Source organism: Solibacillus sp. FSL W8-0372 (genome assembly GCF_037969735.1).
In the GTDB taxonomy this organism is placed as follows: Bacteria; Bacillota; Bacilli; order Bacillales_A; family Planococcaceae; genus Solibacillus; species Solibacillus faecavium.
This window is the reverse complement of record NZ_CP150204.1, coordinates 2,114,881-2,230,223: the sequence shown is the minus strand read 5'-3', so window position 1 is coordinate 2,230,223 and position 115,343 is coordinate 2,114,881. Positions and strand designations below refer to the sequence as shown.

General features: G+C 35.6%; 113 protein-coding genes, 1 pseudogene and 1 riboswitch (2 of these 115 only partly in view). Of the genes and pseudogenes, 99 read left to right on the top strand and 15 right to left on the bottom strand.

Features of this window, described 5'->3' with window-relative positions; all coding sequences use genetic code 11:
- The 3 genes from MKY13_RS11140 to MKY13_RS11130 all read left to right on the top strand — a co-directional run.
- Positions 1–259 carry the 3' end of a GNAT family protein gene (locus tag MKY13_RS11140; protein ID WP_339212708.1) on the top strand. 263 nt of this gene lie to the left of the window's left edge, so the window shows 259 of its 522 coding nt (coding positions 264–522); the start codon falls outside the window, past its left edge; its stop codon occupies positions 257–259.
- A 35-nt stretch (positions 260–294) separates the two neighbouring features.
- The gene (locus MKY13_RS11135; protein WP_339212705.1) at positions 295–780 is read left to right on the top strand and encodes a DUF2691 family protein; all 486 of its coding nucleotides are present in this window, start codon (positions 295–297) and stop codon (positions 778–780) included.
- A gap of 99 nt (positions 781–879) precedes the next feature.
- Entirely contained in the window at positions 880–1,290 is a 411-nt protein-coding gene (locus MKY13_RS11130; protein WP_339212703.1) for a hypothetical protein, read from the top strand.
- A gap of 84 nt (positions 1,291–1,374) precedes the next feature.
- Here the strand turns inward: MKY13_RS11130 and MKY13_RS11125 are convergent, their stop codons facing one another.
- Complete coding sequence (locus tag MKY13_RS11125) at positions 1,375–2,010, bottom strand: phosphatase PAP2 family protein (RefSeq protein WP_191699907.1); 636 nt, start codon at positions 2,008–2,010, stop codon at positions 1,375–1,377.
- Between the two features lie 152 nt (positions 2,011–2,162).
- On the opposite strand from MKY13_RS11125, the gene MKY13_RS11120 reads away from it, so the two are divergent.
- From MKY13_RS11120 to MKY13_RS11080, 9 genes are all read left to right on the top strand, one after another.
- Positions 2,163–2,597 (top strand): DMT family transporter, encoded by a 435-nt coding sequence (locus tag MKY13_RS11120; RefSeq protein ID WP_191699906.1) that lies wholly within the window; start codon positions 2,163–2,165, stop codon positions 2,595–2,597.
- Positions 2,598–3,289: 692 nt separating this feature from the next.
- Positions 3,290–3,628, top strand: a complete 339-nt coding sequence (locus MKY13_RS11115) for a hypothetical protein (protein WP_191699905.1) — start codon at positions 3,290–3,292, stop codon at positions 3,626–3,628.
- Positions 3,629–3,699: 71 nt separating this feature from the next.
- On the top strand, positions 3,700–4,257 hold the full coding sequence (locus MKY13_RS11110) for a hypothetical protein (protein ID WP_339212699.1): 558 nt from the start codon (positions 3,700–3,702) through the stop codon (positions 4,255–4,257).
- Between the two features lie 50 nt (positions 4,258–4,307).
- Positions 4,308–4,628 carry a cupin gene (locus tag MKY13_RS11105; protein ID WP_339212696.1) on the top strand — a complete coding sequence of 107 codons (321 nt, stop codon included), beginning with the start codon at positions 4,308–4,310 and terminating at the stop codon, positions 4,626–4,628.
- Positions 4,629–4,703: 75 nt separating this feature from the next.
- Positions 4,704–5,528, top strand: a complete 825-nt coding sequence (locus MKY13_RS11100; protein WP_339212693.1) for an inositol monophosphatase family protein — start codon at positions 4,704–4,706, stop codon at positions 5,526–5,528.
- A 591-nt stretch (positions 5,529–6,119) separates the two neighbouring features.
- Positions 6,120–7,736 (top strand): thiamine pyrophosphate-binding protein, encoded by a 1,617-nt coding sequence (locus MKY13_RS11095; RefSeq protein WP_191699902.1) that lies wholly within the window; start codon positions 6,120–6,122, stop codon positions 7,734–7,736.
- A 199-nt stretch (positions 7,737–7,935) separates the two neighbouring features.
- On the top strand, positions 7,936–8,829 hold the full coding sequence (locus tag MKY13_RS11090; RefSeq protein ID WP_191700435.1) for an SDR family oxidoreductase: 894 nt from the start codon (positions 7,936–7,938) through the stop codon (positions 8,827–8,829).
- Between the two features lie 484 nt (positions 8,830–9,313).
- Positions 9,314–10,048 carry a GNAT family N-acetyltransferase gene (locus tag MKY13_RS11085; protein WP_339212690.1) on the top strand — a complete coding sequence of 245 codons (735 nt, stop codon included), beginning with the start codon at positions 9,314–9,316 and terminating at the stop codon, positions 10,046–10,048.
- 466 nt (positions 10,049–10,514) lie between these two features.
- Positions 10,515–10,614: riboswitch (purine riboswitch) on the top strand.
- A 140-nt stretch (positions 10,615–10,754) separates the two neighbouring features.
- Complete coding sequence (locus MKY13_RS11080) at positions 10,755–12,050, top strand: NCS2 family permease (protein WP_339212687.1); 1,296 nt, start codon at positions 10,755–10,757, stop codon at positions 12,048–12,050.
- A 235-nt stretch (positions 12,051–12,285) separates the two neighbouring features.
- Here the strand turns inward: MKY13_RS11080 and MKY13_RS11075 are convergent, their stop codons facing one another.
- Complete coding sequence (locus tag MKY13_RS11075; RefSeq protein ID WP_191699899.1) at positions 12,286–12,438, bottom strand: YrzI family small protein; 153 nt, start codon at positions 12,436–12,438, stop codon at positions 12,286–12,288.
- A gap of 410 nt (positions 12,439–12,848) precedes the next feature.
- Entirely contained in the window at positions 12,849–14,126 is a 1,278-nt protein-coding gene (locus MKY13_RS11070; protein WP_339212637.1) for an IS110 family transposase, read from the bottom strand.
- A gap of 552 nt (positions 14,127–14,678) precedes the next feature.
- Between MKY13_RS11070 and MKY13_RS11065 the strand changes: the two genes are divergently transcribed.
- The 5 genes from MKY13_RS11065 (at position 14,679) to MKY13_RS11045 (ending at position 17,794) form a co-directional block, all read left to right on the top strand.
- A complete protein-coding gene (locus MKY13_RS11065) occupies positions 14,679–15,548 on the top strand; it encodes a hypothetical protein (protein WP_339212685.1) in 870 nt (289 codons plus the stop codon).
- A 120-nt stretch (positions 15,549–15,668) separates the two neighbouring features.
- Entirely contained in the window at positions 15,669–16,157 is a 489-nt protein-coding gene (locus MKY13_RS11060; RefSeq protein ID WP_339212684.1) for a YjdJ family protein, read from the top strand.
- A 23-nt stretch (positions 16,158–16,180) separates the two neighbouring features.
- Positions 16,181–16,741 (top strand): ATP-binding protein, encoded by a 561-nt coding sequence (locus MKY13_RS11055; protein WP_339212682.1) that lies wholly within the window; start codon positions 16,181–16,183, stop codon positions 16,739–16,741.
- A gap of 5 nt (positions 16,742–16,746) precedes the next feature.
- Positions 16,747–17,313 (top strand): signal peptidase I, encoded by a 567-nt coding sequence (gene lepB, locus MKY13_RS11050; RefSeq protein ID WP_339212679.1) that lies wholly within the window; start codon positions 16,747–16,749, stop codon positions 17,311–17,313.
- A 172-nt stretch (positions 17,314–17,485) separates the two neighbouring features.
- Positions 17,486–17,794, top strand: coding sequence for a hypothetical protein (locus MKY13_RS11045; protein ID WP_191701890.1), 309 nt, complete (start codon positions 17,486–17,488; stop codon positions 17,792–17,794).
- A 481-nt stretch (positions 17,795–18,275) separates the two neighbouring features.
- Here MKY13_RS11045 and MKY13_RS11040 read toward each other — a convergent pair whose 3' ends face one another.
- Positions 18,276–18,647 (bottom strand): VOC family protein, encoded by a 372-nt coding sequence (locus MKY13_RS11040; RefSeq protein ID WP_339212677.1) that lies wholly within the window; start codon positions 18,645–18,647, stop codon positions 18,276–18,278.
- Between the two features lie 149 nt (positions 18,648–18,796).
- Here MKY13_RS11040 and MKY13_RS11035 point away from each other — a divergent pair, with 149 nt between their 5' ends.
- The 7 genes from MKY13_RS11035 (at position 18,797) to MKY13_RS11005 (ending at position 22,844) form a co-directional block, all read left to right on the top strand.
- Positions 18,797–19,264 (top strand): DinB family protein, encoded by a 468-nt coding sequence (locus tag MKY13_RS11035; RefSeq protein ID WP_339212675.1) that lies wholly within the window; start codon positions 18,797–18,799, stop codon positions 19,262–19,264.
- A 162-nt stretch (positions 19,265–19,426) separates the two neighbouring features.
- The gene (locus MKY13_RS11030) at positions 19,427–19,954 is read left to right on the top strand and encodes a sigma-70 family RNA polymerase sigma factor (protein WP_191701893.1); all 528 of its coding nucleotides are present in this window, start codon (positions 19,427–19,429) and stop codon (positions 19,952–19,954) included.
- A complete protein-coding gene (locus tag MKY13_RS11025) occupies positions 19,944–20,633 on the top strand; it encodes a DUF3600 domain-containing protein (protein ID WP_191701894.1) in 690 nt (229 codons plus the stop codon). Before MKY13_RS11030 ends, MKY13_RS11025 begins: the two co-directional genes overlap by 11 nt.
- Positions 20,634–20,770: 137 nt before the next feature.
- Positions 20,771–21,181: a GNAT family N-acetyltransferase gene (locus MKY13_RS11020; protein ID WP_191701895.1), complete on the top strand. Its 411-nt coding sequence runs from the start codon at positions 20,771–20,773 to the stop codon at positions 21,179–21,181.
- Positions 21,182–21,350: 169 nt separating this feature from the next.
- On the top strand, positions 21,351–21,920 hold the full coding sequence (locus MKY13_RS11015; RefSeq protein WP_339212670.1) for a GNAT family protein: 570 nt from the start codon (positions 21,351–21,353) through the stop codon (positions 21,918–21,920).
- Positions 21,921–22,048: 128 nt separating this feature from the next.
- On the top strand, positions 22,049–22,489 hold the full coding sequence (locus MKY13_RS11010) for a hypothetical protein (RefSeq protein ID WP_339212667.1): 441 nt from the start codon (positions 22,049–22,051) through the stop codon (positions 22,487–22,489).
- Positions 22,490–22,598: 109 nt separating this feature from the next.
- Positions 22,599–22,844 (top strand): hypothetical protein, encoded by a 246-nt coding sequence (locus tag MKY13_RS11005; RefSeq protein ID WP_339212664.1) that lies wholly within the window; start codon positions 22,599–22,601, stop codon positions 22,842–22,844.
- 551 nt (positions 22,845–23,395) lie between these two features.
- On the opposite strand, the gene MKY13_RS11000 is transcribed toward MKY13_RS11005, so the two are convergent.
- Positions 23,396–23,773, bottom strand: coding sequence for a DUF4440 domain-containing protein (locus MKY13_RS11000; protein WP_339212661.1), 378 nt, complete (start codon positions 23,771–23,773; stop codon positions 23,396–23,398).
- 185 nt (positions 23,774–23,958) lie between these two features.
- Between MKY13_RS11000 and MKY13_RS10995 the strand changes: the two genes are divergently transcribed.
- Positions 23,959–24,585: a hypothetical protein gene (locus MKY13_RS10995; protein ID WP_339212658.1), complete on the top strand. Its 627-nt coding sequence runs from the start codon at positions 23,959–23,961 to the stop codon at positions 24,583–24,585.
- 120 nt (positions 24,586–24,705) lie between these two features.
- On the top strand, positions 24,706–25,110 hold the full coding sequence (locus MKY13_RS10990) for an MFS transporter permease (protein ID WP_339212656.1): 405 nt from the start codon (positions 24,706–24,708) through the stop codon (positions 25,108–25,110).
- A 105-nt stretch (positions 25,111–25,215) separates the two neighbouring features.
- Here MKY13_RS10990 and MKY13_RS10985 read toward each other — a convergent pair whose 3' ends face one another.
- On the bottom strand, positions 25,216–26,586 hold the full coding sequence (locus tag MKY13_RS10985; RefSeq protein ID WP_339212653.1) for a PLP-dependent aminotransferase family protein: 1,371 nt from the start codon (positions 26,584–26,586) through the stop codon (positions 25,216–25,218).
- 150 nt (positions 26,587–26,736) lie between these two features.
- On the opposite strand from MKY13_RS10985, the gene MKY13_RS10980 reads away from it, so the two are divergent.
- From MKY13_RS10980 to MKY13_RS10940, 9 genes and pseudogenes are all read left to right on the top strand, one after another.
- Positions 26,737–27,627, top strand: a complete 891-nt coding sequence (locus tag MKY13_RS10980; protein ID WP_339212650.1) for a DMT family transporter — start codon at positions 26,737–26,739, stop codon at positions 27,625–27,627.
- A 404-nt stretch (positions 27,628–28,031) separates the two neighbouring features.
- Positions 28,032–28,199 (top strand): annotated as a pseudogene (locus tag MKY13_RS10975) (GNAT family N-acetyltransferase); the annotation flags it as partial.
- A gap of 327 nt (positions 28,200–28,526) precedes the next feature.
- Positions 28,527–29,096, top strand: coding sequence for an RNA 2',3'-cyclic phosphodiesterase (thpR, locus tag MKY13_RS10970; RefSeq protein WP_191701488.1), 570 nt, complete (start codon positions 28,527–28,529; stop codon positions 29,094–29,096).
- Positions 29,097–29,161: 65 nt separating this feature from the next.
- Entirely contained in the window at positions 29,162–29,419 is a 258-nt protein-coding gene (locus MKY13_RS10965) for an alpha/beta-type small acid-soluble spore protein (RefSeq protein ID WP_191701489.1), read from the top strand.
- A 142-nt stretch (positions 29,420–29,561) separates the two neighbouring features.
- Positions 29,562–31,361: a M3 family oligoendopeptidase gene (locus MKY13_RS10960; RefSeq protein WP_191701594.1), complete on the top strand. Its 1,800-nt coding sequence runs from the start codon at positions 29,562–29,564 to the stop codon at positions 31,359–31,361.
- Positions 31,362–31,396: 35 nt separating this feature from the next.
- Positions 31,397–32,140, top strand: a complete 744-nt coding sequence (locus MKY13_RS10955; RefSeq protein ID WP_191701490.1) for an amidohydrolase family protein — start codon at positions 31,397–31,399, stop codon at positions 32,138–32,140.
- Between the two features lie 20 nt (positions 32,141–32,160).
- Positions 32,161–32,721 (top strand): DUF6434 domain-containing protein, encoded by a 561-nt coding sequence (locus MKY13_RS10950; protein ID WP_191701491.1) that lies wholly within the window; start codon positions 32,161–32,163, stop codon positions 32,719–32,721.
- Between the two features lie 333 nt (positions 32,722–33,054).
- Positions 33,055–34,500: a serine hydrolase domain-containing protein gene (locus MKY13_RS10945; RefSeq protein WP_339212643.1), complete on the top strand. Its 1,446-nt coding sequence runs from the start codon at positions 33,055–33,057 to the stop codon at positions 34,498–34,500.
- A 121-nt stretch (positions 34,501–34,621) separates the two neighbouring features.
- Entirely contained in the window at positions 34,622–35,314 is a 693-nt protein-coding gene (locus tag MKY13_RS10940; RefSeq protein WP_191701493.1) for a UDP-N-acetylmuramyl pentapeptide phosphotransferase, read from the top strand.
- Between the two features lie 315 nt (positions 35,315–35,629).
- On the opposite strand, the gene MKY13_RS10935 is transcribed toward MKY13_RS10940, so the two are convergent.
- Positions 35,630–36,055: a hypothetical protein gene (locus tag MKY13_RS10935; RefSeq protein WP_191701494.1), complete on the bottom strand. Its 426-nt coding sequence runs from the start codon at positions 36,053–36,055 to the stop codon at positions 35,630–35,632.
- A gap of 181 nt (positions 36,056–36,236) precedes the next feature.
- Between MKY13_RS10935 and MKY13_RS10930 the strand changes: the two genes are divergently transcribed.
- The 8 genes from MKY13_RS10930 to MKY13_RS10895 all read left to right on the top strand — a co-directional run bounded on the left by MKY13_RS10930 (position 36,237) and on the right by MKY13_RS10895 (position 42,137).
- Positions 36,237–36,515: a hypothetical protein gene (locus MKY13_RS10930; RefSeq protein WP_191701495.1), complete on the top strand. Its 279-nt coding sequence runs from the start codon at positions 36,237–36,239 to the stop codon at positions 36,513–36,515.
- Between the two features lie 40 nt (positions 36,516–36,555).
- The gene (locus tag MKY13_RS10925; protein WP_225231371.1) at positions 36,556–36,912 is read left to right on the top strand and encodes a hypothetical protein; all 357 of its coding nucleotides are present in this window, start codon (positions 36,556–36,558) and stop codon (positions 36,910–36,912) included.
- 46 nt (positions 36,913–36,958) lie between these two features.
- Positions 36,959–37,522, top strand: coding sequence for a hypothetical protein (locus MKY13_RS10920; RefSeq protein WP_191701497.1), 564 nt, complete (start codon positions 36,959–36,961; stop codon positions 37,520–37,522).
- Positions 37,523–37,532: 10 nt separating this feature from the next.
- Complete coding sequence (locus MKY13_RS10915; RefSeq protein WP_191701498.1) at positions 37,533–38,126, top strand: DUF2441 domain-containing protein; 594 nt, start codon at positions 37,533–37,535, stop codon at positions 38,124–38,126.
- A 132-nt stretch (positions 38,127–38,258) separates the two neighbouring features.
- Positions 38,259–38,414, top strand: coding sequence for a hypothetical protein (locus MKY13_RS10910; RefSeq protein WP_191701499.1), 156 nt, complete (start codon positions 38,259–38,261; stop codon positions 38,412–38,414).
- Between the two features lie 292 nt (positions 38,415–38,706).
- A complete protein-coding gene (locus tag MKY13_RS10905) occupies positions 38,707–39,984 on the top strand; it encodes an IS110 family transposase (protein WP_339212637.1) in 1,278 nt (425 codons plus the stop codon).
- 408 nt (positions 39,985–40,392) lie between these two features.
- Positions 40,393–41,640 (top strand): S-layer homology domain-containing protein, encoded by a 1,248-nt coding sequence (locus MKY13_RS10900; RefSeq protein WP_339212634.1) that lies wholly within the window; start codon positions 40,393–40,395, stop codon positions 41,638–41,640.
- Positions 41,641–41,810: 170 nt separating this feature from the next.
- A complete protein-coding gene (locus tag MKY13_RS10895; RefSeq protein WP_339216911.1) occupies positions 41,811–42,137 on the top strand; it encodes a hypothetical protein in 327 nt (108 codons plus the stop codon).
- An 80-nt stretch (positions 42,138–42,217) separates the two neighbouring features.
- Here MKY13_RS10895 and yidC read toward each other — a convergent pair whose 3' ends face one another.
- Positions 42,218–42,988 carry a membrane protein insertase YidC gene (gene yidC / locus MKY13_RS10890; RefSeq protein ID WP_339212631.1) on the bottom strand — a complete coding sequence of 257 codons (771 nt, stop codon included), beginning with the start codon at positions 42,986–42,988 and terminating at the stop codon, positions 42,218–42,220.
- 487 nt (positions 42,989–43,475) lie between these two features.
- The gene (locus MKY13_RS10885) at positions 43,476–44,000 is read right to left on the bottom strand and encodes a hypothetical protein (protein WP_339212629.1); all 525 of its coding nucleotides are present in this window, start codon (positions 43,998–44,000) and stop codon (positions 43,476–43,478) included.
- Between the two features lie 215 nt (positions 44,001–44,215).
- Between MKY13_RS10885 and MKY13_RS10880 the strand changes: the two genes are divergently transcribed.
- The 8 genes from MKY13_RS10880 (at position 44,216) to MKY13_RS10845 (ending at position 49,372) form a co-directional block, all read left to right on the top strand.
- Positions 44,216–44,542, top strand: coding sequence for a nucleoside triphosphate pyrophosphohydrolase (locus tag MKY13_RS10880; protein ID WP_339212626.1), 327 nt, complete (start codon positions 44,216–44,218; stop codon positions 44,540–44,542).
- A 164-nt stretch (positions 44,543–44,706) separates the two neighbouring features.
- Positions 44,707–45,195 carry a GNAT family N-acetyltransferase gene (locus tag MKY13_RS10875; protein ID WP_339212623.1) on the top strand — a complete coding sequence of 163 codons (489 nt, stop codon included), beginning with the start codon at positions 44,707–44,709 and terminating at the stop codon, positions 45,193–45,195.
- A 245-nt stretch (positions 45,196–45,440) separates the two neighbouring features.
- Positions 45,441–46,289, top strand: coding sequence for an MBL fold metallo-hydrolase (locus MKY13_RS10870; protein ID WP_339212621.1), 849 nt, complete (start codon positions 45,441–45,443; stop codon positions 46,287–46,289).
- Positions 46,290–46,377: 88 nt separating this feature from the next.
- Entirely contained in the window at positions 46,378–46,935 is a 558-nt protein-coding gene (locus MKY13_RS10865) for a cysteine hydrolase family protein (RefSeq protein ID WP_339212619.1), read from the top strand.
- Between the two features lie 110 nt (positions 46,936–47,045).
- On the top strand, positions 47,046–47,573 hold the full coding sequence (locus MKY13_RS10860) for a DUF3841 domain-containing protein (protein ID WP_191701505.1): 528 nt from the start codon (positions 47,046–47,048) through the stop codon (positions 47,571–47,573).
- A 93-nt stretch (positions 47,574–47,666) separates the two neighbouring features.
- The gene (locus MKY13_RS10855; RefSeq protein ID WP_191701506.1) at positions 47,667–47,948 is read left to right on the top strand and encodes a hypothetical protein; all 282 of its coding nucleotides are present in this window, start codon (positions 47,667–47,669) and stop codon (positions 47,946–47,948) included.
- Positions 47,949–48,162: 214 nt separating this feature from the next.
- The gene (locus MKY13_RS10850; protein ID WP_191701507.1) at positions 48,163–48,567 is read left to right on the top strand and encodes an NUDIX domain-containing protein; all 405 of its coding nucleotides are present in this window, start codon (positions 48,163–48,165) and stop codon (positions 48,565–48,567) included.
- A 106-nt stretch (positions 48,568–48,673) separates the two neighbouring features.
- Positions 48,674–49,372 (top strand): Type 1 glutamine amidotransferase-like domain-containing protein, encoded by a 699-nt coding sequence (locus MKY13_RS10845; protein WP_191701508.1) that lies wholly within the window; start codon positions 48,674–48,676, stop codon positions 49,370–49,372.
- A 47-nt stretch (positions 49,373–49,419) separates the two neighbouring features.
- On the opposite strand, the gene MKY13_RS10840 is transcribed toward MKY13_RS10845, so the two are convergent.
- A complete protein-coding gene (locus MKY13_RS10840; protein WP_191701598.1) occupies positions 49,420–49,608 on the bottom strand; it encodes a DUF4017 family protein in 189 nt (62 codons plus the stop codon).
- A 251-nt stretch (positions 49,609–49,859) separates the two neighbouring features.
- On the opposite strand from MKY13_RS10840, the gene MKY13_RS10835 reads away from it, so the two are divergent.
- The 31 genes from MKY13_RS10835 to MKY13_RS10685 all read left to right on the top strand — a co-directional run bounded on the left by MKY13_RS10835 (position 49,860) and on the right by MKY13_RS10685 (position 85,754).
- Complete coding sequence (locus MKY13_RS10835) at positions 49,860–50,408, top strand: NUDIX hydrolase (protein WP_339212613.1); 549 nt, start codon at positions 49,860–49,862, stop codon at positions 50,406–50,408.
- 55 nt (positions 50,409–50,463) lie between these two features.
- Positions 50,464–50,967, top strand: coding sequence for a GNAT family N-acetyltransferase (locus MKY13_RS10830; RefSeq protein WP_191701509.1), 504 nt, complete (start codon positions 50,464–50,466; stop codon positions 50,965–50,967).
- A gap of 346 nt (positions 50,968–51,313) precedes the next feature.
- The gene (locus MKY13_RS10825) at positions 51,314–51,934 is read left to right on the top strand and encodes a hypothetical protein (RefSeq protein ID WP_191701510.1); all 621 of its coding nucleotides are present in this window, start codon (positions 51,314–51,316) and stop codon (positions 51,932–51,934) included.
- Between the two features lie 15 nt (positions 51,935–51,949).
- On the top strand, positions 51,950–52,192 hold the full coding sequence (locus MKY13_RS10820; RefSeq protein ID WP_339212609.1) for an NlpC/P60 family protein: 243 nt from the start codon (positions 51,950–51,952) through the stop codon (positions 52,190–52,192).
- A gap of 404 nt (positions 52,193–52,596) precedes the next feature.
- Positions 52,597–53,718, top strand: a complete 1,122-nt coding sequence (locus tag MKY13_RS10815; protein ID WP_339212606.1) for an ABC transporter permease — start codon at positions 52,597–52,599, stop codon at positions 53,716–53,718.
- Positions 53,719–54,396, top strand: a complete 678-nt coding sequence (locus tag MKY13_RS10810) for an ABC transporter ATP-binding protein (RefSeq protein ID WP_339212602.1) — start codon at positions 53,719–53,721, stop codon at positions 54,394–54,396.
- Positions 54,397–54,794: 398 nt separating this feature from the next.
- Positions 54,795–56,258, top strand: a complete 1,464-nt coding sequence (locus MKY13_RS10805) for a hypothetical protein (RefSeq protein WP_339212599.1) — start codon at positions 54,795–54,797, stop codon at positions 56,256–56,258.
- 12 nt (positions 56,259–56,270) lie between these two features.
- Complete coding sequence (locus MKY13_RS10800; protein WP_339212597.1) at positions 56,271–59,312, top strand: AAA domain-containing protein; 3,042 nt, start codon at positions 56,271–56,273, stop codon at positions 59,310–59,312.
- Positions 59,281–60,762, top strand: coding sequence for a hypothetical protein (locus tag MKY13_RS10795; RefSeq protein WP_339212594.1), 1,482 nt, complete (start codon positions 59,281–59,283; stop codon positions 60,760–60,762). Before MKY13_RS10800 ends, MKY13_RS10795 begins: the two co-directional genes overlap by 32 nt.
- Positions 60,763–62,745, top strand: a complete 1,983-nt coding sequence (locus MKY13_RS10790; RefSeq protein WP_339212591.1) for a hypothetical protein — start codon at positions 60,763–60,765, stop codon at positions 62,743–62,745.
- Positions 62,735–64,888, top strand: a complete 2,154-nt coding sequence (locus MKY13_RS10785) for a DUF2357 domain-containing protein (RefSeq protein WP_339212589.1) — start codon at positions 62,735–62,737, stop codon at positions 64,886–64,888. Before MKY13_RS10790 ends, MKY13_RS10785 begins: the two co-directional genes overlap by 11 nt.
- A complete protein-coding gene (locus MKY13_RS10780) occupies positions 64,885–65,544 on the top strand; it encodes a hypothetical protein (protein ID WP_339212586.1) in 660 nt (219 codons plus the stop codon). Before MKY13_RS10785 ends, MKY13_RS10780 begins: the two co-directional genes overlap by 4 nt.
- 24 nt (positions 65,545–65,568) lie before the next feature.
- The gene (locus MKY13_RS10775; protein WP_339212583.1) at positions 65,569–68,415 is read left to right on the top strand and encodes a hypothetical protein; all 2,847 of its coding nucleotides are present in this window, start codon (positions 65,569–65,571) and stop codon (positions 68,413–68,415) included.
- Between the two features lie 11 nt (positions 68,416–68,426).
- Complete coding sequence (locus MKY13_RS10770) at positions 68,427–69,782, top strand: hypothetical protein (protein ID WP_339212581.1); 1,356 nt, start codon at positions 68,427–68,429, stop codon at positions 69,780–69,782.
- A gap of 219 nt (positions 69,783–70,001) precedes the next feature.
- Positions 70,002–71,087 carry a hypothetical protein gene (locus MKY13_RS10765; RefSeq protein WP_339212578.1) on the top strand — a complete coding sequence of 362 codons (1,086 nt, stop codon included), beginning with the start codon at positions 70,002–70,004 and terminating at the stop codon, positions 71,085–71,087.
- Positions 71,088–71,464: 377 nt separating this feature from the next.
- The gene (locus MKY13_RS10760) at positions 71,465–72,031 is read left to right on the top strand and encodes a TetR/AcrR family transcriptional regulator (RefSeq protein ID WP_191701514.1); all 567 of its coding nucleotides are present in this window, start codon (positions 71,465–71,467) and stop codon (positions 72,029–72,031) included.
- Between the two features lie 50 nt (positions 72,032–72,081).
- Positions 72,082–73,056 carry an NADPH:quinone oxidoreductase family protein gene (locus MKY13_RS10755; protein WP_339216909.1) on the top strand — a complete coding sequence of 325 codons (975 nt, stop codon included), beginning with the start codon at positions 72,082–72,084 and terminating at the stop codon, positions 73,054–73,056.
- 75 nt (positions 73,057–73,131) lie between these two features.
- The gene (locus MKY13_RS10750) at positions 73,132–73,902 is read left to right on the top strand and encodes an SDR family oxidoreductase (RefSeq protein ID WP_339212575.1); all 771 of its coding nucleotides are present in this window, start codon (positions 73,132–73,134) and stop codon (positions 73,900–73,902) included.
- Positions 73,899–75,518, top strand: a complete 1,620-nt coding sequence (locus tag MKY13_RS10745) for a long-chain fatty acid--CoA ligase (RefSeq protein ID WP_339212574.1) — start codon at positions 73,899–73,901, stop codon at positions 75,516–75,518. Before MKY13_RS10750 ends, MKY13_RS10745 begins: the two co-directional genes overlap by 4 nt.
- Positions 75,519–75,550: 32 nt before the next feature.
- Positions 75,551–76,726, top strand: a complete 1,176-nt coding sequence (locus MKY13_RS10740) for an acyl-CoA dehydrogenase family protein (RefSeq protein WP_191701517.1) — start codon at positions 75,551–75,553, stop codon at positions 76,724–76,726.
- 56 nt (positions 76,727–76,782) lie between these two features.
- Positions 76,783–77,547: a 3-oxoacyl-ACP reductase FabG gene (gene fabG / locus MKY13_RS10735; protein WP_191701518.1), complete on the top strand. Its 765-nt coding sequence runs from the start codon at positions 76,783–76,785 to the stop codon at positions 77,545–77,547.
- A 16-nt stretch (positions 77,548–77,563) separates the two neighbouring features.
- Positions 77,564–78,013, top strand: a complete 450-nt coding sequence (locus MKY13_RS10730; RefSeq protein WP_191701519.1) for a MaoC family dehydratase N-terminal domain-containing protein — start codon at positions 77,564–77,566, stop codon at positions 78,011–78,013.
- On the top strand, positions 78,010–78,456 hold the full coding sequence (locus tag MKY13_RS10725) for a MaoC/PaaZ C-terminal domain-containing protein (RefSeq protein ID WP_191701520.1): 447 nt from the start codon (positions 78,010–78,012) through the stop codon (positions 78,454–78,456). The genes MKY13_RS10730 and MKY13_RS10725 overlap by 4 nt, the downstream gene beginning before the upstream one ends.
- Positions 78,453–79,622 carry a thiolase family protein gene (locus MKY13_RS10720; RefSeq protein ID WP_191701521.1) on the top strand — a complete coding sequence of 390 codons (1,170 nt, stop codon included), beginning with the start codon at positions 78,453–78,455 and terminating at the stop codon, positions 79,620–79,622. The genes MKY13_RS10725 and MKY13_RS10720 overlap by 4 nt, the downstream gene beginning before the upstream one ends.
- 48 nt (positions 79,623–79,670) lie before the next feature.
- Positions 79,671–80,087 carry a thioesterase family protein gene (locus tag MKY13_RS10715; RefSeq protein ID WP_191701522.1) on the top strand — a complete coding sequence of 139 codons (417 nt, stop codon included), beginning with the start codon at positions 79,671–79,673 and terminating at the stop codon, positions 80,085–80,087.
- A gap of 41 nt (positions 80,088–80,128) precedes the next feature.
- Complete coding sequence (locus MKY13_RS10710) at positions 80,129–80,992, top strand: branched-chain amino acid ABC transporter permease (RefSeq protein WP_191701523.1); 864 nt, start codon at positions 80,129–80,131, stop codon at positions 80,990–80,992.
- Positions 80,992–82,011 (top strand): branched-chain amino acid ABC transporter permease, encoded by a 1,020-nt coding sequence (locus MKY13_RS10705; RefSeq protein ID WP_191701524.1) that lies wholly within the window; start codon positions 80,992–80,994, stop codon positions 82,009–82,011. The genes MKY13_RS10710 and MKY13_RS10705 overlap by 1 nt, the downstream gene beginning before the upstream one ends.
- A gap of 2 nt (positions 82,012–82,013) precedes the next feature.
- The gene (locus MKY13_RS10700) at positions 82,014–82,790 is read left to right on the top strand and encodes an ABC transporter ATP-binding protein (RefSeq protein WP_191701525.1); all 777 of its coding nucleotides are present in this window, start codon (positions 82,014–82,016) and stop codon (positions 82,788–82,790) included.
- A complete protein-coding gene (locus MKY13_RS10695) occupies positions 82,774–83,481 on the top strand; it encodes an ABC transporter ATP-binding protein (RefSeq protein WP_339216907.1) in 708 nt (235 codons plus the stop codon). The genes MKY13_RS10700 and MKY13_RS10695 overlap by 17 nt, the downstream gene beginning before the upstream one ends.
- 82 nt (positions 83,482–83,563) lie before the next feature.
- A complete protein-coding gene (locus tag MKY13_RS10690) occupies positions 83,564–84,781 on the top strand; it encodes an ABC transporter substrate-binding protein (RefSeq protein ID WP_339212567.1) in 1,218 nt (405 codons plus the stop codon).
- A 211-nt stretch (positions 84,782–84,992) separates the two neighbouring features.
- Positions 84,993–85,754, top strand: coding sequence for a DUF2935 domain-containing protein (locus MKY13_RS10685; protein ID WP_339212564.1), 762 nt, complete (start codon positions 84,993–84,995; stop codon positions 85,752–85,754).
- Positions 85,755–86,046: 292 nt separating this feature from the next.
- On the opposite strand, the gene MKY13_RS10680 is transcribed toward MKY13_RS10685, so the two are convergent.
- On the bottom strand, positions 86,047–86,805 hold the full coding sequence (locus MKY13_RS10680; RefSeq protein WP_339212561.1) for a TerC family protein: 759 nt from the start codon (positions 86,803–86,805) through the stop codon (positions 86,047–86,049).
- Between the two features lie 182 nt (positions 86,806–86,987).
- On the opposite strand from MKY13_RS10680, the gene MKY13_RS10675 reads away from it, so the two are divergent.
- Positions 86,988–87,575 carry a YitT family protein gene (locus tag MKY13_RS10675; protein WP_339212557.1) on the top strand — a complete coding sequence of 196 codons (588 nt, stop codon included), beginning with the start codon at positions 86,988–86,990 and terminating at the stop codon, positions 87,573–87,575.
- A gap of 185 nt (positions 87,576–87,760) precedes the next feature.
- On the top strand, positions 87,761–88,357 hold the full coding sequence (locus MKY13_RS10670; RefSeq protein WP_339212555.1) for a CAP domain-containing protein: 597 nt from the start codon (positions 87,761–87,763) through the stop codon (positions 88,355–88,357).
- Between the two features lie 65 nt (positions 88,358–88,422).
- On the opposite strand, the gene MKY13_RS10665 is transcribed toward MKY13_RS10670, so the two are convergent.
- Positions 88,423–90,267, bottom strand: coding sequence for a serine hydrolase domain-containing protein (locus tag MKY13_RS10665; protein WP_339212552.1), 1,845 nt, complete (start codon positions 90,265–90,267; stop codon positions 88,423–88,425).
- 520 nt (positions 90,268–90,787) lie between these two features.
- Here MKY13_RS10665 and MKY13_RS10660 point away from each other — a divergent pair.
- Positions 90,788–91,948, top strand: coding sequence for an MFS transporter (locus MKY13_RS10660; RefSeq protein WP_339216905.1), 1,161 nt, complete (start codon positions 90,788–90,790; stop codon positions 91,946–91,948).
- A gap of 47 nt (positions 91,949–91,995) precedes the next feature.
- Here MKY13_RS10660 and MKY13_RS10655 read toward each other — a convergent pair whose 3' ends face one another.
- Positions 91,996–92,970: a phosphotransferase gene (locus tag MKY13_RS10655; RefSeq protein ID WP_339212549.1), complete on the bottom strand. Its 975-nt coding sequence runs from the start codon at positions 92,968–92,970 to the stop codon at positions 91,996–91,998.
- A 267-nt stretch (positions 92,971–93,237) separates the two neighbouring features.
- Here MKY13_RS10655 and MKY13_RS10650 point away from each other — a divergent pair, with 267 nt between their 5' ends.
- From MKY13_RS10650 to MKY13_RS10615, 8 genes are all read left to right on the top strand, one after another.
- Positions 93,238–93,483, top strand: coding sequence for a cold shock domain-containing protein (locus MKY13_RS10650; protein ID WP_339212546.1), 246 nt, complete (start codon positions 93,238–93,240; stop codon positions 93,481–93,483).
- Between the two features lie 157 nt (positions 93,484–93,640).
- Complete coding sequence (locus MKY13_RS10645; protein ID WP_339212543.1) at positions 93,641–94,444, top strand: alpha/beta hydrolase; 804 nt, start codon at positions 93,641–93,643, stop codon at positions 94,442–94,444.
- Positions 94,445–94,506: 62 nt separating this feature from the next.
- On the top strand, positions 94,507–94,971 hold the full coding sequence (locus tag MKY13_RS10640; RefSeq protein ID WP_339212541.1) for a GNAT family N-acetyltransferase: 465 nt from the start codon (positions 94,507–94,509) through the stop codon (positions 94,969–94,971).
- 47 nt (positions 94,972–95,018) lie between these two features.
- A complete protein-coding gene (locus tag MKY13_RS10635; protein WP_339212538.1) occupies positions 95,019–95,453 on the top strand; it encodes an NUDIX domain-containing protein in 435 nt (144 codons plus the stop codon).
- A 523-nt stretch (positions 95,454–95,976) separates the two neighbouring features.
- Positions 95,977–97,896: a threonine--tRNA ligase gene (gene thrS, locus MKY13_RS10630; protein ID WP_339212535.1), complete on the top strand. Its 1,920-nt coding sequence runs from the start codon at positions 95,977–95,979 to the stop codon at positions 97,894–97,896.
- A 352-nt stretch (positions 97,897–98,248) separates the two neighbouring features.
- Complete coding sequence (locus MKY13_RS10625; RefSeq protein ID WP_339212531.1) at positions 98,249–99,190, top strand: DNA/RNA non-specific endonuclease; 942 nt, start codon at positions 98,249–98,251, stop codon at positions 99,188–99,190.
- Between the two features lie 552 nt (positions 99,191–99,742).
- Entirely contained in the window at positions 99,743–101,269 is a 1,527-nt protein-coding gene (locus tag MKY13_RS10620) for a long-chain-fatty-acid--CoA ligase (RefSeq protein ID WP_339212529.1), read from the top strand.
- A gap of 62 nt (positions 101,270–101,331) precedes the next feature.
- On the top strand, positions 101,332–101,682 hold the full coding sequence (locus MKY13_RS10615; RefSeq protein ID WP_191701538.1) for a DUF1428 family protein: 351 nt from the start codon (positions 101,332–101,334) through the stop codon (positions 101,680–101,682).
- 153 nt (positions 101,683–101,835) lie between these two features.
- Here MKY13_RS10615 and MKY13_RS10610 read toward each other — a convergent pair whose 3' ends face one another.
- A complete protein-coding gene (locus MKY13_RS10610) occupies positions 101,836–106,329 on the bottom strand; it encodes a S8 family serine peptidase (protein WP_339212525.1) in 4,494 nt (1,497 codons plus the stop codon).
- Between the two features lie 1,094 nt (positions 106,330–107,423).
- Here MKY13_RS10610 and MKY13_RS10605 point away from each other — a divergent pair.
- A complete protein-coding gene (locus tag MKY13_RS10605; RefSeq protein WP_191701540.1) occupies positions 107,424–108,137 on the top strand; it encodes a hypothetical protein in 714 nt (237 codons plus the stop codon).
- 67 nt (positions 108,138–108,204) lie between these two features.
- Here the strand turns inward: MKY13_RS10605 and MKY13_RS10600 are convergent, their stop codons facing one another.
- Positions 108,205–108,510, bottom strand: a complete 306-nt coding sequence (locus MKY13_RS10600; RefSeq protein WP_191701541.1) for a DUF5658 family protein — start codon at positions 108,508–108,510, stop codon at positions 108,205–108,207.
- Positions 108,511–108,926: 416 nt separating this feature from the next.
- Between MKY13_RS10600 and MKY13_RS10595 the strand changes: the two genes are divergently transcribed.
- From MKY13_RS10595 to MKY13_RS10575, 5 genes are all read left to right on the top strand, one after another.
- Positions 108,927–110,483, top strand: coding sequence for a long-chain fatty acid--CoA ligase (locus MKY13_RS10595; RefSeq protein ID WP_339212522.1), 1,557 nt, complete (start codon positions 108,927–108,929; stop codon positions 110,481–110,483).
- 97 nt (positions 110,484–110,580) lie between these two features.
- A complete protein-coding gene (locus tag MKY13_RS10590) occupies positions 110,581–111,342 on the top strand; it encodes an enoyl-CoA hydratase-related protein (protein WP_339212521.1) in 762 nt (253 codons plus the stop codon).
- Between the two features lie 52 nt (positions 111,343–111,394).
- Positions 111,395–112,363 (top strand): nitronate monooxygenase family protein, encoded by a 969-nt coding sequence (locus MKY13_RS10585; RefSeq protein WP_339212519.1) that lies wholly within the window; start codon positions 111,395–111,397, stop codon positions 112,361–112,363.
- Between the two features lie 249 nt (positions 112,364–112,612).
- Complete coding sequence (locus MKY13_RS10580; protein ID WP_339212516.1) at positions 112,613–114,550, top strand: sigma-70 family RNA polymerase sigma factor; 1,938 nt, start codon at positions 112,613–112,615, stop codon at positions 114,548–114,550.
- 339 nt (positions 114,551–114,889) lie between these two features.
- Positions 114,890–115,343, top strand: the 5' portion of a protein-coding gene (locus MKY13_RS10575) for an alpha/beta hydrolase (RefSeq protein WP_339212513.1). Its footprint extends 341 nt past the window's final position; only the first 454 of its 795 coding nucleotides appear in the window; it begins with the start codon at positions 114,890–114,892; its stop codon lies off the right edge, out of view.

Below are 115,343 nucleotides of genomic sequence, written 5' to 3'. Positions count from 1 at the left end.
GGTATTCAATCCGAAATTTTATAATCAGGGTTATGCGTCAGAAGCTGCAAAAGCAATGTTAGCATATGGCTTTGAAAAAATGAAATTACATCGAATTATCGCAACCTGTCAGCCTGAAAATACGCCTTCGTACCGTGTGATGGAGAAAATCGGCATGAGAAGAGAAGGGCATTTCAAAAAGTGTATTCCTAACGGAGCCGAGTGGTGGGATGAGTATTATTACGCGATTTTGGATGAAGAGTGGACAACGATTAAATAGTATACACAGGAAAGATAACCAGGGGGAAGGTTATAATGAAGCAAATAGGTATAAGTTTTTTTGTGAATGATGCCATTCATTCAGATTACTTGTTATCAGATTTATTATTAGATGTAATTGATCCAACCTGGTATTGGCAGAGTGATGGCGGCGAAAATTATCAAGTAGAGGGGGAAGGGTATAACAGAATTTTAACCCCTTTATTTAGTGTAGATGAGTTGGTACTTACCGGGGAAGAGTTCAGAGAACGTATAACTACTACGAGGCATTATGTAATCACTGCAGCTCTTAAAGCTTTCCTTGTAAAAGAAGATATAGTAGATATTCTAGATTTTCATGATTTTGAGATTAGTTCGTGCCAACTCGCCATAATCATAATGGACACAGGTTTTGTTTCAATTTATTTAAAAGATGAGTTAATGATTCAGCAATTCGTTAAAAACGCATACAATAAAGGGTGTACAAGTATTAAAATTATAAATGAAGATCATACATTTCCACCACCACAGATAACAATCTAACATTTTTACAGGTCTAGCGAATTTTGGTACATAACTAAAATAAATGGCGCGGTTCTTATACAGAATTAGCGTCTATTTTCATAAAAGGAGATTAATATATTGATAAAACAAATGGGAGTCGTTATGTTTACCTTGTTATTACTAATGGGTTGCAACGACAGCAGCATTAAACGAAATACAGAACTTGAAAAAAAACTTCATTCTTCCATTATTATGGTATCTGATAATAGCACGAGCGCACACTATATCGATTCTTTTGTAGATTTTAAATGGGATAAGGCCTTTTTAGTTCAACCTTATACGACACAAACAGATCTTGAAAAACAACTGGGCGTTAAATTCACCGATCCCAGCAATATTGGTACGAGAGATGATATTTACCTATTGATCTTCGTTAATGAAAATAAAGTAGTTCAATATGCAGAAATTGAACGTTTAAAAACTACTTTCTCGTTAGGTGATAAAGAGTATCTTGAACCTTCAAATGATATTATTTATATAGAGCGATGATGATGCAGTTATTATGAGTAAATGAAATCGACTTTGAACTAGGTTATAAACAAAAAAAGAATCCTTTAGGACCCTTTGTAATAACTAATTTTTAATTTTATTATTTCCACAATAAGGATTTTCACTTTTAAGCCACCATAAGGAAAGAATAAACCAGCTATAGCCAAGCAACCAGCCTGCAATCACATCAGAAGCAAAATGACGAGCCTCTGCTATACGAGAAAGCCCAATTAATATAGCCAATAGGATGGCCATGATCCAAATGATAAGCGACGCGCTCTTAGAAGTGATAACTCGGTTCAATACATAGGCGATAGTAATTAAATACAGCAAACCATGCACTGCATGACCTGAGGGAAAGCTATAAGTTGAGAATTGATCCACAATATCCGGACGAGGCCGTTCAATTATGCGTTTTAATAAATGATATAATGCATATCCGCCACCTACAGAAAAAATGACAAAGACTATTAATTTAAGGTCTTTTTTACGAAGCAAAATAAAAATCCATAAAACGATTGTAACAGCAAAAATAAACTTAGTTTCACCTATATAATGAAACATTGTAATAAATTTATTGCCGAATAATAAATCCGATGCTTTACTGTCAAAAGCTTGAATGAATGATGTTTGGTACGTACCCCATAAAATACAGAATACAACGAAAGAACAAACTGCTAACACATATGGCATTTTGTTTATTTTTTTATTCCTTTGCACTTGTGTCCTCCATTTTGGAAATAGATCTTATTATGGATTAGTTTGAATGAAATATACTATTATTTAACACGAATGGGTATTCCAAATTACAAAGGAATATTAAAATGTTTAATTGAAATCAACATGATATAGAAAATGGAGGAATGTTGTGGATGAAATTAATAATCGCTTTTTTAGCACTGATCGGTGGTGCGGCAGTTGCCATACAAAGTCAGATAAATGCACAGTTAAGTAAAAAAGTTGGCGTATTGGAAGGTGCGACTACTTCATTCTTGGTGGGGGCGCTTGCACTATTCTTTTTAGCTTTCTTTTTTGGAAAAGGAAATTTTTCAAATGTATTTAATGTACCAAAATGGCAATTAATCGGTGGATTACTAGGAGCATTATTTATTGTCGTTAATATTTTTTCTGTCAACCTTATTGGTGTTGCCGCAACTCTTATGGCAGTTATTATTGGTCAGATTGTAGTCGGTGCAATTATTGATCATTTTGGACTGTTTGGTGGGGAAGTATTTCCGCTAAATACCACTAAATTCATTGCCCTTGCGTTGATGTTTGTTGGAATATATTTGTTTAATAAAGCATAATGACAAATTTATAGGATTTAGGGCCATTGATAAATATATCAACATTTATAGAGGGAGGAATTAAAAATCCAAAAATTTTGATCTCGTTATAAAGTGATAAAGTAAAAGCGCTGAAGCGTCCGAACAACTTCGAGTGGAGAAATCGCTAAGTAGATAGAAAGCGCTTATTTTAAAGTTTTTCATTCCCCGCATAAAATAAGGGAAGATTTTACCGTTATTTGATTAATGTAGCTCATTTTAAGGTAAATAAAGAAACATTTTACCTTTATTGTAAATAAAATAATGAATTTTCATGTTTTTTAGGTCAATAACGGAAATTCATTCCCTTATTTTTACTATTTTTTATGTTATTTTAAAAATAAAGGTAATTCGTTCCTCTATTTATCACAGTACGCAATTCAATCGCTTTCCCCAACACCAACTACTCCGATTCAGAGTTTTTTCTATTGGTTTATCCCTAACTTATGATGATTATTCTTAAAAATATCATTTTTGTAAAAATTATGAAACTTTAGTTATTTCATTCCGTAGATAAATTGAAGGGAGAAATCCAATGAAAAAGATGTGGTCAATTTCTGCTTTTGAATTTTGCGGGTTAGCCACACTTATTGATACAAAAGAAGTAGTTGCTACAGTTATAGTTCAAGAAATTACATTGTGCTAATGAAGAGTTAACGTAAGGTGGTATTCTTTTGAAAAAAATATTATTAATTTTAGCTGTTTCTGTCGCTGTTTGTTTTATATATTTTTATAAACCACCTGTACTAAGTTCAGACGCAGCTCTATTTCATGCAGAAAAATTTTTATTAAATCCTAATGAAGAAGAATGGGGAACGGTAACATTCAATGGGCTGGAAGAAATTCCGGAAGAAAATATAGGTGTAAATCTTTCACAAAAATCTGGATTTTGGAATGAATTATTAAATAGAATGCAGTGGGAAGTGTCGATAAAATCACCTGAAATGAATTCAACTATTGTGTTAGATGCACATACTGGGAAATTCATAAGTTATTTCGGGGCATTTAGCTAATTTTAAGTTAAATTTTAGTGATTATATGAAACAATGCTAGATCTAATATTTAAATTAAAGGGGAAATTTAAATGAAGACCAATTACTCGCCTCGTCTAGTTTTATCAATAATAGCCATATTAATTCTGATCAGTACACCTGTTTTCGGACTCATCTTTCCTATTTTCTATGTTCAGACATTTATTTATGATCCATCGACAATTGTACTCTATCCAGGTAGTACAAATTATAGAATAGTTATGGCTGCTTGTTTAATATTAATTATTGGATTGATGATTCCTATCATTAAACAGAATAAATTTACTTATAGCCTCATGACTGCTTTTATAGCAGGTGGCCTCTTTGTTTTTTATTTATCGATTTTAACTTATACCTATATAGGAAAAGAACAGGTTGTTTCAAATAAATTATTTGATGATAAAACATTTCAATGGTCTGAAATTGAAGAGGTAGTATTCGAATATTACGTTGACGATATCGGTTCACATGAAGAATATATCTTTACTTCAGTTGATGGAAGTTCACTTCGCATTCCTGTAACTAAACAGTATCTTCAGGAAGATAAAAGTGAAATTTATAGGATAGCTAAAGCAAATAATATCCGGTTTATTGAGCAGGAGAAGAAGTAAGGGCTTTTCAGTTTATTATATTTAGCTTTATAAACTTCTAGGAGGTCATCATGGAATTTTATACATTTAATAAAGAGAGCGGCAAAAAGATTTCACAATTTAATTCGGATTTTATTATTTCCCGTATTATTGAAACAACTAAAGAAACGAACATTGGGTGTATGCACTTAAATCAAAATGGAATTGTAGGCTATCATCAAGCAGTAGTTCCTCAACTCCTTTTAATTTTGAACGGAGAGGGCTATGTTCGGAATGAAAAAGAGGAATATTTTAAAGTTTCGACTGGGGATGCTGTTTTTTGGGAGAAAGACGAATGGCACGAAACGAAAACGGATGAGGGGTTAACGGCTATAGTCATTCAAAGTAAGTAACTGACGCCTAATTTATTTATGCCCCTAAAGTAAGATAGTAAAAGTTTGAATTCTTAATGCCAAAAGGAGATTCATATGGAAGAATTATTAAATAAAGCGCGGTTAGTAGCAACTAAGGCTGTAATGGATGCGGGGAATATAGCAAAAGAGCGTTTTGGTAAAGTTACAAGTATGGAAGAAAAAGATGATTTTGGGGATATAATAACTGAAGTAGATCATTTAGCTGAAGCTGTAATATTAAACGCATTAACGAGTGCTTTTCCTGACCATAAAATACATAGTGAAGAAGCAGGGGATAATGGCTTACAGAGTGAGTGGTTATGGCAAGTGGACCCATTGGACGGAACGAATAATTTTGCCATTGGGCTTCCTGTATTTACTGCTTCTATAACACTATTACATAAACATGAACCGGTTCTTGGTGTTATCTATGAACCGATGGTAGATCGGTTATTTATATCTAGTGTTAACGGTGGTTCATTTTGTAATGATACAGCATTAAATGTTATGAAGAGAGATCATCCGAAAAAGTTTACGATTGCTTGGATACAGGGTCACAAAGTGCAGAATGATGAAAAGGCTGTAATATTACGACAATATATCGATGTGAATTGTAAAAGGATGATGAGACTTTGGGCTCCTACTCTGCAGTGGTGTATGCTTGCAAAAGGCGATATAGACGGAATTATCCTATATAACTCAGAAGGGGATGACTTGTATTCCGGCATACTTATGGTAAAAGAAGCGGGGGGAATTGTCATTGACTTTGAAGGAAATGACTTCACAGGCATGAGCAATGAACCTTACTTAATTGCTTGCCATCCAGACAATAAGGATTACTTCTTAGATATGGTTCGAAAAGGATTAAATAGTTCTACAGAATCGCTACATATTATTTAAAAAATATGGACAGTTCATTTGGTTCCGAATGATCTTTATGATTGGGTTTGCCGGCTTGTTCTTTGAGTGGATTTATTGGAAGCACAATCTAGAGCTAGCTATGCTTGCACATATGTTTGCACATATTTCCATGAATTTACTTATGATGTTGTACTCCTTTTTTATATAAAAACTCAATAAAGGACATAACTTTTTTTAACAAATAAGTTATGTCCTTTAATATATACTGAAATATCTCTATAAACGTTTAATCATATGTCTGAACTAAAAATCCATTTTCCTCATCCCATTCATCCAGGCTCTAAATGAGCGTATTTTACCTCTCTATGAGTAAAAACCCCTTGCTGTCGTAATAAATAGTGAAACTTCTTTTAATCTCTTTTGATATTTGGGAATCAGACAAGGTTAACTTAACTCTCATTTTGCCAAGCAATTAAAAAACAAAGGTTAACTTAACTCTCATTTTGCAAAGCAATTAAAAAACAAAGGTTAACTCTCGTTATTTTGGGAAAGTAATAAAGTATGACCGAAAAATATAAATAGGCTTTCTAACTTGCAAGTTTGAAAATCTATCAAGGAGGTTCATATTTTATGGGTAATAAAGAGAGAACAGTTGGTGAATTGATGCTGGACCAACTATCTATGTTTGGCGTTAAACGGATATACGGGGTAGTGGGAGATACCACTTTCGGACTCATAGATGCACTGGCTAAGCAGGATAAAATACAATACATTGCAGTTAAGCATGAGTCGACAGCTGCTTTTATGGCGTCTGCAGAAGCAAAACTGACAGGCGGGCTTGGGGTATGCACCGCGACGATGGGACCTGGTGCAGCTAACCTTTTAAATGGACTTGGCGATGCACATGCAGATAGAGCACCGGTGTTAGCTATTACGGGACAGGCCCAAAGCGATAAAATTGGGACGGAATATCCACAATATGTGGACCAGCAGGAGCTAATGAAGCCCTTTGCTGCTTACTCTGCTAATCTGGCTAATCCAGATGCGACAATTGAGGTTCTGCAAAAAGCGGCAAGAACATCACTCGGACAGCGGGTAGTCACACATCTATCTATACCGAAGGACATTTTCATGATGCCGGCTAAAGGGGAGCCGCGTCCATTGCCTAATGTAATAGAAGGGGCTTCCAATTTTACGAAAGAAAGCTTAGAACATGCAATCGGAATTATGAAAACAGCCAAGCAGCCAATGATTTTGGCAGGCTTAGGTGCTACATCCGTATCAGAGGAGTTGGAAACACTAGCAAATCTGTGGGGGGCTGGAATCCTAACAAGCTTAGGTGGCAAAGGCTTATTTAATGAATCTTCAGAGCTCGTTCTTCAAGGAATAGGCGAAGGCGGTAATCCTTATGCTGCTGATTTATTTAAAGAGGCAGATGTGGTACTTCTTGCGGGCACAACTTGGTGGCCAGAAGGGTATGTGCCGACTAATGCAAGAATTATACAGATTGACCGCCAATTCGATAAGTTTGTAAAAGAAATTCCAACTGAGCTTGGCATCATGGGAAAAACAGAAGAAGTTGTGCCATTCATATTGGAGAGCATGCAAGGATTTTCCCGCTCAGAAGATTGGGTTACTCGTTGTCAGAAAGTTAAAGAAAAATGGGCGGAGCAAAATAAGAAGGAAGGCAGTACTACAGGTTATCCTGTCCATCCTTCACGAATTATGCATGCCTTGGACAGAACCGTGGCACCGGATGCCATTCTTGCACTGGATACAGGAGATAATACAGTGTGGACGAATCGGAACTTCCGACAAAAGGGGCAATCTGTTTTATTCTCTGGCTACTGGCGGACATTAGGATTTGGACTTCCAGCAGCGATGGCGGCCAAGCTTATCCAACCAGATAAACAAGTAGTGGCAATTGTCGGGGACGGCGGACTCCAAATGGTACTTGCAGATTTATTGACAGCTACTCGATATGGACTCAATATTACGGTCGTTGTGTTAAATAATGAGAGTCTGCAAATGGAAAGAGACAAATTAAAAGTAGCTGAGAAGGAAGAAGTAGGAGTTGATTTAACCAACCCAGATTTTGTGAAGTTGGCAGAAGCTTGCGGTTGGAAAGGACTACGCCCCGCTTCAGATTCAGAGCTGGAATCGGTAATGGAAGAGGCACTTAATACAAATGCGCCTACGTTGGTAGATGTTCGTACAGCCCAAGTATTCTTCCCGGAAACGAACTAACAAGAGGTGGTGATCGAATGAACGGTCACCACTTCACTTATAAGAAATATTATCTATTTCAATACACTGCGTATAATAACTTTTAGCTGTTTAAAGTGAATGAACACAGGGTATTCAAAGGAATGTAACACAAATTAGTAAAGGAATAGATTTTCAGATTTTTCCTTACTATCAATACTAGATTAGGAGATGATTTTTGATGGGAAACACACATCTAACAGATCCACGTAAGAAATATCATACAGGAAACTTCCCGGATCAAGAACAGAACACTCCAGCGCTCCAAAAAGATATGAGCCCAAAACCTGATTGCGGAGAACAATCTTACAAAGGGCACAATCGCCTAGAAGGGCGCAACGCCTTGATTACAGGTGGTGATTCCGGAATTGGCCGTGCCGCTGCTATTGCCTATGCACGTGAAGGGGCAAATGTAGCGATCCAGTTCTTCCCTGGTGAAGAGAAGGATGCTAATGAAGTAAAAGAATTAATTGAAAAAGAAGGCAAAAAAGCATTACTGCTACCGTATGATCTGCGAGAAGAGGGCGCCGCGACTGAAATTGTAACAAAAACAGTCGAAGCTTTTGGCGGCTTGGATACGCTCGTATTAAATGCGGCGCAGCAAATTGCACAACCTTCCTTAAGTGAAATAACAATCAAACAAGTGGAGGACACTTTCAAAGTAAACATTATCAGTATGTTTGAGACGGTTAAAGCAGCTGAAGAGTATCTAGAACCAGGTAGTGCCATTATTACAACGACATCGGTTCAATCATTCAATCCGTCCACACAACTACTAGATTATGCTTCTACAAAAGGTGCAATCAGTAACTTTACGGTAACGCTCTCCTCATACTTTGCTTCTAAAGGAGTACGTGTTAATGGGGTAGCACCAGGACCAATTTGGACACCGCTTCAGTTGGATAACGGACAATTGGAAGGTAGTATCCCTGAGTTTGGCCAAAACTCTCCACTTGGTCGTGCTGGACAGCCGGTAGAACTTGCACCGGTATATGTTCTTTTAGCTTCTGATGAAGCAAGTTATATTACTGGTCAAATTTATGGAGTAACAGGTGGCGAGTCAATAGACTTGTAATCTTAATTGTAAGAAACAGTACGAAAATCGTAATAAATAGTAGAGAAAATAGTGCTACTTTTTTCTGCTTCAACATAAGGGTATTAATCCAACAAGGATTAATGCCTTTTTTGTGGAATTTATTATATTAATGAAGTTCTTAGGCTTCTCATGAAAGAGGTGTGGTAGGCGTTAAGGAATTAGCCCATCTTATAAAGAATCTACAAAAGTTGAAAAGGAGCTAGTTGATGTGTATGGAACTTGAAAACAGACATCTAGAAAGAGATACATTATTACCAAAATATCGTGATATTTTATTGGAAAATGCTATAAAAGACTTAACATCAGGTCAAACGTTTTAGCTATTTACCTAGCAGGTTCATTAGCGAGACGAACCTTTGAAAATTACCTGATATTGATTTACATACGATTGTTAAGCTTGAAAAGAAGGCTGAGTACATAAAAGACAAACAAAATCGAGCGGTGTATTAGGGGGAGCAACAACTTGAACTTATTCAATATCATTAAAAACAACCCGGAATATTGGCTTGTTGATCAAATCAATAAAGAAGATATTTCAAAAGAAGAATACAGACTGCAATTCACACAAATTCTGGAGGAATGGGACCATCTGGAAATTGTCTATTTATCTTTACTTATAGATGAACATTTTGAAAACTGGCTGCTTAAAAAAAGATTCAGCAAGATTTCCAGTATTGTCGAATACACAAGGAAACTTGAGGATTTACCCCAAATAGATGATCAAATTGTTTGGCATTCACTTTTTGAAGGAATGCTAGATGAACGAGAATATGCGGAATTGTATGATCTATGTCGAATGGGTTCTGCCAATAAAAATATAAAGCAGCCCATTGATCAAGTTATGCAATCTATTAAAAATGAGTTGGGATCTGACTGGCGTAAGTATTGCTATTATTTCACTAAGAATGAAACTTTAATAGGGATAAGTATTCCTCATATTGAAATGGGGACAGATGACGAAGGAAGATTAATTTATTTTGGTGTAGTCCCGAATTTTAGAGGGCAAGGCTTGGGAAAAAATATTCATAAAATTAGTCTCGCATTACTCAAGAATTTCCATGCAAGCTATTATGTCGGCAGCACCGACGTACATAATTCTAATATGATTAAAATCTTTGAGGGAAATGGATGCGAACTCCGTGATCGGAAAGGGATTTATAAGATAGTTAAAGAGAGCATAGATTACCAGCCAAAATAGACGGTCAAATTCCGCTTATATTGAAAATAAAGTAAAAAATCACCAAAATAAACGGAGATATTCCGCCTATTGATTAAAAAACTAAAAAACTTTTAGGTTTTAACGTAGATAACCGGAAATACTCCTTTTATTTTAATGAAAACAAGCACAACTCTGCAGATAACAGGAAAAACTCCGCTTATTTTATTATTAGCTAGTTGCTTAACTATGGATTATATTTCGGAAGAAGTTAATTCGTTTTAATATTTTGTAAATACTGTACAAATAACTATAATAGATAAAGCATTCAAGAAGTAGCAGGATAATATGCTGTTCCAGCTTTTATGCATAGTTATTCTACTTTAATTTTTTTAATCGATTATTACTAGACTATTCACTCTTTTTTGAATATATTTTTTGTGAAAGTTGTTCCAATTTATACTATTGACCTTTTAAATTATACTTGATATTATTCTCCTATTGTTTTTAAAAAAGAATAGATTTACCTTGTATAAATTCAAGAAGACGGCTTGAAAGTTTCTACCAGCTACCGATATTAGCTGACTACAAGGAATGGGAAATTATTGATTTTTTATTCCGCTTTATTGTAGAAAAACTTTGGCCAATTGTGGTCAAAGTTTTTTTTGATAGAAAAATGCAATAGCTGAATACTAACATCAGAATGATTTTCGTTCATTCTTAACTTTGGCAAATAGGAGAATACAACATGAGAAACTTTTTTAAATTTGCAGAACGGAATACTTCCTATAAGCAGGAATCACTCGCAGGAATAACAACTTTCCTATCGATAGCTTATATATTAGTGGTAAATCCCATTATTCTAAGTCAATCCGGAATGGATAGTGGTGCTGTATTTACTGCAACAGCGCTTACTGCAATTATCGGAACACTACTTATAGGCTTACTTGCGAACTTCCCGATCGCTATTGCACCGAGTATGGGATTAAACTCATTCTTTACATTTACAGTTTGTATCGGGATGGGCATTGATTGGCAAGTTACATTAACAGGTGTTTTTGTTGCCGGCATCATCTTCTTGATTTTAAGTTTATTTAAAATTCGCGAAAAAATTATTAACATTATTCCAAGTGATTTAAAGTTCGCAATCGCTGCTGGTATTGGATTTTTCATTACATTTGTTGGATTGAAAAATGGTGGCATTATACAAGCAGATCCAGATACATTTGTTAAGATTGGTGATTTAACTTCGCCGATGACGTTATTAGCCATTCTAGGTATTTTCCTTACGATCATTATGTTAGTAAAAGGCATTAACGGCGGTATTTTCTACGCTATGGTCATTACTACAATTGTAGGTATGCTGTTCGGTAAAATCGAAGTGCCATCTTCAATTGTTGGTAGTATCCCAAGCCTTGAACCGACATTTGCTGTTGTGTTTAGTCATTTAGATGAGATTTTCACACCAGAAATACTTACAGTTATTTTCACGTTCTTAATTGTAGCCTTCTTTGATACAGCGGGTGCATTAATTGGATTAACGAGTCAAGCAGGCATGATGAAGGACAATAAAATTCCGAATATCGGTAAAGGTTTACTTGCCGATTCTGCAGCGGGGGTAATTGGCGCTATTTTAGGTACATCAACACCAGCAACAAGCGTTGAATCTTCTGCAGGTATTGCAGTTGGAGGGAAAACCGGCTTTACATCTGTAGTCATTGCTGCTTGTTTTGTTGTGACTTTATTTTTCTCGCCACTTGTTAGTGTTATTTCAGCGGAAGTAACTTCAGCTGCATTAATTATTGTAGGTGCACTAATGGCTATGGAAATCCGTAGAATTAACTGGACGAAGTTAGAAATCGTGATTCCTTCATTTTTAACAATTATTATGATGCCGTTAACTTCTAGTGTTGTTATCGGAATCGGATTAGGTTTTGTTCTATATCCAATTTGTTTAATCGCACAAAAGCGATCTAAAGAAGTCCATCCAATAATGTACGTGCTTTGTTTATTATTCATTTCATACTTTGCGTTTATCGTTTAGGAAAGAGAATAAAAAGCGCTAAATAATTTAAGGTTTCGTTACAAATATAGAAGAAAAAGAAAGGGTAGATGAACAGGAATAAATTCCTGCTTACATCTATCCTTTTTTTAGCTTAACGGATACTACCAGATCAGTTAGCTATGTGGAGTCTTTCTCCACCCATAAAACTGCATAACTTCTTTTAATCATATAAATCATTTCAATTCCCACCTTTCATATTTTTGAATGAACAAAATTAATATTGACGATGACGTGCATAATTTTCTAATTTTCTTCGAGTCTCTTCAAAGACTTTTTTCGCATGTTTATCATGATGTGCTTTCTCAAGTGAGATCGTAGGCTCACGTTTTGTAATAGCTATCGTTACAGAAAAAATGTTTAATATCATAGATTATCACCTCCCTCTATAAATGTTGATATATCAATGGCTAGCGCCATTTCTGAGTGTCAAAAAATTTTTTTATGACACATACATCTATCGTTATTTTGTAATTCTTGATTTTTTTTACAATGCGTCCGAACGCTTCGCTAAAGGATGATCCATTAATTGGTAATAGCTATCCTGATCTAGTGCCGTATATTGATGCACATTTGGATCTCTGCGTTGCTTATGATGACGGACCCTCCCATGTCTCTAGGCGTCTAATTGCGCGTACATTCCTTCGTTCGGTCTATTCATAAGGCAGAGGCTGGCGATGCTCCTTTAGGGACTCATTTGAATTCATTCAACGGTCGGATGGTGAAAATAATGCCGGCTTCTCTGTGTCATCCTCTTGTTTTTGACTTCTACTAGTGATATTAAGCAGCCGTTTGGAGACTAGCGAAATCGGTCATCATTTGATGTTCGTTAAACATTGTTTTCTTTTTGCATAGGGCATGTAAAATCTTCAGTAACTTCCCACATAACACGACGATGGACTGCTTCTTTCGAAGCGGATTGATGGTGCGTGTAGTGTAATATTCATGTAGTTGTTTGAACGCTGGATTATGCAAGATTAAAGGCATCATTACTCGAAAGAGGAGGGCGCGAAGTTTTCTTCTCCCTCGTTTGGAAATCCTTTTTTTTCCCTTTTGCTGACCAGAAGAGTTTTCACGCAATGTGAGTCCCGCTAGTTTAATTAATTGGCGTGGATGTGCATATTGCGTTAAGGAACCTACCTCTGATAATAAATCGACAATTGTAACATCACCGATTCCAGGTACCGATGCTAAATATTCATAATCCGTCATTTGTTTGGCTAACTCTACGAGCTGAGCTGTTAATTCATCAAGCTGAACCTGCATCAATTTGTGCTGTGAAAGAAGCGTGGCAATTTCGAATTTGGCCATCACTAAACCTTCTGTCAGTCCGATTGAGCTTTCTGCAACCTCGACTAATTGCTTTGCCTTTGGTAACTGCGGGCATTTCATACCCTCTACCTGCCGATATAAAAATAGTAATTCTTCTGGTGATTTGCCTACAATATCTGTTGGCAACGGTGTCATTTCAAGGACCGCATACGCCATTTTCCCAAAGCTTTTAAACACTTGTGTGAATTCAGGGAAAAAGCGATCCAGCCAACGGATAATGCGATTTTGTAGGGCATTTAAATCTTCTTGAACCTTTGAACGTAAAGTCGTTCCATTTCGTAACTCAGACTCGATTCCTTCAAGATGTCGGGGATAGCTGAAACGACCGTCTCTCATAAGGCGAGCAATGATTAGCGCATCCTTTTGATCATTCTTCGTTTGCAGATTGTCATCTAATTCCTTCGAACGATTGACGTGCATTGGATTGACCATCACAAATGGAATCCCATAGTTCGTTAAAAAAGCAGCTAAGTTCATCCAGTAGTGACCCGTTGGCTCGAACCCAACGAGAATTTCATGTTTATCATAAGTTGCTTTAAGCGCCATTAGGCGTTCATAAAGGTTTTCAAAACCAATACGTGATTGCGCGATTGGAAATGATTTTTGGAGCACTCGACCTCGATCATCAATTGCACATGCATAATGTTTATGTTTAGCAATGTCGATGCCGATAACTAGAGTATTTTCAGAAACTTGATTAATTTTCTCATTCGTATTAAAATTCATTGGAATGGAGTCCTCTCTGTAGATGTATGAGTCAATGACCGTTGACACTCAAGCATCATACAAGAGGGCTTTTTTATTTTCAAGTCCCCGAAAATCTTTCTAACAGGAATGCTCCTTAAAATTATCCCCAAAAAAGAAAAAAACCGTAGAGAGAATCCCCCTACGGTAAAAAAAGACACAAAAATACCGTAGGGGCACACTTCTCCCTACGGTATGGGTATACTTAATTATAAAAATACTTTAAGCAATCCATTCCAATTTGGTCGAATGTGTGGTTTTCATTTTTGCTGAAATTGAAACAACTAATGACATTAATTTATTGATAACGATCATTTTATTCGACCTCCTTAAGAAATTTTGATTACTGCATAAGTATACACATTTCGATTTTATTTGTAAACATTATTTTGAAAATTTTCTAATTAGTGTAAAACAATGAAGGGGTAATTTGCTAATTCCTCTGGAGAGACCTGATTAAATAAAAGGGTTTCAACATTTAGGGAAGAATATAACTATCAAGCATGATATTAATTAGCAAAAGAGGGCTCAAATGTGGAAAAAATAAATGAAATTATAAATGTAATGAAAAGTAATTCTTCAATTAGTAAAGATTTAAAGGCAGAAAAGCTTAATAGCGGCACTACAAATGGCGTTTTATATTTACTACTTGTCAATAAAAAGCCAACATATGTGGTGAAAATGGATACAGCAAATATTATAAAGCCTACGGAACAATTTCTTACTGCTTATAGTGATACGACCCTACTTCCTAATGTTATTTACACAGATCCAGAAGAACAATATATTGTGTATGACTATATTGCAGGAGAAACACATTTTAATAGAGGCTCTAAAATAGACTGGATGACAATTTTAATAAAGCAACTATTTGATAAATATATGAAGGTTAATGAAGATACCCCTTGGGGAAGAATAGACGGTACTTCTAAAAGCAGTTGGTCTGATTTTAATCAAAGTAGTCTGGAATATGCGCAGCAAAATATAGGGAATGTTCTTTCATTAGAGGATCATAAAAGGGTAGAACTTTTAGTAAATAAGTTAAAGGGATATAGCCATTTGGAAGAAAAATATTATTTACATGGAGATACTGGGGTACATAATTTTGTTTATTTAAATAACCAATTAAAAGGTGTGATTGATCCTTCACCAATAATTGGGCCGAAAATTTATGATTTTACATATGCATTTTGTTCATCACCAGACAATCTAGATTTGAAGACGTTGCTTACATTGTTTGAGACGTGGAACATTGATCTTAGCTATACTGAAGAAAGACTTTTAGATGAGGTGATTTTTCAATTATATACACGTATAGGGATATGTATTAAAGCGCACCCACAGGATTTGCCGGAATATTTGGAAGCATGGGATCAATATAAAAACTATTTACCAAATTATTGAGTGTAACAATTAACTATTTACTTCCTCAATTTTGAAGCGACAAAATCTCTGGAACCTTTGTTATTTATTTCCGTCAAAATTACCAGTGATTTGTTAAATAATCATAGAGGGGGAGTGTAGTTGTTTAAGTATGTGCTGCAAATTATAATAGGAATTTTGACTTTTATGGTAGCAACTTTTATTGCATGGTATGAAGGAAGTGCACTTATAAATAATTCAATCGAATGGAAGTATTCCACACCGTTTACCAAATTGTTTAATATAGAGATAACGACTGGGCAGGATATTAGCCAACTTGATTATTTTGTTTATGCAGTAAAATTTCAACCTTTATTTCCCACTTTAATGATAGTGAGTATACTTTATATTCTAAGTGTAACTGGCTATTATCTCATCAAAAGTAAATCTAAATGGGCAATTGGTTTTTGGGGATTTATAGGTTTTATAATGATATTATTTAGTAGTTTGACTTTTAATTCATCAACTACTGGAGGTAGTGTTTTCTTCTGGATTACTTCAATAAGCGGACTTTTATTTATAGCAGGTGCAGTTTTAATATGGTTAAGAAAGTTCGAACATAAAGGGTCTGGTCCTAACTTAATTAGTTAGTTTTGCTAGAAGGAGACGGGTTTATGAAAAAGTTAGCGATTATTACAGTAGGTAAAACCCATTCTGGAAAAACGACATTTGCTCATGCTTTGGAAAAACAGTTAAGTAACTCTTTTGTGATGGATCAAGATAACCATGCTAAATTTATTAATACATACTATAAGAATTTACTACCGACACAAGGCCCTAATATACTAAAGCACGCCATCTCAAAGCTGATCGTCGATTATGCAAAAGAACACACGGATTTTCACTTTATTATTTGCAATTCAAATCGAAGTCGAAAAGGACGGGTGTATTTGCTTGAAGAATTATTTAAAGCCGAAGATTTTGTCCGTATCTTAGTTTACTTTGATATTCCAGATGATGTTCTTAAAGCTCGAGTTATTCAAAGTCACAGAAGTACGAATATATTTAGGGGAGCATATTCAAATTTTGAAGAAGTACTTGCTAGACAACAGGCCGAAAAGGAAGCTATAGTTAATCCATCAGAAGATGAAGCAGATTATTTATTTGTCATTAAAGACAATGATGAAGTTAATGTAGTTATTCAAAAGATTATACAAATTGCTGAAAGGATGTGATGACTTTGAAAGCAGTCAAAGAAAAAAATGAGTTTTTGGAATGGGTAAAAGTGATTGGGGTCGCACTTTTATTTGCCGTAGGAATTCGGATGTTCATATTAACACCTATTGTGGTGGATGGTGCTTCTATGATGCCAACAGTTGAAGACGGGGACAAAGTAATCGTAAATAAGATTGGGCCAAAATTAACAGAGTATAACCGATTTGATGTGATTGTATTTGAAGCAAAGGAAGATACAAATTATATCAAGCGTATTATTGGTATTCCTGGTGACCACATCGCCTATAAAAACGATGAACTTTTTATTAACGGTAAGAAATATGAAGAACCTTATTTAAAGGAATATAAAAAGGTACTGAACGACAATGGTACACTCACTGAAGATTTTACGTTAGAAGAGTACTTAGGTGAGTCAGTTGTACCAGATGGATACTATTTTGTGCTAGGAGATAATCGCCGGAAAAGTATAGATAGTAGAGACCCAAACGTTGGATTTGTTTCAAAGGATAAAATAATAGGTACAACAAATATTGTTTTCTTTCCATTAGATAAATTAAAGTTAATAAAATAAAACAGAAAAACTGTGTTAAATCTGGTAATGCCAGATTTTTTGACACGGTTTTTTTGCGTTTTTAAATTGGAGTGGATGCGCTTCTTAACTTCTCCCTATTCAACACATGATTTATAGTTGGAACTGGATATTTATGTTAAAATATTGAAAAGTAGTTTTTGGGGGTACGGAAATGGAGAGACTACGTGAAAAGATAAAGGAAATAGAATCAGATGAAGTAGGGAATACAAATGTGGAATTATGTATGGATGAAAAACGGAAGGAAGAACTGAGTATTAAGGAAAATAGATTAATGGTGAGACAAGCGGGGTTTATATCATTAATGGTAATCGTTTTTATCCCATACTTTAAATTTTGTGCATACTTGTCAAATTTATTTTGGTTCAGTTATTTTACGTTCAATATTACAATGTTACTAGGTATTCCTTTTTCATACTTTGCTGCAAAATATATCGTTCGAATAATAAAAAGAATTATATGAATAAGGATTTAGTATAGCGAAAAATGGTTATTTGAAATTAACGGGTGCACTTGTAGCACGCTTTAAAAAGACTAACTTCTCAACAAAGTCTTGAGAAGTTAGTCTTTTTGTTATGTAGTATTCATAGTAATGAAGAAAGTCAAGAACATCGATTCTTTTCACGTAATAACCTACCACCTTTGAACTCACATCAATAAAGAATCATACATGATTGGGTAAACGAAGTGGATTTACCAGTAATAAAATAACGAACATCAATCAACAAAAAGGTGACTAAAATGAATCATCGTGGAGGTTTTATATGAATTCATTATTACTTTTCTTTCCGATTGTTTTATGGCTGTTAATTTTGATAGGAATAATTTATTCTTTTGTTCGAATTGTTATTTATATTTTAGGCTTTGTTAAATAATATTTTCAATTGTGGGGTGGAACTTGAGGGTTTCTAATTTTGTCATCCCCATTAAGGTTTATAGCCATTTTACCAGTGTACTTGAAGTTTATTACCATTTGGGTCATAAAAGTGGAAAAAGAAATGACCATTATCTTCTTTTATATCCTCGACCTTGACTTGATGATCAATTAAGTGTTGATGAAACTTAGATAATTCCCGACTTGTAAAGCCAACACTAAATTCTTGTTTATTATTAATAGTAAAATGCGCAAAGGTTTCATCGTCGGTAGGGACTAGAATAAGTAAGAATGGTCCTTCACCAACTTTTAAAATGGCAACTTCCTCAGTATTGTTTAGCAACTGAAGTCCCAAAATATCTCGATACCATTGAGCAGAAAGCTCTAAATCTTTAACAGGAATTCGAACATAATGTACTTGTTCAATAAATGATTCACTCAAAGTCTTCTCTCCTTTATTTAATCCGATATTTAAATAGTTCGACTTCTATATTCTATTTTCCTACTAAAATACATCAAAAAGTAGTAAGGATATGTTAAAATTTGGGTAAATATAATGCGCGATAGGATATCAAAATCGAGGTGGGAAAATTGCTCAGAGAAAAATTAGAAATAATAGAGCATCATCAAAACTTTATTCTCTTTTTGAAAAGCATGAAAACGTTTGATGAACGTCTACTAAGAAAACCAATTGGAGAAAGAAAATGGTCCATCATTGAAATAGTTGGTCATTTTTACCCTTGGGATGAATTAGTTTTACAACAGAGGCTTCCATATATGTTAACCGGCGAAAGTTTACCAATAGCTCCAAGCTCCGATGATTTAAACATGCAATCTTCATTACTTGCCAGAACCGAAGCTGTTGAGAAAACATTTGAAAAATGCATACGTATTCGGAAAGACTTATTACATCAGTTAAGTCAAATACCTGTCGAGTACTGGTTAATTAAATTACAGATTAATCAAAGCCACTTAACACTTTATGAGTATTTAAAAGGGTTAATGGAACATGATAACCATCATATAAATCAGGTGAAATCTAGTTTGAGAAATTCTTAGTAAATCAACAAAACGGACGCTTTTCTGTAACAAGAAAAGCGTCTTTCTTCATGGAATGATGGAGGGAAATTTGAATTTGAAAAAATATTTGATAAATTTTTAAGCCAAATGCTCTTCTTGTTTGTCTAATAATTGTAAGACAAAAATGAAAGGAGGAATGCGATGAATATTGGACGCTTAGTAAAAAAAGCTCAAAAAGGAAATGACAAAGCGTATTTAGAGCTTTTCCAACAATATGAAGCTGATATTTATCGAATGGCCTATGTCTATGTGAAAAATAAAAATGACGCTTTAGACGTCGTTCAAGAAGTAGCTTATCAGTCATTCAAAAATATTAGCACTTTAAATAAACCTGAATATTTCAAGACATGGCTTATGAAAATTACAATTAATTGTGCACTGAACGTAATTGATAAAAACAAAAAAGTGGTTCAACTAATTCCTCAGTTTGAAGTACATACAGGGGCGGAAGTTGAAGATATTGAAACTTCTTTATCTTTAAGAGAACTTATGGATACTTTGCATGAAGATGAGAAAAGCGTCATTTTACTAAAGTATTATAATGACCGGACATTAAAGGAAATTTCGGAGATTTTAGAAATACCACTTGGAACCGCAAAGTCCATATTATACCGTGCCTTAAATAAACTTCGTCAAAATTTAAAGGAGGTAGAGAACTTTGGAAAATAATTTTAAACAAGATATAGAAAAAATTGAAATTCCATTTCAACTTCATGAAAGAAGTAAGAAAGGTATCCAGGAAGCTAAATCGGAAATGGGTGGAACAGTGAAACGTTTTGTGAAAAAGCGTATAGCTATTACCGTCATGGCAGCTTGTTTAATGGTGCCTACAGGAGCATTTGCGTATCAGTCGTTACTTGCGGATGATTTATATGGTTCATTTGATAACGTGAAAAAGCATATCGCAAATATTACAATGAAAAGTTATTTATTATTTGATGCCAAATTATCTCAAGCAAAAGGTGATTTAGGAAAAGAGCAATACGAACAATTTAAAGAAGTATTATATGTAATTACAAATGCAAAACTTGAATTTGGCGATAAAAATGGAAATATCGATTATTCTCAAGTCCCTAGTGAAAATCTGGAGAAAATTAAAGCAGCCCTCTATGACATCCAACCTTACTTTGATAAATTAAACGATGAACTATCTAGTAAAGAGGTTTTGACAGCTGAAGAATTTGAACAATACATTCAGGCTTTAATAACATATGAAACGGTTATGGCTAAAACCGGCGTCTCCTCACCACCAGAAATTGAGATGGTCCCAATAGATTTACGTGAAGCGTTCATGAATGCTCAAAATGTTCTAGAATATGTAAATGAAAAACAAAGAAAAATTAACTGAGTACATCACCTTTAATGTTTAAAATATTGATAATTATTTATTTTCAGATTATAATATTAAGAATTTAAGAAAAGGTGGTCATACCTATGGATAAATTACGAAAAAATTCTTCTAAATAATATTTTAGGAGGATAAAAATGGAATTTAAAATAAATGACGAAAAAAATATTCCCATCAGCCAGTTAAAGGCCTTATATGAAGATGTCGAATGGTACGCATATACCAATGATTTAAATTTATTACAGCAAGCTTGTTTACAATCACTAGATCTCATTTCAGTTTGGCGGGAAGAAACGCTGCTTGGCTTAGTTCGTGTTGTCGGTGATGGGCTAACGATTATCTATATTCAAGATATACTCGTTTTAAATGCATATCAAAACCAGGGTATCGCAACATTACTAATGCAACATGTTCTTAATAAATATAAAAATGTCAGACAAAAAGTTTTGTTAACAGAAGAAGCACCAGACGTTCGGCACTTTTATGAGAAGAATGGATTTATTTCATGCGATCAAGGCACCTTAGTCTCTTTTGCTAAATTGGGTTGATTTATATACCTTATATAAAAATAATTTGATTAACCGAGCGCGATTCTATATTAGAATCAGCGCTCGGTTTTGTTTAGAAGTGAGAATAATTGGAAAAATTATGTTAAAATTTACTAGAATTGATTTTTATTAACCAGAATGTATTGCACAATATGAAAGAGGGGTTTTTTTGAAAAATTTAATTCATCAAACAGAAACAGAAAGACTGGTAATCAGAATGCTTGAAAGTAAAGATTATAGTGCGTGGTTATCAGCGTTTGAAAATAGACATCCTTCACAGCATAAATACGATGAAGGAAGAATTGATATGAGTATTTGTACAAAAGAATGGTTTGAAGATATGATACATAATCATCAAAGAAAGGCTATAGAAGATAGTGTTTATGTATTTGGAGTTTTTCTTAAAGAAGATGCTACTCATATTGGTTCAATCGATTTTTCTACAATTATGAGAGAGGATTTTCAATGGGCAAGGTTTGGTTATACGATTCATAACCAATTTTGGCAGCAGGGGTATGGAAAGGAAGCTGTAAAAGCAGCGATTTCCCTTGCTTTTGACAAGCTTAATTATCATCGTATAGAAGCTCACATAAATCTCGATAATACAGCTTCAATAAAATTAGCTGAGAGTGTTGGATTACAATATGAATGTATAAGAAAAGGGTTCATTTTTGAGTTTGGCGAATGGACAGATAATCTAATTTACTATATTAATAAAAATACAACTGCTGGAAGATGATCAGTCAATTAAAGTCATTAACTACGGAGATTGGTCAGAATAAAATACAAGAAGTTTGTTGTGTTGTTAAATATAAGGGGGAATTGAAACTTTTCCAATCTCTAATATGTCTAATTTATTAAGGGGAGATGTCCTTGAAAAATTTTAAATACTTAATTGCTTTTATTGGAGTAATTTCAATCTTTTTAGTAGGTTGTTCAAACGTAATAGAAAATGAAGAACAATATATAAAAGTTCAAAAGCGTATGGGTGATGAAAATAAATATGAAGACTTCAAAGAAATTACTGATAATGAGCAAGTTCAAAAAGTGAAAGATATTTTAAACGATATTGATTGGGAAATTACAACAGTAAATATGACTCGCCCTGCTGATTACAGGTTTATATTTCAATATAAAAATCCTGAAATTGAAGCAAAAGCGGTATTATATGAACTTTGGATAAGTCGGAACAAAGATAAAGTGACACTCGTTATAGACGCTGAAATGAAATATATGCAATTAGACACGGGGAAGTCAGCAGAACTATTTGAAATAATTACGGGTGAAAAATTATCAGAACTAAAATAATAATGTGACCTCGATTTAGAGTCCTTTTATTATGCTAGCGCACCTAAGGGTCAGTGTCTTTTAACAATCTTACTAAAAATATTTGAAAACATATAAATGGGAGGATGAAATGAACAAGCTAGGATTTCTTTCTTTAGTAATGGTTATTGCAAGTATCATTTCATTTTTAATTATACGAGGCCCTAACGCGAATTTGCTGATGGCTATTATCGTACTTGGGACGCTTTCGCTATTCGGTATTATATTTGCAGTCCTATCAAAGAAGTGGTTGTCAGGAATATTGGGTGTTTTATTAAACGGAGGAGTCTTGGTTTTTGTATATTTAATTGTGCTAGCTAGAGGAATCGCTGGTTAGATTTATCTATAGATATATAAAATAAAATGAGTGGGGGAATGAAGTGTATATTGTGCCAATGGGTTTTTTTATACTTTTTCTTATTTCAACGACCACAGGACTGCTTTTTATGTTTAAGCTAGGAAAGAAAAATAAATATAATGTTATCAGCGGAACGATTGCGTTGGGAACAGGAACCTTTTCTTTCATTGCCTGCATCTTCTTCTTATTTGAATCGTAATCAAGATATTTTCAAATAGACTTGAATATATTATGTTAAATCAGTTTTTAGGAGGAAGTTTTATAATTAAGTCTTTGAAATGGCAGTTTATCATATCTCTACTTGTTGCTATTGGCTTTGTGTATATAAATTTTTCTAGTATTGAGTTTATAGAAGATAAGAGGGTTCCAGCTATTCGGGTAATCTTTTTCTTAATCATGATTCTTTCGGTGTTTAACGCGGGATTATTGTAGGAAAAATACATTCAATCAAAAAAGAAATAACTTCATACCAAAAAACAGGCGCTTTCCTAGAAAAAAGGAAAGGCCTTTTCAAATTTCACCTAGTTATTTTAAGATTCTTTAATAAAACTATTTAATTGAAGTGGTGTGATTGTACCTTGGTGGAAATAAAGTTGCCATTTCCCATCAATAAATTTCCATATGGAACTACGAAGTGTATTTCTTTCCCTTGTAGTATCTACAAGAAAATATGTAGCTAAGACAACGTCGTGAGCAAGCGGATAGATTTCATAATTATGTAGCTTCATTTCTGCCAATACAACACCTGTTTCAAGACATTCTTTCTTATCATGCATAAACCCGGAGCTGCCAATTTCAAAAAAATCATCAGCTAATATTTCATCGAGCCTTTCTCTACTCATTCTTACTTCCAAACCGGTATGACTTTCCTCTAATTGTTGTAAATGTTCTTTTAAATTCTCTACCATAATTATAACCACCTAATTTTATTTACTTACATCTTAACTAATTTCTATATTACTTAAATATAATCCTCTAAATCAGAGGGGAAATAATATACCACTTGGAGGAATCACTTTTATATGAACTATTATACTGTATAATAAATAAAGGGAATTTTGGTATTTAAAACCGTTGAAAGTAGGTGGACTATATGAGTAGTAAAAAGAATATGAGTAAAACCAAGATAGCTAGTCTTGTTTTTTCTTCATTAGCGCTAATTTTATTAATACTAAATTATTTTTTATTTGTTTCAAATAAGAATACAATTTCTGTCGCTGCATTAACAGATAGAGAAAATGCAATTCTGTCAAGTAGTGCTGATCAATCATTTGTATATGATTTCAATACAGACAAAGAATACAAAGAAGTAACAATATGGATAGAAAAATATGAGTCAGGAAATCTGATTGAGGATAAAATTGGCGAACTTTCGACGCAAGTAGAGGGGGAGGGATTAATTATATTCACAACTTCCAAAAACTCCATCTCAAAGCAACCGACATTTAATATGGCAGTTGGCGGTAATGAAGGCGTTAGTTCAATCAGTGCTTATGATGCAAATTCAAAAGATTTAGATGGTATGTCAAGTGTGTGGGGGAATTTCCGTGGGGATAATATATCTATAGCAGACGAAGTGGTATTAGGCAGTATTTGTTACTCAAATGATGGAAGAATGAATTCCCTTACCGCTGAATTTTATCAGGATGTTAATGGTCATATTAATGAAATAGAAAAATATGCTGTTGTTTATTTACTTAAAGCCAATTTTAATAAATGACATTTGATAATTTTATTCAAAACTCAACAATATGTTCAATTTTGTTCGTTGCTATCATTATTGATTCGACTTAAACTATAAATAGAAATCAACAATATGTTGAATTTTGAGGAGGACACAATGATGAGTAAAACAGCAAAAGTGATGATGTCTATTGCTACTGCAATTATTATAGTAATGATGAGTAAAGCGTTTATTTTAGATGAAGCGGTGAAAGGTTATTTAGTAATTTTCTTTTTCGTTGGGGCTGGATTAGCAGCATTACGTTTATTTATTAATGGAATGATTCGTAAAATGAAAGGAAAGCTTATTGGTGTCAAAGTGGTATTCTTTGCCGCTCTTTTAAGTGTCGGTATACCATTCCAAAGCTGGTTCCGTACAGATGTATTATTTGCGATGAGTAAAGCATTTATTTTTCCGAGTATTACAGTGATGGTGGCAAGTGTGGTGTTAATGACGATTGTATACGGTGTCATTTATCAACGTGTGCATGTTTTAAATTTACAGGAAGAACATGCAGCATAATATCGTGATCCCTGAAAATTAGTATGGATGGATACTAGTTTTCAGGGTTTTTTTGATGCAAATTCGTAATTAGAGTTTATTCCAGTAATGAAGTTGTCATCTAAATTAATGAGATTTAAATGAAAGGGAATTAAATTTCCTTTTTTCATACAGTTCAATAATCGCTGCTGTTAAATGTTGAATGCCGAGATGGATTTTATTTTCGTTTACTTGAGAAATGCTTAATCGAATTGTTTTCTGGCTGTTTTTGGTTAAGTACATTCTCGAAGCATTATCTATATAGATCTGTTTTTCATGGAGTAGGTCAATTAATTTATCGACATTCATATCGGAAGGCAAGAAGAGGGTCAAATAAAAACCACTTTTAGGCCTTGTATATTGAACATAGTCAGGTAAATTCTTTGAACAAGCTTCTAATAAAATAGTCATTTTCTTTTTATATAATGATTTTGCATTTTCTAAATGATGTTGAAACATTCCATTTTTTAAGTAGATTTCTAATGCACCTTGTGAAAGAGGTGAAGTATTGAAATCAGCGCTAAATTTATTATGGACAAAATCAGGGATCATCTTTTCAGGGAGGACAACAGTTGCAATTCGTAGTCCAGGTAAAAATACTTTCGAAAAGCTTTTTACATAAATGACTCTGCCGTTTGGTTCATATGCAAACAACGGATCAGCTTTTGAGTCTGTATCTAATTCAGCTAAGTAATCATCCTCTACTATGTACACATCGTATTTTTCTGCGAGAGCTACAATTTTTTTCTTTTCCTCATTGGAATAGTGATGTCCTAATGGATTGTGACATCTTGGAATGATGTAAAAGAATTTAATATCATACGATTGAAACAAATTCTCAAGTTTTTGAAAATCAATCCCTTCCATTGTTAATTCAATACCCAACGTTGGAATTTGATTTAATTGTAACGCATTGATCATACCAAAGTAGGTAGGCTGCTCAATTAATATATTCTTTTTTCCGTTTGGAAACGGCAAGGTGGAAAGTATATGAAGTGCTTGTTGAGAACCGGAAGTAACGACAAGGCGTTCGGGTATTGTGAATACTTGTAGCTGCTGTAAATATTTCGTGAGCTCTTTTCGTAAAGATAAAAGGCCCTGTTGGTCGCTATAGGTAAATAATTGTTCCTTATAATGATCAATTGCCTGGTTGATGCAATGCTGAAAATCTTCATACGGCATGATTCTTTTATCTGGACCAGCGGATAAAAAATCAATAGCAATGGCATCGAGATTAGATGTTTGATAATCATCCACAACGTAATAGCCGCTTTTCGGTTTCGCATAGACAATATGCTGTTTTTCTAATTCAAGTAACGCTTTAACCACGGTATTTTTACTGCAATGAAATTGTTCAGCGAGCAGCCGAATCGAAGGTAATTTATCGCCTGTCTTCAATTTCTCCTCTTCAATTTGCCGTTTCACCCATTCTAAAATGCCCATATACTTAGTCTTCACTCAATCCTCTCCTTCGCCATCTGTCCCATGACAGATGGGGATTTCTCCTGTTTTATAAAGAGCTGATATTCATTACAATCTTGTTAATTAGCTTAGTTCTTTTAACTATGATTATGGGGTATTTCTTTATGACTGAGAAGGGGGATTTACATGACGAATAGTATAAAAAGAGGAATGATATTAGGTTTTATCGGAATCGTATGTTTCAGTCTTACATTACCTGCAACAAGTATTGCTGTTCCTTATTTTGGCGAGGTGATTGTTGGATTAGGGAGAACGGTTATTGCAGCAATTATCGTAGGGGCTATATTTATGATGAAAAAGCAATCATTACCAAATAAATCACAATTCAAAAGTTTGTTGATAGTCACGATAGGAGCAGTACTTGCCTTCCCATTATTAACGACATTTGCTATGAAATCACTACCTGTTTCACATGGTGCAATTGAATTAGCTTTATTGCCGCTTGCGACAGCGGGTTTTGCTATGTGGCGTGGTGGTGAGCGACCGTCGAAACGATATTGGATTGCAAGTATTATTGGTGCGATAACTGTTATTATATATGCCATCTATGTAGGATTTGGGCAATTGCAAAAAGGAGATCTAGCATTAATTGCAGCTGTTATTGTACTTGGATTAAGTTATGCAGAGGGTGGGAAATTATCAAAAGAGCTTGGTAGTTGGCAAGTAATTGCTTGGGCAATATTAATTGGCGCTCCATTTTTTATTATTCCTGTGGGACTCAGCATATCGGGCAGTATGCTACAGGCACCTGTAGAAGCTTGGATAAGTCTCTTATATTTAGGGATTGTCAGTCAGTTTTTAGCTTATGTAGCGTGGTACGGCGGAATGGCTGTTGGAGGTATTGCAAGAGTAGGGCAGATCCAATACTTACAGCCTTTTTTAATGATTGGATTTTCTGTATTATTTTTAGGAGAATCGATTAGCTGGTTAACAATTAGTTTAGCAATAATCGTTGTGGGCAGTGTAATAGTAGGGAAAAATGCACCCGTGATGAAGAAGGAGATTCATTTAGAATAGATATCCACTCAATCTGAAGGTATAAAATGCTTCGATATTGAATTATCGAGGCATTATTTATTTTTGAATTTAATTACGGGCTAATTATCTAAAAAAGTGGAGAATGTTTAGTACTACATATCAATTAGTTTTGTATGGAATAAACGAACTCCAAACAAAGGGCAGCTTGAAACAATAGTGCCAATACAGCAATGAATGGATGACTAGTTCAAATAACAAAGTTTCGTCGAATGGAGGTTCATACAGTGAATGTTAAAATAAGAGCTCTTGTAGAACGCGATATACCCTTCTTATGGGATATGTTGTATGAATCTGCGTTTGTACCAGAAGGAGAGAAGCCTTTTCCTCGAACAATACTAAACGAACCGTCTGTATCTTAATATGTAGAAGATTGGGGGAAACAGGGCGGTGATATTGGCTTGATTGCGGAAAATGAACAACAGGCGATTGGGGCCATTTTGTTGCGACTGTTTGATGAAACACAAAAAGGCTGTGGTGATGCTGAAACACCCGAAATCGGAATTGCCATCCTGAAAGAATTTCGTAGTAAAGGAATTGGACACAGGCATTAATGCGTGCGCTTGAAGCGAAAGCAATAAATTTTGGGTATCATATGCAGATGGGAAGCCTCCAAAATAAAGGAACAAAATCCGCTTATTATAAAAATTAAGTGAAATATAATCAAAATAAAAGGAGAAATTACCCTTATTGATAAATAAAACGTAAAATTTTATGATTTTCTCGTAAATAAGCGGAAATACTACCCTTATATTCACTGAAATGAGCACAATTTTAAAAATAAGCGGAAATCCTCCGCTTATTTTTCTTTATCCATTAAAATACATTAATTCCTTTATGAATGTCAATTCTAAATCAACAAAATAAAAGAGGTGAAAGCAATGGAAAGAGAGGCTCATTATTTTTGGGCAGTGCGTATTCCAGACGATGTGAAACAAATTATTCACGATGAACTGATACGAATTAAACCAATCTTCCAATTTAAACGTTGGGTGAATTTTCATGATTATCATATAACCCTGGCTTTTCTTGGTTCCGTAAATCCGCAGCAACTTCAATCCGTTATTCATTCAGTTGGGGAAGCTATTAAAAATCAAAGAGCGTTCATGTTAGAAATTGAAGGACTGAATGTGTTTGGTCCTCAAAATGCTCCTCGAATATTTTGGGGAGCGGTGAACGAAGTGGAACGGTTATTTCAAATTCAGGCAATTGTTTATAAAACTTGTGTTGCTGAGGGCTTTACTCTTGAAACACGTCCTTATCATCCCCACATTACTTTGGCGCGGAAGTGGGGAAAAAATGAAGATTTTAAAATGGAGGATTTAGTCACGCATAATCCTTTTAAAGAAAAAGCATTATCTTTTCAGGTAAATGAAATTGTATTATATAAATCCAATTTAGAAAATACACCTAAATATGAAGCAATCGCGTCGTTTACATTGATGAAATGATTAACATAATCTGCATCGTATACTTTACTTTTATGTGCTTAAGCTAGTAAAAAAGGAGTGATTCGATGGCAAAGAGAAATAGAAATAAATTACTTGTACCCGAATCTAGACAACAGCTTGATCAATTAAAAGCGAAAGTATCCGGGACTAGCAAACCAGAAGATGCAGCATTAGAGGTAGCTAAAGAATTAGGTATTCCCCTTAAGGAAGGATACAACGGGAAACTTACTTCTGAAGAAGCCGGTAAAGTAGGCGGGAGAATTGGCGGAAGTATGGTCAAAGAGCTCGTGAAAATGGCACAAGAAAGTATGAAGGAAAAATAAGCATTTGTAAATAATCAAATTCTCCATAAACAATAATTTAACTATAGTCACTTCATTTTATGAAGTGGCTTTTGTTTTTTTTATTAGTTAAAAATATTCCAAAATATGCTAAAATAAAACAAATGTTCGTAGCAGGAGGATGATGAAAATAGTAAATCAAATAAATTGGGACTTGGATAGGATTTTTCATGGTGGCAGCAAATCACATCAATTTTTAAAACACCTGACAGAATTAGATGTTCTCATACAAAATTTAGAGAAATCTGTTGCATCCTTTAGAGCGACAATCACTACAGATGAATTGGCAAGCTTGAATCAATTAGTCGAAAATATTGAGGAGATTCGCGTTAACTTGACCGAGGCTAATTCTTTTATTACTTGTCTAATTTCACAAAACACTAATGATCAGGATGCCGTAGTTTTACGTGGAAAGGTAGCTCAATTAGAGTCTCATTTTGAAAAGGAATTATCCAAGGTGAAATTAATGTTAGCAAACACAAATCAGGAGGTTTGGGACCAATTAATTGAAACTAAAGAAATAGAGGCTTTCAGATTTGTTCTAAACGAATGGCGTAATCATACAAATAAGCATGTTTCTGAAGAAGAGCGGAATTTAATTACTGAACTAACCGCTGATGGCTATCATGCATGGGGGCATTTTTATAGGGCGCTAGTAGGTAGTATTAAATTGAATGTTCAAGTTGACGGAGAAGTTAAAAGTTTATCAGTAGGACAAGCGATAAATTTACGGTCCCATCCTAAGGAGGACGTGCGAAAGGAAGCTCATTATTCTTTGGAATCTATATGGGAAGAAAAAGAGGAGCTATTTGCCAAAATATTAAACCATATTGCTGGTTTTCGTATACAGGTATATAAAAAATCTGGAGTGAAAAGTGTATTAGAAGCCCCTTTAAAAGAGAACCGAATGAAGGAAGACACATTGAATACAATGTGGAAAGTAATCTGTAAACATAAAAAACCCTTTTCTAATTATTTGGATCGAAAAGCTGAACTGATGGGTGATAAAGGGATGAAAGCATATAACTTTTGGGCGCCCGTAAATACTAGTAATCAAAAGATACAATACGACGAAGCGGCTTTACTGATTACGGAACATTTTAGTGAGTTTGGCACAGAATTAGAAGGTTTTGTTAAGGAAGCTTTTCAGGATGGCTGGGTAGAAGCCGAAGACCGTGCGAATAAATCGGCTGTTCCATTTTGTGCTGCATTCCCGCTCACTGGTGAATCAAGAGTTTTTATGACTTTCGGGGGGACATTTTTAAATGTTTTAACGCTTGTTCATGAACTGGGCCATGCTTTTCATAATTATGCTATGAAGTCAGTAAATGGGGTGAACAAACGTTATCCTATGAGCGTTGCAGAAACGGCTTCAACCTTTGCGGAAATGATTATTTTTGATGCAGCAATGAAAAAAGCAAGCTCTAAAGAAGAAAAATTGATGATCTTAGACCAAAAGTTAAAACGTAGTGTAATGAACTTTATGAATATCCATTCTAGATTTTTGTTTGAGCAGAGATTTTATGAAGAGCGTAAAAAGGGGATAGTTTCCTCAAAGCGTATAAATCAGTTAATGGAAGATGCCATACATGAAGCATATGAGGGATCCCTCGAACAGCCTTCCACTTATTCGTGGGTATGGACTCCACATTATTACATTACGCAATCGCCTTTTTATAATTTCCCTTATACATTTGGGTATTTATTTGCTTTAGGAATTTTTGCAAAGGCAAAGGAGAAAGGGAAAGAGTTTGAAAAGGATTACTTGAACTTACTTCGTGATTCAGGATGTATGACTGTCGAAGATTTAGTTGCGAAACATTTAGGGGCAGATATTACTTCAGAGGAATTCTGGGAAAAAGGAATGGAATTATGTGTGAAAGATGCGGAAGAGTTTTTGGAATTAACTTCTATGGATGAATAGCTCGCACAAATGTATACATAAAAGGGGAAGATGAAATGAGAATTTTTGATGCACATTTTCATATAATTGATTACGATTTTCCAATTACCGAAAACCAAGGATATTTGCCACCAAGTTATGTGGTGAAAAATTATCAAGATGAAACTTGTGATTTAAATGTTATAGGAGGAGCAATTGTATCCGGATCATTCCAAGGGTTTGACCAAGCCTATTTATTAAAAGCACTTACACAAATGGGACCAACATTTTGCGGGGTAACACAATTACCTTTTACAGTAACAGATGAAGAAATCATACAGTTAAACAAAAACGGGGTAAAGGCATTACGATTTAATATTAAAAGAGGCGGTTCAGAAGATTTATCAAAGCTGGATTACTTTGCAAGAAGAATTCATGACTTAGTAGGGTGGCATAGCGAGCTTTATATTGATGCAAAACAGTTACCGGGAATTGCGCCAACGATTGAAAAATTACCAGCAATATCAATTGATCATCTCGGGCTATCTGAAGAAGGACTACCTCATTTATTAAAGTTAGTGGATAAAGGCGTACACGTAAAAGCGACAGGATTTGGCCGTGTAGAGCTGAATATTGAGCATGCATTAAAGTCGATATACGATGTTAATCCAGATGCGCTTATGTTTGGGACAGATTTACCCTCTACAAGAGCTAAACGGCATTTTGAGTATGGAGATATTGAATTGATTCAACAGTTATTTGATGAAAAAGCTACCGATAAAATTTTGTACGAAAATGCTTTTAAATGGTATTACAAATAAAAAAATAAAGGGGGGAATGCATGAGACCTGTGCTAAAAGAAAATTTGAATGTACAAGATTTTCTAGATTTTTATTGGTTAAAAGAGGAGTTGCAATCTTTTTGTAGAGAGAATGGCATGAGTACAACCGGTTCTAAAATGGAAATTACAGATAGGATTGCAACGTTTCTTCAAACAGGAAAAATTCAAAAACCATTGAAGAAAACAAAGGCGCCTTTAAAAGAAACAATGCCAACAGATTTAAGTTTAGATACGGTTATAATAGAAAATCACCGTTGTAGCCAGACTGTGAGAGCCTTCTTCAAATTAGAAATCCCTAAATTTCATTTCTCTACTTTTATTCAAAATTATTTTAGGGAAAACGCAGGAAAAACATATCGTGATGTTGTAAATGCATGGTATGAAGAAGAGGAACGAAAAAAAGACCCATCATATAAGAAACAAATAGGACAACAATTTGAATATAATCAATTTATTAGAGATTTTTTCGCAAACCCAATAAACAAAGGGAAAAGTCGAGAAGATGCCATTATAGCTTGGAATGAAATAAAAAAATTACCGGGGAGCAATAAATATAAATGAGTTGGTCTTCGAGGTTGGATATACCGTATTATAAACTGGAATTAGGAAATTTAATCCAATCAAAACAGGTCAATACAGAGCTTTTTAAAGCGCATGCTTGTCTAAAATGTACCTTTTGGAAAACAGTTGAATATTTAACGATGTGGCACAATTCTGTAATAGGAATTGTGTTTTTTCATGCAAAAGCTAGAGTCTCCTCCGCCCCTAGACCTATACAAAATCAAGCTAAGGTACCTATCCTAAATTTACCAATAAATGTATTGTGAAAATATACATGTTAGCTGGATCGTTAAGTTATCCGGAAAACTTAAACTTTTATGGGGGTTAATTCTTATGAAACAACTTGATGTTATATTCAAATTTAGTTTAATCCTTTTATGTTGTACGCTTTTTATCCCTGCCAAGCAAGTCTTAGCAAACCAAGGGATTGATAAAGACATGGAAAAGCAGCTAGATTCTTATATTGAATCGTATTTAGAGGATTATCAAGTTCCCGGGGCATCAATGGCGATTATTCAAAACAATGAAGTTGTTTATAAGAAATCATGGGGGATATCAGGTGAATCAGAAGAAAAAATTACTGCAAAAACTCCTTTTACAATAGGTTCAATCAGCAAATCATTAACAGGTTTAGCTATTATGAAGCTAGTTGATGAGAAAATTGTTAATCTAAATGACCCGGTTCAAAAGTACATACCTTGGTTTACATTAGCCGATGAGCAAGCAGCAGCTCAAATCACGATCAAACATTTACTTACTCAAACAAGTGGATTTAGTATGTATAATGGGTTATTAATTTCAGACAAAGAGTCTTTAGGTAATGATTCAATAAAGAACAATGTGAAGAGTTTATCAAACGTTAATCTTACTTCTTTACCTGGAGAAAGACATCAGTATAGTAATGCCAATTTTATAATTTTGGGAGCACTTATTGAAGAGGTGACACATCAAACTTACGCAGAGTACATGGAACAAAATGTGTTTAACCCGTTAGGCATGAAGAACGCGGCGGCAGATTATAAGACAGCGTATGAAAAGGGATATTTAAGTGGGTATCAGTCCTGGTTCGGATTTCCTTGGAAAACTTCTGTAATATATGATAATGGAGGGGCACCATACGGATATATAGCGGCAAGTGTAGAAGATTTAGTCCAATTCATCAAATTTCTAAGTGGGAAAAGTTTCGATGATTTTTTAAGTAATTATTCCATGAATCACTATTTAACGCCACATATACAAACAGGAGAAAATCGTTATTATGGATTAGGAATAAGAATAGCCAATCCAGAATCTAATGACAAAATGATATGGCATTCCGGATCAACGCCTGATTCTCATTCAGAAATGTTTTATATTCCGAAAACAGACTGGGGTGGGGTAATTCTCACAAATAAAAATAATCAGTTAGAAGAGGAAGGGTTATACTACCTAAAATTGGGCATTATTAATATCTTAAATGGTGATCTACCAGTTGACGTTCCTAACAATACGCCAATCATTCAATTTATTATTCTTGGATTGATTTGTATATTGTTTGTGATATGTATTTATTTACTGGTAAACATACGTAAATTAAGGAAAAAGGGTTTGTGGGCAATCCTTGGGTTTGTATGTTTACTATTATTAATAATTATTGTGCCATTACTTTTAAATTTTGTGCAGTCACCATGGCGCTCAATTTGGATGTTTGCGCCTGATGTAGCATTACTGACAGTCTTAACAGTTATATTATTAGCATTTAACGGATTGCTGGCGTTAAGAATATCATTCAAGAAATAAAAGGACAGCTAAGCTGGAATCTGTATGTTTTATAAGGATTGATTTAACTGATTGGATATTTATGTTAAAGTTGGATTATAAATATTTTATTTGCGAAGTGGCACATATCAGGAGGGTTAACTTGTTATATATAACATTATTTATAAGTTTGATTTTAATTGTAATCACAACTCAGCTTGTAGAAAAGCTTAAATTATCTAGCGTTTGGTCATTAGTTGGTCAAATTACTGCATCATTAGTCATTATATTGGTTGGCAGTCTTGAGGTTAGTTATATTACTCAAATTGAATTAGGATATTTATCGATCCCATTTTCTTTATTATTTCTTGTAAGTTTTACAAATGTGATGAATACAGAAAAAGAGCAAAAACCTTACATTTTGCTATTACCTTGTATTTCTTTAGTTTGTTTGTCTATATCGGCTTTAATAATGGGATATTCATTTGTTTCAATTGTAGGATTATGTGCGGCTTTAACCATTTTGTTGGTGCTACTTTCAACTAAAGGAAATATAGGAAGAACATTTAGTACTTCCATCGGTTTTGTTATAGCTGTACTATCACTATCCATGCTTAACCACACTTTTGTCATGATTTATATTCCGATTTTTACTTTAACATTACCATTAGCATTGTATCTTTTATTACAAAATAAAATAACGAGTGGACAATCCATTATCATTAGCTCTTTAGTAGCTCTTTTCTTTAGCTTAATCATGTTTATAATGCCTTTTAATACATTATGGTATTTAGTTGTTGGAGGAACGGTTATTTTAGCTCTCTCACAATTTTTCAATAAATATCGGTTTATTTAATAACATTTGGATAGGGAGTTTTTTTCGAATAAAATAGAGGGAAAAATTCCGCTTAATTTAAAAATGAAGTGAAAAACCATGAAAATAAACGGAGAAATTCCGCTTATCGACCAAAAAAAACTGAAATTTAAGGTTTTTAATGTATATAACGGAAAATTCTCCCCTTATTTTGCCGGAAATACGCAAAAATCTGCAAATAAAAGGAAATCCTCCGCTTATTTTACTCTTAGTAAGTTACATTAAAGAAAAAGGGCTCGATTCCATTAATTTGGAATCGGGCCTATATCAATTCTATAGCTGTTGCTTGGGTTGGTGTTAGTTTGATTTGTTTAATTCTTTATAAATAACATATTTTAATGCAGAAATTTCATCTTCAGACAGGATACTTTCAATTTCGGATAATATTTCATCCTTATTGATTGCACCATTTTGCGCTTGTGCCTGAATATCTAGTAAACGATTAACGCCCACTTTTTTAATTAACACACGTGTTGCTTCTTCCTTCGTTTGGAAGGGAAGAGTATCGGGATTTGTAGTTGCTGCCTCGCTAACCATTTCCTGAAGCTTCGGATCGTTTTCGATATAGGTATTTACTTCTTTAAGACTTTCATCATCTAAATTAGTTTCCACTTTTTCGATAATTTTCTCGGATGCGATATTTGTTCCAAAATGCCACACAGCATAACCAGCTGCTCCAAGTAAAACAAGAATTATTGCTGTAAATGTTAAAAACTTTTTCATCAACTCACTCCTGACATAATGAATATAGCACAACTTTTCATAAACCACGAAGGAAAGTTATTTACTCGAATGGATGTAATTACAAATATTTGTGAATGTAGGGGAGTAAATGGATATTTATCCCATATGTTGATACAATATTCTTACAATTAGATATTTAAAAACTTAAGGGGTGGGTTAATTGAAAAGAATGTTATTTATAGTGGTTTTACTGGGGATTACCATTTTAGCAGGATGTGTTTCAAATGAAGAAACCATGGAAGGTTTGACTGAAGAACAAAAAGAAGAATATTACAATCAATACGTAAAGATTTTAGCGGACCTTAAGCTTAAGTATCCATCGGTGGAAATGGAACTCACACCTTTAGATGAATTTCTTGATGAAAATTGGATAGAACCAGAGGGACTTAAAGAAAAATTAGTTGATTTTTTGAAGAATGGTGAAGTTGTATATAAGTAGGGAGGGTAAAAGAATCGATATTAAAACGGAGGGGATGTTTTTGAGATTAAAATACAACTTTATCTGTATAGTCACTGCAATTGTTTTTATATCAGGTTGCTCCAATTCCAATCCACTTGACAATTCATCAGCAGATTGGGCTTATAACTTTGTTGTTTGGGATGGGTATATTTATCAATTAACCGACGAATATGTAGAAAGTGTAGATGAAGAAATCGGCGAAGTGACAAAGTACTCCGACATGGAAGGGACTTATTCTGGAAACTTCTCGAATAAGTATGAAAAAGGAACAAAGTATTACGCTATACAAGGGATCAACACGGATGAAGCAATTGCCATAGAAGATGAAGGTAAATATAAAAAAGCAATTCGGGATGGTAAGTACGGGGAGAAGTAATGATAGTATCGACCTGTACTATTAAATAATTTTGGGAGTGATGGAGATGATTTTTTTTAGGAAAGCAATGATACTTCTTACTTTCATTTTTATTATAGGTTCATTTCCCTCAATAACAAGTGCCTGTTCCTGTGCTGAATTATCAAGCGTTGAAGAAGAATTTGAACGTTCAACAGCAGTATTTAGCGGAAAAGTGATAGATATAAAAAAGAAAAAGAGTCTAAAAGGATATTCATATAAATCAGTTCTTTTTGAGGTGACGAATACTTGGAAGGGTGTTGAACAAACACAAATTTTTATTACCACTGGTGAAGGTGATGGAGATTGTGGCTTTAATTTTATTGAGGGAAATGAATATTTGGTTTATGCCAACGAATCAACGATGTATGGGGCAAAATCGCTTGTATCAATCTTGTGTAGTCGTACGAATGTGTTAAGTTCTTCTCAAAACGATTTGGAAGTACTGGGAGAAGGTGAGATCCCGATTGAAGAAGTTAATTTAAGTGGGAAACAAACTAGAAATCAAATTTTTATTTGGATATCACTGGGATTAGCCGGTTTTATTGTCATATTAACCATTATAAATAGAAGGAAACGACGTAAAAACTAGGAGATTAACTATGGGAGAAAATCAATTCTTTGTTTATCATATTGTTACGAGGAATAAAATGAGTCTTGGACAGATCATTTATTTTGATGAAAATGAATATAACACCTTATATCGTTTCTTCTTTGAAGCGGAACAATTAAATGCTAAAGGCGAAGATTTTATTCAAATTATGCAGAGTCATTATACAAAGGAAGGTTTGAATTTAGATAAGGATAATGCCGATGTAGCAATGAAATATATAGGGCAAACAACTAGAGCTGTCAGAGAAGTGATAGTAGAAATGGTTCGCTTAAAAGAATATCCACAATATCCTTCAAGATTATCCTGCTTATATGCTGCCAAAACATATGAAGATGCACTGAAGTGGAAGCAATTATTTGATTCTTTCAATCGTAATGTATTGCAGATTGTTAAATTAAAGGTTAATGGCAACTATTTTGAAGGGGATGGCGACCTTTTACCAAAAGAAGACGGAATTTCTTTTTATAAAAAAATTGAACAAGCAAGAAAATATTGGAACGGTAATATAAATAACGAACTTCCCGAACTTTTAATTAATGGGAAGATAGAAGTCATAGAAATTATTGAAGATTTCACTGAGTAAATAATTCAGAGCTTTTATAATACATACATGTTGAAAAGTAGTTTAACATAAGAATTCATTCCTTATTTTGTAACTTTTCAGTGACTTATCCGTAAAAACAATAACAACATTTTATTTAAAGGGGATAGTAAAATGAAACCTATTAATTATAATAATCCCGTCATTGGAGGTTATTTTTTCGCTGGTGTTATTTTCACGATTATCGGGTTATCTAAAGAATTCGTATTTTTATTTTTAGGAGTACTTTTTATTCTGTATGGTATTAAAGAAAATAATAAACTTTCTTAATTTGAATCAAACCATCATTTGTCCAAAGGGATGAATGGTGGTTTCTTTTTGTTTAAAAATAGAGGATAAACTAGGAAATACACCCATGAATTGATAGTGATAAAATGAGATATTTACCGTTAATTATAATAAAAAACTGCTATGATGAAAGAGTTTGAGTCTGTAAATTTTGTAAAAGGAGCATTCCTGTTAGAAAGATTTTCGGGGACTTGAAAATAAAAAAGCCCTCTTGTATGATGCTTGAGTGTCAACGGTCATTGACTCATACATCTACAGAGAGGACTCCATTCCAATGAATTTTAATACGAATGAGAAAATTAATCAAGTTTCTGAAAATACTCTAGTTATCGGCATCGACATTGCTAAACATAAACATTATGCATGTGCAATTGATGATCGAGGTCGAGTGCTCCAAAAATCATTTCCAATCGCGCAATCACGTATTGGTTTTGAAAACCTTTATGAACGCCTAATGGCGCTTAAAGCAACTTATGATAAACATGAAATTCTCGTTGGGTTCGAGCCAACGGGTCACTACTGGATGAACTTAGCTGCTTTTTTAACGAACTATGGGATTCCATTTGTGATGGTCAATCCAATGCACGTCAATCGTTCGAAGGAATTAGATGACAATCTGCAAACGAAGAATGATCAAAAGGATGCGCTAATCATTGCTCGCCTTATGAGAGACGGTCGTTTCAGCTATCCCCGACATCTTGAAGGAATCGAGTCTGAGTTACGAAATGGAACGACTTTACGTTCAAAGGTTCAAGAAGATTTAAATGCCCTACAAAATCGCATTATCCGTTGGCTGGATCGCTTTTTCCCTGAATTCACACAAGTGTTTAAAAGCTTTGGGAAAATGGCGTATGCGGTCCTTGAAATGACACCGTTGCCAACAGATATTGTAGGCAAATCACCAGAAGAATTACTATTTTTATATCGGCAGGTAGAGGGTATGAAATGCCCGCAGTTACCAAAGGCAAAGCAATTAGTCGAGGTTGCAGAAAGCTCAATCGGACTGACAGAAGGTTTAGTGATGGCCAAATTCGAAATTGCCACGCTTCTTTCACAGCACAAATTGATGCAGGTTCAGCTTGATGAATTAACAGCTCAGCTCGTAGAGTTAGCCAAACAAATGACGGATTATGAATATTTAGCATCGGTACCTGGAATCGGTGATGTTACAATTGTCGATTTATTATCAGAGGTAGGTTCCTTAACGCAATATGCACATCCACGCCAATTAATTAAACTAGCGGGACTCACATTGCGTGAAAACTCTTCTGGTCAGCAAAAGGGAAAAAAAAGGATTTCCAAACGAGGGAGAAGAAAACTTCGCGCCCTCCTCTTTCGAGTAATGATGCCTTTAATCTTGCATAATCCAGCGTTCAAACAACTACATGAATATTACACTACACGCACCATCAATCCGCTTCGAAAGAAGCAGTCCATCGTCGTGTTATGTGGGAAGTTACTGAAGATTTTACATGCCCTATGCAAAAAGAAAACAATGTTTAACGAACATCAAATGATGACCGATTTCGCTAGTCTCCAAACGGCTGCTTAATATCACTAGTAGAAGTCAAAAACAAGAGGATGACACAGAGAAGCCGGCATTATTTTCACCATCCGACCGTTGAATGAATTCAAATGAGTCCCTAAAGGAGCATCGCCAGCCTCTGCCTTATGAATAGACCGAACGAAGGAATGTACGCGCAATTAGACGCCTAGAGACATGGGAGGGTCCGTCATCATAAGCAACGCAGAGATCCAAATGTGCATCAATATACGGCACTAGATCAGGATAGCTATTACCAATTAATGGATCATCCTTTAGCGAAGCGTTCGGACGCATTGTAAAAAAAATCAAGAATTACAAAATAACGATAGATGTATGTGTCATAAAAAAATTTTTTGACACTCAGAAATGGCGCTAGCCATTGATATATCAACATTTATAGAGGGAGTTGTAGAATTGGTAAACTCAGCAAAAACGTTGATAGCGTTAATTTTGATACTTTTTAATATTAATCCGTTGGTATCAAGTGCCAATAGCGCTAATCTTTTACCGTTTGAAGATGAAACGTTAGGGAGAAATAGTAGTGCTTATTTATCGACATACGAAGTTCCATCGATACAGATGAAAGAGGACTTTATTAAAGAAATTTCTACATATGCAATGATAGCAAATGAAAGGTGGGGGATCCCTGCAAGCGCTATTATTGGAATGGCTATTATTGAAAGTGGCTATGGAACAACAAGAATAGCGATTAATGCCAATAATCTTTTCGGAATAAAAGTATGGGGATATAATCCGGAGAATGCTTGGCAGCTACAAGGGCAGCCTGATGAAGATTACGAACGGATACCTGTTCTAGCTGATTACGGAGAAGACCGCAAAATTTACGATGAAAGCAAAAGAAGAGATAACTGGTATCGTGCATTTAGTACTTATAAAGAAGCGGTAAACTATTTAGCAGGCAACTTACTAGTAAATCAGAGATATCTTTTCGCGAAAACAAATTATGATGAAAGAATCAAAAACGGATGGAGTTTTGAGCGAGCATCCAAAGAATATCTCTACGATATTGCGAATGCCGGATATAACCATTTGGGCGGTGAATATTATCGGAATAAAGTAGGCAAGGTAATGGACGAACTGGATTTATATCAGTATGACAATAAGAAATTCAAAGACATAAGCGAACATTGGGCAGAGGAACAGATTATGTTCTTAGCTGAAAAGGGCTGGATCTCCGGCTATTCTGATGGTACATATAAACCGAATAATACGATAACAAGAGCACAAGCTGCTGCTATTCTAAGTGAGTTTTTAGCGCTGACTCCACTAAATAAAACTATTTCATTTATTGATGTGGAGAAGAGTTTTTGGGCATTAGAATCGATTCATTTAGTAGCACAACATAAAATAATCAATGGCATTGGCGAAGGTCGTTTTTCCCCTCATACTATTTTAACAAGAGCGCAAATGGCTCAGGTATTTTATAATGCAGGGTTTTATAGCCAATCTGCGAATAATGGTGAGAATTCATTTGAAGATGTAAATAAATTCTATTGGGCATATATTGCGATTGAAACGATGAAACAAGAAGGAATTATGGCTGGCTATACTATTAGCCGTTTTGGCCCGAACAACCCAGTAACAAGAGCACAAATGGCAGCTATGATTTATCGTATACATGAAAAAGGCTTAAACAAATAAACCAACTACCAGCGCTATTCTGTATTAAGGATAAGCGCTTTTTTTTCAATTAGCGCGTAACAAGATTGTGTTATAAATCGAAACCTTTTCCAAAATATACCGTCTAAATCTCAAATAGAGGGTTATTGTGAAATATGCTCTTTACTTTTGAACTTAAGGGGGAGGGTTATATAATGGGTTGGCTTACTATTGGTAGTCTTGTGCTAGGGCTTATTGCTTGGATACTTCCTGTTGTTAATATTTTTCGAAGCCATAACAATAATAATTGGGCAGTTCTTTCTATGCTAAGTATTAGTGCCTGTGTTATTTCGTTATACTTTCAACTACTATATAATAACTATTTAGTGAAAATTGAGGATTGGTCTGCTCTTATGGATACAAGTAGGGGAGTGGTAGTTGCAGGATCAGTACTCCTTTTTATTACGCTCTTGTTAAACATCATGACATTCGTTGTATATCGTAATAGAACGACAACAGTAGGTAGTAAAAAAATTTAGATTAATGCAACTAACTAAAAAGTAGATGCTTCAACATATGACATGTGAAGCATCTGCTTTATTTGTTTAGTTAATGGTTTTTATCCTTTAGTTTCCGGTTGCATGATTTGTGGTGGATATAGCCTTTGTCCAAGGAGCACTTGTAAGATAAGACATAGTCCGCCGACTGACCAATACAACGGTAGAGCTGCTGGGGCATTAATAGAAAAAATCACAATCATTATCGGTGACAGTAATCCTATAAATCTTGTTTGCTTTTGCTGTTCTATTGGCATTGCAGATTGTGAAACTTTAAATTGAACAAAATATAATAATCCTGCTATTGCCGTGACAAATAAATCTGGCTGCCCAAGACTAAACCATAAAAATGAATGGGTAGCAATTTCTTCTGAGCTCGTAATGGCGTAGTATAAGCCCATTAGGAAAGGCATTTGAATAAGAAGTGGCAAACATCCGATATTTAAAGGATTGATTTCATGCTTTTGATACACTTTCATCATATCCGCTTGTATCTTCTGTTTTTCTTCAAGATTTGTTGCTTCTTTAAGTTTTCGTTGAATTTCTTCTATTTCCGGCTTTGCCAACGCCATCTTCACTTTCATTTCCTGCTGCTTCTTCTGTTGCTTTAACATAAAAGGCATAATGATCAGTCGAATAATAATCGTCACAATAATAATAGCGAAGCCGTAGTTATCACCCAATATTCCAGCAAGTCCATCTAAACTGCTTATAAATGGATTAACAAAGACTTTTTGAAAGGTGCCATCTCCATTACTTTGCTGGCAACCAGATAAGAATAATGCGCTTAATGCAATTCCCATATATAAAAATAAATTTTTTGATTTGTACACTCTATTTCCTCCTAGTAATGATCTTTAAATGATTGTAGGAAGAATAGAGATGTCGCCCTCCTCATCGGAGTACTCGTATCTTTTCGTTGACCTTTGTAGCCATACGATAACAGGGGAAGTAATAAACAAATTTTCATTAATTACGATTTGTGTTAATGTATTGAGCTGATCATAGATCGGGTAACTTATTTCAAAATATGTAAAATATCCATTTGAAAATAGAATATAGATTAGAGCAAAATTTAGTAAAATACTTGAGTATACCGTAAGCGTGACGGGTAGATTCATAAATTCGAGCAATATATCTAACAATGAAAACACCTCAATATAAATTCATATAATCTTATTACGTTTAACGCTAAGAAAAGTTTCAATATTTAATACAATTTATGGAAATGTTGCTGATAGAATTAAATAATATTGAAAGGCTTGAGGAGCATTCAAAAACCTCCAATTAAATTAACTGGAGGCATGCTGCATTTAGAACTTAATTGGACTTTGCCATTAACGAAAGTACAATACTTAAAACTGCATAAATCACTTGTATAATGAAAACAATGATTATGAGTACTCGACCTTTAGATACTTTCTTATTCCCGAATATCCATGGATATAATAGCATCATTGAAACGATCGGGATGATACATAGTAAAAGTAAAATGATTGCTAGATTATATTCTAATCCTATGAATACAAAGAATAGTATATAGTAGGCAACCTGTAATGCAAAGAAGAGTATAATGAAAGGGAATTGTCCCTTGAGAAAGAATTTCTTATAAGCAAAGATCCAAACAACTAATAAAATAATAGCAATTGATTCTACTATTAAAAGTAAAGGTGAGTTGATAGCGAAAAACCCTAGTACTAATAAAATGACAATACCAAATAGTTGAGCTTTAGCAGTATTTTTCATATTCGCAGACGTCCAGATCAATACTAAAATTATGCTTAAGAGCGGTGAAAATAACAATAAATAAATTAGACTTGCATCTAAAAACGATAGACCATCCATAAAAACACTCCTTCCTTCCAACCTATGCCCACTACTTATATGTAGAACGACTTAAAAACGTTATTAGAATAGTTAAATCCATATGTAAATAATCGAAACTTATCCATTCATAAGACATATAAGATGATAGAATATTGATATTATAGTGTTAATTAAAGCTTATATTAAATTCTTCTCGAGTACAATAGAACAAATAATTTAAAGGAGCTAAGGTAATGCCTGTGTATAATAAATTAGTAAGAGATAAGATTTTAGAGTTTATCGAATCAGATGGGTTAGCTTATAATGCTCGAATACTAGAGCCGAGTGAGATTTTAAGTGAAGTTAAGGAGAAAATGATTGAAGAAGCTAAAGAGTTTCGTGCAACAGAAACTGTTCATGAAAGCGTTGAAGAATTAGCTGATGTATTAGAGTTATTACATACAGCACTTAGTGTATTAGGTGTGACTTATGAAGAGCTAGATGAAGTACGGCAGCAAAAAAAGGAAAATCGTGGAGGGTTTGAAAAAGCAATTTATTTGGTTAATGTAGAAGACAAATAATCTGCGTTAAAGTAATGGGTGCTATAGAGAAATAGTGCTGGTAGTAGATGGCTTTATATTTAGAATCTAATAAGGTTTACCAAAATTAGATGTTTTTCTTTCATGTATTTTTGAAATTTGGATATGTAATTTAATTTATTTTATAGGGATATGGGGGAATTATCTTGAGCATTAGAGAAATAAATGAAGAAAATAGAGAAAAGGTTGTTTCATTTTTTAGAGAGCATTGGGGTAGTTCTGAAATGGTCATTTCATCAGGTATTTATCAGTGCGAAAAATTAAACGGTTTTATTTTTGAAGAAAATAACGAGATTATTGGTTTGGTTACATACGATATTAAAGATTATGAAAATGAAATAGAAATTATTTCACTGGATAGTCATACAGAAGGAAAAGGTATTGGATCTGCCTTAATCGAAAAAGTAGAGAACATAGCAAAACAAAAACAAATACAGATTGTAAGTTTAATCACTACAAATGATAATTTGAACGCTTTAAAATTTTATCAAAAAAGAGGTTACAGAATTATTTCTGTTAACTCTGATGCTGTAAACAAGGCACGAAAATTAAAACCTTCGATTCCTTTAATCGGTAATGACGGAATTCCATTAAAGGACGAATTAATACTTAAGAAAATAATAGCAGATAATTAAGAAGAAGAAATAATTGAACCAAAGAAATTTATGAGCGCGATTCTGTAACAAGAATCAGTGCTCATTTTTTATTTAAGGCTACCTAACAACGATTATAAATGTTATACTTTTCCATATTTGAGAGGGGGCATTAGTCCGATGGTAAACAATTAATCTGAGAAAATCTTAATTTATTTTATTTAATATAAGATAAACATGAAGATTTTCTCTTTTATCTTACTAATATCTAGAAAAGAGGAAATAACATGTTAAATAAATTCAGCGAAACTATTTATTATATGCCCAATCAAGATGAAAATGACCGACCGACATTAGGACTGGTTTGTGGTGACCAGTATAGTTTAATAATAGACTGTGGTAACTCAACTCAGCATGCGAAGGAATTTATACTAGAAATTGAGAAACTAAATGTTCCTCCAGTGAAATATGCGGTAATTACCCATGCGCATTGGGATCATTTCCTAGGCATGAATGAATTTGATGCAACCATTATTGTTAATAGTCAAACAAACGAATTACTAAAAACATGGCAAAGTTACACATTTAATGATAGTTCATTACAAACGTATGCGCGGACAAAATTGATGAGCGCTAAGTGTATTGAGATTATTCAAGAAGAGATTCCAAATAGAGATAGCTTTAAATTAAATTCTCCACAAATAATTTTTGAAAAAACGTTAACGCTTGATCTAGGCAATAAAATTTGTGTGCTTGAAAAAATTAATAGTACTCATTCAGACGATGCGACCATCATTTATATCCCAGATGAAAAAGTCCTTTTTTTAGGGGATTGTGTATATGGTACAACGACCAATTCTCTGTTTCAATATAAGCAACCTTTATTATTACCAATGATTGAAGACATTCAAAAATATAATGCTGAAGCATTTCTGTTAGGTCATGAATCAATTTGCGATTTGGAGGAAATGACGACGTTTTGGAGAGAGTTAAAAGCAGCAAGTGAAGCGGTTGCATCACCTTCAATAGAAGAAGCAATAGAGTCCTTCAAGTTCGAAAATGACAGAACTCCAAATGATGATGAGTTGTTCTTTATAAAAGCATTTGTAAATAACCAGATTATCCGATCACAATAAATTTAGTACATTATCTACCTGTTGGGTGGCGACGATTGGCCATGAGGGGGAACTTAAATTTCGTCACATATTTGAAAGGGGTAATTATTTGAATCAAATATTATTAATTATTGATACACAACAAGAATTAATTGATGGAAATCAAAAAGTTAAGCCGGTTTTCAATAAAGAGCTACTTGTTAGGAATATTAATAAAGTGATTGAAAAAGCAAGGGATACAGATGTTCCAGTTGTTTTTATAAGGGATCTTGATGTTGCTGAGGGAAAAGGTAATGGATTTCAAATTCACAATGAAATTAATGTTCCCACTGAAGCAAAGTTTTTCGATAAAGCTGCAACAAACTCCTTTTATGGAACGGGTCTTTTAGAGTATTTAAAATCACAACATGTTAAACACCTTGTGATTATGGGCAGTGAAACACAGCATTGTATTGATAGCGCGGTGAGGACAGCAACTATAAGTGGGTTTGATGTAACATTAGTTGGTGATGGCCATTCAACAGTAGGCAATGATGTATTAAGTGCAGAACAAATTATAAAACATCATAATGCTACACTTCACGGTCATTATAACGTTGATCATTTTTCAATTGTCAGAAATTCAGAAGAAGACTTGTTTAGTCCAACTCACGATTCATATAGGTAATTATTTTAAATTTTTAGACGTGCGCGATTCTGCAAACAAGGATCAGCGCTCGTTTTCATTAATGGACATAGTACTAATAGAACATTAAGCTACATACAAAGGAGAAAGTTATGATTGTTTATACCGTACAAAAACTATCAGCCTATAAATTAATGCGAGAACAGGGTTACTTAACAGGAGATATTAAATACTCAATGTTTCCAGAGGCATATCAGTGGATGATGGAGCAAATGGAAAAGCGGCTTCCTAATTATAAAAGCGAGGTACCGCCAATATGGGTATGGGAACGTCGAGTTAATCGCAATGAAAAGGCACTTTTTAAAAAGGGAACAAAAGGCGTCATTTTAAAGTTAGATATCCCCCAAGAAAGCATTCTTTGGTCGCCATTTGAAGAATGGCATACTATCTTAAACGAAAGTCCAATCACATTTGATGAAATGGAATGGGAAGAATTTGAAAAAAGTGATTTTCCTATACAAGATGTAAAAGATACATGGGAGAGGTTATTTGATATGGATTGGCTTGCAAGTCGCCCTAAAGAATGGGCTGGTGATTTCAATGATGAATGGATGCAAGGTGTTACTCCCAAAATTACAATGGATCAAATTGTCAAAGTAGAACGATTTATTGCGAAATAGGATTTTTATAATTTGGATGGATATGTGAATCGGAACTAAATATTCTTTTTGTGATAAGATAATGGGAATAAGTCTATGTTTTAGGAGGACCATATGAGCTTGATAGCGCAACATCCTTATATAAAAGTAGAAAGAAAAGTAACAGGTATTGAACAGGTTGAAATTGAGCATGAACGAATTATTTACTTATACATGGATAAGGTCATTACGCAGCATAGGGAGTTTCCGATTAAGGTGGTAACGGATTTTTCTTTTCGGGGAATTGGAAATCAAGGTGGTATTCTCTATTTACACACGTTACTAGGTGTATATACGTATAATGTGAAATCTTCACCAGAAGCTTTTATCACAGCATATAGAGAATATTTCAAGTAAATAGTTTTCTACTACAAGCGGACTTTATAGAAGTTCGTTTTTTTGTATGCAGGTTGTTTTGCAATAATTAAGACCCACACGTACAGCTAGTTATTATCATTGAATAAAATAGATAAAAAATTTACAATTTATGGTAATGAATTTAGTGAGGGGTGGGTTCTTTTCGTATGAGAAGGCGATGGAAGATAATGTGAGGTAATGGAGCTTATCCTTAATGCAATATAAGATTTGGAATGGGGCATCCGCTATTGTCATTAAAGATAATAGTGTACTAATGGTAAGGGCGAAGAATTCAAATAGTTGGAGTGTTCCTTCAGGTGAAGTAGAGGTTGACGAAACAGCAAAGGAAACGTGTATACGTGAAATTTCAGAAGAAACGGGTTATGAAGCTAAGGTAGTGAAAGCATTACATACGAAAAACACCATTATCAAAGATTATAAAGTCACAACACAATATTTCTTATGTGAAGTTACAGGTGGGGCAATTCAATATCAAGATCCTGATGATGAAATTGAAGAAATCTCCTGGATAAATAGCAGTGAAATTTCAAATATTATACATGCTTATCCTGAGGATCAAGAAATTATTGAGAAATTATTATTAAGTATAAATTCTTGAACAAGAAACTTTTTAGCTTCTAAAGTGGAGTAATAAAGAATAATGATTTTCAATATTTGAAGTAATCGAGTTAATGAACATTTTACTGTAGAAAGGATTTTCGTAAATGAGACAAATTATTGCTCTTGGTGGTGGGGGATTTTCAATGGAACCAGATAATCCAATGTTAGATCTTTATATATTAAAACAAGCAAAGAAAGCTAACCCACAAATTTGCTTTGTCCCTACTGCAAGTGGAGATTCTGACAATTATATATCAAGGTATTATAACTTTTTTAATCAACTAGATTGTGAGCCATCCCATTTATCTTTATTTGCACCCCCAACAAGGGACCTTGAGAGCTTTATATTAGAAAAAGACATTATTTATGTTGGTGGGGGAAACACTAAAAATCTTTTAGCTCTATGGAAAGAATGGGGTTTAGATAATATTTTAAGAAAAGCATGGGATCAAGGTGTTATTTTAGCAGGGGTAAGTGCAGGTTCCATTTGTTGGTTTGAAGAAGGAGTTACAGATTCGTTTGGGGATGGACTTGAACCAATTAATTGTTTGGGCTTGATCCAGGGGAGTAACTGCCCGCATTACGATGGCGAGGTAGAAAGAAGATCTGCTTTTCACAAACTTGTTGAATCTAAAAAAATACAATCAGGTATTGCTGCAGATGATGGGGTTGCTATTCATTACACGGAGCAAGGGATTATTAAAATAGTGAGCTCAAGGCCTAATGCCAAGGCTTATAGCGTTTCTTTCGACAATAAGGTTATAGAAACAGAACTTCCTACCGAATTTTTAGGTGCTTATTGAATCAACGGGGAAAATTAGTGTTAGTACATATATTATCTACGTTTTTCCTATCTATGTGAAACTCTTTTATTCAGAAATAAAGAGACTAAAATGGCAATGATCAAGACGGGTATTGCGTATATTTGTCCAACTAGCAACTTCCAACCTATCGTATTATATCCATCAGAAGCTGGTAACATAACAGCGACTATACAAACAATTGAATAAACTAATAATGGAATAGTTATTTTTATCATAGGTTCATTCATCCCCCTTTCTATACATTTGTTATTTACTTAGTTGCCAATTACAACCTAATAAGATAAAAAATTCTACTATCAAAATTTGGTTGGTTATTTTGCATATTGTGATTTTCTGACTGAGGCATTTATTTTTATGATATCGCAGGTTGCTGATGTAAGTGTGAGTTTGTTTCAGGTAAATTATGTTAAAATCTGAATAGATTGTGAAATTAGATAGTTAACTAGTCAGCAAGAGGGGGATTGTTATGAGGAAATGGAAAACAATTAAATCAGATTATATACATAAAAGTCCATTTGGCAATATTAGAAAAGATCAATGTGAGCTTCCGAATGGGATTGTGATCGATGATTATTATGTAAATGAATATTCTGATTGGGTAAATGCAGTGGTTATCACAAAAGAGAATCAGATTGTTCTTGTTGAACAGTATCGTTACGCAGGAGAAGACTTTTTCCAAGAAGTCCCTGCTGGAAAAATTGAAGAAAATGAAACATACGAGGAAGGGATCAGTCGGGAAGTAATAGAAGAAACAGGTTATATTTCAGTGAAAAAGCCTATCTATTTGGGAGAATTCATGGTGAATCCAGCCACACAAAATAACAAAGTAATTACTTATCTAATTCTCGATGCCTTTAAAGAATTTGAACAGGAGTTAGATGATACTGAGGAGGTAACTGTTAAATTAATAGATTTTAATGATATGGGAAAGTTAATTCAAGAGAAAAAGATTAACACACAACTGTTTACAGCACATGCTTATTTGATGGCTAAAATGTACCTTATGGAAAGGTAATTGAAAATTCACTAGTTCTTCGTGAGCGGATGAGATTAAAGATAGGAGCCAAAAAATGATCGAATTACGAAAAATAGACGGGGATAACATAGATGAAGTAATAGCGCTTGATGTTGGAGAAAACCAGAAAGAATTTGTATTAGGAACTACTAACCTTAGATGTTTCGCAGACGCTCATATGTTAAACACTGATGGTATACCAGCGACTCCATTAGCTATTTATGCTGATGATAATATGGTGGGCTTTTTGATGTATATTTATGACACGACAGATCATGAATCATTTCAAAATGAAGATTTTTATGGGGAGAAGACCTATTTCATATGGCATTTTATGATTGATAAGCGGTATCAGGGGAAAGGATATGGCAAACATGCCTTTGAAAAAATGTTGGCGGATATTGAGGAGATCCCAAATGGGGAAGCACAGCAGATAGACCTTTTTTATCATAAAGATAATGTTGTAGCTAAAGAATTATACGCTTCATTAGGTTTTGTAGAAACTGGCATTATTCAGGATAATTCGGTGCATGCGATAAGAAAACTGGATAGGGTTTAACTATATAAAGCTGAGGAGATCAGAATAAGCGACAAAGATAGACGGAGAAAATCCGCTTATTTGAAAAATATAGAAAAAAACAACCAAAATAGACGGAGGGATTCCGTCTATTTATTAAAAACACATAAAATTTCATAGTTTTGTTGTAGATAAGCGGAAATTCTCCCCTTATTTTCCCCGAAATACTTAGAATCCACCAAATAACCGGAAATCCACCGCTTATTTTTTGCTCCGCTAATTGCTTGAAAGAAAATTAGATAACTTAGATTACAAGTAACCAATTAACGAGTGTGATTCTATTAATAGGTCAACAAAGGTAGTAAAGTTTAACTCGGAGGATTACATAATGAGAATAAAGCCGTCAAAAAAAGTCTTACTTTCATGGATAGATAAATATGTACCGGAAAAAGATCTGTTTTTTCTATCGAACGAAATTCTAAATAAAATGGATATTAAAGACGTGTTATTAATGCCAATAGATGAGTTTTTTAATCACAATACATATGGGCAATTAAATTATGGGAACAGTTATGAATATTGGAATATAAAAAATGCCCAATACGTAATTATAGCCGAAAACGAATGGATTGGAAGGTTACCTGAAGAGCAAAGACAATTAATTCTAAATTCCCAAGTACTTTGTGAAAGAGGGCTTGTACTTCCTGTCTCCTTTATACATGAGATAGAAAAAATACCTTCAAGTTTTGTGATAAAGGGAAACGTTGTCATTCAGCGCTCCATGTGGGAAAAGCTAGATAAGTCTATGAAAGAGCAGATATTAACAACAATGGTTTTTGAATGGTGGGATAAAGGTGAATGTGAGGAGCCACCAAAGACAGTACCTCATTTTCTATTACCGTTTGCCAATACTTTTGGTCATCACCAAGGCGCCAATTGTTTAGCGGCAGTTTTGTTTGCTATTTCAAAAGGGAAACAAGAGTGGTTTATATATGAATGGATTCACTAGAAGACGTTTCTTGAAATGCTAACCCAATATCATTACGAGGAGTTATTAGATGAAGAACTGCAACAAGGGGACGTTATCATTTGGAAGGATGATAATGACATCATTCAACATGCTGCTTATTATATCGGAGAAGGGCTCTATTTTAATAAACATGGGCAAACGATGTTCAATCCATGGAAGATACTTTCGGAAGCAGACTTGTATAAAGAGTGGGAACATTTAAGAAGAATGAACTATCGTCAAGTATTGGAAAAGTAACTTTTTACATCAAAAATAAATAAAGTACACAAACGCTCTCTTGAATAACAGGGGAGCGTTATTTTTATGATTTATCACTCGCTAAATACTTACATTAAGGAAGGGATTAGTGTAAGTATACAACGCATTAAAAGTATATCGATATAATGAATATACTGGAAATCCTTCTGTAGTTGCTATTTTAGAATCATCTTATTAATTGTTGAAAAGTTTATATAAAGTTTATATTGGCGAGCTATAATTCTGTAAGAGAAGTAGATAACGCAAATGTTTTTATCCAAACTCGATAAAGCTATTTTCAGTTTTTAAGAGAGTTTTATTATACAAAGATAGTTTTTAAGGTAGGGATAACTTATTTCCGTATAATCTATTTCTATTCGACATATTAATAGGGGGAACTAATAATGTTTTTAGCAATAAAAGAAATGAAACATTCAAAAACACGTTTTGCAATGATTGGCGCTATTATCATGCTAATCGCATGGCTTGTTTTTATTTTGTCGGGCCTAGGTAATGGGTTATCAACATTAGCAGCGGCAACGATGAAAAATATTGATGGGGATCTTTTCATTTATGAAGAGGGTTCTGAAGGAACGATGATGAAAACGAAAGTGTCTGGAGCAATTGCAGATGATATCGAAGGTAAATACGGTGTCAAAGAAGCAGCGAAATTTGGACAATCTACAATTATCATACACAACCCTAAGATTACAGACTCTAAAGTAAATGAAGACGTAGCCTTTTTAGGGATTGAACCAGGGAAATTCATCGAGCCAAAAGTAATTGAAGGTAAACAGCTTTCAAAAGACAATTTATTCGGTGTCGTTATCGACGAATCTTTAGCAGATAAAGGCTATTCAATTGGTGATAAATTCGAAGTAACATCTTCTGACATTACGTTAGAGGTTGTTGGTATTACAAAAGGTGAAACTTTTAACCATTTACCAACAGTCTTTGCAAACGTTGAAACTTGGCAAAGCTATGCATTCGCAGCACCTGGCTCGGACAATGGCTTAGAAAGCCCAGTAGCTATGATTGCGCTACAAGGCGAAAATGTAGATGCAGATGCGATTGCAAGCAACTATGATGCAATTGAAACGGTAACAAAATCAGATGCTATTATGGGTATGCCTGGTTATAAAGAAGAAAGCGCAACAATTTATATGATGTTAGCGTTCCTGTTCGCTATCTCAGCAGTTATTATCGCTGTATTCTTCTATGTATTCATTTTACAAAAAACTCAACAATTCGGTGTTATGAAAGCAATTGGTGCTTCAGACCGTTTTATCAAAAATTCAATTATCTCACAAGTATTTGTTTTATCATTAGGAAGCATTATCGCTGGTATCGGATTAACATATTTAACGGCTTTAGTCTTCCCTGAAGGAATGCCATTTAACTTAGACTTTAAAATGGTACTGATTTATGCCGTTGTCTTACTAATTGTTTCTGTTTTAGGTTCCGTGATTTCAGCTCGTCAAGTAACGAAAATCGATCCATTAACAGCGATTGGGAGAGTGGAATAAATGACTGGTTTAGTATTAAAAAATGTTACAAAATCATTTAAAGAAGGCGACTCAACAGTTGATGCATTAAAAAATGTTTCACTATCTGTAAATCCTGGTGAATTCATCGCTATTATTGGTCCATCCGGTTCAGGTAAAAGTACATTGTTATCGATCGCTGGTGCGCTTCTGCAACCTTCTAAAGGTGAAGTATTAGTAAATAATACAAATATTGGGCAAATGAAAGAAAAAGAACTTTCTTCATTCCGTTTAACAGACATCGGCTTCATCTTACAAACGTCAAACTTAATTCCGTATTTAAATGTATTGGATCAATTGCTGCTTGTATGTAAGATGAAAGGCAAAGTAACTACTAAAGAAGTGAAATTTGCGAAAGCGTTACTAAAAGACTTAGGTTTAGGGCAAAAATTATCGAAATTCCCGAATGAATTATCAGGGGGAGAACGTCAACGTGTTGCGATCGCTCGTGCATTTGTTAACAACTCAAACGTTATTTTGGCAGACGAACCGACAGCAAGTTTAGATTCTAACCGTGCATTTGAAGTAGTGAAACAAATTCGATATGAAGTAAAAGAACGTAATAAAGCAGCTGTTATGGTAACCCATGATGAGCGTATGCTAGAGTTTTGTGATAAAGTTTATCGCATGGAAGACGGCGTATTAACGCTAGAAGGTTAATAAAGTATATGAAATGGCTTAGGAAAATCAAACTTGATTTTCCTAAGCTTTTTTAGAAGTATTCCATCGTACTTGAGATAGTGCAGGGTCGTTTAAATAAAAAAATCTATATTACTAAAAAGAGTGTTAATCTAAACGATTATCACTCTTTTTGTATGCAATCGACAAGATTAAAGTGTGGTTTTGAGATGTATTTCGACGAGAAAGTGTATCGTGTTGTTCTACGGGATTAAGCTTTTAGCACTACTAGCCTCAGAAAAATATTGTTCTGTTTCTGATAAAAACAATAAGAAACTGATTTTTATAAAACACACAGTTACTGGCAATTATAAGAGAATATTAGTGTATAATAATAATGGATAGATAGTCTAATATATCTACTATTAGTGAGGGATGAAATGAACAATCAGTTACAAGAACAGCAAATGATGCAACCGTATGTTATTGAAATTTTTGAATCATTTGTTGCTTCCTATTATACAGCGTTATACGAGCAACTAATTAATGAAATGAAAAATCCGCAGTTTTCTACTGAACTAATGGAACTCCAACTTCAATGGAAGCAAACACTGCAGCCTATTTTAACAGCTCAGTTTGAGGTGGATGTTACAAAAGTAGCAACAATTGAAAATATACAATATATGAAAACTGCCTACATAGAAATTGCCCAGTCATGTGCATCCTTTCAATTTACTGTCGCTGAACTTTTACACAAGCATTTTCCCGAAAAGTATCCAGATTATTTTTTAACTGCTCACCGTCGGATAGAGGAAAAAATTGCTACGCAAGTTCAGGAAATAGAGCAAGTCTATAAAGAAGAAATTGATCGAATTTTACAACAACGTGAAGCTTTACTAGAAGAAATAGAGAACTGTCAGTTGGCTTTTGCTTTAGCAAATGAAACAGTACAATCACTGAAACAACAGACAGAAGCGCAACAAAATGAACTAAAACACCTAACAGATGAAAAAGCAACAAAACAAAGTAAGTTTGAACAACTCCTAAAAGAACATGATTTGTTGCAGCAACAAGTGCAAGCATTACAAGAAGAGCTTGTTGATAACCAGCAACATTTAATGCAAACCCAATCAATTAGTCAGTCGCTTGAGCAAAATGTAGAGCAGCTACAAAGTATGGTGCAACAACAAAAGCAGGAAATGAGTCAGTTGCAGGTGCAAAATGCGACGCTAGCAGATGCAAAGGAGCAAGCTGAGCATGAATTACAGCAACAAACAACTCTTAATGAGCGTTTAACGGAGCAGATGGTAAGCGCGGAACATAGTCGGGCAGATGTGAGGAATATTTTATCATCAGTGGGTGACAAGCTGCTTCAGACAACAAAGCAAAATATGAAAATGTTTGGTCATAAAGCAGAGTCCGAAACATTGGATTTACAATCAGCAGAAACGTTACAAGAAGTGGTAGCTCAGCTTGAACATAAGAGAGAAGCATTGGAAGTACAAATTATGGAGCTTCAATCGAAGAACAATACGTTGCAGGAGCAATTGGAAGGTCAGCATTTTGATGATTATGCAACTACACAAGCGCTTCAGCAAAAGGTTGAGATACTTGAGAGAAAACTTTCCGAATCGGGTTCAAGTGGCGACGTACAACAAGCATTCGAGCGTTTAAAAGATAAATATGATACCGATACAGCTAAGCTAAAAGCACATATAAATGAGCTAATGGTCAAGCGCATGCAACCAACAGCACAACCACAAGTAACAGCAAACGAGGGACGCGACGTGGAAATCGTAGCATTAGAAAAAAAGTTAGCAGACACAGAACATAAATTAGAGTACTTCCGTAAAAATAATGAAAAGGTAGTACAACAATATTTAGAGCTCTTAAATAATCAATAAAGTAGGGATCATATGTACCGAGTAAAAGGCAATGGGAATCTGCATACTGTTACACTTTATGCAGAAGTCATCGCGTCTGAATTAAATATAGGAGGACGCGTAACATTTGTAGATAGAAAAGACACGATAGTTGCTATGCAAGGTATGAAGGCAATTGGTAATGTATTAAATCGTCAAGAAATAAATGTCGTAAATCATTTATTACAATTAGGTGTAGATTATTATGCATGGATAGAGGATGTAAACGGGCAAAACATCGCTGTTACGATTGCCCGTCCTACGCAAAAAATAATCGACCGTGAAACAATTGCCATTAATTTATCGAAAATAGAAAAGCCGATTCAAAAGGAAAACTATTTACATGGGGACAATCTGTTTGCAGAGGGTGGGATGTACGCCTATGTTGCGCAACATCCGAAGACACGTCAATTTTACTTATTTAGCGCAAAAGAAAATGGACGGGCAAATACCCTTATTTTAAATTGGGAGGAAGATCAGCTATTCGCCCTTAAAGAAGAAAAGCTCGCCTACAAAGAAGCAGAAAAAATAGAGCTGCTTTTACATGCCAAATTTTTTATAACGAAAATCCAGTTTTTTGATTCAACACAAGCCTATCAAGAAGGAAACGTTACAGTTGAAAAGCCGTTTCCACTCTACTTTGAAAGTGAGAAAAGTTATTTAAATGATTGGAATACATATATAGCATTTGAACAAAAAAAAATGAATGACATAGTAGCGAGTTGTAAGCCACTACGTTATGTATCTTACAAAATTTCATATGGTAAAGTCATTTTTGAACTTGCTAATGGGCAGGCAATCGAGCAGTGGCAAGAACATGTCGGGCAAGTGACGGTTCAAACGGAAGTATGTAATAGTCCTTATAGAATTGGGTTATTACGACTGATCAATGGGCGCTATGCAGAAATAGATTTTTCATTTGATGATTTGTATGATGAGAAGCCCTTTGATAAATCAGGTGTACTTAAAATAAGTAATCAACTAGAAGAAGTAGCGCAACGCCGCCGTAAAAAAGCGCTTGAAAAAACATTAGCGCGTACGGCCGTATTACCAAATTTAGCGGATTATTTAAGTAATCCGACAAGCGTTTCAAACATTGAGGCGATGAAATATTCATTCCCACTCCATAGTGTGAGTACACTCGTGAATGGTAAAATACCGGATATTCCGCAAGAGAATGCGATAAAAGCAGCACTCAATACCAATGATTTAGTGCTTATTCAAGGACCACCTGGCACAGGAAAAACATCCGTTATTCAAACCATTATGAAGTGTTTAATTGAGCTAAATCAGCATGAAATTTTAATAACATCGTATCAACATTTAGCGGTAGATAACGCAATGCAAGGCTTAACAGAACATGGAATGTTATCACATCGTTATGGAGGTGAAACGTATCAGCAACAATTACTTGCAACATACCAAGAAATCGCGAAGAAAATGGCAACACCGATTTTAAATGTCACTAGTTATGAAGATAACGAACAAACCTATATCGAGCAGCTGTTGATGGACCTACAGCAGTTTGAGGCACAACCATTACATGAACAGATTGTGCAACAAATTACGGAGTATGTAGAGTGCTTGAAGGCAGACGCAGCTATTCCAACAGATGTATTTTTAATTTTATTAGATTTAACAATGGCGCTACCTCTTACAGTAAACGAGCCACAAGCTTCACCATTTTTTGAAATGTACTTAGCATTACCTAAAAACGGCGAAGTAAAAAAAGCTGTTGATGTAGAATCATGGCAATCCTTTTATCGAGAAGCAGAAACCGCGTTTAGTGAGCAAGCGAAAATGAAGATTGAGCCTCTTTTAGAACAACTAAAAAATGTGCGCCGCAAAATGGTACTCCTAAAAAATAATGAAGCTTTAGCTGAGCAACTTGACCAAACCATTACAGCGCTGTGCAAATTATGTATGGAACAAATAAAAACACCCGTATTAGTAACGGATGACCGTATTGTCCGAGAAGCGCTGCGTCGAAGTATTGTTGAATTACAAGCGTTAAAGCAACAGTCCAAGCAAATTACTTTAAGCGATGAGCAAGCAATTTTAAAGCAATATGCAACGGAAATTTTAGCAAATCCGCTTCAGCTTGCAGAAGTTATCGGCCGTTATGCACAAGTAAAAGGAGCAACATGTCAGCAATCCGTAGCAAAACGCCATGGTATGTATGATGCTATTTTTGATGCAGTCATTGTTGATGAAGCAGCACGAGCGAATCCGCTTGATTTATTAATTCCGATGACACTTGGTAAGAAAGTTATTTTAGTAGGGGATCATAAGCAGTTACCTCATATTTTAGAGCCGGATTTTGAGCAACAATTAGAAATGGATGGCGAGCAATTTGAGGCAATTTATAGTCAAAGTTTGTTTGAGCGCTTGTATAAAGGATTACCGGCATCGAAAAAGGTGATGCTGAGAAAGCAATTTCGTATGCATCCGCAGATTGGTCGATTAGTGAGCCGTTTATTTTATCCAGAAGGTTTACAGCATGGCCTACCTGAAGATGCTTTACCAAATACAAGCGGCATTTATGACGGTTACCATTTGGCTTGGATAAATGTGCCTTATGAAGCAGGTGGCGAATCAGGTCGTTATGTGAACGAAGCTGAGGCACATACCGTCATTAAGCTAGTAAAGCAGCTCGTGAAAGATGCAAAAAATATTGGCAATATTAGTATCATCACGTTTTATGCGGAGCAGCTGAACTACTTGAAAAGGCAACTGCAAAATCAAGGCTTAGAAAAACAAGTAGCTGTTGGGACAGTTGATGCATTTCAAGGGAAGGAAAGTGACATTGTTATTTTATCCACGGTCCGCAGTAACAATTTTAAACAAGAAAGTCGGGCTTTAGGCTTTTTACGTTCACCTAACCGATTAAATGTGGCCATTTCACGTGCAAGATCCTTATTAATTGTTGTAGGCGATGTGAGAACTCTACGCAAATCGAAAATGTTTAATGATGTATATGAATACATAGAGGAGTGTGGTTATCTTGACGAACATCGTAGAATTGAACTTCTCTAGTAAAAAAAATAGGATGGCGAAAACTGATAGTTTATATGTGTATTATCCAGTCACAGTTGTTCCGGTGAAGTATTGGAGCGTAGAAAAGCAGCAGTTGTCGATTATTAGTGAAACCATACTGAAGCTGTGCAAAATGAAACAATATCGTATTGACGAGCTGATGAATAAAATGCAACTGCCACCTGCCTGGAAAAGTATTCTGGCAGCAGAAATGGATGATTTATTACTAAAAAATTTAATCGTGAAGCATCAGGATTACTTTGAAGCTAAGAACAAGGATATTGACAGCACGAGTTATGAATATAAAGAAGGGGTCATGTTTTTCGATGAAGTACGTGGCCAATTTTTTGAATACGTACATGAGAACGAATTGCTGTTTTCTTATGAGCAAACACTGGATTTATGTATTGATAGCAATACAGAGTGTACAAAAGCTTACTACGAAGATGTCAAATGTGATGAACAAATGAAGCGTGCAGTTTATAACTATAATGAAAATAAAAAGAAGTTTTTTGAAGATGGCGTGGTGATTGAAGAAGTACCGATAGAAAACGCCATCACCAAAGAAATACGTGTTGAAAAGAAAAGTTTTGCCTTTGCGAAAAGAGCGTATTTACCGATTTGTTTAAAAGTAGAGCAGCTCTATTATAGTGAACAAGGTACATACACGCCAGTGATCGCGAAATCACCATTTACAAATGAAAAATCTTCGCTACTTTATTCGATTATTGAAAACCAAGACCAAGGCAAGCTTGCAATCGAATGGCTCCTTGAAACAAGTAAGGCAAGTTTAGAGCAAGAAATGATGATGTCTATGGGACAAGTTTCGGTTTTAGACCGAGTGGAAGCAGGCTTACAAGGCACATCGGTCTCACAAGCAGTCCTTGAATACTTACAGCTTGGTGAAAAAGTGCTTATTGAATTTGAACGTGGTGAACGTCACAACCCCGCATTACGAGCTGCGTATATTAATAATTACAACTTAGCTATTGAAGCAGTAATGCAGGAGCTGATACAGCCAAAGCGCACATTACAAGCACCGCTACAATGGAAGCAAGCTTATGAGAAAAAAACATTAGATAGAGTAATCGAAACAATCGTTTATAGTATGAGTCATATATTACCGGCAGCCATCTTACGTAATATGAAAAAAATTGCGCAGCAAATGGTGAAGCTAGAACAAGGACAATCGCTACATGTGTATGGCAACCGAGATTTTATGGCCTTGCTATTATTAGCAGATGAATTAGAACAGAGACAATGGCAAAAGCGCTTGATAGAACAGGCGCATGTGTTACCAATGTACGAAGAGCTTGTTGAGCTTCGCAATAAAACAGGTAGCCATCATGATGAAACACTATTCCAAATGTCACATAGCGCTTATTATGAGTTATTACAAAAAATAAAGCAGCAAGCCTATGAAATCATTCAATTTTTGGAGGGAAAATAGTTGGAAGTTAAGCAGCTAGAGGGCGCACAAGCAGAAAAAATTCAATTTTTGGAAGATGAATTTGCACTCCTCATCGGAAAGTATGAAGTGAAAGAACAGCAATTAGAAACATTGCGCAATTCGAAAATTGAACTAGAAGTAAAGATTGAAAAACTAACGAATCAGTTAGCGGATGTAAAGGAAACGTTAGTGATTGAAAAAGTGAAGCTAAAAGATAGTAACGCCGAGCATACAAAACAAAAGCGGGAGCTCGAAAAGCAACGAGCGGCGGCAGAGCAAAAATTGTTGAAGGAGCAGCAAACCTTTAAACAAAAGCTAAAGGCGTTAGACGAAGAGCGTGAGGAATTATTAGCGGTGCAAGAAGAAATAGAGCTAGAGCGCGCACAATTTCAAAAACTTAAGCAGGATTTTTCATTAGCAGATGCATTAACAATGCAAGCAGAGCTAACACGTGTAAAAAGTTCGTATGAAAGTATTATTGAGTTAACTAGACGCTTGCAGGAAGAAAAGTCGCAACTACAAAATCGTATTGATCATACGGCACAACTAGAATCCGAAAATAAGCTACTGAAAACGGAGCTTCAGCGCCGAGATGAAATGGTGAGAATTTACCGTCAATCCGAAGTAGAATGGGCACGCTTAGAGCAGCTAAAAGAAGATTACGAGGCAATGAGTACTCGAATGTATGCACTTGAGGAGCAAAACAAAACGCTTCAAAGTGAGCTAGGTCGAACGCGTGAGCAAGGGGAGCTTTACCGCGAACAAGCCGAGCGCGTCACAACGGCGGAGCACAAAAGCGCGTTTTATGAAATTCGTTTACGTAGTTTAGAAGCAGAACTTCAACGTTTACAAAAGAAAGAAAAAGATGCCATTGGAGACGAGAGTCGTATGTTTGAAAGCTTTCAGGTGTTGATTGAAAAGAGCTCAAAAACAGTATCTAATTTAACAAAATATCCAGGTGATGGCCAAGTAGTAGAACGTATTTTACAGGCGGCAACACAAGGGAATTATGAATTTTCTTCGGCAATGATTCATGGCTTCTTAGCCGCAATGCGTAGTACCCGCTTTATTATTTTAAAAGGTTTATCCGGGACTGGAAAAACAAGTTTACCGAAAATTGTAGCGCATGCGTTAGGTGGTATTTGCGAAACAATTGCGGTTCAGCCAAATTGGAAAAGCAAAACAGATTTAATCGGGTTTTATAATCATTTCAATGATCGTTTTATGGCTACTCAATTTACAGAGGAGCTATTTAAGGCACAGTTACCTGAAAACCGTGATAAATTCTACTTCATTGTACTTGATGAAATGAACTTAGCGCGTGTGGAATATTATTTCTCTGACTTTAACTCGAAGCTAGAGTTAGAACAATCTAAGCAAGTCGTTGAACTCTTTGACACGATTGGACGTACGTCAGGAGATTTAGCAGATTATATTATTGAGGGCAATAAACTTCGTATTCCGCCAAATGTATTTTTCATTGGGACAATCAACGAAGATGAGTCAACCTATACGTTAAGTGACAAAATTTATGATCGCGCCCAAGTGCTTGATTTCCAAGCTGCGCTTAGCAATAAAGTTGGAGATATGGAACGTATTGCAGCGATGCCTAGTGTGAGTTTTAGCGACTTTAAAGCAGCGATGGCAACGATTCAAAAAGTGGATGTTACTCAACAAAGCCGTCCACTTCATGAAGTACTTCAAATTCTAAGCGAACAGCTATATTTAGAAATTGGGAATCGTCCGCGTCGCCATATGCGTACGTTTATGCAAACCTATGCGGCGAATAATTGGAATATTAAAGAAGCGATTGATTTACAAATTGTTTCAAAAATTGTCCCGAAAATTATGCCAAGTTATGACGAAGAATTCGAAATTGCGATGGATGCTATTATTCGCTTAGCAGAAACACAAAAAGTAGGTGTAGGCGCCATTTCATCTACTATACGTGCAATAGAGAAGGTGAAGCGTAATGCCAAGTAATGTCAGTAATGTAATATTACTAATTAAAGATAGCTGGCTCGATGGTGAATTTGTTATGTATGAAGGGGAAGAATTGCCGCACATTTATCGCACGTTGTTTCAGCTACGATTTTTACCAGGGGTAAAGCCGGAAAAAGTTTATGTAAACGATGACCTGCTCCATACATTTTTACAGCCTAGTACATATTATGACTTTACATTAATGGCAACGAAGCCGCTACTTACGGTAACCGTTTATTATACGATTGAGGAAGAAGCGCATCAAGCGTTATTTCATGTCAGCGTGGACCCAGCATTACTACCAAGTCCCGATTATTTGGAGCAACTACGTGATCAATATTTGCTCTGGCAGCAAAAGGTACAAGAATATGTGGATGTCTTCGGCGAAACAGAAATTGAACTCGCGGAGTTTTATAGTGATGAGGATTGGCAAGTCTCCTTCAAGCAACTACAAGACCGCTTAAAAATAGAAGATCCAGATGCCATTTGGTTTTATGTGTTTCGTAAAGAAATCACCTTACACTTACAGCAAATTTTACGTAAGCCGAAAGTGAAGTTAACGACTGAAGAAATGATTGTCACTGCAGCAGAGCTTGATGTGATTACACCCCGTACGATTCAGCATTTTATGAAGGATACAACAACGTGGGCGAAATCGACCATGGCGCGCCCTGTTCCGCAGCAGTTATTAAAGGAAGTACATGCGGAATCGATTGATATTTATGAAAATCGCTTTGTTTATACATTTGCTTATCATTTAGAGCGTGATATGCGTAAAGTAATAAAAGAGCTGAAAGAAAATTTATTAACCATTCAAAATAAGCTTATTAGTAATGATTTGAAAATTGAGTTAGATATTTTGCGTTCCGATGCAGAGCTAGAAAGCATGCAATTATATGGTTATGAAGAAATCTTCTCACAAGCATTAAGTCAGCTGACAGGTCTATATAATTTAGTCCGTAAAACGATTAAAACATTTCGTGGTTTAAAGTTTATTCAAGGTTATATTGTGCCAAACCAAGTGCTTCTTTACAACAAAGATTACGGCACGCTGTATCGTTTTTACAATCATTATATGCGCGCCATGATGAATAAAACATTTAAACTAAATGATAGCATTGATTACCAAACGTACTATGCAGATGAAGTATTATTTACTATGCTACATCAGTTACAGCAAGAAGGTTTTATGCACAATGGGCCATTGACATTAAAGCTCGGGGAAGATATAGATGCTTATATTTTTTCAAAAGAAGCTGTCACATTTTCTCTGCATCATGTACAGTATGGCGTTAAGCTCACTATAGAAAGAAGTGGACAAAAAATAACCCTTACTGTACAGCACGAGCAGACAAAAAAAGTTGAAGTTAGCCGCTTTTTACCGACACTTTTTCAATTGCATAAATATGTAACAGAGGATCAAATTGAAGCACTCTATACATATACGGAACAATCCGTTTTCATTGAAAAGAAAAATAAGCGAAAAGAACTTGTAACAAACGTTCAAATGCCAACTGTTATGGTCGTTTACCCAGCAAAAACAAAGGATGATTATTTCAAAGCAATGTCTTATGAAAAGCTTCATTTAGTCATGACGCTTGGTACGAATTTTATTTCCGGTGAGAAATTCCAGGCATTTGGTGCGATGAAATACGGGGTGTTTCCATATAGCACAGCGGATTTTAATAAGCAAATGTTTAAGCGTTTCATTCGTCTGCAGCTCTATAAAATAGGCGTCCAATCGTTTTGTTTTATGTGCGGCGCAGTTGGACAAGAAATAAATGAAGGGGAATATATTTGTGGAAATCCACTATGCCGCTGTGAGTGGGGAATACGTACATGTACATGTGGAGCACCACTATTTAAAATGCAAAAGAAAAGTATAAAGGAAGATGTTTATTTAACGGAAGAGCAACAATTAGCAGCACAAGCAAAATCAGATGTGGATTGGTTGTTTGAAAAGGAAAATATCAATGCAACTATGGGGTTAAATAATTTATGTGAAAATGCTCATTTAGGGACAAGTTTTTTTACGGTATGTGCTAACTGTGGCGATTGCCAACAACAATCAAAAGCACATCGTTTATGTAAACGCTGTGATGCGGTGCAGCGTACAACATGCAATTTAGAGGAGTCACTATGAACAACATATTAAAGTGGGTAGGGCTTACGATTATTGCCTTACTTATTATTCGATTTATTTTAAATACAATTTTTTCAATCAGTACATGGGCGTTTCAAACCATATTAACGATTTTTACGAGCTCTGCAATGGGTGTTGTATTATTTTTAACACTTTTAGCAATCGTCGGTTATATTTTGTATGTAAAGCACAAAGCAAATCGAAGCTACAAGGAAGTTTACCGCCAAACAAAGCTTGAAGGAAAGAGCAAACAAGCTTTAACCTCACAACAAGCGTTAAGTGCACCTGCAAAAGATTTAACAGATTTTATGCAGCAATTTTCGATTAAAGAGCTTTCGGCGCTCGTTAATCAGTATTACAAGAATGATAAAATCGGCTTTGGTGAAGTAGGTGCAACAGAATTTATTGGCTCTGTGTTATTAGCTGAATATAAACCACAGCTGCAAGGGGCAATTCAAACAGGTCATCTGCGCGTTTTCAAACAGCAATGGGGACCCTTACAGTTTAGTGATTTTATGGACAACATAGTAGAACAATCGGGAGTTCCTTATGCAAAATGGAGTGAAATGTGTCGTTTGCTTTATACTGTGCATCCTGCTCTGAAAAATCATCCGTGTGCAAAGCCTGCAGCCGTTGTTTTAGCAAGAGAAAAGTAAAGTGAAAATATAGGAAGTGATCGTGTGGAACAAAAACAGCAAATGCAGTTAATGATAGAAGAACATAATGATTACCAAGATGAGTTGTTAGAAGAAGCGGTAGATGGCTTAGAAGAACAAATTCGAATAGAGCTTGATAAAAAATGCAAAGCTAATTATTTACCCGCTACATATAAATATGAACGTGAACGTGTAAAAAAAACAGTAGACGGTTTAAAAACAAATTTAACAATTGCAATTGAAAATGCGGATGGTGGCAAAAGAATCCGACGCTATTACGAGGAAGATGATTTAGCTTTACATATGGGCGATAGCCGTATTAAGGAAGTTGCAAAATTAATTGATAACCCGTATTTTGCACGCATCGATTTTGTGAAAAATAATGCGCGTTTAGGTGAAACAATTTACATTGGAAATGAGGATATCTCAACGGCAACGATTTCATGGCGTAACCCAATCGCAAAGCTTTATTATGAAAAACAATTTGGTAAGCTGTATCGGATTGACGGTTACGATGCAGAGCTTGAGCGCTACCGCAATATTGATATTGAGGACGGCCAATTAAAAGAACTGCATCCAATTCAAACAGAAAAACTAGCTATTGATGAATTGCTTGTGAAGAACTTAGCAGAAAAGCGCGGCGCAGAAATGAAGTCGTTAGTGGAAACATTACAGGCGGAGCAATACGAACTTGTTAGCTTGCCACTCGAAAATGCCATTGTTGTACAGGGTTCTGCAGGGAGTGGGAAATCCGTTGTCGCCCTGCATCGTTTAAGCTATTTATTGTATGAGCATCAGCATCTACAGGCAAATAAATTAGCGGTTTTTGGTCCGAATTCACTCTTTTTAAAGCACGTTAAAAATGTATTGCCAGAGCTTGGTGAAAAAGAGATTGTACAAACGACATTAAAGATTTATTTGGAAAAAACCATGCTATTACGTCGTCCAGTTGAAGAAATCGATCGCATGATTTTTTCGGAAGTAAATGATTTAAGTGCAAACGAAGGAAAGGCGCAAGCGTTAAAGGAATTTGAGCATTATACGGCGATGCGTCGATTAAAAGGCTCATTTGAATTCAAGTATTATATTGAACAATACACAAAATATATTACAAGTAATTTAGCGCCATTTTTGCATACCATACATGTAGGAAAATATAGTGTGAGTGCGATAGAAATTGCTCATTTTGTACATCAACAGCCGCATTTCGGTAGTAGTAAGGAAGCGCTAAAGCAATACGTACAGCAAGAAATTCTTACTAAGGCGAAGGAAGCAGCGGCCATTTTTGATGAAACGGAAAATATCATTATAGGTGAAGTTGCGTATTTTTTAAAAGATTTGCAGCAACAGAAGCACTTACTATTTACAAATGATGTAATTGAACAGCATTGTGCAAAGGTAATGGCAATTGAAAAACAGATGAACTTATTAAAAGATAATGATTATAGTCCTATTTCAGATAGTGACGAATATAAAAAAGCGATGTTGAAAAAGGATGAAGAAAAACGTAGAATGCTCCTAAAAAAGGCGGCAGCTGAAAAAGTAGCCTCTTTAGAATTTGATTTGAAAGATGCAAAAAAACAGTTGCAAATAGTGATTGAACAAAAGCGTGCACATGATATCGAAGTACTAACAGCATTATTTGTAGTACGTGAAGAAACAGCTACAAAACTCACTGAACAGGCAATTCTATATAATGAGCTGTTTGAAAAGCAATTTAAATGGGCACAAATCAGCACATTATTTAACGCCAAACAATTTGTTACATTTGATGAAATACAAGCATATCTAATAGATGTACAATCCATGTATATGCAAGATATTGATCAACTTTGGCTAATGGAAAAAACAACTTATCGTAAAGAATTAACGTCATTCATGGAAGCTAGTTTGAAGCAGCAAATTGCTCAGCAATATACGGATGCAATCGCTCGTAATTATGAAAGACAACATATTTTGCTTTCTGAACTCAAGGTAGATCAAGCAATCCGTCCAACTGAATCATTACATTTTGATGACGTGTTTGCGCAAATTGAGCGCTATTATAATATTTGTGTAGATGATATTTATATGCAAATTATTCAGGATGAATTTGGCTATAACGCTCAGCTGCAAGTGAATTACCATGATTTGCTTGCCAAGTATAAACATATTGAAAAACATGATTTAGCACCGCTATTCATTATTTACCAGTGGATAACAGTAAGCGATAAAAAGCCTTTTCAATATTTAATTGTTGACGAAGCGCAAGATTATACAGTATTTGAAATGTATGTATTTAAAGCATTAACTGAGCAAATTATGCTCATGGGAGACTTAGGACAAAATTTAACGCCAAGCAATTATTTACATAGTTGGTCAGGCTTTGAACAAGCGATTGGACCGTTTAGCTATTATGAATTAAAGGCAACATATCGTTCTACAAATCAAATAGTTACGTACTGCAATGACATTATTCGCCCTTTTAGCGAAGGTAAATACAATTTACCTGTTTTAACTTTTAGAAATGGTGACAAAGTACAAATGATTGTGAAAACGGGGGAAATGATTTATCCAGGTATTGCAAAATTAGTAGAAGATTGCATTGGTGCGCAGCCAAAAGCCAGTAAAATTGCCATTATTACAAAGACTATACGCGAAGCAAGGGTTTTGCATGAGCGGCTACAAAACGATGCTATTCATCTACAAATCGGAACAGAGCAGGCAACTTCTCAAGTTATCATTACAACGCCCGTATTAGCAAAAGGGCTTGAATTTGATACAGTTATCATTTTCCGCGGCACACGTTTTAGAGCAGATGATGCATACGATACGAAATTAAAATATGTTGCGGCTAGTCGAGCGCTCCATAATTTATATGTATTGTCATAAGGAGGTTTTTTATGAATGGACCAATGATGGATTATGCGAAGCTTAAGGCCGATTATGATCAACAAAAACTACTGCTTGAAAAGCAATCTAAGCTTTCCTCACAGTTACAAATGGCGCTCGATTTATTAAATCGAAATTATTTAAAAATAAAAACCGAAAAGGATCAGATACAGCAAAATTCCCAGGCAGCGGTGCAGTTAGAAACGATTCAGAATGAGCTAAAGCAAGTGAAAACAGAACTGCTCCATTTCCAACAGTTACACAAGACGAATGAGCAAAAAGTTAGTGAATTGCGCAATGCATTACGCTCCGTCAATGTAACAAATGAAAAGTTACAAGTAGAGCAACAGCAGCTGAAGGAACAACAAGCAGAAGCAGAGCAGCGTGTCATTCAACTTAAGCAGCAAGTAAGCGTTAATGAAACGATAATTGAAAAATCGCAAGAACAATGTACAACGCTTGAAGCACAGCTTACTAAGGAACGGCAATCAGCCGATCAAATTTCCACACTGTTAACAGAGCAGCAAATATTTGCTTCACAGCTTCAGCAACAACTAGATACGAATAAACAGCAAATGGAACACTTTGAGAAACAAACAGCACTTTTGAATGGGGAAAATCAAGCATATTTAGAAGAAATGAATGAACTTCAATCTAGTATTGAAGCATTAACTACAAACTTAAAAGACGCTGAGCAAACTCATCAACAGCAGCAGGATGCATACGAGCAACTCCAACAGCTTTTTGTAACATTACAAAAAGATTATGAGAAAACGTTACAACAAATAGAGCAAGGAACTGCACAGTACGAGCAAATCTTAGAAGAAAATGAACAACAGCTGAAACAACTCGAGTATATGACACAGCAAAAACAATTGTTTGAACAGCAATACATACACATTTTAGAACAAAGTACGGGGCAACAATTACAGTTTGACGAAGCACTTGCACAGTTAAAAGGTGAGCTACAATTTGAACAAGAAGAAAAGCAGGTAATACTAGAAAAATTACAGCATATAGAGACACAAAATGAACTGGCATTGGCAGATGTGGATTTATTAAAAATGCAAAAGCAATATGCTGAAAAGGTGAACGAACAGCAAGCACTCGAAATTGAGCAATTAAAGCAACAGCTTGAACTGTTACAACAAGGGCCAAGCGCTGAACTAAAGCAGCCTGATTTTGAACAGTTAGCGGAAAAAATACCAAGTGTACCAATAGTGACAGTCAAAACGGATGCCGAACAATTACAAGCACTCGAGCAATATTTACAGCAACAAAATGTAACGGATTTTAACACCGTATTAAAGCAGCTATCAAGAGATGTATTACAACATGAATATTCATTTAAATTCCAATTATCTTAAATAGAAAAGGAGATGAATACAGTTATAGGCTAACCCGCGAACAGTAAAAATAAAAATCAATCTAATACAAATTTGTTGAAGCTGCTGTCTGAAATATAAAGGCTGTAGCTTTTTTTATGTACTTGAAATGCGTAAAATAATACATATTTAACAAATAGAAGTTGATGATAAAATAGAATAAGGAATTTTAACCAATTATATTTAAGGTTTGGTGATACAATGAACATTTCTCTAGAAGAATTTAAAAGGTTAGAAGAAGAAAATAGAAAATTAAAGCAAGTAATAAAAAAATATAAAGTAAGAATAAACAATACCGTCAGTAATACAGAAGTTGAGTTTATTCTTAATAAACTTATACCAAATATGGCCGAGGATGTAATTGGACAATATGAGGTTTTTATTGAGATGTGTTGTCCTAAATTAGATTATCTAGAACTAATAAGAGTAATAACATTTTTATTAAAAACAAATAGAGAGGATTTAGCAGAATTTTACTGTCATTTTTATTTAGCTGAGAGAAATTTAGACAATGCTATAAAAGGAAAGCAAGAAGTTATAGATGAATACAGAAATATTTTAATTGAGCTTAGTAAAGAGATAGATTTAAAGAGAAACTCAACAGAAATTCGTTTGAAAATACTTTTTGAAATATTATCTTATCAACCAACTGAAGAATTTCCTTCTGTCATTCTAGAAATTTTGGAACAGAATATATATAAATTCACAGATATTATATTTGATACACGAAATGATTATTGGTTTATAAGGATGTTTGACATTATTAGTATTAATCATCCTAAATTATTACATAAATACTTGGATTATTTATATGGCCATTGGGATTTTATTAATAATTGGATTTATGAAGGAAATTTACCGATTTGGGATACGTTTGTAAAACAGACTAACCATATACAAATGGAAAGAAGTATAGCTGCACTTAAAGAATACTGGAATGCAAAAAAACATGGCTTAAATTCCAATCAAAAAACTACTTATACAATTGACACAAGGCAAACGGAGCAATCAATTTCAAATAGTAAAATTGATACTAAGGAATGGATGAAGTTTAGTGAATTAAGAAAACATGGATATGAAGTAAACAAAAACAAAACAATTGAAGAAAGAAGAATTGCATTACATAAAGCGATGAAACATATTCCACTATCAAAAATACAATCTCATATTCAATGGTTACTGAAGAATGCCTATAAGAAAGACGGGGTAAGAGGAGATTTTAGTAATTCGATAAACGCATATGAAATGGATTTGAAATACCTTCAAAAAATCTTTCATAAACATTAGTTATTTATAAGAACCCATATTAAAAAGGACATTACATATTAATCATGAAAAATATGAATGTCTTTTTATAGTTTTTGGGGAGTTTACATTATATTAAGGCCTTTCCAAATATAAAGTTGCTGATCTCATCTTTTGTGAAGCAAGATTTTTTACTTTCGGTAGTTCCCCCCATCTAATCTCTTCCTGTATATCACTCATTGTAATATTCCTCATTTTTTTTAAAATATTAAAAATTAATATTAATAATTCTAACTTTTAAATCATATAACTAATTATCCGGAAGATACTGAGCGGTCAGTATTAGAAGAATTGGGTGAAAGAAGAGAGTACCTTGGAACTTAAGTAACGTAAATAGAGAGAAAGGGTTTGTTGTTAAGTTGAAAGAAAAAATAACAAAACAAAGCATTAAGCTTTTTCAGGAAAAAGGATTTAGCGAAACATCTATACAAGACATTGTAGATGCACTAGGCGTTACGAAAGGTACTTTTTATTATTATTTTACGAGTAAAGAAATTCTGCTGATGGAGATTCACCTAAGGTATATTGATGACTTATTAACTCGACAAAAAGTAATCATTGACAGCACGAAAAATTGTCGCGAAAAGATTATTGGCATTGTATCACTTGTTATTTTAGATATTAAAAATCAAAGGGCGAATGGTCGCGTTTATTTCCGAGAAATGCGGAATTTAACACCAGAGAATGCCAAAAAAGTTAAGAAAAAAAGAGAAGAGTTTCGCCTGAATATTGTAGATGTATTAAGTGAAGGAATTAAATCGGGTGAGTTTCGAGAAAGTATCGATCCTAAAATGATTGCCTTGGCCATTTTAGGAGTTACGAATTGGAGTTATAACTGGTTTAATCCCGAGGGAGAAGTGTCGGTTGAAGAGTTAGCTGAGAAATATGTGGACTTTGTGTTGTACGGAATAAGTTTACAAAAGTAATAAAGTATTTAAATCGGAGGTATTATATGTCAACAGTTCATGCCAAAACAATGAAAGCGATTCAATTCACTGAATATGGAGGGCCTGATGTTTTAAATTTCATAGATATTGAAAGGCCTGTAATTGGTGATCAAGAGGTTTTAGTAGAAGTAAAAGCTATTGGAGTAAATTATGCAGATACTGCTAGAAGAGAAGGGAAGTATGTTGTTCCAACAAAACTGCCATTTATACCAGGTGCAGAGGTAGCAGGTGAAGTAGTTGCGGTTGGGAAAGATGTAAAAAGATTAAAGCCTGGTATGCGTGTTGTGTCACTTATAGAGTCAGGGGCTTACGCACAATTTGTTAGCGTTCATGAAAGGGTCCTTACAGAAATACCAAATGGTGTTGAATATTCGGATGCTGTAGCCCTACCTTTACAAGGTCAAACAGCGTACCACATTTTAAAGACAATGGGACGTCTAGAAAAAGGTGAAACTGTTCTTGTCCATGCAGCTGCGGGCGGTGTAGGCGCACTTGCGGTACAGTTAGCAAAATTATTTGGCGCGGGCAAAGTTATTGCAACAGCTAGTACTGAGGAAAAACTTTTACATGCAAAGAATCTAGGTGCAGATTACCTTGTCAATTATACGGAACCGGGATGGGAAGAAAAGGTACGTGAATTTACTGGAGGAAAAGGTGTCGATATCGCTCTTGAAATGGTGGGCGGAGATATTTTTGAAAAGACATTTAAATGCCTGGCACCATTCGGACGTTTAGTGATATTTGGAAGAGCGAGTGGTGAAATGTCAACACTTGATGCAGCCCAGCTTATGCGTCGTAACCATTCTGTTATTGGTTTCTTCCTCCCACAAATCATGAGTCAACCAGAGTTATACCAACGTAGCTTTACAGAATTATTGAATTTCGTTGATAGCGGAAAGCTTAAATTAACAATCGGCGGTATTTATCGATTAGAAGAGGCTTCATTAGTTCACCAATTACTTCAAGGAAGAAAAACAGTTGGAAAGTTAATTCTTACACCCTAAAAAAATTGTTTTTATTTACGCACGACATACTAACCGATTAGTATTTACTCATTTTTATGAGATGGGAGCGAATATATGGATCAATCTTTGTTTGACTTAAGTGGACGTACAGCTCTTATTACAGGTGGAGGAAGAGGATTAGGGAGGGATATCGCAGAAGCATTTGCAGAGCATGGTGCCAATATTGCGATTTGTTCCCGTAAATTAAGCAATTGCCAAGACACCGTAGACTATATCCAAAATAAGTATTCGGTGCAAGCAAGAGCTTATGTATGTGATGTAGGTAACGAAGAAAACGTCATTAGTACTGTAAATGAAGTTTTATCGGATTTTGGTCAAATTGATATTTTAGTAAATAATAGCGGGGCTACTTGGGGAGAAAAGGCTGAGAAGATGCCCCTTGAAGCATGGCAAAAAGTGTTAAACGTCAATGTTACCGGCACCTTCCTTATGTCGAAAGCAGTCGGCAATCACATGATTGAAAAAGGATACGGGAAGATCATTAATATTGGCTCTGTGGCAGGTTTAAAAGCGGAGCCTGCTGAAGTGTTAAATGCCATTGGTTACAGCACAAGTAAAGCTGCAATACATCATTTTACAAAGGATTTAGCACGTAAATGGGCGGAGTATGGTGTGACTGTCAATGCCATTGCGCCTGGATTTTTCGAAACGACGATGACCAAACATATTCTTGAACGAAGCGGCGATCGTATTAAGGAAAAAAACCCAATGAATAAACTGGGAGATACGAATTCGTTAAAGGCTACAGCAATATTGTTCGCGGGAAGAGCAAGTGATTATATTACAGGGCAAGTAATAGCTATTGATGGGGGTGGATCATTATGACGCAAAGCAAAACAAATGTGGAGAGACCTTGGTTAGAGCATGTTGTACCCGGAAATCCGAAAGAAATTGAAATTCCGATTATTTCGCTTCCGCAGCTGCTAGATGAATCGGTAGCAACCTATTCAAACCATACTTCTATAACGTTTTATGGAAAAACTTTCTCGTATCAGGAACTGAGCGATAACATTAAAAAGGCTGCGAAAGGTCTATCAAAAAGTGGTGTTGGCAAAGGGGATCGGGTTGCAATTATGCTTCCGAATTGTCCTCAATACCCTGTAAGTTTTTACAGCATACTAGCATGTGGTGGAATTGTAGTTCAAGTAAATCCAATGTATCAAGCTTCAGAATTAATCCATATTTTAAATGATTCTGGGGCAAAGGCAATCATTGTAATGGATCAATTACTACCTTTAATAGAGGCAATTAGAGCGCAAACACCGATTCAAGAAGTTTACCCGGTTTCTGTAGAAAGCGCTTACTTGCCAGATGAATTATTAATAGAAGATGAGGGCGAATTACAAACGGTAGAAATTAATCCAGTTGAAGATGTTGCAGTTTTGCAATATACGGGAGGAACTACCGGAACACCAAAAGGGGCAATGCTAACCCACTTTAATATCGTTGCTAACACACTTCAAAGTGAAGCGACTTCTAATGTTAAGGTGAAAAAAGGGGAAGAGCGTGTTTTAACTATATCGCCATTGTTTCATGTATATGGAATGACGAGTGCTATGTCTGTCACGTTCTATCTCGGCAGCAATTTGATTTTGGTGCCTAAATTTGATGTGGAGCAAGTCATTGACATCATTGAAAAAACGAAGCCAACCTCATTTCCGGGCGTTCCAACGATGTACATTGCACTCGTAAATTATTACAATGTCAGAAAATTTGATCTGAGCTGTTTTAATATATGTTCGAGTGGATCGGCACCTTTACCAATAGAGATTATTAATCAATTCAACGAGATAAGCGGTACTTCAGTTGCTGAAGGTTATGGGCTATCTGAAGCTTCACCTGTTACGCACCGGAATCCTGTTGATGGATTGCAAAAAAAGGGGAGTATTGGCATTCCGATACCAAACACGGATGCGAGAATAGTAGATATTGCAACTGGAGAACAAACCCTTGCCGTTGGAGAGGTGGGAGAATTAGTAATTAGGGGTCCTCAGGTGATGAAAGGTTACTGGAACAGACCTGAAGAAACAAATATCGCGGTACGGAATGGTTGGCTATATACAGGGGATTTAGCAAAAATGGATGAGGACGGCTTCTTCTTTATTGTTGGACGTAAAAAAGAAATGATTATCGCGAGCGGGTATAACGTTTATCCGATCGAGGTTGAAAATATTCTTTATAAGCATCCAGCCGTACTTGAAGTCGCGGTTATAGGTATTCCACATGAATATCGCGGCGAGACAATTAAAGCAATTGTAGTACTGAAGGAAGGCCAGGATGTAACGTCTGACCAACTCATTGATTTCTGTCGTACTCAATTGTCTGCATATAAGGTTCCTAGAGAAATTCAATTCGTTAAAGAGTTACCGAAAACGGCTGTTGGCAAAATACTGAAAAGAAATTTAATAACGCAATTCAATGCTCAAAGTGATCATGTTTAATATAAATCTAATGGAAACGGAAGTGTGATTATATGTATTTACGATTAACTGATGAACAAAAAATGGTGCAGGAAACTATCCGCAAATTTGTGAAAGAGGAATTAATCCCTCTTGAAAATGAAGTGCTGAAAAACGAGCGTGAAGGGAAACCGGGTCTTTCAAATGAAAAATTAAAAGAGCTACGCTTAAAGGCGAAAGAATTTGGATTTTGGGGTATTAATACGCCAGAAGAATATGGTGGTGCTGACCTTGGCCAAATGATGATGGCGCTCGTTTTAATGGAAATCTCGAAAACATTTGTCCCTTTTAGTTTTGGCGGTTCAGCAGACAATATTCTTTATTATGGAAACGACTACCAAAAGGAAAAGTACTTAATTCCTACGATAAATGGTGACAAAAAATCGTGCTTTGCTATCACAGAGCCAGATGCAGGGTCCGACACAAGAAACATTAAAATGACAGCCGTGAAAGATGGCAATGAGTGGGTCTTAAATGGTGAAAAAACGTTTATTACAGGTGGTAATGAAGCAGATTTCGTAATGGTTATTGCGATAACTGATAAAGAGCTCCATAAAAAAACTGGTCGAGATGGTGTAACTTGCTTCATCGTAGACCGTGATATGGGCTGGAAATCAGAGTATATCGACACGATGGGTGAATGGGGACCGGCTGGTTTAGTCTTTGATAATGTTCGTGTTCCAGAAGAAAATATTTTAGGTGAGGTTAACGGTGGTTATAAATTAGGTTTAGAATGGATTGGCTTTGCACGATGGGTTGTAGGTGCTCGAGCAGTTGGAATGGCAGAACGCCTACTACAAATGGCGATCGATTACTCGAAGGAACGTAAAACATTTGGAAAACCAATTGCAGACAATCAAGCGATTCAATGGCCGATTGCCGACTCAGCGGTTGAAATTGAAGCAGCGAGATGGCTTGTGCTTAATGCAGCCTTTACCCTCGATCATGGAGAGGATAACCGCCACTTGGCATCAATGGCAAAATTGTATGGTGCCAATATGGGCAATAGAGTAGTAGACCGAGTACTGCAAATTCATGGTGGAATGGGCTATACGAGAGAGTTACCGATTGAACGCTGGTACCGTGAAGCAAGACTTTGGAGAATTTATGATGGTACGGACGAAATACAACGTATGATCATTTCAAGAAATCTCTTAAAAGGAAACGTTAAGGTTGGCCAATATGTTTAACTCTATTAATGAGCGATGAAATCAAAAAAACTTTTATAGAGAAAGAAGGAATAGTCGTGGGACAAAGATTTGAAGGAAAAACAGCATTTGTAACAGGTGGCAGCAGAGGAATCGGAAGAGCGATTGTTGAGCAATTCGCACAAGAAGGGGCTAATGTCGCAATTATTGATGTGAATGAAGAAGCGTTAGAAGGTGCAGCTAGTGAATTAAGAGAAGCGGGCTATTCAGTTTATACAAAAGTCGGAAGTGTTGCCAATCGTGAAGATGTTGAGTTGGCGATGAAAGAAGTCTATGAAATGTTCGGCTCGATTGATATATTAGTAAACAATGCGGGCGTTATTCGAGATAACTTAGTATTTAAAATGACGGATGAAGATTGGTTAACGGTTATGAATGTTCATTTAACAGGTGCATTCTACGCCTCTCGAGCTGCTCAAGCTTATATGACGAAGCAAAATTACGGCCGAATTATTAACTTGTCATCCACTTCTGCTTTAGGTAATCGCGGACAGGCGAATTATTCGACGGCAAAAGCTGGCTTACAAGGATTAACTAAGACGTTAGCAATAGAGCTAGGTCGATATGGTGTAACCGTAAATGCTGTTGCACCAGGCTTTATTGAAACAGATATGACAAAAGCAACTGCTGAAAGAATGGGCGTTCCTTTTGATCAGTTTGTTGAATTTACTACTAAGGCAATTCCGGTTGGACGAAGCGGAAAACCAGAAGATATTGCAAATGCAGTCCTATTTTTTGCTGATGAAAAATCATCTTTTGTAAGTGGGCAAATTATTTATGTTGCTGGAGGACCAAGAACTTAAAGAAAAGAGGGATTAAGTGTTTAAAGAAGCAATTGGAACACGCTCAACTGTGATTAAAAACACAGTTGAGCGAGGTGCTGTTAAAAAATTTGCAGAGGCCATTAATGATCTTGCTCCGATTTATTATGACGAGGAAGCAGGGAAAAATTCAAGATATAAACGAAATATTGCGCCACCTACCTTTCCAGTTACACTTGATTTTGGTACGATTCCAAATTTAAAACTACCGGCAAAGGGACTCATTCATGGAGAGCAAATCTTTCATTATGAACGGCCTATTTTTGTTGGAGAAGAACTATATTGCTCTACAGAAGTGAAAGATTACTATGAGAAAACTGGGAGTAATGGAAGAATGGGCTTTTTAGTAATTCGTCGTGAGGGCTTAGATATAGATCAAAACCTAATTTTCAGCGAAGATCGTATTCTCATCATTAATGAAGCAGTGAGAAAGGGGATGGGTGCTTGATATATATTACGAACTTAAAGCCAGGCGATTCATTACCTTCTATTGAAATTCAACCGGTGAATAGACTTGACTTGATTAAATATGCAGGCGCATCTGGTGACTTCAATCCTATTCATACAATTGATGATGAGGCGAAGAAAGCAGGTTTACCAGGCATTATAGCGCATGGAATGTGGACGATGGGTAATTTAGCAAAGTTATTTACACCTTACGTTGAGGAAGGTTTTATTCAAGATTTCGCCATCCGCTTTAAAGGCATGGTATTTATAGATGACCGCATTACACTAAAGGCAACTTTACAGGACCATCATTCAAGTGAAATGGTGTTTGAAGTTGCAGCAATCAATCAACACCAAAAGGAAGTTATGAATGGATCTGTAAAATTTTTATGTCATAATATTTCTGAATTTTCAGATGAATTAAAAGGGAGGATGAATGTGTGAGAGAGGCTGTAATTGTTTCCGCAGTAAGAACAGCAATCGGCAGGCAAGGTGGCGCACTTGCATCTATTCCTGCTCATGTTTTTGGAGCAGAAGTGATGAAAGAGGCGCTAAAGCGTGCAAATGTTACGGCTGATATGGTTGATGACGTTATTTTAGGCAATGTACTAAGTGGTGGTGGGAATATTGCTAGATTAACAGCTTTGCAAACAGGTTTATTTACTGGAATGCCCGGGTTAACTGTAGACCGTCAATGTGGGTCTGGCATTAATGCGATTAATCTAGCTGCGCAGGCAATTTGGGCAGGCGATGGAGATATTTTTGTAGCAGGTGGAGTGGAGAGTATGAGCCGTGCTCCTTATTTAATGGACCGTCCAGAAAAAGCTTATAGCCCTACACTTCCTCGCTTCCGAAAGTCTCAATTAGCTCCAAAAGAAATTGGTGACCCACCTATGGGGATTACAGCGGAAAACTTAGTTGAGAAATATAACATTAGTAGGGAAGAACAAGATGCATTTTCTCTACAAAGCCAACAAAAGATGGCTAGAGCGATGGAAGAAGGCCGATTTGAAGAGCAAATTGTACCGATTTATATACCTACTCGAAAAGGTGAACCAATTGAATTTAAAGTGGATGAACATCCTCGTCCAGAAACGACCAAAGAAGGATTAGAAAAATTACCGGCCGTATTTTTGAATGGTGGTACTGTTACTGCAGGTAGTAGTTCAGGTTTAAATGATGCTGCCTCAGTCGTTGTTATAATGTCTCGAGAAAAAGCAAATCAGTTAGGAATAACTCCTTTAGCAGTCGTTCGAGCACAGGCAGTTGCCGGGGTTGATCCAAATATTATGGGAATCGGACCAGTACCTGCAACAAAAAAAGTATTAGAGAAGGCTGGCTTAACTTTAGAGGATATGGATTTGATAGAAATAAACGAAGCGTTTGCTTCACAAGTTCTTGCTTGTGATAAGGAACTAAACATGGACGCGCAAAAAGTAAATGTCAACGGTGGGGCAATTGCACATGGACATCCTCTAGGTGCCACGGGTGCTATTTTAATGACAAAAGCAATTTACGAATTAAAGCGGTCAGGCGGAAGATATGCACTCATTACTGCATGTATCGGTGGCGGGCAAGGAATTGCGACGATCATTGAACGAGAGGGGTAGTCAATTCTTTCACATAATAAAAATCGTAAATGAAGGAGAAGAAAATATATGAAAACTATCCCGGATGTTGATATTTATGTACGGTATTGTGAGACGGATGCTGGAGGTCATGTGAGTAATACGAGTTATTTTCTTTATTATGAAGAAGCACGTACCAAATTTTTTGAAGCGATTAAATTTAGCGGGAAAGATCGAAAGAATTTTAATTTTATCGTAGCACGTCTTGAAAGTAACTTCATTAAACAATCATATGCAAGCCAAATACTGAGAGTATCAACAGGCGTATCAAATATCGGAACAAAAAGCTATACACTTGAACATGAAATTAAAGATGCACATACGGGTGCTCTTATAGCTAATGGAAGTTCAGTTATTGTTTGTTATAACTTTCAAGATCAGCATTCAATTGAAATACCAATGGAATTAAGGAAGGCCCTTGAAGAATATTTAATTACCACACGTTAGAGTAAGCCAAATTTCATCTTACAATACGAAGGGGGATAAATATGGAATTATTACTGCAGCAATTGTTTAATGGACTCACCCTTGGAAGCGTTTACATTCTTGTTGCGATTGGACTTACTCTCGTATTTGGTATTTTACATGTTCCAAATTTTGCCCATGGAGCGCTGTACTTAATTGGTGGGTATCTCACTTTAATGGCAATGAAAGGGCTAGGTGTCCATTATTTTGTAGCTATCATCATCTCTATGATTAGCGTTGCATTAATAGCGATTTTAATGGAACGATTGGTTTTTAATCCGTTAAGGAATGCTCCTGCTATTCATGACAAAATAGCAGCCATTGGTATGGTATTGTTTTTCGATGCACTTGTTAGCCTTATATGGGGCAACGACTACCAACGAATGATTACTCCATATGGTGACTCTGTTACAATTTTTGGAATAGCCACATCGTATCAAAGAATTTTGGTTATTGTAGTGGCGGTCGTTGTGGTGATTTTATTGCAGCTTTTTTTAAAGAAAACAATGATTGGAGCGTCAATTATTGCGATGGCGCAAAATCGTGAAGGAGCCTTTTTAGTAGGGATCAATGCGAATGCAGTAGCGATGATGACATTTGCTATCTCAGGAGCATTAGCTGCAATTGCGGCATCTATTTCTTCTCCGATTAATCTTGTATTCCCGGCCATGGGACATATTGTTATTTTGAAAGCATTTGTCGTCGTCATTATAGGGGGGATGGGTAGCGTTCCAGGCGCTATCATTGGCGGATTAATTCTTGGTATTACAGAGAGCTTGGGAGCTACGTATATTTCGAATGATTATAAGGATATGATCGCCTTTTTACTACTAATTATTATTATGACGGTGCGCCCTAAAGGTCTGTTTGCGAAGGGGGTTTATTAATGAGTAAAGTACTGAATAAACGTAATGGAATTATCGCAGTACTCATTTTATCCCTTCTTTTCCCTCTGGCCTTTTCAGATAATAAATATGTTTTATATATTATGACACTCGCCTTTATTTATATTATCGCCATTTATGGAATGAACATTTTAGCTGGTTATACAGGGCAGCTCTCCTTGGCACACGCAGGTTTTTTTGCCATTGGAGCCTATTCCGTAGGGGTGTTAACTACTAAAGCGGGTCTTAATTTTTGGTTGGCATTATTGTTAGCTGTTCTTATTACAATGGGAATTGGTTTTGCTTTAGGCATCATTGCACTACGAACGAAAGAGCACTTTTTTGCCATTTATACGTTAATAGCAGGTTATTTAATCTATTTATTAATTTATAAATGGGAAGGTTTAACGGGTGGCGTAAGGGGATTAATTGGCATCCCAATACCAAATGCAATTGGTCCCATTGAATTTTCTTCATCGATCGCCATGTATTATTTAGTGTTATTTTTTCTCCTCCTTTCTATTTTTGTCACTGTAAGAATTGTTCATTCTTTAACAGGAAGAACGTATAATGCGATTCGTAATAGTGAGGAGCTAGCACAAACTCTAGGAATTAATACAAAATTAAATAAACTAGTATCTTTTGTCATTTCGGTATCTTTTGCAGGACTGGCAGGCGGATTATACGCTTCACTTGTTCGATTTATTGGACCTGAAATTGCAGGGACTACAATGGTATTTACATTTTTAATGTATTTAATCGTTGGTGGGATTGGAACGCTTACGGGACCGATTATAGGGACGATGCTTTTTGTATGGCTGGAGCAATATTTACAAAGCTTCCAAGAACATCGGATGTTGATTTTTGGACCAATATTAACATTAATCGTTATTTTCTACCCTAGAGGGATCGTAGGAGCTATTCAGTCCTTAAGGGGATATTTTCGGACTAGAAAAAAAGAGAGTAGCAAGTCATATACAACGAATAGTGAATCAACGGATATGAAAAGTAGGGAGGTTTAATGATGACATTTATTAAACTAGAAGGCCTCACGAAAAGATTTGGTGGTTTAACTGCAGTGGACGAAGTTGATTTTGAGATTGAACAAGGAAAAATTACCGCAATTATCGGACCAAATGGAGCCGGTAAATCGACTTTTTTTAATTTGATTAGTGGCTTCCATCAACCAACATCCGGGTCAATTACGTTTGAAGGTAAGGATATTACTAAAACACCGCCTCATATTGTAGCGAGACTAGGTATTGCCCGTACATTCCAAACTACTCATCTATTTGATACGTCGTCAGTCATTGACAATATTATAGTAGGCTATCGCTTACGTACCAAATCGAAGCTTTTTGATGCTATTCTTCGAACGAAAAGAGAAAAGCGTGAGGAAAAGGAAGCATTTGAAAGAGCAATTGAAGTACTGGATTTCGTAGGCTTAGCAAATTTGGCTGACAGTCCTGTATCGACGATTTCACAGGAGTCAAAAAAACGAGTGGCCATTGCGCTTGCACTTGCTACAGGCCCAAAAGTTATTTTCCTTGATGAGCCTGCAGCAGGAATCAATCCTGGTGAAACAGAAGGCTTGGCAGAATTAATGAAGAAAATCGTTGATAGCGGCATTACTGTATGTACGATTGAACATAAGATGCAGATGATTATGGGACTTGCAGATAATATTATGGTGCTAAACCATGGTGCGAAAATAGCACAAGGTACACCAGAGGAAATTCAAAATAACCCAACTGTAATCGAAGCGTATTTAGGGGGTGAATCATCTGCTGAAGTTATCTGATGTGACAATAAAGTTTGGTGGTTTTGAAGCATTAAAAAACATTAATTTAGAAGTGCATGAAGGCGAGTTAGTTGTATTACTTGGCGCGAATGGGGCAGGGAAAAGCACGCTATTTAAAACAATTAGCGGCTTGAACAAAATGACTTCAGGTGACATTCAGTTTAATGGAAACAGTATAAGCGGAGCTGCCCCAGATCGGATCGTAAAGACCGGTATTGTTCAATGTGCTGAAGGAAAAAAGCTGTTTTCTGAGATGTCTGTCCAAGAAAATTTAATGATGGGTGGCTTTGTCCATCGACGGAAAAAAGCACAATTAAAACAGTCATTGGAAGAAACTTATGATTTATTCCCAATATTAAAAGAGAAAAAAGATGATGCAGCTGGTTCCTTAAGTGGAGGACAGCAGCAAATGTTGGCAATTGGTAGAGCTTTAATGGCGAAACCAAAACTAATTATGCTCGATGAACCTTCCATAGGGCTTGCTCCGTTAATAGTCGAGCAAATGTTTTCTGTTATACAGTCGATTAATAGAAATGGAACGACCGTGTTACTTGCTGAACAAAATGCCAATGCTGCACTGAAAATTGCTAGCCGTGGCTACGTAATAGAGAACGGCATATTAGTTCTTCAAGGGAATAGTAAAGAACTATTTAATAATGATGATATTCGCAAAGCTTATATTGGGGCATAGACATGAGCATGTAGGAAAGGCGAGAAAATGGAACAAATAATGTATTGTCGCACTAAAAATATAAAAAACAAAGGAGATAAACATGAACACATTTAAGAGGGGATTATTTCTTAGTTTGCTTTTTATTTTGGCTATAGTACTAGTTGCTTGTTCTGAAGATGGGGAAGAAACAAAAAAAGATGAAGGAAAAGCACCGGTTAGTACAGAGGGCAGTAAAGTAGAAGAGCTTACAATCGGCTATACCGGTCCTTTAAGTGGTCCAGCAGCATTTTATGGCGAAGAAACATTAAAAGGATTAAGAATGGCTGCGGAAGAAATTAATGATAGTGGTGGATTTGAAGTGGATGGTCAGAAGTATACGATTAACTTATCGACTTTAGATGACAAATATTTACCGAATGAAGCCGCAGCGAATGCGAAAAGATTAGTACAGGAACAAGATACTAAGTTCATTTATACACCACATAGTGGCGGTGTATATGCAATGCAAGTGTTTAATGAAATGGAAGATTTTATTGTTATGGCCTATACGAGTGAGCCAGGTGTTACCGAAACAGGGAATAAAATGACTGTTCGTATTCCACCTCGCTATGACAGATATATTGAGCCATTTACAAAATACGAAATGGAACGTTTCGGAAAGAAAATAGCATTCTTACCAACAGCAACTCAGTACGGTAAGGATTGGGCAGATTCATTACGCCCTGTATGGGAAGCAAATGGTGGGGAAGTTGTCTTTGATGAGTCAATCGACTTTAGTAAGGATACGGACTTCCAAACAATTATGACCAATGCATTAGCGAAAAACCCGGATGTCTTATTCATCGGTGGACCTTCACAACCGACTGCCCTTGTATTAAAGCAAGCACGTGATTTAGGTTTCGAAGGTGGATTCATTATTATGGACCAAGCAAAGCTGGATGAGATCGCAGCAGTATTAGGCGGAAGTTATGATTTACTTGAAGGCGTAATTTCGACACCACCACTAGTTACATCCCGATATGGTGGTACAGAAGCTTTCATTGAAAAATACCGTAGCCAAAATGATAAAGATCCAGGCTCTGAATCAGGATTCCATTATATTTCATTGTATATTCTAGTTGAGGCAATGAAAGCAGCTGGAACTGTGGATGATACTGAGAAAATTATGGCAGCAATGGATCAAGGAGCAAAAAACCTGCCAGAAGACAAAGAAGTTTATTACATTAAAGGTGTAGACGATGATGGTGGATTCCTTCCATTACTACGAATGGCTTACGTAGAAAATGGAGAAATTGTTCAGATGGGTGAAGAAAAGTAAATAATAGTGAAGGTTTTTACAGATAGAAATAAGCATTCTTTACGAATTATATCCCAGTACTTAGTGCCGGGAAAACTATTTCAAAAGAGTAAACAGTTGATCTGTATTACTCTTTTTTTCTTTTCATACTGTGTTCCGGTGAATTTCCTCATAAAAAGATTTCAAGTCGAATAAATTGGATACTAGAGTGAAAAAAGGGGATGTAAATTGCGTGGGAAATTATTTGGAAAGTGCTGTTTTTGAACATCAATTTTGGCTTCAAGTACTTGGGGATCATTCAAGGTTTATTTACGACTCACTATATCCTTCTCAAATAGAGGATATTTCTAAAGCTGCTTCCTTTATCCATCACTTTGATCAACTTCTTTCTCAAGTAAGTTCACTTAACGAATCGAATGCGATCCTTTTCGCTAATAATGTGGAAGAATCCGTAAAACAGTTAAGGTCCTTCAAACTATCCATTATTGAACGCCACATAACAAGCGAAATGAAAATCCATTTAACACCTACTTTCATAAATCATATGGTAAACGAATTAGAAGAATACTTACGTATATTAAACTATCTTAAACAGGGCGAAGTGCCCCCAATATTTCACGAATTACATCATCATCTAATCTGGTTAGTAGATGCATCAGGTCATGCAGGGGCTATTAATGACCGATTGGATGGTGTAGAAAAAAGATTAAAGGAAAAAAGCAGTAATTTTACAAAACACTTTGAACAGTTCTATTTAAAAGCAGTAGAATTAACAGGTTATTTACGTACGAATATACAAAAATTCCCGGCCTTAAACAGATTTAATAATGAGGTTGAAGTGGAAATGGGCTTATTTAAAACGTTTTTAAATGAACTGGAAGAAATGGAGTTAAGTGCAGAAGTGTTAGGGACATTTACTGCATCTATGGCTGATCACATGGCTAGGGAGGAACAGTACTATTTAATGAAATTGGCAGAGTCCTCTAACATTTAAGTGAAAACCTCAGCGAATATAGCCACTTCATTTATTTTAGTGGTTATATTTCAGCTGCGGTTTTTTATTTAGGAGTGACGCATATTAAGCATCAAAAATAGACGGAGAAATTCCGCTTATTAATAAAATTAAGTGAAAAGTAATCAAAATAAACGGAGAAATTCCCTCTATTGATTAAAAAAACATAAAATTTAAAGGTTTTCATGTGAATAAGCGGAATTTCTTCCCTTATTTTCCGTGAAATGAAGCTAATTCTGCAAATAAGGGGAAATCCTCCGCTTATTTTACTCAATTATTCTTTAGAAGTATTATCTTTGGATAAAAACCAACCAGCTACTGCAATAGCAATTAAAATACTATAGAAAGTTAGTTTCCACTCAAAGGAATGAGCAAATGAATAAGAGATGATATTCACATCAGGGTGACTTAAAGTTAAAACAGCGAGTTTAACGCCAACCCATCCAACGATTACAAATGCAGCAATTTCTAAGCCTGGTTTTGCTGCAAGAAGTTTTACAAAAAAGTTTGCTGCAAAACGCATGATGATTAACCCGATTAAACCACCAGTGAATATGACTAGGAACTTACCTCCATCCATGCCACCAATCGTAGGTAAGTCTGTATTAGGAAGTGTCATCGCAAGAGCTACAGCTGCTAAAATCGAATCAACCGCAAATGCAATATCCGCCAATTCCACTTTAATAACCGTTCCCCAAAAACCAGATTTCTTTTTCTCATTCACTTTTACATGTACTTTGTTTTTAAAATATATCTTTCTAGCAATATGATTGATTGCAATAAATAGTAAATAGAGAGCACCAATAGCCTGAACCTGCCATACATCTACTAAGAAGGAAATAATAAATAACGAAGCAAAACGGAAAATGAAGGCACCTGCTAGACCATAAAAAAGAGCCCTCCGTCTTTCTTTTTCAGGTAAATGTTTAACCATGATAGCTAAAACGAGGGCATTATCTGCCGCAAGCAATCCTTCTAAGCCAATTAATAATAATAGTACCCAACCATACTCTAATAATAATGATATATCCAAATTATATTCCTCCTAGCTACATTTAAGATTAACGGTAAGTAAGAACAATATTCCCTTTTTCGTTAACTATAATCATATAGCGAGTCATCACTAAAAATGCTTATAAAAAAATACATTTAATTTTCTTCGAGAACATATATTTATCAGTATTTAATAAAAGTTGATATTAAGAGGTGGCCTCCGTGTATTTTCTTAGAAAAAGTTTGGCGCTAATTTTAGGCAGTATTATTCTATCTTTAGGTATAAATCTGTTTTTAGTACCGCATAAAATTTTAGATGGAGGAACAGTTGGCATTGGATTAATAGCAAATTACTTATGGGGGTTTAATACCGGACTTATAATAATCCTATTAAGTATTCCCATCTTTATATACGCATGGTTTCATTATAGAAACTATTTCTATAATAGTTTACATGGTATGATTTTATCTGCTTTTTTTATTGATTATCTCTCACCTCTTAGTAAGCTAATAAAAGTTGAAGCGGTATACAGCTCTATTATAGGAGGCATCTTAGTAGGCATAGGAATCGGGATGATGTTATGCTTTCAGACAAGTACAGGAGGCTCGGATTTTATTGCGCAGTTTTTGTGTGATAAGACGGGTATTAATGTAGGGATTTATATTTTGGTGATTGATTCAGTTGTTATAATTATTGGGGGGCTATTATTATCTCCGGAAACATTTTATCTCTCCATTTTAACGATAATATTTATTGGTATCACAACTAGTCTTATAACAAGTATGCGTGGGAAAATAGTAGCTTATTAAGGGGTTGCGTATAATCATTCATTTGTACGGTGTCTTTTTATAAACACGAACACGCTTTCAACATTATTGTCACAATTGTAATATTTGTTATACTATTGCAAAAGAGGCGCCATTGATTCCCTAATGATTTTGGGGTTACTTTCTAGTAAGCTTGTAACAGACAACTAGAAAGGAATGATTCAATAATGTTGAAAAAAAGTATCGTGTTGTTGTTTAGTATGTTGATTTTTGCTTTGCCGGCATCTGCATCTGCAGCTACATATACAGTAAAAAGTGGGGACACGCTTTGGAAGATTGCTTCTAAAAATCAAATCGGACTAAGCGAATTAATTGCTTTAAACCCTACATTAAAAAATCCGGACATGATTTATGTTGGAGATAAAATTATTATTTCTGAGAATGAACAACAAGCAGTAGAAGAGCAAGTAGTTAGCTTAGTGAACAAAGAACGTGCGAAAGCAGGGTTAGCCCCACTTACAATCGATTGGGAGCTAGCGCGTGTTGCAAAATACAAATCACAAGATATGCACGACAAAAAATACTTCAGCCATACAAGCCCAACTTACGGCTCACCATTTGATATGATGAAAAAATTTGGTATTAGCTATAAATCAGCAGGTGAAAACATTGCTAAAGGCCAAAGAACAGCTACGCAAGTAATGGACGCATGGATGAATAGTTCAGGTCACCGAGCAAACATTATGGATGCGAAATTTACGCACATTGGTGTAGGTTTCGTTGAAGATGGTTACTACTGGACGCAAATGTTTATTAAAAAATAAAATAATGCAGTTCAAATTTTTGTAATTAAGAAAATTTGAACTGCTTTTTTATATGTCTACAATTTTTAGATATAAAGCTCCCAGCCTAAAATTAAGATGACCATTAGTAATCCAGAGACACAAGAAAGTGTATAGCGAATTTTTAGACCACGTGTTACCTTTATTTGTCGCCACCCTAATAATAGGGCAATGATGCAAACCGCTATGAAAATTATATACGCATAATTTATCCAAAAATGAAGTTTTAGTGCGGCATAAGGTGTGTAGTTAAGTGCTCTATAAAATAAAGTAGTTACATTTATAACAGTAATGAGATTCGCTAAAAGTAGTAGTGTTTCCCACTTTTTTAAAATAATAGGTGGAACTTTGTTTTTTCTGTTATTTATGGATTGGATTAAGCTGATTACTAGAATAATAACTGTATAGAGAATACTAAAAGTTATGGCTAAGAAACTGAGCAGCTTAAAGATTTTTGAACTTTTGGAGACCGGCATCAAATCACTTGTTAGCGTTGAGATCTTTTCTACTTGACCATTGTTCAAAGTCACATGCAAAAAATCATTCGAATCATCTGTTGATTTATAAAGTAATGGAGCAATTTGTTCATACGCCACTCCAAAAGCATTCATTCTATTTGACTCTGTCACTTGAATATTTAGAGTACTTAGCGCACCATATAGCTTGGCGAAACCTTTATAGGGCTGCCTTGCCCAAAAATAATTTTCTTCATGATTTTGTACATTGGGCATAGTTTGATATTTGTTTGATGGTGAATATTCTCCGAACAGGAGTGTCGGTAAGCCGTAACTAAGCGCTACTTCATTTTGCTGATTCGTCATAATAATTAAACCTAATTTGTTTTCTTTGGAAAAGATGAAATTGCTTGAAAAACTGTCCGTATTCCCTGCATGGCCCAATACATCTACTGCATAAAGACCTTCCCAAAAACCATGAGCATTTCGCGGATAGCCATTGTCAAAAAAATCACTCGTCGTCAGCATTTCTTCTAATGTACGATTGTTTTGAAATAAGGGGCTACTCTCACCATCCGCTGGCATAAGCGCCATCATAAATTTAACTAAATCCCCTATAGTACCCATTGCACTTCCAGCTGGATATAGACCGATAAAAATACGCCCATTTTTAGAAATACTTAATTCACCATCACTACCACGATACCCAAAAACTTCATCTCTTTTTGTTGCAATACTTAGGTGATCTTGCTGTGTAGGGTGAATGGATGTGTCTTTCATATTCAAAATAGAAAAGATATGTTCATTTACATATTCATAATACGGTTGTTCGGAGAGCTGTTCTACAATGAAAGCGGCCAGTGCTACACCATAGTTAGAATAGGCAACTATACTACCCGGCTCAGTCACTTGATAAGGGTTAGTAATATGAAGCATTTCTTCTAAAGGCTTTATTTCATGCGCGGACTTATAAAATAAATCTATATATTTTTCCTCCCAGCCCGCATTATGGTGCATAAGATTTAACATCGTGATAGGAGCATTATATTCCACATTTGTTAAAAATCCTGCTGGTAAATATGATCGGATATCTTCATTTAGTTCAAGCTTTCCCTGCTCTACAAGTTGCATTACGCTAGTCCACACAAGAAGCTTCGTAACAGAACCCCACTCTAAAATAGTATCAGGTGTGACTTTAATTTGATTTTCAATATTTGCGTAGCCATAGGACGAACTCATGAAAATTTCGCCGTCCTTCATAATTAATACATTCGCTCCAGCTGTAGATGTCCCAACATATTGAGCAACATATTCATCCACACGATCCTCTAGTTCTGAATAAGGAATTCCTGAAGGGGTCAGGTTATCCTCATTTGCAAAAACAGTTGATACAGAACAAAACACTAGTGCGAATACAATTAACATTATTTTTTGCATTAACGTGCTCCTTTTTACATTTATATATACAAATGTTTAAATATTCCATTTCATTATATTGTAATTAAGAATAGGTGAAATAACTAGGAATATATTAATTCATTTAACAGGGAGGAGAGGGGGACCGAGTATAAGCGGGCGAAATAGAGGGACGAATTCCGTTTATTTAAAAAATAAAGTGAAAAATAACTAAAATAAGCGGAGATATTCCGTCTATTGATTAAAAAAATATAAAATTTAATGATTTTAATGTAAATAAGCGGAAATTCTCCTCTTATTTTTGCTGAAATGAACAGAATTCTACAGATAAAAGGAAATCCTCCGCTTATTTTAATCTCGGCTAATATGTAATGCTGGTGGTTAGAAGATTAGAAGCTTTGAATTTAGGTTTAGTGGGAACGGTCTTCAAAAAGTTGCCATTAAAACGAATGGGCAGTCTGATTGAACAAAAAGTCCATTTTTAACAGCTTTGAATAATATACATTTAATATTAAATGTAAATGAGGTTGTAATTTTGAAGGTGCATGGGAGAGTCAGTTTATTTGTTGGATGGATTACATTGTTTTTAATCGGCATTGACTTATTTGTAGTATCTCCTTTAATGCCATTTATTTCGAGAGCGTACCAGACAAGTCCAGCGATGACTGGCTGGATGATTACTGTTTTTGCAATTACCTATGCTATTTTTGCTCCTTTTTTTGGGTGGCTGTCAGATAAACATGGACGGGGGGCATACATCACATTTGGGTTAGTGTTGTTCGTCGTTTCTAACATACTAACCGCTTTCGCTCCTACATTTTTTTGGTTAATTGTTAGTCGTATTTTAGTTGGTTTATCAGTTGCTTCAATTGCCCCGTTGCTTTATGCAATTATTGGCGATGTTGCACCTGCAAATCGGACAGGGACATGGCTTTCGATTCTTGCCTCAGGTCACTTAACAGCTCTTTGGGCTGGAGCTCCAATCGGTATTTTGTTAGAGCATTTTCTTGGTTGGCGTTCAGTATTTGTGGCACTGGCTCTTATGGGCGCTATATTGGCAGTAGTAAATCATAAAACATGGAAAAATAATTCGAAAAGCCTTTCAGCGAGGAATCTACTCGGGGGAAATTTATTACGAATATTTGGTTCAGTAAGTGTGACTACTAGTTGGGCGATTTCAATGTATGCTTTATATGTTTACTTAGGCGCGGCCCTTTATTCCGAGAATAGTTTCTCATCATTAGAAATCGCTGCAGCTATAACGTTTTATGGGGTTGGTGCTGTTATAGGTAGCCTTACGGGTGGACAGTTAACAGATCGATTTGGAGAAAAGAAAATTTCAAGACTAACACTCATTTTCTTAGCGCTAATACTCGTTTGTTTAGGCATCTTCTTTACATCAAGTATTTGGATCTATTTCTACTTATTCTTATGGGCTTTAATTGGATATGCAGGATTTACAGCTTACACTGCTAGGTTAGCAGGGGAATATCCAAATGAACGAGGAACTGTTATGGCATGGAATATGACAGCTTTGTATGTCGGTATTACGTTAGGATCAATGCTAGGTGGTTACGTCATTTCTAATTGGGGCTACACTCTACTTCCGTATGTTTGTAGCATTGCAGCAATTTTAAGCTTTGCCCTTAGTTGCCAACAAGTTAAAGAAACAAATACTAAACCTGATAAAGAGGGGAATTAGAGACACAATTCTCAGAGGATTTGTGTCTCCATTTTTTTAATGTGCGCCTATTGTTGAAAGTTATTTCTTAATCTATCTGCAACACGAACTAACTTTACTTTTAGCTCCTCGAACCAGGGGGGAGTATCATTAATTTCTCCGTAATCCAATGAATTTAATATTCTGGCAAACTTATATAAGTTTGCATACCTTTTAAACTGTGGGAATTGAGCCACGACATCATCATCTAAATCCATTTTGGTGCGATAGCCATTTAAAAATGAATCAATCAAGCATTTTGATTGAGGATTATCAATAAAATCATCAAGTGCTGTTACAAGATCAAGTGCATACCAATGATAGATGGCATCATCAAAGTCAATGACATTAAAATGTGGATCTTTATCCCGTTCAAAGAATAAATTATCTAATTGAAAATCATAATGGATTAATCCAAATCCATTTTGGTCAGTTGATAATGATTGAAGCCAATTCGTCATCTTACGTAATTCTTGAAGAGCTAATTCTTCTCCTGGATGTTTTTTAAACAGGCTTTCCATGAATTGTACGGTGTCTATCCAACTTTTTCTTTTTTCACCTAATGGATTAAACGTTTTTGATAAATAATGAAGGTAGGCAAGTGACTTTCCCCATTCTTCCATCTGTTCTTCAGTAATTGTATCCTCATCCAAAGTGATTCCATTAGCAGCAGTAAAGACGACGGCAATATACGTTCCTTCTGAAGTTTTTAGCGTTTCAATTAATCTTTGATTGTTTGATTGAATTGGTGTTACAGTTGGAAATCCATTTGATTGTAAATAGTGCATAAACTCTAACTCTGCCTTTACCTGTTCAATCGAGTTATCCTGTTCAAAACTAATTCGTAAAAAGTATTGAACTTGATTACGCATAAAAGCATATACGAAGTTTGAACTTGCGTGCCGTAATTCCAAAGTTCCCTCATCATGTTCCCAAAATTGAAGTAAACTTTGAGCGAATCCATTAGATACAACGCCTCTTACCATGTTTCCTAAATCCATCATTTTCTTTTTCCTCCCATTACTTCTGAGAGGGTTAAGCCTTATTTAAGAAGTAATCCCTCTCATTAGCATACTATTTTGAAGTTCTATCATTTTCAATAAGTCACCCCTTCCTTAAGAATCGGCTATAGCCAATCAGAGTTAAATTCGACATGAAATTACTAATCCCTCTTTTTTCCATGCTATATTGGTTAAGATGCTTAGCAATCAATTCAGACCGTACCATTACGTCGGAAAATGTAACGATAAACGCTGAAAGGGTGAAAAGATATGAAAAGAGAGGGAATAGTTAAGTGGTATAAAGTTGAAAAGGGGTACGGTCGTATAATGCTTGATGGTGAAGATACTAATCATGTTTTCATTCACTTTAGTTCGATCTTACCTGATAATAAGAGATTTCCAGATGGATTTAGTTTTCTTAAAGAAGGTCAAAAAGTATCGTTCGATTTAATTGAAAGTCCAAATTCTACAGATCAGAAACAAGTAGCTGAAAATGTAATGGTTATTTCTGATTAAAGAGGACTTATTTAGTAATCAGGTGCATTTCTTTTATAAGAAATGGCCTTTTTAAATTGAGTTAGTTTGGAAATACCCTTTACAAAACAAATGGGTATTTATGTTAGAATAGTTTGTATATTACATTTAACCTAACGTAGAAAAAGGGGGAGAATACGTGTCGATTTACCATAAAGTAATTGGAGAAGGTTATCCTATCGTTATGTTGCATGGTTGGACACTTGACCATCAAGTAATGTTACATGCAATGGAACCGTTATTTGAGCAACGGAGCGGATGGAAAAGAATATACATAGATTTGCCGGGAATGGGACAATCCGAGCCTCACCCATCTATTCATAATTCTGATGATATGTTAGAAGCAATATTACAACTTTTAGACCAACTTATCCCTGGGGAAGAGTTTATTATTTGTGGTAATTCATATGGCGGGTACATTGCAAGAGGGATAGCCAGTTTACGACAGAATACCGTTCGAGGGTTATTACTGATTGCGCCATTGACAGTACCAGAATTTAATGACAGGGTGGTACCACAGCAGACGATCATAAAGAAAGATAGTAACTTCATATCTCTTTTGTCCCCAGAGGATGCTGAGGAATTTTGTTCCATGGGGGTAGTTCAAGGTCAAACTGAATGGGAAAGGTTTAGAAATGAAATATTACTTCCTTCTAAACAAACAAATGAAGGATTCCTGAACTACATTCGTCAAAACGGATATGGCTTTACTTTCGATATTACGTCTAAAATGGAATATCCCACGCTAATAATAACAGGTCGCCAAGATCATATAGTTGGATATCATGATGTCTGGCGACTTATTGAGGATTATCCAAGGGCAACTTTTTCAGTTCTTGATATGACTGGTCACAACCTACAAATCGAACAAACCGACGTATTTAATGCATTAGTTCATAACTGGTTAAACAGACTTGAATCAGAAAATTTTCGACTTGTGTAGCTGGTATAAGCACGAATTACCTTACTGGAACCGAATTTAAAATAATTGAAAGGGTGATAAAAATGGAAATCGATTTTTTAAAAAAACATCCTGATAAAATAAATGAAGTTTCGAAAATGATTTTCAAGGAATTTGTTGAAAAGACTGGTAGTAGTAAGAATTTTGAAGATGTAGTGAATTATATTTCAAATGAAATGGATACTACATTTCCAATAACCCTCGTTGCTTTTGAGAACGGAGAATGTATTGGTACAGTTTCAATTTTTGAAAACGATCTAAAGATAAGGGAAAAGTACAAGCCTTGGCTGGCATCTTTATATACGAAACCTGAATATCGGGGGAGAAGTGTTGGGAAAGCGTTAATAGACAAAACGATCGAGGTAGTTAAAGAATTAGGTTTCAATGAACTATATTTAAGAACTGAGGATGCATCTGACTATTATAAAAAACGTGGGTGGATCTATGTTGAAACTGTTTTTGATGAAAAATACGAAAAGATTGATGTATTTAAGAAAGTGATTTATTGAAACGGCAAGATTTGATAGATAAAGTCTAAAATTCAGGGGGTTATTTTATGTTTATAGTAAATGTAGAAGGAGCAATTCGTCGCAATGACAAATGGCTATTAATCCATAGAAGTGAAAAGGAGGAGCATGCTGGTGGAGGCCTCTCCTTAGTAGGTGGAAAGTGTGAAATTGAAGGTAATTCATCTGATATTCTGGAAAGAACTTTAAAACGAGAAGTGTTTGAAGAAGTAGGTTGCGAAATTACAAGTATTAAATATGTTAATAGCTCATCCTTCGTGACAGATTCAGGGATAAATGTAATTGATATTGTTTTTCTATGTCAGCATAAATCTGGGGAACCTTACGCTAAAAGTACGGATGAAGTGGATGGTGTTGTTTGGATGACTACTTCGGAGATTATTACTCATACAGAATTACCTATATTTTTAAAAGAAAACATTAAACTTGCAGAGAAAGTACTACAGGACAATTTACATGTGTAATATTAGTTTTAAGGCGCGATTCTATAATAAGAATTTGCGTTTCTTTTTTTCTGTATTTAAATCCCAATGAATTTGGGCTCGAAGATTTTATTGTTTGTTTATTTAAAAAAATAGAAATTTTAAAAAATTTCGAAGGCGAACAAAACCAATAACAGCAACGGGTATGAAGTTTATTGACTGTTATTTATTGGTAATGGTATGTTGACAATAATTAGGTGGTGCGTTAGATTAGTTACTAATTTCAATTTAAAATGCAATGAAGAGGATATGAATCGTTTTAGTGAAGGTCAAAAGAGAGGGAAATCACCGGCTGAAAGTTTCCTGATTGGACAAATCGATTTACTCCCTTGGAGCTGTGCTAGGAAACTAGTGACGTTTACAGGCGTTATCTGTATCAATGAGCTACTGGAGTTACATACAGTAGGAATTTGGGTGGAACCACGGGTATTCAAGCATATATTCGTCCCTTTGCGGATGAGTATATGCTTTTTTTATTTACCAAAAAAGAAAAAGGAGAGGTAGTATGTCAAATCAACAAGTTACAATTCAATTTCCAAATGGCGATCAAAAACGTTTTGCCAAAGGTGTTACGCTAACCGAAATTGCTAAATCGATTAGTCCGAGCTTAGCTAAAAAATCAATTGCGGGAAGTGTAAATACGACGACAACCGATTTGACACGACCAATTCTAGTGGACGCTGAAATTTCACTGTATGATGCTTCATCAAAGGAAGGCTTAAAGGTAATTCGTCATTCAACAGCACATTTATTAGCGCAGGCAATAAAGCGACTGTATCCTGATGCAAAATTTGGGGTTGGTCCTGTCATAGAAAACGGTTTTTATTATGATATCGAAATGAGCCATGTCCTCGTCCCAAAGGATTTGCAAACACTTGAACGTGAAATGAAAAAAATCGCGAATGAAAATTATGCTGTTGTTCGTAAGGAAGTGTCACGAGAAGAAGCTGCTAACATTTTTGCACATGATCCCTTGAAGTTAGAGCTACTTGAATCGATACCGACAGAAGAACTTGTAACAGTGTATGAGCAAGGTGGGTTTGTTGATTTATGTAGAGGGCCCCATGTACCATCGACTAATAAATTGCAGCATTTTAAGCTAATGAATATTTCAGGGGCGTATTGGCGCGGCGATAAGAATAATCAGATGCTGCAACGCATTTATGGGGTAGCCTTTGCAACGAAAGAAGATTTGCAAGATTATTTCGTATTCCTTGAAGAAGCTGAAAAGCGTAATCATCGAAAGCTAGGGAAAGAACTGCAACTATTTATGTTCTCTGAAGAAGCGCCCGGTATGCCCTTTTATTTAGCAAATGGGCAAATCATTCGTAATGAACTTGAAAACTTTTTACGCAATTTGCAAGCGATTTACGATTACAAAGAAGTGCGAACACCACTGATGATGAATCAACGTCTTTGGGAGCAATCAGGACACTGGCAGCACTATAAAGAAAATATGTACTTCACACAAGTTGATGAGCAAAAATTTGCCTTAAAACCGATGAACTGTCCAGGACATATGCTCATTTATAAAAATGATTTGCATTCGTATCGAGATTTACCGATTCGTATGGCAGAGTTTGGCCAAGTACACCGTCATGAATTTAGTGGTGCGCTAAATGGGCTACTTCGCGTCCGGACATTCTGTCAAGACGATGCACATATTTTCGTGACTCCCGCACAAATTGAAGACGAAATTGCATTAGCATTACAAATTATTGATCACGTATATAAAGTATTTGGCTTTGAATATGAAGTTGAGTTATCGACACGTCCAGAAGATTATATGGGAGAACTTGACTTATGGAATCAAGCGGAGGAAGCACTTGAAAATGTATTAAACCGACTCGGCATTGCTTATAAAATTAATGCTGCAGACGGGGCATTTTACGGTCCGAAGATTGATATTCATATTCGAGATGCGATTAAACGTAGTCATCAATGTGCAACGATCCAGCTGGATTTTCAACTACCAGAGAAGTTTGATTTAACATATGTTAATGAAGATAATGAGAAAGTACGCCCAGTTGTAATCCATCGTGCCGTATTTGGTTCAATTGATCGCTTCCTAGGTATTTTAATCGAACATTTTGGCGGCGCATTCCCACTATGGTTAGCGCCAAGACAAGTACAGGTTATTGGCGTTTCCGAGGCACATACAGATTATATTGAAAAGGTTAAAGCCCAGTTACGCCAGGCCAATATTAGAGTAGATATAGATAAACGTAACGAAAAGCTTGGTCGAAAAATTCGAGATGCGCAAATGCAAAAAACACCGTATATACTTGTATTAGGTGATCAAGAGCAGCAAAATGAAACTGTAACTGTACGAGCGTTTAAACAAGATGGACTAAATACATTATCTATTGATGCGTTTATTAAACAGATTCAATTAGAAATTCTAAATAAGAAATTGCCTTCCTAAATTGATAACAATTAAAAATATCGTAATGGATGAATAGATTTCAAGAAATTTCACTATACGCTAAACTGCATCCCATTTGTTTGATTCGAACAAATAGATGCAGTTTTTTTATGGGTAAAATTAGCTGGGAAGGTAAATTAGTAGCATCATTAGTTATTTGTCTCCAGTGAGGGGGGAGGGCGGAATCGTGTTTAATACCGATTCACTTTACGAATAAATATGATTCCGTAAAAATATCTCTGAATATTATTATAATATATTTATGCTATTATCGAGAGATTAACAATGTTAAACTATGTTAGCATTCTTTTTGAATGAACAATATGTAATGATTATGGGAGAGTCCTAAAAAATGAAGAATAAAATGAACGTGTTAATCTTACTTTTAACAGCCATCTTTATGGTTGGTTGTACGGATGATGTAGAAGAGGCTTCCATTCTGGATGAAAAAACAGATACAGAAGATGTAACAACTGTTGATACAACTGAAAAGAGTGAAAGTGAAGAAACTGCCACTACGGTTGTTGATGAACCTATAGTAGAGGAAACTCCAGCTCAATCAAATAAAGACCAGTTTTCAGGATATAAACTTATTGAGGTAGATGGCGGTAATTTATCTGGTCATCGTGAACCTAATGTGGTAGTTAACATTGGTTTCGGGGACCGTGATTATTGGGCATTTACGAATGAATACGGGCAATTAGTACGTGTCATTGCGGACAAAATTATATTACAAGATGATGATAACGAACCGGTATTATCGTCTGGTAGATACTACTCTGATGAAGCAAAGGTTCCAGGTGTAGAGAGTTCCGTTTTAGATGAAGGACATGTCATTGCTGATTCACTCGGAGGGGTATCGAACGCTTACAATATTACCCCACAAAATAGTACGCTCAACCGTCATGGTGATCAAGCTTATATGGAAGACGCAATCCGTAAAGCTAATGGAGCAACTATGTTTGAAGCGATTATCACATATACAAATACTAAAACGCAGATTCCTTCAAGTTATCAGTATACCTATACTTTAAAGGGGAAAAAGATCGTTGATTCATTTGACAACGTGAACCCTGATGAAGTTAACGAATCACTCGGTTTAACAGGTGAGCCTTCCAAGCCAGCTCAATCAAACACTAGTGGTGGCGATATTTCGAGTGTTGATACAAACGGGAATGGACAGGTAACAATTAAAGAAGCAAAAGCAGCAGGTTTCAGTATGCCAATAACAAGTGATCATTGGTTATACCCCTACATGCATGATGCTGATAAGGACGGTTTAGTAGGCGAGTAAGTGTATATTGGGAGAGCCTAGGATAGCGACCGAAATAGAGGGAGAAATTCCGCTTAATATAAAAATTTCATGAAAAGTACCCAAAATAAGCGGAGAAATTCCCTCTATTGATCAAAAAAATCATAAAATTCATTGGTTTTCATAGAGATAAGCGGATAATCTCCTCTTATTTTCCTCATTATGACGACAATTCTAAAAATAAGCGGAAATCCTCTGCTTATTTTTTCTGCCCTAATCTAGCTGCCTCATTTTAATATTCCGTTATCGAGCGCGATTCTGTAAATAGGATCAGCGCTCATTTTTCTAAGGAGTTATCTTAGCTTGCTTAAAAACTTGCAAGACAAACTATCAACTCACAGCTGATATACGTTACGTGTAAATGGAAGTTATAAATCAGGTTTAAAAGAATATATTATTTTATAGAAGTTTATTTTCTATGAATATAATAGCTTTTCGTTTTTGTCTAGCTGTTCCTTGTTCTTTGTTGTTTTGCAATGAGATTTTTAGATCTGCCAGTTTGTCCATTAATTTTGATGTAGGAGGATAAGCAATATGGATTTATTAAAACCGATTTTATCTCACGCAAGTAGAATGCCAAATCAGAAAGCACTAGTTTTTGGGGATTATACGTATACGTACAAAGAGTTAAACGATGAAATTAATCGATATAGTAATGGTTTAATTAAACAAGGTTTAAAAAAGGGCGATAAAGTTAGTTTGTTTTTAAAAAATTCGCATTGGTTTGTGATTTGCGCTTATGCCGTGATGAAGGCAGGAGGTGTCATCGTTCCTATTAATTTCCGTCTGACTGCGAAAGAAATCCATTATATTGTGAATCAATCTGATTCAATTGCTGTCATTACAGATGCGGATCAAACTGAATTAATTAAGTCCGCAATTGCAGATGTTTCTGTTAATCCATTAATTTACAGTACTGGAGATGCAGCTGAAGGGGTTATATCTTTAAAAGAGCTTGATACTACACAAACTGATGACCCGAATGTACCAATTTCTGCAGATGATGATGCGCAAATTTTGTATACATCAGGTACAACGGGTAATCCAAAAGGGGCACTGCTTACACATGGGAATGTAATTAGTCTCAATAGTGCTCAAACTGTAATGATGAAATTAAATCGTGAGGATGTCTATTTACTAGTAGCGCCGGCATTCCGCTCGGCAGGTTTAAATATGGTTCTTACATCTTGCTTTTTTGCTGGTGCCACAGTTGTCATGATGCGTGATTTCCATCCTTTAGAAACGCTAAAAGCGATAGAGCAGCATAAAGTCACGCTATTCTTTGGTGTGCCTGCTATGTACAATGCATTTTTCATGATTCCGAAAGGGTCTTTTGATTTATCATCTGTTCGTGGCTATATTTATGGTGCAGCACCAATGTCACCAAGTATGATTGAAAGTGCTGTAGAATATTTGGGTTCAGACCAGTTCTATAATGCGTGTGGTTTAACTGAAGGTGGACCAGGAGGCGTTTATTTAACACCAGAAGAACATAAGACAAAGCTAGGTGCGAGTGGAAAAGCGATGACATTTTTAGATGTTCGGGTAGTAAATGATTATATGGAAGATATATTACCTGGTGAAGTCGGTGAGCTAATTATGCGCGGTGAATCTGTAATGAAAGAATACTATAAAAAACCAGAAGAAACAGCGAAAACGTTTCGTGACGGTTGGCTTTTAACAGGTGATTTAGCAACAATTGATGAAGAGGGCTTCATTACACTTGTAGACCGAAAAAAGGACATGATTATCTCAGGGGGAGAAAATGTTTATTCGGTTGAAGTCGAGCAGATTTTAAATGGTTATCCTGGCATTGTTGAATCGGCAATTATTGGTTTGCCAGATTTGAAATGGGGAGAGGTAGTAACAGCTGTTATCGTTAAAAAGGATGATATAGAGATTGATGAAGAAGATATCAAAGCATATTGTCGCGAGCATTTAGCTGGTTATAAATTGCCACGTAACTTTATTTATGTAGAAGCTTTACCTCGTAATGTTTCCGGGAAAATATTGAAATATCAATTACGTGAAAACTGGAAAGAGGATAAAATTAGTCAGTAGGGGACTACTTTACAGCAATTCAAAAGAGTATCAGGCGGTTTGTATTAGTAGGGGGAGTAATCATGTATTTAGAAATTTATCTTTATCCTGTCCCTGAAGAAAACAAGGAACAATTTTTAAAAATTAATCGAGAAGCTGAACGTATTTACAAAGAATATGGTGCCCTTGAGAGCGAGACATTTACTGCTACCTCTATTCAGCCAGGGTATGGTTGTATAGGAATGATATCGGCCGTTGAATTACTTGAAAGCGAGATACTTATGTTAGAAATTAACCGTTATGATAATAAGGAGCACCATAGTCAGGTTTTGGAGAAAGTTGATAATGATGAACAAATTGAAAAGTTATACAATCAAGTGATTGAGGTAATCGATCTTAGTCGTACTGTCCGTGGTGAATTCGAGTTTCTTTGAGGGGCATAAGCTGAAATTTCTTTAATTGGTGCAGGCACATATTCAAAAGTGCGTGCATTTTTTGATGAATAATCCCTAATATTTTGTCATACAAAACACCCCTTAAGTTTTTACACTAACTAAAGGGGTGCTGTTCTAATGATTTACATTTTTTTACGGTGTCTCTGTTAAGTCTTCCTCTATAGAATTCGGTGTTTCTATTAATTCTTCTTTAGAAGATTGTTCCTCAGCAGGGGCATCGCTAGGTCCTTCTGTAATTACTGGTAAATTAATGAATAATTTACCGGCAGCTTTTTGACGAGTTTCATTATTAAAGTCATCGATTGCAATTACTTCAATAACTGCTCCGTTTGCAACAGTATCAGCAGGAACTGTCCAGTAGCCTACATAATGACCATTTCCTTGTTCCATCATTGGTAATGCAGTAGCATTTTGAACTAAGTTTGTTAATGGCATATGGATCACAAAAGTAGGTTTTAATCCTGGCTCACTATCAAACTCAATCTTAACTGTTCTACCCGTTGTAATTGTAATGTCTGTATCTGGTTTTAAGTTTGAAATGATTGGTGCATCGAAATCTGCAGTTACAGTTACTGTCTTAGAAACACTGTTGCCAGCTTTGTCTGTAGCTACTACTGTGATTTCATTTGCTCCATTATCAAGAATAACGCGTTTTGAATATTTTCCGTCGCTGATAGTAGCATTTAAGCCATTAACAGTCACTGTGTCAATATTTTCATCTGTAATTAAACCTTCTACAGTAACTGTTTCACGATTTACTTTTTCACCATTAGATGGTTTGTCGATCGTTAGTTCCGGAGCTAGCGTATCTAAAGTTACTAAAACCGGAGTCGATTCACCTGTTACTCGACCATCTAATTTTGAAAGAACAGAAAATTCATTAGCGCCTTCAACTAAGTCTGCTTTAATTTCAAATTTGCCATCGTCTCCAACTACTGATGATGTAACTACTTCGCCATTTTGTTTTAACTCAATAGTTGTTGTTGGAGAGGCTGTTCCAGTAATTGTTGTTTCAGGCTCATTTGTAATTGAGTTCGTATCTGGAGAAGTGATTACAGGACCGACTACTTCATAGCTAACGCGTGCGCGAATCATATAGTTTCCTTCAGCGGCAGGAGCTGTAGACCATGCACCTGATACATGCTGATAGCTTCTTGCTGCATTTTTACCATCTTCATCCGTTGCAAGACCTGGCGTATTCGGGTTTGCAACTGTTTGACGGTAAACCATATAGAAGTCACCATTTACAACAATATTGTGATCTGTTAAATCTACAACTGTCCATTCACCATTTCGAAGAGCTGTTGCATCAATTGGACCAGCTAATTGTTTACCTGGCGTACCGTCTGCTCCGGTAGCATCCCAAACTTCCACTGCAAATGCAGTTCCGCCTGGAGTAGGCCATTCAGTTGTCCAGAAGCGGAATACACCATCTGTTACAATTCCGTTTTCTTTTCCTTCAGGAAGAGACATTTTTACTGCCCATGCATTTCCGGCAGCGTTGAATGCACGAGCATTTTCCGCAGTACCATCATCATAGCCGATTTCTCCACCTGGATATGTGTAGAAAGGTTCAAGAGAAATGCTTATAGGTGATAATTCACCTGTAAGAGAAACAGGAATTTCTTTTCCATGGTATCCACGAGCAATTACTTTAAGTGTGTACGAACCTACATATGCTGTAAGGGCAAAGTTACCGTTAGCATCTGTTTGGACAGGTGTGATATTTGCGTCTTCAACTAAAATAACTGTTGCACCTTCAATTGCTTCTCCTGTTGATTCGTCAGTAATTGTACCGCTTATTGTATTTTGTTCAATTTCATCTAATGTGAAATTCGCAGTAGAAGTGCTATCCGCATCAATTGTGACTGTTTGTACTTCAGATTCGAAACCGTAAGCCTCTGCTTTTACATTAAATGTGCCCGTACCATGTGTCATTTTGTATGAACCGTCTGCTGGGCTTGAATAAACCGAACGTCCGGACTCTATTACACTGACTTGAGCGCCTAATGGAAGAAGTGTTGGATTGTTGATTACTTCAATCTCAGGTGCCTTATCTTTTGAAAGTACATCAGGTTTAATTGTCTTTGGATCTACAGCTTCTTTTAATGCATCTTTTTCTTTCCCGTTACCTTTATTGCCATTGTTTCCGTTGTTGCCATTGTTCCCCTGGGTATTTCCTTTATTGCCGTTGCCATTATTATTGTTTTTACCTTTAGAAACTTTACCAGTTTGAGATACGCTAGCTAATGCTACATCATCAATATACCAGCCATCTCGTTGTACACTAGAATCTGAGAATGCATTGAAACCAATATAAATACGTTGTCCAGCATAGTCTGATAAATCAACCTCTGCGTCTAACCAACTATTGGATATACCTTGAACCATTAATAATTGTGTCCAGTTTTCTTGGTCTGTTGACACGAATACATGTCCATAATCATACGCTCTACCAGAACTAGCTTGTTCGAAGTTATGCCAATGTTTAAATTGTAGGTAAGAATTTCCTTCAGGTAGATCAATTGGAGGTGCAACAAGTGTTGCGTTCATGCTGTTTGCGTATGTGCCAGATAAGTTTGTTGCATACACCTTTTCACCTGAGGCAGCATTTCCTGGACCAGATGTTGGTACACCCCAGTCCCAGCTGTCATTAGTACCAAATGAGTACCAGCCAATTGGTTGTGTTTCAAAGTTTTCAAAATAACCAACAGTGATGCCTGGTTTTACTTCCACAACGTACTCGTCACTGATGACTTCATTGTTACCGAAGTCATTAATTGTCCATTTGTACGTAAATGAATTGCCAGATATTAAATCCCCTGGAATAACTACAGCGAATTCACCAGCTTTATGATCACCAGATTTACGTCCAGCAGGGATTTGTTGCCAAGCATTATTTTCATCTTTGTAGTTAAGCACAACTGATGAAACACTAATGTTATCACTAACTGAAACGGTTAAATTTAGATCCATTCCGGCATATGTTTCACTTGGTGCAGTATGCTCGAAATTAGGGGCTTCATTATCCGTTCCTGCTTGTGTAACTTGACCCTCTAGCGTACCTAGTCCAGTAATAATAGAAGAAACTGCTTCATAAGCATCTACTAATCCATAACCATAACCTTGGTTAGGTGTAGTTGTGTATTGACTATCTGTTAAAGGATTTGCAGTGTCTAGAAGAATCTGTTCCATTTCATCTACTGTTAAATTAGCATTTACTTGACGTAGAAGGGCAGCTACACCTGATACAGCAGGACCTGCCATCGATGTACCATTCCAACCACCTTCATAACCACCGCCAGGAACTGATGAACGAATGTTTACACCTGGAGCAGAAATATCTGGTTTAATTTCAGCATAAGGAGAAGGGCCACGGAGAGAGAAATTCCCAACTAAGTTATTGATGTCTGTTGCTCCTGTAGCAAATGACTCTGGATAGTTTGCTGGTGCAGCAACAGATCCAGCACCCCCTGGGTTAGTAAAAGTTGTATTACCTGCAGAGAATTCAGGGAAGATTTCTGCTGCACGCCAGTTAATAACAACATCACGATACCATTCGTCTAATCCAGGACCACCGCCCCAAGAATTATTTACAACATCGGGTGCCATATCAACACGTGCATTTCCGTTAGCATCTGTTGGTGCTAAAATCCATTGAGCCGCCTCTAATAGATCAGCATCTGAACCACCATTAGCAGTGAATGCTTTTACGGCAATATATTTAGCGCCAGGTGCAACACCTATTTGATTAGAGCCATTTGGTTCACTACCAACCATTGTACCGGTAACGTGAGTTCCGTGATCTTGATCATCATATGGAGTAGCACGTCCAGCAGAAGTTGAATCATACCAGCTATAATCATGAGAAACTTCACCGGTTGCTGCGTTATAGCCACGGTATTTTTCTTTTAAAGCTGGGTGATCCCATTGAACGCCGGTATCGATACTTGCAACTACCGTACCTGATCCATCAATACCCATATCCCAAACTTCTGGAGCATTAACGCGTTCAATATTCCACTCAACGTTTGCAACTTCCGCACTTGGTGCTACGGCGTCTTCAGTTTTGGTCGTAAAGAGTTGACGTGTTTCATTTGGTAATACTTTCTCTACTTCCTCAAATGTGGCGATTTTTTCAGCAACTTCTTGGGTTGCTGTGACGGCAATGGCATTTACGATATAAAAGGATGTAATATCTGATGCATTGCCAACTTCCGCTTCTTTATTGAGGAATTGCATGACTGATTGTTGTGAATCTATAGATGTTGCCTTTAATTCGGAGACAACAGCAGAACGCTGAATCAACTTGGCGTTTAGAGCGGATAAGTTGGAATCTACCGCTTTTTGACGAGCAGCCTCAGCAACTTGAGCAGAATTCGCTTTATCTTTAAATTTCACTAAAAAGGTTACTTTATTATCTTCTTTGAAATTTTCAAGTAAGCGCGCATTCAGTTTTTCACGTGCGGAACTAAAAGTACTAATAGAATTGGAATCTCTAAAAGATTCATAGAGTTGATTGGAAGTTGTTTGTGCGCTAGCAACACTTGGTGTCAATAAAGAAAATGTCATCGCTGCAGTAGCGAGGATACTAAATGCTTTCCTAGAATTCTTTTTCCTCTTCATTTTCATTCCCCCTTAGATTTTCGATCGAACTTTACCTATAAATTTGCAGCTTGTAGGTTGTCCTTTAAGGATTTTAAAAACAACCTTTCCTCCTCTCTATAGTTTTTTGGGTAGAAATGACTAATTTGTGAAATTAAATTCTCTAGATGTAAGTACTATGTTAGATTATGGAAAATACTTTATTTGTCGTATTATGTCGAATAATTTAGAGGGTAAACACTTTTGAATTTAATTACCTATTTTTTGTAAGTAATGGAGAGTCAACAGACATAGCTGGATATCAGTGGGGTATAGTATTAATAAGGTTTTACAGATATTATGGATTTTGCAAAAAGATTGAATTTATCTGTTATTTTTAAAAAAAGATTAGTTTAACCTAAAAAAGAGCAATAGGTCTAAAGGTCATTTATTTTTTGGAGGTTGTAAGAAGGACTTTTTATCTGTATATCGATTTTGAAATTATTATTCTTAATGAAGAAAAGCGGTAAGTATCTTTCGATGATAATTAGATTGGAAATTCAGAATTTAAAGCGACTGATAGTATTAATAGTTTTTAAAAATAAACAATGCAGTAAACAGAATGTTATTTTCAACAAACTTATCGATAAATTTGAGAGGGAAAAAAGGCTTGTAAGATCCCTGTATATATTTAACTAGTGTACAAGTTTTTATTTCACTGGAGTTCTTTTTGAGTAAAAGCTAAGGTTTTGGAATGTCGAAATTTGTCTAAATTCTAGGTCCTGTATAATTTACAATTAAATTGGTTCATCACTATAAGTTGGGATGACAAAATTGCCGCCTCGCGATAGCGCAAGCGGCTTGATTATGTGTTTTTTTACTTCACTTTATAACGAGGGCAAAATTTTGGGATTGGTGGGCCTCGCAAACGGCAATAAAGGCAGTGATAAAGACATGTATCACGTGGCTTTAGCGCTGTCTTGCCGTAGCCCACCAATCAAAGTAGAATTTTATTAGAAAAGTAACCCCATGTTATGGTGATGAGCCATTCAATTGAAAAGTAATTGGAGTAAATAGGGAAAGTATATATTTTGTAAAATTATTGTGACATAATGAAGAGAATAGGAGGACTCAGTATGAAGAACGAATTAATATTGATACTTACATATGTAGTTACAATTACTTTAGTGACTTTGACAACATTTAATCCAGAAGAATACATAATAAAGGATGCCTATATGGCGGCTTTAACGGGTCTTATTTATATTGTCTTTACAATTGGATGGGGAAGGCTAGTGCAGCAAATAAAATTTAACGCATTTCATAAATGGCTTTTTGTTTTGATTACTTGGTATACGTTATTAACGATTGGAGATATTTTATTATTTCAGAAAATGCCAAGTGTGTTGATTATGCTTGGGGTGTTACTTTTTATACTAGGATGCCTTTATGTTTATCGAGCAAATGGCATAGTAGTAGATGCTTTAACAGCTGCTCTATTATTGTTGATACTCTACATTGCGATGCGAATTGAACATACTATTTTTCCAGGAGCGATAATTGGTGGCATCTTCATTTCAATGCCATTTTTAATAATCGCGGCAAAGAAATCCCTTCGTGCAACACAAGTTCTAGCGCGTCTTGTATTTTTCTTAATGGCTTTTACCGTTTTATTTTTATTTCCTGGAACGCCTATCATTGCAGAGGGCGGCTATTTGCTGTATTTAGTAATCATTATCATTGTTGTAGCTTTTGTCCTTAGACGTAAAATTGAACTGCTCTTGCCACAGGAAGCCATGCCTGTATTATTAGTAGTTACTTTGGTTATGTATGGTGTGAAATTTATTTAATATGTCATAAATAAGAAGGCTGACGAGAAAATAATACTTTCTCGTCAGCCTATATTTATGTGCTTTTTTACAACATTGTTATCCATGTTATGTGTAGAACGAATATCCCGGTATATAAGAACATAACGAAAGAAAGAACTACTCGCCAAACGTTTGTTAACCTTGTAGGAAAGTCTGATTTCCATAATAACCAAACTAGACCAGATAAAATAACTTTTGTTCCTAGAATCGTTAAAGGGGAAAGTGAACTCAACAGTGGGTTCGCTTCTTCAATCCATTCGTTACTAAGTCCCCAAGCTGTACAAATGCCATCAATAAGATTTAACACCAATATGACCAACAACATCCGTTTAATATCAAATAAACGTCTCACTATATATCACTCTTCGCTCGAATCGCAATCTCTCCTTTTTTAATTTTTCCATAGATTTATTTTTTCTACTTTTTGATTTTTTTCAAATTCTCCATCTTTAGATAAGCGTTTACCAAAGTGTACTTATTTTATACTGCCTATATAACCGGTATTAATTAGAAATTAGATTTAATCATCTTGAGCCATTAGTTCTCAATTTATAGATATCGAATTATTTAAAAGGGAGTGTTCGTGAATTAACTAATATCAAATTTAGATTAACTGGTTTGAGGGAGAGGCAAATATCAGAATTCAAAATATAAATGACGTTTTAACTGCATATTAAGAGATGCTAGATGAATATAATTTAAAGAAGACGCTAAAACGATAGGAATATTTAAGATTATTATTCTTTTTTTAATAGAAAGGTGATGGGTATGGTACAGAAAGTATTATCAATGTCCCAACAGCTGCTAATTGGGGAAGCACTTAAATATGCTGCACATAATGTTGCTGATCGGGAAGCATTTATAGATGGAGATCATCGATTAACGTATGGGGAACTTTTGACGCGTTCGCTACATTTAGCGGGATGGCTACAAGCTCAAGGGATTGGTGTAGATGACAAGGTAGGCTGCTTGTTGAAGAATGGCCTGCCTTTTGTTGAGTTATATTTCGGCGTTTCATTAAGTGGTGGTGTTTTTGTTCCAGTCAATTTCCGTTTGGGTTCTAAGGAAATGGAATATATTCTGAACCAATCTGATGTAAAGATATTATTTGTTGAAGAAGAATTTATAGATAGCGTTCGTTCTATTATGCAAAACTTATCTCAAGTCAAAATTATCGTGCCAATTAAAGCCGAGAATTTAGAATTTGAGATAAACACAATCCCATATGAAGCCATATTTAGTACAACTACTGAATACAAGTCTGTAAATCTCACTGACGATGACGCGCATGCCATTATTTATACATCAGGTACAACAGGAAAACCAAAAGGGGCAGTTTTAACCCATAAAAATTTTTATATGAATACAATGAATAAACTTTATCACTCTCAACCTAGGAAGGGCTCAAGGCAACTGATTATTCCTCCACTTTTCCATGTTGCTGCGCTGTCCTCTCTTTTACAAAATTGTCTAATAGAAGGGACGATCATTATCCACCGTGAATTCCAACCAGATGTCGTTCTGAAGACTGTCCAAGATGAGAAAATTGAAACAATGTTTATGGTTCCGGCTATGTGGAATTTTCTATTCCAAGTGCCGAATCTATCTGATTATGATTTAAGTTCAATGACGAATTGTTCTTTAGGGGGAGCAATCTGTCCTATTGAAATTAAAAAAAGAATTTTACAAGTGTTTAAAAATGCAACGATATTAGAAGCTTTTGGGCAAACAGAAATGAGTCCCTCCACAACATATTTAGCCGGTGAAGATGCACTTAGGAAGACGGAATCTGTTGGAAAACCTTCTATCAATGTAAGGGTACGAATTGTGGATAATGAAATGAATGATGTGCCTGTTGGAGAAGTGGGGGAAATTGTCTATCAAGGACCAACTACAATGAAGGAATATTATAAAAATGAGGAGGCAACAGAAGAAGCTTTCAAAGGGGGCTGGTTTCATAGTGGCGATCTAGTACGAATGGATGAAGAGGGCTATATTTATGTGGTAGATCGAAAAAAAGATATGATTATTAGTGGCGGTGAAAATATTTACCCGAAAGAATTGGAAGATGTTTTATATTCTCATCCAGATATTTTAGAAGCTGCGGTAGTGGGAATTCCGGACCCTACATGGGGTGAGACTGTGAAAGCTTATATTGTATTAAAGTCAGGCAAACAGCTGACGGAAGAACAAGTAATCCAATTTTGTCAAAGTAGCATTGCTTCATATAAAAAACCACGGGCAATTGAATTTATCGAATCGTTGCCTAGAAATGCTGCGGGAAAGGTACTTAAAATAGTTTTGCGTACGGGAGCTTACCAATAAGTGTAATAAAATATCTGAATATTTAAAATAATAAATAGTATGAAATGATAAACTAAAAAGAAGGGAAGAAAATACGTTGACCTACCAAAGTATACAAGTGACATTAGCAGAAAATGGTGTGTGTACCGTAAAATTAAATCGCCCTCAAGTAAGAAATGCACTTGGCCTTCAAATGCGAGAGGAATTAAAAGAATTTTTTACTGAAGTTCAAAACAATGATGACGTAAAAGTGATTGTTTTGACAGGTGAAGGAGATGCGTTTTCTGCAGGCGGTGATTTAAGTGCTTTAAAAGATGTAGAAGCGGCTTCGGGTCGCAAGAGATTGCAAACGGGACATGAAATGATTTCTTCCATTGTAGATCTTGAAAAACCGGTTATTGCGGCTGTTAATGGAGCTGCAGCAGGAGCAGGCTTTAGCCTAGCATTAGCTTGCGACATAATTATTGCGAATCAATCTGCCGTATTCATTCAAAGTTTTTCAAAGGTGGGGTTAATTCCTGATTTAGGCTCTATCTATTTTTTACCTAGACTGATAGGAAGGCATCGTGCACTAGAAATGATGTTCTTTGGAGAAAAAATTTCTGGCGAGCAGGCTCATGAACTTGGAATTGTTAATCGAGTACTGGAAGATCATTTGTTTACAGACGAAGTTTACAAACTAGCAAATCAGCTTACAGAAGGTCCGCAAATGGCTTTAGGGTTCATGAAGAAACTAGTAAATAGAAGCATTCTTGATGATTTGGCCCAGTCTTTGGAGTTAGAAGGGTTTGCACAAGGAATATGTTTTGAATCAGCAAACTTTAAAGAGGGGGTCGAAGCCTTTTTTGAAAAACGAAAACCTGTTTTTAACCAATCATAGTTGACTGAATAGATGTATATTGGAGTTTTATAAAAGTGGAGAGGTGGATTTTATGGAACGTTTACCAAAAAGTTTAGAAAATTTAAGACTACCAGTTATCGGTTCCCCATTGTTTATTATTAGTAATCCGAAACTAGTGATTGAGCAATGTAAAGCAGGCATTGTTGGATCTATTCCAGCGTTGAATGCACGACAAACGAGTGTACTTGATGAATGGTTAGCTGAAATAACTGAGGAATTAAATACTTATAACAAAAATAACCCTGAAAGACCTGCTGCCCCGTTCACGATTAATCAAATTGTGCATAAAACGAATACTAGATTAGAGCAAGACATGGAGCTTTGTATAAAATATAAAGTGCCTATTATTATTTCTTCGCTAGGGGCCCGAGAAGAGGTATTTGAAATGGCTCATAGCTATGGTGGTATCGTTTTTCATGATGTCATAACAAATAATTTTGCTAAGAAGGCGATTAGTAAAGGGGCAGACGGATTGGTTGCCGTTGCTGCCGGTGCAGGTGGACATGCTGGCAGACAAAGCCCATTTGCTCTAATACAGGAAATTCGGGAATGGTTTGATGGACCATTAGCGTTGTCAGGTTCGATTGCAAATGGTAGGGCTATTTTGGCGGCACAGGCGATGGGTGCTGATTTCGCTTATATTGGGTCACCATTTATTGCAACAACGGAAGCAAATGCTAGTGAAGATTACAAACAAATGATTGTAGACAGTACGGCAGAAGATATTATTTATAGTAATTTATTTACGGGTGTGCATGGCAATTATTTGAAAGGTTCTATTAAAAATGTAGGGCTTGATCCAGATAACCTAGAGCAAGGCGATCTTTCAGCTATGAATTTTAAAGAGGGAGATAAAAAAGCATGGAAGGATGTTTGGGGAAGTGGACAAGGTATTGGTGCAATTAAAGAAGTAGTGCCGACGAGAGAGCTGATTAATCGGTTTGAGGAAGAGTATAAAGAAGCACATATGAAAATGGCAATGCAAAAGCTCCCTGTATAGGATTGGTAAGATGAATTTAGGGATTAAAGCCAATCTATGCTTGAATTCAATCATGTTTTTAACAGACTTCTCTCTATAGGGGAGTCTTTTTTTGAGCAGAAAAAGCAGGAATACGATATTGTGAATTTCAGCTGTTAATATTATAAACTTTAATAAATGGTCTATTTTTTAGTGATTAGTTTTAAAAATTTTTCACAAAATGAAACCTTTAAACTAAATCCGTACTCTAAGATAGTAGGAGGGAATAAGATGGATCAGTACATACAACAAGCACTTGCTGGTGATGAAAATGCAATCCGGCACATAACTACGATGCATAAGCCTAGATTATTAGCTAAAGCATATACATATATGAAAAATAAGCAGGATGCGGAAGATATTGTACAAGAAACGTTCATAAAAGCATTTGGTGCACTGGCCCAGCTAAAGGAGCCGAAATATTTTGCGACATGGCTATATAAAATATTGATTCGTGAAAGCTTTTTTGCAATGAATAAGAAGAAGCGTACGGAGCTGATAGAGCTAGAAATTATGGAACAGCTTCAGTTACTAGACCAGGAAAACAGCGTGGATTACAGCGAGTTGCATAACGCAATTGAAAGCCTTAAAAAAGACTACCAAATGGCGATCGTAATGCATTATTTTTATGATTTTAAAGTGTTTGAAATCGCGGAAATGTTAGGGAAGCCAAACAACACGATTAAAATGCATCTGCACCGCGGCAGAAAGGCAATACGCCAAAAGCTAGAGGAAACGATGCAAAAATCAATCCAACAAAAGGAGGTAAATCGCATGTTAAAAGAACAATTATTGGTCTTAGCACAGCAATATGGAAATGTGCCTGAACATTATGAGCTAGAACTGGAAGATTATCATGAGGAAGGAATTGCTTCGTTTATGTGGCAAGGGCCAAGTAAAGATGAAGGAGTTTTTATTCGATTAGATGATAAAGGGCGACTTGATGATTTTGCGAAAACTCCCTCAAAAGAAGGTGCACCGATTACTGAAGAGATGAAGCTTAAAATAGCCGAGCGACTGCTACATGAACAATACCCGGAAGCACTTTCGTATTATACACTAATAGAACAAAATAAAAAGGAATCGAGTACAAGCTTTAAGTATGGACAAGTTGTGGGCGGGTTTCCATTAGACGGTTTTTATTGTCTTATAGAAGTAACCGATCCAGGTGAGATCATTCATTTCACCTATACGGGTTATATGGAAAATCCTCCAGAAATACCAAAGGAGCTTTACCCTACGGAACGTATTTTAAATGCATTGTATGAAGGTGACTGGTCAATTTGTGCAGAAAGCTTTAATGAAAAATATGATTCCGTTGCAGCATCAGGTATATATGCGATCTATGAATCAAAGCTATTAAGGCAGGCCTATGATGCGGTAACAGGTAAACCGTTATTTGATTCTGGTGATGAGAGAAAGCAAAATTATATGCCATTTCCAAACGTTGAAGCATTGCCGAAAAAGGACAAAATTGGAGAAATCATTGGCATCAATGAGGAATGGGAGCAATATGAAGAGGTAAGCATGAGTATGGATGAAGCGTATGAAGAGCTGAATTGGCGTCCTAAAGGCTGGCAAAATCCTCAGGGGAAATCATACGAGCATTACATGAAAAGTAAATTTGAAAATCGAGTAAAAGCAAAGGTGGACAAACGTACGAAGCGTTTGGATAGTTTTATTTGGTTTGCGGAAATTGAAGGTGAGGGGAAACTTTCTGAAGAGGAATGTTTACAGATTGCCGCACAGTTTATTCAAACATACTATTCGGAGTATACACCATATTTATATGTTGAAGTAAAAGATGAAGAGGACATAGAGGAAAACCGTGCCTTTTTCCGTTTTGTCGTGCAGAAGGATGGATTTTTCGTTGAAAATGAATTTTTCCATATGAATATTAGTAAAATAACAGGCGCTATTTTGATGTTTTTAACACCGAATGTAGCAGTTGAATATATTGAACAGTTTGAACCAAAAGCAATTAAGTCAGTTAAAGAATTACTGCCACTAAAAGGTCTAAAAGTACACCTGGAATGGGACAAGGTGTATGGGGAAACAGAAGAGGATGAGGTCAATATGCGTTTTATTTACCGTATACGGATGACGGAGGGTGCCTTTATAAAAGGGGTAAATGCGGAAAGTGGGGAGGTTATTTATAGTTTGATTTAATGAAAGCTTGCGCGAAACTACTAGCGAGTTCCACCAATATTTTTAAACTAATTCGGCATCAAAAAAATATTTTAATAATAACGGAAATTAGTTCCTCTATTTATCCCGTTAAGCAATCCAACCTACAAATATTAGTAATGACCAAAAATTACATTAAAACATAGAAATTGTTAGTTAAATATGAGCATTTTGTGAATTAGTATGCAACATTTGACGCGATTGAACCGTCACGTTATAGTCAGGTTACAACTAGATATTATTTTTCAAAGAATAATATTTTCTTGAATGGAAAATATATCGCTTACTGACAACGAAGAAATATACTAATAGGAGTCCTATATGCTACATTACACTAAACTTTTTTCATGTCATCAAAAGGAATGGCTCGTGCTGCTACATGGTCTAGGAGGCAAGAGCACCCTTTTTTATAAACAAACTGATTATTTAAAGCAGCATTATAATTTATTATTAATTGATTTACCGGGTCATGGCGATTCGAATGGGTTAGATGTAAATTATTATGCCGCAGCAGATGTAGTGCCGAAGATTACGGAGGTGCTCGAGAAGTTAAAGATTAAACACGCACACTTTTTAACATTTTCACTTGGGACAATTATCGGCAATGAGCTTATGTATCGTGCGAAGCAGTACATTAAAACGATGACGCTAGCTGGTCCGGTGCTCAAGTTTAATAGATGGTCGTCATTATTAATTCAGAGCGCATGGATATTCCGCCATTTCGCACCATATATGCTCTTTTACAAAACATTTGCATACTTAATTATGCCGAAAA

What these genes read in the sequence shown, in the direction of transcription:
- MKY13_RS11135 (WP_339212705.1), top strand. Translation starts at nt 295, where the DNA reads ATGAAGCAAATAGGTATAAGTTTTTTTGTGAATGATGCCATTCATTCA.
- MKY13_RS11120 (WP_191699906.1), top strand. Translation starts at nt 2,163, where the DNA reads ATGAAATTAATAATCGCTTTTTTAGCACTGATCGGTGGTGCGGCAGTT.
- MKY13_RS11110 (WP_339212699.1), top strand. Translation starts at nt 3,700, where the DNA reads ATGAAGACCAATTACTCGCCTCGTCTAGTTTTATCAATAATAGCCATA.
- MKY13_RS11105 (WP_339212696.1), top strand. Translation starts at nt 4,308, where the DNA reads ATGGAATTTTATACATTTAATAAAGAGAGCGGCAAAAAGATTTCACAA.
- MKY13_RS11100 (WP_339212693.1), top strand. Translation starts at nt 4,704, where the DNA reads ATGGAAGAATTATTAAATAAAGCGCGGTTAGTAGCAACTAAGGCTGTA.
- MKY13_RS11095 (WP_191699902.1), top strand. Translation starts at nt 6,120, where the DNA reads ATGGGTAATAAAGAGAGAACAGTTGGTGAATTGATGCTGGACCAACTA.
- MKY13_RS11090 (WP_191700435.1), top strand. Translation starts at nt 7,936, where the DNA reads ATGGGAAACACACATCTAACAGATCCACGTAAGAAATATCATACAGGA.
- MKY13_RS11080 (WP_339212687.1), top strand. Translation starts at nt 10,755, where the DNA reads ATGAGAAACTTTTTTAAATTTGCAGAACGGAATACTTCCTATAAGCAG.
- MKY13_RS11075 (WP_191699899.1), bottom strand. Translation starts at nt 12,438, where the DNA reads ATGATATTAAACATTTTTTCTGTAACGATAGCTATTACAAAACGTGAG.
- MKY13_RS11070 (WP_339212637.1), bottom strand. Translation starts at nt 14,126, where the DNA reads ATGAATTTTAATACGAATGAGAAAATTAATCAAGTTTCTGAAAATACT.
- MKY13_RS11055 (WP_339212682.1), top strand. Translation starts at nt 16,181, where the DNA reads ATGAAAAAGTTAGCGATTATTACAGTAGGTAAAACCCATTCTGGAAAA.
- MKY13_RS11045 (WP_191701890.1), top strand. Translation starts at nt 17,486, where the DNA reads ATGGAGAGACTACGTGAAAAGATAAAGGAAATAGAATCAGATGAAGTA.
- MKY13_RS11030 (WP_191701893.1), top strand. Translation starts at nt 19,427, where the DNA reads ATGAATATTGGACGCTTAGTAAAAAAAGCTCAAAAAGGAAATGACAAA.
- MKY13_RS11020 (WP_191701895.1), top strand. Translation starts at nt 20,771, where the DNA reads ATGGAATTTAAAATAAATGACGAAAAAAATATTCCCATCAGCCAGTTA.
- MKY13_RS11010 (WP_339212667.1), top strand. Translation starts at nt 22,049, where the DNA reads ATGTCCTTGAAAAATTTTAAATACTTAATTGCTTTTATTGGAGTAATT.
- MKY13_RS11005 (WP_339212664.1), top strand. Translation starts at nt 22,599, where the DNA reads ATGAACAAGCTAGGATTTCTTTCTTTAGTAATGGTTATTGCAAGTATC.
- MKY13_RS11000 (WP_339212661.1), bottom strand. Translation starts at nt 23,773, where the DNA reads ATGGTAGAGAATTTAAAAGAACATTTACAACAATTAGAGGAAAGTCAT.
- MKY13_RS10995 (WP_339212658.1), top strand. Translation starts at nt 23,959, where the DNA reads ATGAGTAGTAAAAAGAATATGAGTAAAACCAAGATAGCTAGTCTTGTT.
- MKY13_RS10990 (WP_339212656.1), top strand. Translation starts at nt 24,706, where the DNA reads ATGATGAGTAAAACAGCAAAAGTGATGATGTCTATTGCTACTGCAATT.
- MKY13_RS10980 (WP_339212650.1), top strand. Translation starts at nt 26,737, where the DNA reads ATGACGAATAGTATAAAAAGAGGAATGATATTAGGTTTTATCGGAATC.
- thpR (WP_191701488.1), top strand. Translation starts at nt 28,527, where the DNA reads ATGGAAAGAGAGGCTCATTATTTTTGGGCAGTGCGTATTCCAGACGAT.
- MKY13_RS10965 (WP_191701489.1), top strand. Translation starts at nt 29,162, where the DNA reads ATGGCAAAGAGAAATAGAAATAAATTACTTGTACCCGAATCTAGACAA.
- MKY13_RS10960 (WP_191701594.1), top strand. Translation starts at nt 29,562, where the DNA reads ATGAAAATAGTAAATCAAATAAATTGGGACTTGGATAGGATTTTTCAT.
- MKY13_RS10955 (WP_191701490.1), top strand. Translation starts at nt 31,397, where the DNA reads ATGAGAATTTTTGATGCACATTTTCATATAATTGATTACGATTTTCCA.
- MKY13_RS10950 (WP_191701491.1), top strand. Translation starts at nt 32,161, where the DNA reads ATGAGACCTGTGCTAAAAGAAAATTTGAATGTACAAGATTTTCTAGAT.
- MKY13_RS10945 (WP_339212643.1), top strand. Translation starts at nt 33,055, where the DNA reads ATGAAACAACTTGATGTTATATTCAAATTTAGTTTAATCCTTTTATGT.
- MKY13_RS10935 (WP_191701494.1), bottom strand. Translation starts at nt 36,055, where the DNA reads ATGAAAAAGTTTTTAACATTTACAGCAATAATTCTTGTTTTACTTGGA.
- MKY13_RS10920 (WP_191701497.1), top strand. Translation starts at nt 36,959, where the DNA reads ATGATTTTTTTTAGGAAAGCAATGATACTTCTTACTTTCATTTTTATT.
- MKY13_RS10915 (WP_191701498.1), top strand. Translation starts at nt 37,533, where the DNA reads ATGGGAGAAAATCAATTCTTTGTTTATCATATTGTTACGAGGAATAAA.
- MKY13_RS10910 (WP_191701499.1), top strand. Translation starts at nt 38,259, where the DNA reads ATGAAACCTATTAATTATAATAATCCCGTCATTGGAGGTTATTTTTTC.
- MKY13_RS10905 (WP_339212637.1), top strand. Translation starts at nt 38,707, where the DNA reads ATGAATTTTAATACGAATGAGAAAATTAATCAAGTTTCTGAAAATACT.
- MKY13_RS10885 (WP_339212629.1), bottom strand. Translation starts at nt 44,000, where the DNA reads ATGGATGGTCTATCGTTTTTAGATGCAAGTCTAATTTATTTATTGTTA.
- MKY13_RS10880 (WP_339212626.1), top strand. Translation starts at nt 44,216, where the DNA reads ATGCCTGTGTATAATAAATTAGTAAGAGATAAGATTTTAGAGTTTATC.
- MKY13_RS10870 (WP_339212621.1), top strand. Translation starts at nt 45,441, where the DNA reads ATGTTAAATAAATTCAGCGAAACTATTTATTATATGCCCAATCAAGAT.
- MKY13_RS10860 (WP_191701505.1), top strand. Translation starts at nt 47,046, where the DNA reads ATGATTGTTTATACCGTACAAAAACTATCAGCCTATAAATTAATGCGA.
- MKY13_RS10855 (WP_191701506.1), top strand. Translation starts at nt 47,667, where the DNA reads ATGAGCTTGATAGCGCAACATCCTTATATAAAAGTAGAAAGAAAAGTA.
- MKY13_RS10850 (WP_191701507.1), top strand. Translation starts at nt 48,163, where the DNA reads ATGCAATATAAGATTTGGAATGGGGCATCCGCTATTGTCATTAAAGAT.
- MKY13_RS10845 (WP_191701508.1), top strand. Translation starts at nt 48,674, where the DNA reads ATGAGACAAATTATTGCTCTTGGTGGTGGGGGATTTTCAATGGAACCA.
- MKY13_RS10840 (WP_191701598.1), bottom strand. Translation starts at nt 49,608, where the DNA reads ATGATAAAAATAACTATTCCATTATTAGTTTATTCAATTGTTTGTATA.
- MKY13_RS10835 (WP_339212613.1), top strand. Translation starts at nt 49,860, where the DNA reads ATGAGGAAATGGAAAACAATTAAATCAGATTATATACATAAAAGTCCA.
- MKY13_RS10830 (WP_191701509.1), top strand. Translation starts at nt 50,464, where the DNA reads ATGATCGAATTACGAAAAATAGACGGGGATAACATAGATGAAGTAATA.
- MKY13_RS10825 (WP_191701510.1), top strand. Translation starts at nt 51,314, where the DNA reads ATGAGAATAAAGCCGTCAAAAAAAGTCTTACTTTCATGGATAGATAAA.
- MKY13_RS10820 (WP_339212609.1), top strand. Translation starts at nt 51,950, where the DNA reads ATGCTAACCCAATATCATTACGAGGAGTTATTAGATGAAGAACTGCAA.
- MKY13_RS10815 (WP_339212606.1), top strand. Translation starts at nt 52,597, where the DNA reads ATGTTTTTAGCAATAAAAGAAATGAAACATTCAAAAACACGTTTTGCA.
- MKY13_RS10810 (WP_339212602.1), top strand. Translation starts at nt 53,719, where the DNA reads ATGACTGGTTTAGTATTAAAAAATGTTACAAAATCATTTAAAGAAGGC.
- MKY13_RS10805 (WP_339212599.1), top strand. Translation starts at nt 54,795, where the DNA reads ATGAACAATCAGTTACAAGAACAGCAAATGATGCAACCGTATGTTATT.
- MKY13_RS10800 (WP_339212597.1), top strand. Translation starts at nt 56,271, where the DNA reads ATGTACCGAGTAAAAGGCAATGGGAATCTGCATACTGTTACACTTTAT.
- MKY13_RS10785 (WP_339212589.1), top strand. Translation starts at nt 62,735, where the DNA reads ATGCCAAGTAATGTCAGTAATGTAATATTACTAATTAAAGATAGCTGG.
- MKY13_RS10780 (WP_339212586.1), top strand. Translation starts at nt 64,885, where the DNA reads ATGAACAACATATTAAAGTGGGTAGGGCTTACGATTATTGCCTTACTT.
- MKY13_RS10770 (WP_339212581.1), top strand. Translation starts at nt 68,427, where the DNA reads ATGAATGGACCAATGATGGATTATGCGAAGCTTAAGGCCGATTATGAT.
- MKY13_RS10765 (WP_339212578.1), top strand. Translation starts at nt 70,002, where the DNA reads ATGAACATTTCTCTAGAAGAATTTAAAAGGTTAGAAGAAGAAAATAGA.
- MKY13_RS10755 (WP_339216909.1), top strand. Translation starts at nt 72,082, where the DNA reads ATGAAAGCGATTCAATTCACTGAATATGGAGGGCCTGATGTTTTAAAT.
- MKY13_RS10750 (WP_339212575.1), top strand. Translation starts at nt 73,132, where the DNA reads ATGGATCAATCTTTGTTTGACTTAAGTGGACGTACAGCTCTTATTACA.
- MKY13_RS10745 (WP_339212574.1), top strand. Translation starts at nt 73,899, where the DNA reads ATGACGCAAAGCAAAACAAATGTGGAGAGACCTTGGTTAGAGCATGTT.
- MKY13_RS10740 (WP_191701517.1), top strand. Translation starts at nt 75,551, where the DNA reads ATGTATTTACGATTAACTGATGAACAAAAAATGGTGCAGGAAACTATC.
- MKY13_RS10715 (WP_191701522.1), top strand. Translation starts at nt 79,671, where the DNA reads ATGAAAACTATCCCGGATGTTGATATTTATGTACGGTATTGTGAGACG.
- MKY13_RS10710 (WP_191701523.1), top strand. Translation starts at nt 80,129, where the DNA reads ATGGAATTATTACTGCAGCAATTGTTTAATGGACTCACCCTTGGAAGC.
- MKY13_RS10705 (WP_191701524.1), top strand. Translation starts at nt 80,992, where the DNA reads ATGAGTAAAGTACTGAATAAACGTAATGGAATTATCGCAGTACTCATT.
- MKY13_RS10700 (WP_191701525.1), top strand. Translation starts at nt 82,014, where the DNA reads ATGACATTTATTAAACTAGAAGGCCTCACGAAAAGATTTGGTGGTTTA.
- MKY13_RS10690 (WP_339212567.1), top strand. Translation starts at nt 83,564, where the DNA reads ATGAACACATTTAAGAGGGGATTATTTCTTAGTTTGCTTTTTATTTTG.
- MKY13_RS10670 (WP_339212555.1), top strand. Translation starts at nt 87,761, where the DNA reads ATGTTGAAAAAAAGTATCGTGTTGTTGTTTAGTATGTTGATTTTTGCT.
- MKY13_RS10665 (WP_339212552.1), bottom strand. Translation starts at nt 90,267, where the DNA reads ATGCAAAAAATAATGTTAATTGTATTCGCACTAGTGTTTTGTTCTGTA.
- MKY13_RS10655 (WP_339212549.1), bottom strand. Translation starts at nt 92,970, where the DNA reads ATGATGGATTTAGGAAACATGGTAAGAGGCGTTGTATCTAATGGATTC.
- MKY13_RS10650 (WP_339212546.1), top strand. Translation starts at nt 93,238, where the DNA reads ATGAAAAGAGAGGGAATAGTTAAGTGGTATAAAGTTGAAAAGGGGTAC.
- MKY13_RS10640 (WP_339212541.1), top strand. Translation starts at nt 94,507, where the DNA reads ATGGAAATCGATTTTTTAAAAAAACATCCTGATAAAATAAATGAAGTT.
- MKY13_RS10635 (WP_339212538.1), top strand. Translation starts at nt 95,019, where the DNA reads ATGTTTATAGTAAATGTAGAAGGAGCAATTCGTCGCAATGACAAATGG.
- thrS (WP_339212535.1), top strand. Translation starts at nt 95,977, where the DNA reads ATGTCAAATCAACAAGTTACAATTCAATTTCCAAATGGCGATCAAAAA.
- MKY13_RS10625 (WP_339212531.1), top strand. Translation starts at nt 98,249, where the DNA reads ATGAAGAATAAAATGAACGTGTTAATCTTACTTTTAACAGCCATCTTT.
- MKY13_RS10620 (WP_339212529.1), top strand. Translation starts at nt 99,743, where the DNA reads ATGGATTTATTAAAACCGATTTTATCTCACGCAAGTAGAATGCCAAAT.
- MKY13_RS10615 (WP_191701538.1), top strand. Translation starts at nt 101,332, where the DNA reads ATGTATTTAGAAATTTATCTTTATCCTGTCCCTGAAGAAAACAAGGAA.
- MKY13_RS10610 (WP_339212525.1), bottom strand. Translation starts at nt 106,329, where the DNA reads ATGAAGAGGAAAAAGAATTCTAGGAAAGCATTTAGTATCCTCGCTACT.
- MKY13_RS10605 (WP_191701540.1), top strand. Translation starts at nt 107,424, where the DNA reads ATGAAGAACGAATTAATATTGATACTTACATATGTAGTTACAATTACT.
- MKY13_RS10595 (WP_339212522.1), top strand. Translation starts at nt 108,927, where the DNA reads ATGGTACAGAAAGTATTATCAATGTCCCAACAGCTGCTAATTGGGGAA.
- MKY13_RS10585 (WP_339212519.1), top strand. Translation starts at nt 111,395, where the DNA reads ATGGAACGTTTACCAAAAAGTTTAGAAAATTTAAGACTACCAGTTATC.
- MKY13_RS10580 (WP_339212516.1), top strand. Translation starts at nt 112,613, where the DNA reads ATGGATCAGTACATACAACAAGCACTTGCTGGTGATGAAAATGCAATC.